Annotated in this window: 106 protein-coding genes and 1 tRNA gene (1 of these 107 running past the window's edge); 55 read left to right on the top strand and 52 right to left on the bottom strand. The window is 67.1% G+C overall.

Annotated features, from left to right (window positions below):
• The 3 genes from radC to IEV56_RS08795 form a co-directional block, all read left to right on the top strand.
• Positions 1-331: the 3' portion of a RadC family protein gene (gene radC, locus IEV56_RS08805; RefSeq protein WP_188449978.1), read on the top strand. It extends 329 nt beyond the left edge of the window; 331 of the gene's 660 nt are visible here — the last part of the coding sequence; the start codon falls outside the window, past its left edge; its stop codon occupies positions 329-331.
• Positions 332-398: 67 nt separating this feature from the next.
• Complete coding sequence (gene argS, locus IEV56_RS08800) at positions 399-2,171, top strand: arginine--tRNA ligase (protein WP_188449976.1); 1,773 nt, start codon at positions 399-401, stop codon at positions 2,169-2,171.
• Complete coding sequence (locus IEV56_RS08795; protein WP_188449974.1) at positions 2,172-2,777, top strand: SPOR domain-containing protein; 606 nt, start codon at positions 2,172-2,174, stop codon at positions 2,775-2,777.
• Here IEV56_RS08795 and IEV56_RS08790 read toward each other — a convergent pair whose 3' ends face one another.
• Together IEV56_RS08790 and speA are read right to left on the bottom strand one after the other, a co-directional pair.
• The gene (locus tag IEV56_RS08790) at positions 2,778-3,638 is read right to left on the bottom strand and encodes an NAD(P)-dependent oxidoreductase (protein WP_188449972.1); all 861 of its coding nucleotides are present in this window, start codon (positions 3,636-3,638) and stop codon (positions 2,778-2,780) included.
• Position 3,639: 1 nt separating this feature from the next.
• Positions 3,640-5,535 carry an arginine decarboxylase gene (gene speA, locus IEV56_RS08785; protein WP_188449970.1) on the bottom strand — a complete coding sequence of 632 codons (1,896 nt, stop codon included), beginning with the start codon at positions 5,533-5,535 and terminating at the stop codon, positions 3,640-3,642.
• A gap of 101 nt (positions 5,536-5,636) precedes the next feature.
• On the opposite strand from speA, the gene speE reads away from it, so the two are divergent.
• Positions 5,637-6,497, top strand: a complete 861-nt coding sequence (gene speE, locus IEV56_RS08780) for a polyamine aminopropyltransferase (protein ID WP_188449968.1) — start codon at positions 5,637-5,639, stop codon at positions 6,495-6,497.
• Positions 6,498-6,719: 222 nt separating this feature from the next.
• Here the strand turns inward: speE and polA are convergent, their stop codons facing one another.
• The gene (polA, locus tag IEV56_RS08775) at positions 6,720-9,437 is read right to left on the bottom strand and encodes a DNA polymerase I (protein ID WP_188449967.1); all 2,718 of its coding nucleotides are present in this window, start codon (positions 9,435-9,437) and stop codon (positions 6,720-6,722) included.
• Positions 9,438-9,588: 151 nt separating this feature from the next.
• On the opposite strand from polA, the gene rnk reads away from it, so the two are divergent.
• Positions 9,589-9,969 carry a nucleoside diphosphate kinase regulator gene (rnk, locus tag IEV56_RS08770; protein WP_188449964.1) on the top strand — a complete coding sequence of 127 codons (381 nt, stop codon included), beginning with the start codon at positions 9,589-9,591 and terminating at the stop codon, positions 9,967-9,969.
• Between the two features lie 3 nt (positions 9,970-9,972).
• Here the strand turns inward: rnk and uvrD are convergent, their stop codons facing one another.
• The 3 genes from uvrD to IEV56_RS08755 are packed head-to-tail and all read right to left on the bottom strand — an operon-like array spanning position 9,973 to position 14,002.
• Entirely contained in the window at positions 9,973-12,147 is a 2,175-nt protein-coding gene (gene uvrD, locus IEV56_RS08765) for a DNA helicase II (RefSeq protein ID WP_188449962.1), read from the bottom strand.
• A complete protein-coding gene (locus IEV56_RS08760) occupies positions 12,147-13,199 on the bottom strand; it encodes a saccharopine dehydrogenase family protein (protein ID WP_188449960.1) in 1,053 nt (350 codons plus the stop codon). Before IEV56_RS08760 ends, uvrD begins: the two co-directional genes overlap by 1 nt.
• Entirely contained in the window at positions 13,199-14,002 is an 804-nt protein-coding gene (locus IEV56_RS08755) for an SDR family NAD(P)-dependent oxidoreductase (RefSeq protein WP_188449958.1), read from the bottom strand. The genes IEV56_RS08760 and IEV56_RS08755 overlap by 1 nt, the downstream gene beginning before the upstream one ends.
• A 66-nt stretch (positions 14,003-14,068) precedes the next feature.
• On the opposite strand from IEV56_RS08755, the gene IEV56_RS08750 reads away from it, so the two are divergent.
• Genes IEV56_RS08750 through IEV56_RS08740 form a run of 3 tightly spaced genes read left to right on the top strand, consistent with a single transcriptional unit; the run spans position 14,069 to position 17,551 of the window.
• Complete coding sequence (locus tag IEV56_RS08750; protein WP_188449956.1) at positions 14,069-14,830, top strand: glucose 1-dehydrogenase; 762 nt, start codon at positions 14,069-14,071, stop codon at positions 14,828-14,830.
• A 15-nt stretch (positions 14,831-14,845) separates the two neighbouring features.
• Positions 14,846-17,047: a S9 family peptidase gene (locus IEV56_RS08745; RefSeq protein WP_188449953.1), complete on the top strand. Its 2,202-nt coding sequence runs from the start codon at positions 14,846-14,848 to the stop codon at positions 17,045-17,047.
• Positions 17,048-17,068: 21 nt separating this feature from the next.
• Positions 17,069-17,551, top strand: coding sequence for a hypothetical protein (locus tag IEV56_RS08740; protein ID WP_188449951.1), 483 nt, complete (start codon positions 17,069-17,071; stop codon positions 17,549-17,551).
• 622 nt (positions 17,552-18,173) lie between these two features.
• Here IEV56_RS08740 and IEV56_RS08735 read toward each other — a convergent pair.
• The 3 genes from IEV56_RS08735 to xth form a co-directional block, all read right to left on the bottom strand.
• The gene (locus IEV56_RS08735) at positions 18,174-18,536 is read right to left on the bottom strand and encodes a hypothetical protein (protein ID WP_188449949.1); all 363 of its coding nucleotides are present in this window, start codon (positions 18,534-18,536) and stop codon (positions 18,174-18,176) included.
• Positions 18,537-18,555: 19 nt separating this feature from the next.
• The gene (locus IEV56_RS08730; protein ID WP_268235760.1) at positions 18,556-19,131 is read right to left on the bottom strand and encodes a DUF3916 domain-containing protein; all 576 of its coding nucleotides are present in this window, start codon (positions 19,129-19,131) and stop codon (positions 18,556-18,558) included.
• A 237-nt stretch (positions 19,132-19,368) separates the two neighbouring features.
• Positions 19,369-20,136 (bottom strand): exodeoxyribonuclease III, encoded by a 768-nt coding sequence (gene xth / locus IEV56_RS08725; RefSeq protein WP_188449944.1) that lies wholly within the window; start codon positions 20,134-20,136, stop codon positions 19,369-19,371.
• Between the two features lie 92 nt (positions 20,137-20,228).
• Between xth and IEV56_RS08720 the strand changes: the two genes are divergently transcribed.
• Positions 20,229-20,762 (top strand): cytochrome b, encoded by a 534-nt coding sequence (locus tag IEV56_RS08720; RefSeq protein WP_188449942.1) that lies wholly within the window; start codon positions 20,229-20,231, stop codon positions 20,760-20,762.
• Positions 20,763-20,780: 18 nt separating this feature from the next.
• Here IEV56_RS08720 and IEV56_RS08715 read toward each other — a convergent pair whose 3' ends face one another.
• Entirely contained in the window at positions 20,781-22,175 is a 1,395-nt protein-coding gene (locus tag IEV56_RS08715) for a coniferyl aldehyde dehydrogenase (protein ID WP_188449940.1), read from the bottom strand.
• Positions 22,176-22,240: 65 nt separating this feature from the next.
• On the opposite strand from IEV56_RS08715, the gene IEV56_RS08710 reads away from it, so the two are divergent.
• A complete protein-coding gene (locus tag IEV56_RS08710) occupies positions 22,241-22,780 on the top strand; it encodes a gamma carbonic anhydrase family protein (protein WP_188449938.1) in 540 nt (179 codons plus the stop codon).
• A gap of 1 nt (position 22,781) precedes the next feature.
• On the opposite strand, the gene IEV56_RS08705 is transcribed toward IEV56_RS08710, so the two are convergent.
• From IEV56_RS08705 to hemB, 3 genes are read right to left on the bottom strand one after another with little or no spacing between them, the layout of a single operon-like run.
• Positions 22,782-23,111, bottom strand: a complete 330-nt coding sequence (locus IEV56_RS08705) for a DUF952 domain-containing protein (protein ID WP_188449936.1) — start codon at positions 23,109-23,111, stop codon at positions 22,782-22,784.
• On the bottom strand, positions 23,108-23,965 hold the full coding sequence (aroE, locus tag IEV56_RS08700; protein WP_188449934.1) for a shikimate dehydrogenase: 858 nt from the start codon (positions 23,963-23,965) through the stop codon (positions 23,108-23,110). The genes IEV56_RS08705 and aroE overlap by 4 nt, the downstream gene beginning before the upstream one ends.
• 3 nt (positions 23,966-23,968) lie before the next feature.
• Entirely contained in the window at positions 23,969-24,955 is a 987-nt protein-coding gene (gene hemB, locus IEV56_RS08695) for a porphobilinogen synthase (protein ID WP_188449931.1), read from the bottom strand.
• Between the two features lie 116 nt (positions 24,956-25,071).
• Between hemB and IEV56_RS08690 the strand changes: the two genes are divergently transcribed.
• Positions 25,072-27,996 (top strand): putative bifunctional diguanylate cyclase/phosphodiesterase, encoded by a 2,925-nt coding sequence (locus tag IEV56_RS08690; protein WP_188449929.1) that lies wholly within the window; start codon positions 25,072-25,074, stop codon positions 27,994-27,996.
• Here IEV56_RS08690 and IEV56_RS08685 read toward each other — a convergent pair.
• Positions 27,977-28,960 carry an NAD-dependent epimerase/dehydratase family protein gene (locus IEV56_RS08685; protein WP_188449927.1) on the bottom strand — a complete coding sequence of 328 codons (984 nt, stop codon included), beginning with the start codon at positions 28,958-28,960 and terminating at the stop codon, positions 27,977-27,979. The two genes, IEV56_RS08690 and IEV56_RS08685, sit on opposite strands and share 20 nt — an antisense overlap.
• 65 nt (positions 28,961-29,025) lie before the next feature.
• On the opposite strand from IEV56_RS08685, the gene rsmG reads away from it, so the two are divergent.
• The 16 genes from rsmG to IEV56_RS08605 all read left to right on the top strand — a co-directional run bounded on the left by rsmG (position 29,026) and on the right by IEV56_RS08605 (position 37,939).
• On the top strand, positions 29,026-29,667 hold the full coding sequence (rsmG, locus tag IEV56_RS08680) for a 16S rRNA (guanine(527)-N(7))-methyltransferase RsmG (RefSeq protein ID WP_188449925.1): 642 nt from the start codon (positions 29,026-29,028) through the stop codon (positions 29,665-29,667).
• A gap of 81 nt (positions 29,668-29,748) precedes the next feature.
• Positions 29,749-30,531: a ParA family protein gene (locus IEV56_RS08675; protein ID WP_188449924.1), complete on the top strand. Its 783-nt coding sequence runs from the start codon at positions 29,749-29,751 to the stop codon at positions 30,529-30,531.
• Positions 30,531-31,412, top strand: coding sequence for a ParB/RepB/Spo0J family partition protein (locus IEV56_RS08670; RefSeq protein ID WP_188449922.1), 882 nt, complete (start codon positions 30,531-30,533; stop codon positions 31,410-31,412). The genes IEV56_RS08675 and IEV56_RS08670 overlap by 1 nt, the downstream gene beginning before the upstream one ends.
• Before the next feature lie 43 nt (positions 31,413-31,455).
• The gene (locus tag IEV56_RS08665; RefSeq protein ID WP_188449920.1) at positions 31,456-32,193 is read left to right on the top strand and encodes a glycosyltransferase family 2 protein; all 738 of its coding nucleotides are present in this window, start codon (positions 31,456-31,458) and stop codon (positions 32,191-32,193) included.
• Positions 32,193-32,519 carry a lipid-A-disaccharide synthase N-terminal domain-containing protein gene (locus tag IEV56_RS08660; protein WP_425488570.1) on the top strand — a complete coding sequence of 109 codons (327 nt, stop codon included), beginning with the start codon at positions 32,193-32,195 and terminating at the stop codon, positions 32,517-32,519. The genes IEV56_RS08665 and IEV56_RS08660 overlap by 1 nt, the downstream gene beginning before the upstream one ends.
• Before the next feature lie 296 nt (positions 32,520-32,815).
• Entirely contained in the window at positions 32,816-33,052 is a 237-nt protein-coding gene (gene rpmB, locus IEV56_RS08655; protein ID WP_188449916.1) for a 50S ribosomal protein L28, read from the top strand.
• A gap of 12 nt (positions 33,053-33,064) precedes the next feature.
• Positions 33,065-33,229: a 50S ribosomal protein L33 gene (gene rpmG, locus IEV56_RS08650; protein WP_188449914.1), complete on the top strand. Its 165-nt coding sequence runs from the start codon at positions 33,065-33,067 to the stop codon at positions 33,227-33,229.
• Positions 33,230-33,343: 114 nt separating this feature from the next.
• Positions 33,344-34,069, top strand: coding sequence for an SDR family NAD(P)-dependent oxidoreductase (locus tag IEV56_RS08645; RefSeq protein ID WP_188449912.1), 726 nt, complete (start codon positions 33,344-33,346; stop codon positions 34,067-34,069).
• Positions 34,069-34,968 (top strand): TIGR01777 family oxidoreductase, encoded by a 900-nt coding sequence (locus tag IEV56_RS08640; RefSeq protein ID WP_188449910.1) that lies wholly within the window; start codon positions 34,069-34,071, stop codon positions 34,966-34,968. Before IEV56_RS08645 ends, IEV56_RS08640 begins: the two co-directional genes overlap by 1 nt.
• A 66-nt stretch (positions 34,969-35,034) precedes the next feature.
• Positions 35,035-35,376 carry a DUF2752 domain-containing protein gene (locus tag IEV56_RS08635; protein WP_188449908.1) on the top strand — a complete coding sequence of 114 codons (342 nt, stop codon included), beginning with the start codon at positions 35,035-35,037 and terminating at the stop codon, positions 35,374-35,376.
• Positions 35,377-35,401: 25 nt separating this feature from the next.
• Positions 35,402-35,650: a hypothetical protein gene (locus IEV56_RS08630; RefSeq protein WP_425488569.1), complete on the top strand. Its 249-nt coding sequence runs from the start codon at positions 35,402-35,404 to the stop codon at positions 35,648-35,650.
• A gap of 11 nt (positions 35,651-35,661) precedes the next feature.
• Entirely contained in the window at positions 35,662-35,916 is a 255-nt protein-coding gene (locus IEV56_RS08625) for a DUF167 domain-containing protein (RefSeq protein ID WP_188449906.1), read from the top strand.
• A 46-nt stretch (positions 35,917-35,962) separates the two neighbouring features.
• Positions 35,963-36,781 carry a class I SAM-dependent methyltransferase gene (locus IEV56_RS08620; protein WP_188449904.1) on the top strand — a complete coding sequence of 273 codons (819 nt, stop codon included), beginning with the start codon at positions 35,963-35,965 and terminating at the stop codon, positions 36,779-36,781.
• The gene (locus IEV56_RS08615; RefSeq protein WP_188449902.1) at positions 36,778-37,068 is read left to right on the top strand and encodes a helix-hairpin-helix domain-containing protein; all 291 of its coding nucleotides are present in this window, start codon (positions 36,778-36,780) and stop codon (positions 37,066-37,068) included. The genes IEV56_RS08620 and IEV56_RS08615 overlap by 4 nt, the downstream gene beginning before the upstream one ends.
• Complete coding sequence (locus tag IEV56_RS08610) at positions 37,053-37,583, top strand: GNAT family N-acetyltransferase (RefSeq protein ID WP_188449901.1); 531 nt, start codon at positions 37,053-37,055, stop codon at positions 37,581-37,583. The genes IEV56_RS08615 and IEV56_RS08610 overlap by 16 nt, the downstream gene beginning before the upstream one ends.
• Entirely contained in the window at positions 37,577-37,939 is a 363-nt protein-coding gene (locus tag IEV56_RS08605; protein ID WP_229730228.1) for a DMT family protein, read from the top strand. The genes IEV56_RS08610 and IEV56_RS08605 overlap by 7 nt, the downstream gene beginning before the upstream one ends.
• Here the strand turns inward: IEV56_RS08605 and IEV56_RS08600 are convergent.
• Positions 37,923-39,200 (bottom strand): MFS transporter, encoded by a 1,278-nt coding sequence (locus tag IEV56_RS08600; protein ID WP_188449899.1) that lies wholly within the window; start codon positions 39,198-39,200, stop codon positions 37,923-37,925. The two genes, IEV56_RS08605 and IEV56_RS08600, sit on opposite strands and share 17 nt — an antisense overlap.
• A gap of 73 nt (positions 39,201-39,273) precedes the next feature.
• On the opposite strand from IEV56_RS08600, the gene IEV56_RS08595 reads away from it, so the two are divergent.
• Positions 39,274-39,846, top strand: coding sequence for a DUF4126 domain-containing protein (locus IEV56_RS08595; RefSeq protein WP_188449897.1), 573 nt, complete (start codon positions 39,274-39,276; stop codon positions 39,844-39,846).
• Between the two features lie 11 nt (positions 39,847-39,857).
• On the opposite strand, the gene IEV56_RS08590 is transcribed toward IEV56_RS08595, so the two are convergent.
• The 3 genes from IEV56_RS08590 to gpmI are packed head-to-tail and all read right to left on the bottom strand — an operon-like array spanning position 39,858 to position 43,794.
• Complete coding sequence (locus IEV56_RS08590; protein ID WP_188449895.1) at positions 39,858-41,105, bottom strand: S41 family peptidase; 1,248 nt, start codon at positions 41,103-41,105, stop codon at positions 39,858-39,860.
• Positions 41,090-42,268, bottom strand: a complete 1,179-nt coding sequence (locus tag IEV56_RS08585) for a murein hydrolase activator EnvC family protein (RefSeq protein WP_188449893.1) — start codon at positions 42,266-42,268, stop codon at positions 41,090-41,092. The genes IEV56_RS08590 and IEV56_RS08585 overlap by 16 nt, the downstream gene beginning before the upstream one ends.
• The gene (gpmI, locus tag IEV56_RS08580; protein ID WP_188449891.1) at positions 42,265-43,794 is read right to left on the bottom strand and encodes a 2,3-bisphosphoglycerate-independent phosphoglycerate mutase; all 1,530 of its coding nucleotides are present in this window, start codon (positions 43,792-43,794) and stop codon (positions 42,265-42,267) included. Before gpmI ends, IEV56_RS08585 begins: the two co-directional genes overlap by 4 nt.
• 109 nt (positions 43,795-43,903) lie before the next feature.
• Between gpmI and IEV56_RS08575 the strand changes: the two genes are divergently transcribed.
• Together IEV56_RS08575 and IEV56_RS08570 are read left to right on the top strand one after the other, a co-directional pair.
• Complete coding sequence (locus IEV56_RS08575; RefSeq protein ID WP_229730227.1) at positions 43,904-44,650, top strand: DUF4097 family beta strand repeat-containing protein; 747 nt, start codon at positions 43,904-43,906, stop codon at positions 44,648-44,650.
• A gap of 54 nt (positions 44,651-44,704) precedes the next feature.
• Complete coding sequence (locus IEV56_RS08570; RefSeq protein ID WP_188449889.1) at positions 44,705-45,244, top strand: zinc-binding metallopeptidase family protein; 540 nt, start codon at positions 44,705-44,707, stop codon at positions 45,242-45,244.
• 3 nt (positions 45,245-45,247) lie between these two features.
• Here the strand turns inward: IEV56_RS08570 and IEV56_RS08565 are convergent, their stop codons facing one another.
• Genes IEV56_RS08565 through ubiE form a run of 3 tightly spaced genes read right to left on the bottom strand, consistent with a single transcriptional unit; the run spans position 45,248 to position 48,830 of the window.
• Positions 45,248-46,168 carry an alpha/beta fold hydrolase gene (locus tag IEV56_RS08565; RefSeq protein WP_188449887.1) on the bottom strand — a complete coding sequence of 307 codons (921 nt, stop codon included), beginning with the start codon at positions 46,166-46,168 and terminating at the stop codon, positions 45,248-45,250.
• On the bottom strand, positions 46,165-48,084 hold the full coding sequence (locus IEV56_RS08560) for a M1 family metallopeptidase (protein ID WP_188449885.1): 1,920 nt from the start codon (positions 48,082-48,084) through the stop codon (positions 46,165-46,167). Before IEV56_RS08560 ends, IEV56_RS08565 begins: the two co-directional genes overlap by 4 nt.
• The gene (ubiE, locus tag IEV56_RS08555; RefSeq protein WP_188449883.1) at positions 48,084-48,830 is read right to left on the bottom strand and encodes a bifunctional demethylmenaquinone methyltransferase/2-methoxy-6-polyprenyl-1,4-benzoquinol methylase UbiE; all 747 of its coding nucleotides are present in this window, start codon (positions 48,828-48,830) and stop codon (positions 48,084-48,086) included. The genes IEV56_RS08560 and ubiE overlap by 1 nt, the downstream gene beginning before the upstream one ends.
• A gap of 97 nt (positions 48,831-48,927) precedes the next feature.
• On the opposite strand from ubiE, the gene IEV56_RS08550 reads away from it, so the two are divergent.
• Positions 48,928-49,413 carry a F0F1 ATP synthase subunit epsilon gene (locus IEV56_RS08550; protein WP_188449881.1) on the top strand — a complete coding sequence of 162 codons (486 nt, stop codon included), beginning with the start codon at positions 48,928-48,930 and terminating at the stop codon, positions 49,411-49,413.
• Between the two features lie 60 nt (positions 49,414-49,473).
• On the opposite strand, the gene IEV56_RS08545 is transcribed toward IEV56_RS08550, so the two are convergent.
• From IEV56_RS08545 to IEV56_RS08510, 8 genes are all read right to left on the bottom strand, one after another.
• The gene (locus IEV56_RS08545) at positions 49,474-49,830 is read right to left on the bottom strand and encodes a gamma-butyrobetaine hydroxylase family protein (protein ID WP_188449879.1); all 357 of its coding nucleotides are present in this window, start codon (positions 49,828-49,830) and stop codon (positions 49,474-49,476) included.
• Complete coding sequence (xerC, locus tag IEV56_RS08540; protein ID WP_188449877.1) at positions 49,827-50,726, bottom strand: tyrosine recombinase XerC; 900 nt, start codon at positions 50,724-50,726, stop codon at positions 49,827-49,829. The genes IEV56_RS08545 and xerC overlap by 4 nt, the downstream gene beginning before the upstream one ends.
• Positions 50,723-51,397, bottom strand: a complete 675-nt coding sequence (locus IEV56_RS08535; protein WP_188449875.1) for a DUF484 family protein — start codon at positions 51,395-51,397, stop codon at positions 50,723-50,725. The genes xerC and IEV56_RS08535 overlap by 4 nt, the downstream gene beginning before the upstream one ends.
• Positions 51,390-52,220, bottom strand: a complete 831-nt coding sequence (gene dapF / locus IEV56_RS08530; protein ID WP_188449873.1) for a diaminopimelate epimerase — start codon at positions 52,218-52,220, stop codon at positions 51,390-51,392. Before dapF ends, IEV56_RS08535 begins: the two co-directional genes overlap by 8 nt.
• Positions 52,220-52,348, bottom strand: a complete 129-nt coding sequence (lptM, locus tag IEV56_RS08525; RefSeq protein WP_188449871.1) for an LPS translocon maturation chaperone LptM — start codon at positions 52,346-52,348, stop codon at positions 52,220-52,222. Before lptM ends, dapF begins: the two co-directional genes overlap by 1 nt.
• Before the next feature lie 106 nt (positions 52,349-52,454).
• Positions 52,455-54,572 (bottom strand): S9 family peptidase, encoded by a 2,118-nt coding sequence (locus tag IEV56_RS08520; protein WP_188449869.1) that lies wholly within the window; start codon positions 54,570-54,572, stop codon positions 52,455-52,457.
• A gap of 3 nt (positions 54,573-54,575) precedes the next feature.
• Positions 54,576-56,657 carry a prolyl oligopeptidase family serine peptidase gene (locus tag IEV56_RS08515; protein ID WP_188449867.1) on the bottom strand — a complete coding sequence of 694 codons (2,082 nt, stop codon included), beginning with the start codon at positions 56,655-56,657 and terminating at the stop codon, positions 54,576-54,578.
• Between the two features lie 74 nt (positions 56,658-56,731).
• Entirely contained in the window at positions 56,732-57,007 is a 276-nt protein-coding gene (locus IEV56_RS08510) for a hypothetical protein (RefSeq protein WP_188449865.1), read from the bottom strand.
• 129 nt (positions 57,008-57,136) lie between these two features.
• On the opposite strand from IEV56_RS08510, the gene IEV56_RS08505 reads away from it, so the two are divergent.
• The gene (locus tag IEV56_RS08505; protein ID WP_229730226.1) at positions 57,137-57,694 is read left to right on the top strand and encodes a lipocalin family protein; all 558 of its coding nucleotides are present in this window, start codon (positions 57,137-57,139) and stop codon (positions 57,692-57,694) included.
• Here IEV56_RS08505 and IEV56_RS08500 read toward each other — a convergent pair.
• Positions 57,673-58,581, bottom strand: coding sequence for a patatin-like phospholipase family protein (locus IEV56_RS08500; RefSeq protein WP_188449863.1), 909 nt, complete (start codon positions 58,579-58,581; stop codon positions 57,673-57,675). The two genes, IEV56_RS08505 and IEV56_RS08500, sit on opposite strands and share 22 nt — an antisense overlap.
• A 2-nt stretch (positions 58,582-58,583) precedes the next feature.
• On the bottom strand, positions 58,584-59,549 hold the full coding sequence (locus tag IEV56_RS08495) for a helix-turn-helix transcriptional regulator (protein ID WP_188449861.1): 966 nt from the start codon (positions 59,547-59,549) through the stop codon (positions 58,584-58,586).
• A 77-nt stretch (positions 59,550-59,626) separates the two neighbouring features.
• Between IEV56_RS08495 and IEV56_RS08490 the strand changes: the two genes are divergently transcribed.
• The 4 genes from IEV56_RS08490 to IEV56_RS08475 are packed head-to-tail and all read left to right on the top strand — an operon-like array spanning position 59,627 to position 64,821.
• Entirely contained in the window at positions 59,627-60,382 is a 756-nt protein-coding gene (locus tag IEV56_RS08490; protein WP_188449859.1) for a sulfite exporter TauE/SafE family protein, read from the top strand.
• A gap of 40 nt (positions 60,383-60,422) precedes the next feature.
• Complete coding sequence (locus IEV56_RS08485; RefSeq protein ID WP_188449857.1) at positions 60,423-63,200, top strand: molybdopterin-dependent oxidoreductase; 2,778 nt, start codon at positions 60,423-60,425, stop codon at positions 63,198-63,200.
• Positions 63,197-63,931, top strand: a complete 735-nt coding sequence (locus IEV56_RS08480) for a 4Fe-4S dicluster domain-containing protein (protein WP_188449855.1) — start codon at positions 63,197-63,199, stop codon at positions 63,929-63,931. Before IEV56_RS08485 ends, IEV56_RS08480 begins: the two co-directional genes overlap by 4 nt.
• Complete coding sequence (locus IEV56_RS08475; RefSeq protein ID WP_188449853.1) at positions 63,931-64,821, top strand: dimethyl sulfoxide reductase anchor subunit family protein; 891 nt, start codon at positions 63,931-63,933, stop codon at positions 64,819-64,821. Before IEV56_RS08480 ends, IEV56_RS08475 begins: the two co-directional genes overlap by 1 nt.
• Here IEV56_RS08475 and hemC read toward each other — a convergent pair.
• The 7 genes from hemC to dtd form a co-directional block, all read right to left on the bottom strand.
• A complete protein-coding gene (hemC, locus tag IEV56_RS08470; protein WP_188449851.1) occupies positions 64,815-65,732 on the bottom strand; it encodes a hydroxymethylbilane synthase in 918 nt (305 codons plus the stop codon). The genes IEV56_RS08475 and hemC overlap by 7 nt on opposite strands.
• Positions 65,733-65,767: 35 nt before the next feature.
• Entirely contained in the window at positions 65,768-66,490 is a 723-nt protein-coding gene (locus IEV56_RS08465) for a LytR/AlgR family response regulator transcription factor (protein ID WP_229730225.1), read from the bottom strand.
• The gene (locus IEV56_RS08460) at positions 66,483-67,511 is read right to left on the bottom strand and encodes a sensor histidine kinase (RefSeq protein WP_188449847.1); all 1,029 of its coding nucleotides are present in this window, start codon (positions 67,509-67,511) and stop codon (positions 66,483-66,485) included. The genes IEV56_RS08465 and IEV56_RS08460 overlap by 8 nt, the downstream gene beginning before the upstream one ends.
• Entirely contained in the window at positions 67,508-68,173 is a 666-nt protein-coding gene (locus IEV56_RS08455; protein WP_188449845.1) for an alpha/beta hydrolase, read from the bottom strand. Before IEV56_RS08455 ends, IEV56_RS08460 begins: the two co-directional genes overlap by 4 nt.
• Positions 68,174-68,248: 75 nt before the next feature.
• A tRNA-Ile gene (locus IEV56_RS08450) sits at positions 68,249-68,324 on the bottom strand.
• Between the two features lie 7 nt (positions 68,325-68,331).
• Positions 68,332-70,164, bottom strand: a complete 1,833-nt coding sequence (rpoD, locus tag IEV56_RS08445; RefSeq protein WP_188449843.1) for an RNA polymerase sigma factor RpoD — start codon at positions 70,162-70,164, stop codon at positions 68,332-68,334.
• 87 nt (positions 70,165-70,251) lie between these two features.
• Positions 70,252-70,689 carry a D-aminoacyl-tRNA deacylase gene (gene dtd / locus IEV56_RS08440; RefSeq protein ID WP_188449842.1) on the bottom strand — a complete coding sequence of 146 codons (438 nt, stop codon included), beginning with the start codon at positions 70,687-70,689 and terminating at the stop codon, positions 70,252-70,254.
• Between the two features lie 104 nt (positions 70,690-70,793).
• Between dtd and IEV56_RS08435 the strand changes: the two genes are divergently transcribed.
• From IEV56_RS08435 to IEV56_RS08415, 5 genes are all read left to right on the top strand, one after another.
• A complete protein-coding gene (locus IEV56_RS08435; RefSeq protein ID WP_188449840.1) occupies positions 70,794-71,687 on the top strand; it encodes an LpxL/LpxP family acyltransferase in 894 nt (297 codons plus the stop codon).
• Positions 71,684-72,181: a PH domain-containing protein gene (locus IEV56_RS08430; RefSeq protein ID WP_188449837.1), complete on the top strand. Its 498-nt coding sequence runs from the start codon at positions 71,684-71,686 to the stop codon at positions 72,179-72,181. The genes IEV56_RS08435 and IEV56_RS08430 overlap by 4 nt, the downstream gene beginning before the upstream one ends.
• Entirely contained in the window at positions 72,162-73,670 is a 1,509-nt protein-coding gene (locus IEV56_RS08425) for a PH domain-containing protein (protein WP_188449830.1), read from the top strand. The genes IEV56_RS08430 and IEV56_RS08425 overlap by 20 nt, the downstream gene beginning before the upstream one ends.
• A gap of 36 nt (positions 73,671-73,706) precedes the next feature.
• Positions 73,707-74,321 (top strand): trimeric intracellular cation channel family protein, encoded by a 615-nt coding sequence (locus tag IEV56_RS08420; RefSeq protein WP_188449823.1) that lies wholly within the window; start codon positions 73,707-73,709, stop codon positions 74,319-74,321.
• 123 nt (positions 74,322-74,444) lie between these two features.
• Positions 74,445-75,731, top strand: a complete 1,287-nt coding sequence (locus IEV56_RS08415) for a GGDEF domain-containing protein (protein WP_188449820.1) — start codon at positions 74,445-74,447, stop codon at positions 75,729-75,731.
• A gap of 6 nt (positions 75,732-75,737) precedes the next feature.
• On the opposite strand, the gene IEV56_RS08410 is transcribed toward IEV56_RS08415, so the two are convergent.
• Together IEV56_RS08410 and trkA are read right to left on the bottom strand one after the other, a co-directional pair.
• Entirely contained in the window at positions 75,738-77,192 is a 1,455-nt protein-coding gene (locus IEV56_RS08410; RefSeq protein WP_229730224.1) for a TrkH family potassium uptake protein, read from the bottom strand.
• Complete coding sequence (trkA, locus tag IEV56_RS08405) at positions 77,189-78,568, bottom strand: Trk system potassium transporter TrkA (protein WP_188449813.1); 1,380 nt, start codon at positions 78,566-78,568, stop codon at positions 77,189-77,191. The genes IEV56_RS08410 and trkA overlap by 4 nt, the downstream gene beginning before the upstream one ends.
• A gap of 101 nt (positions 78,569-78,669) precedes the next feature.
• Between trkA and IEV56_RS08400 the strand changes: the two genes are divergently transcribed.
• Positions 78,670-79,698, top strand: a complete 1,029-nt coding sequence (locus IEV56_RS08400) for a hypothetical protein (protein WP_188449811.1) — start codon at positions 78,670-78,672, stop codon at positions 79,696-79,698.
• A gap of 4 nt (positions 79,699-79,702) precedes the next feature.
• Here IEV56_RS08400 and IEV56_RS08395 read toward each other — a convergent pair whose 3' ends face one another.
• From IEV56_RS08395 to def, 4 genes are read right to left on the bottom strand one after another with little or no spacing between them, the layout of a single operon-like run.
• The gene (locus IEV56_RS08395) at positions 79,703-81,409 is read right to left on the bottom strand and encodes an ArnT family glycosyltransferase (protein WP_188449809.1); all 1,707 of its coding nucleotides are present in this window, start codon (positions 81,407-81,409) and stop codon (positions 79,703-79,705) included.
• Positions 81,387-82,688, bottom strand: a complete 1,302-nt coding sequence (gene rsmB, locus IEV56_RS08390) for a 16S rRNA (cytosine(967)-C(5))-methyltransferase RsmB (RefSeq protein ID WP_188449806.1) — start codon at positions 82,686-82,688, stop codon at positions 81,387-81,389. Before rsmB ends, IEV56_RS08395 begins: the two co-directional genes overlap by 23 nt.
• On the bottom strand, positions 82,685-83,605 hold the full coding sequence (gene fmt, locus IEV56_RS08385; RefSeq protein WP_188449805.1) for a methionyl-tRNA formyltransferase: 921 nt from the start codon (positions 83,603-83,605) through the stop codon (positions 82,685-82,687). Before fmt ends, rsmB begins: the two co-directional genes overlap by 4 nt.
• Complete coding sequence (gene def, locus IEV56_RS08380) at positions 83,606-84,115, bottom strand: peptide deformylase (RefSeq protein ID WP_188449803.1); 510 nt, start codon at positions 84,113-84,115, stop codon at positions 83,606-83,608.
• Between the two features lie 132 nt (positions 84,116-84,247).
• Between def and IEV56_RS08375 the strand changes: the two genes are divergently transcribed.
• From IEV56_RS08375 to fghA, 7 genes are all read left to right on the top strand, one after another.
• Complete coding sequence (locus IEV56_RS08375) at positions 84,248-85,363, top strand: LysM peptidoglycan-binding domain-containing protein (protein WP_188449800.1); 1,116 nt, start codon at positions 84,248-84,250, stop codon at positions 85,361-85,363.
• A 68-nt stretch (positions 85,364-85,431) separates the two neighbouring features.
• Positions 85,432-86,544: a DNA-processing protein DprA gene (dprA, locus tag IEV56_RS08370; protein WP_188449798.1), complete on the top strand. Its 1,113-nt coding sequence runs from the start codon at positions 85,432-85,434 to the stop codon at positions 86,542-86,544.
• Positions 86,544-87,017, top strand: a complete 474-nt coding sequence (locus tag IEV56_RS08365) for a DUF494 family protein (RefSeq protein ID WP_188449796.1) — start codon at positions 86,544-86,546, stop codon at positions 87,015-87,017. Before dprA ends, IEV56_RS08365 begins: the two co-directional genes overlap by 1 nt.
• 114 nt (positions 87,018-87,131) lie before the next feature.
• Entirely contained in the window at positions 87,132-89,618 is a 2,487-nt protein-coding gene (locus IEV56_RS08360; RefSeq protein ID WP_188449794.1) for a DNA topoisomerase I, read from the top strand.
• A gap of 254 nt (positions 89,619-89,872) precedes the next feature.
• Positions 89,873-90,298 (top strand): helix-turn-helix domain-containing protein, encoded by a 426-nt coding sequence (locus IEV56_RS08355; protein WP_188449792.1) that lies wholly within the window; start codon positions 89,873-89,875, stop codon positions 90,296-90,298.
• A gap of 112 nt (positions 90,299-90,410) precedes the next feature.
• The gene (locus IEV56_RS08350) at positions 90,411-91,520 is read left to right on the top strand and encodes an S-(hydroxymethyl)glutathione dehydrogenase/class III alcohol dehydrogenase (RefSeq protein ID WP_188449790.1); all 1,110 of its coding nucleotides are present in this window, start codon (positions 90,411-90,413) and stop codon (positions 91,518-91,520) included.
• Entirely contained in the window at positions 91,520-92,368 is an 849-nt protein-coding gene (fghA, locus tag IEV56_RS08345; protein WP_343207481.1) for an S-formylglutathione hydrolase, read from the top strand. The genes IEV56_RS08350 and fghA overlap by 1 nt, the downstream gene beginning before the upstream one ends.
• Before the next feature lie 76 nt (positions 92,369-92,444).
• Here the strand turns inward: fghA and IEV56_RS08340 are convergent, their stop codons facing one another.
• The 5 genes from IEV56_RS08340 to IEV56_RS08320 form a co-directional block, all read right to left on the bottom strand.
• Positions 92,445-92,876 carry a hypothetical protein gene (locus IEV56_RS08340; protein ID WP_188449788.1) on the bottom strand — a complete coding sequence of 144 codons (432 nt, stop codon included), beginning with the start codon at positions 92,874-92,876 and terminating at the stop codon, positions 92,445-92,447.
• Positions 92,873-93,307 (bottom strand): CC0125/CC1285 family lipoprotein, encoded by a 435-nt coding sequence (locus tag IEV56_RS08335; protein WP_188449786.1) that lies wholly within the window; start codon positions 93,305-93,307, stop codon positions 92,873-92,875. Before IEV56_RS08335 ends, IEV56_RS08340 begins: the two co-directional genes overlap by 4 nt.
• A 97-nt stretch (positions 93,308-93,404) precedes the next feature.
• On the bottom strand, positions 93,405-94,178 hold the full coding sequence (locus tag IEV56_RS08330; protein ID WP_188449784.1) for an SDR family oxidoreductase: 774 nt from the start codon (positions 94,176-94,178) through the stop codon (positions 93,405-93,407).
• Between the two features lie 4 nt (positions 94,179-94,182).
• Positions 94,183-96,066: a signal peptide peptidase SppA gene (sppA, locus tag IEV56_RS08325; protein WP_188449782.1), complete on the bottom strand. Its 1,884-nt coding sequence runs from the start codon at positions 96,064-96,066 to the stop codon at positions 94,183-94,185.
• A 75-nt stretch (positions 96,067-96,141) separates the two neighbouring features.
• Complete coding sequence (locus tag IEV56_RS08320) at positions 96,142-97,503, bottom strand: MATE family efflux transporter (RefSeq protein WP_188449780.1); 1,362 nt, start codon at positions 97,501-97,503, stop codon at positions 96,142-96,144.
• Positions 97,504-97,566: 63 nt separating this feature from the next.
• On the opposite strand from IEV56_RS08320, the gene IEV56_RS08315 reads away from it, so the two are divergent.
• Together IEV56_RS08315 and IEV56_RS08310 are read left to right on the top strand one after the other, a co-directional pair.
• Positions 97,567-98,487, top strand: coding sequence for a DUF3667 domain-containing protein (locus tag IEV56_RS08315; RefSeq protein WP_188449778.1), 921 nt, complete (start codon positions 97,567-97,569; stop codon positions 98,485-98,487).
• Between the two features lie 733 nt (positions 98,488-99,220).
• On the top strand, positions 99,221-101,428 hold the full coding sequence (locus IEV56_RS08310; RefSeq protein ID WP_188449776.1) for a primosomal protein N': 2,208 nt from the start codon (positions 99,221-99,223) through the stop codon (positions 101,426-101,428).
• Here IEV56_RS08310 and IEV56_RS08305 read toward each other — a convergent pair.
• Entirely contained in the window at positions 101,370-103,109 is a 1,740-nt protein-coding gene (locus IEV56_RS08305; RefSeq protein WP_188449774.1) for a histidine kinase, read from the bottom strand. The genes IEV56_RS08310 and IEV56_RS08305 overlap by 59 nt on opposite strands.
• A gap of 82 nt (positions 103,110-103,191) precedes the next feature.
• Here IEV56_RS08305 and IEV56_RS08300 point away from each other — a divergent pair, with 82 nt between their 5' ends.
• On the top strand, positions 103,192-103,803 hold the full coding sequence (locus IEV56_RS08300) for a response regulator transcription factor (RefSeq protein WP_188449772.1): 612 nt from the start codon (positions 103,192-103,194) through the stop codon (positions 103,801-103,803).
• Here IEV56_RS08300 and IEV56_RS08295 read toward each other — a convergent pair whose 3' ends face one another.
• The gene (locus IEV56_RS08295) at positions 103,804-106,881 is read right to left on the bottom strand and encodes a S8 family serine peptidase (RefSeq protein WP_188449771.1); all 3,078 of its coding nucleotides are present in this window, start codon (positions 106,879-106,881) and stop codon (positions 103,804-103,806) included.
• A gap of 172 nt (positions 106,882-107,053) precedes the next feature.
• Between IEV56_RS08295 and IEV56_RS08290 the strand changes: the two genes are divergently transcribed.
• The 3 genes from IEV56_RS08290 to IEV56_RS08280 are packed head-to-tail and all read left to right on the top strand — an operon-like array spanning position 107,054 to position 111,043.
• Positions 107,054-109,144, top strand: a complete 2,091-nt coding sequence (locus tag IEV56_RS08290; protein ID WP_188449769.1) for a TonB-dependent receptor — start codon at positions 107,054-107,056, stop codon at positions 109,142-109,144.
• A 28-nt stretch (positions 109,145-109,172) separates the two neighbouring features.
• A complete protein-coding gene (locus IEV56_RS08285) occupies positions 109,173-110,402 on the top strand; it encodes a sialidase family protein (RefSeq protein WP_188449766.1) in 1,230 nt (409 codons plus the stop codon).
• 59 nt (positions 110,403-110,461) lie between these two features.
• Positions 110,462-111,043 carry a hypothetical protein gene (locus IEV56_RS08280; RefSeq protein ID WP_188449764.1) on the top strand — a complete coding sequence of 194 codons (582 nt, stop codon included), beginning with the start codon at positions 110,462-110,464 and terminating at the stop codon, positions 111,041-111,043.
• Positions 111,044-111,110: 67 nt separating this feature from the next.
• Here the strand turns inward: IEV56_RS08280 and IEV56_RS08275 are convergent.
• The coding region (locus IEV56_RS08275; RefSeq protein WP_188449762.1) for an EF-hand domain-containing protein at positions 111,111-111,528 on the bottom strand (418 nt) is incomplete at its 5' end.

The following is a 111,528-nucleotide window of genomic DNA, read 5'->3' as shown; positions in this document are numbered from 1 at the left end:
CGAGCTGCGCGACCGGCCGCGCGAGGTGTTCGCCTGCGCCTTTCTGGATTCCCGGCACCGGCTGCTGCGCTACGAGGAACTGTTCGAGGGCGGCCTGGACGGCGCCGAGGTCCATCCTCGGGTGATCCTGCAGCACGCCCTGCGGCACCAGGCCGCCGCCGTGCTCCTGGTGCACAACCACCCCAGCGGCCATCCGGAACCCAGCGCCGCCGACCATGCCCTGACCCTGCGCCTGAAACAGGCCCTGGCGCTGGTCGACATCCGCGTGCTCGACCACTTCATCGTGGCCGGCAACGGCGTCACCTCGTTCGCCGAGCGCGGCTGGCTGTAGCGCCGGCCGGATGCGGCCGGGGCGGGGGCGCGCTACAATATCAGCCCCTTATCCGCGAACCCCGCCCGTGAAAGCCCATCTCCGTGAACTGGTGGCCCAGGCCCTGCTGGACCTGCGCCGCGAAGGCAACATCCCCGCCGACCTGGAACTGCCCGAATTCGCCATCGAGCGCACCAAGTCGCGCGAGCACGGCGACTACGCGACCAACGTGGCGATGCTGCTGGCCAAGCGCATCGGCATGAATCCGATGGCGCTGGCGGAAACGCTGGTCGCCGCCATGGGCGGCGGCGACGAATCCAAGCATGTCGAGAAGGTGGTGGTGGCCAAGCCGGGTTTCATCAACTTCACCGTCTCGCGCCGCTGCCTGCTGTCCACCGTGCGCCGGGTGTTCGAAGCCGGCGCCGAATACGGCCGGCAGCCGGCCGATTCGCGCGAATCGGTCACCGTCGAGTTCGTCTCGGCCAATCCGAACGGCCCGCTGCACGTCGGCCACGGCCGCGGCGCCGCTTACGGCGCCACGCTGGCCAACCTGCTGGAGGCCGCCGGCCACAAAGTCCAGCGCGAGTACTACGTAAACGACGCCGGCCGGCAGATGGACATCCTCGCGGTCAGCGTCTGGCTGCGCTACCACGAGCTGTGCGGCGTGGCGGTGCGCTTCCCGGACAACGGCTACAAGGGCGATTACGTGGTCGACATCGCGCGCGCGCTGCGCGCCGCCGAAGGCGACCGCCTGCGCTTCTCCGCGCTCGAACTGTTCGACGCGGTGCCGGCCGACGAGGGCCAGGGCGGCGACAAGGAAAAACACGTCGACGCGCTGATCGCCAACGCCCGGCGCCTGCTCGGCGAAACCGATTACCGCCAGGTGTTCAACGCCGGCCTGGAGTTCTGCCTGGCCGACATCCGCAACGACCTGCACGGTTTCGGGGTCGATCACGACAACTTCTTCTCCGAGCGCTCGCTGGCCACCGACGGCTACGTGCAACGCGCCATCGACACCCTGCGCGCCAACGGCCATCTGTACGAGCAGGACGGCGCACTGTGGTTCCGCGCCACCGACTTCGGCGATGACAAGGACCGCGTGGTGGTGCGCGACAACGGCGTCTCCACCTACTTCGCCTCCGACCTCGGCTACCTGCTGTCGAAATTCGAGCGCGGCTTCGAACGCGCGCTGTACGTGTTCGGCGCCGACCACCACGGCTACATCGTGCGCCTGAAGGCGGCGGCCAAGGGCCTGGGCCTGGACGAATCGAAGATCGAGATCCAGCTGGTGCAGTTCGCCATCCTGTACCGCGGCGGCGAACGCGTGCAGATGTCGACCCGCGCCGGCAGCTTCGTGACCCTGCGCGAGCTGCGCGAGGAGGTCGGCAACGACGCCGCCCGCTTCTTCTACGTGATGCGCAGCAACGACCAGCACCTGGATTTCGACCTGGACCTGGCCAAGAGCCACTCCAAGGAAAACCCGGTGTACTACATCCAGTACGCCATCACCCGTTCGGCCGGCCTGTTCCGCAAGCTCAAGGAAAAGGGCTGGAGCTACAACGACAGCGCCGCGGTCGCCAACCGCGAGCGCATGGACAGCGACGCCGAGATCGTGCTGCTGGGCGAACTGATGCGCCTGCCGGAGATGGTCGAATCGGCCGCCGCCAACCGCGGCCCGCAGATCCTCGCCAACTACCTGCGCGAGACCGCCAACGCCTTCCATTCCTTCTACGAAAACTGCGACATCCTCAGCGAGGACGAAGACGTGCGCAACGCCCGCCTGGGCCTGTGCAAGGCCACCTCGCAGGTGCTGTCGAACGGTCTGGCGCTGCTGGGCGTGTCCGCCCCGGAGCGCATGTAAATGGCGCGCAAACCGCAGGCGCGCCGGCAGGGCGGCAAACGCGGCACGCCGGCCTGGGCCTGGCTGCTGGTCGGCCTGTTCGTCGGCGCCTTGGGCTACTTCGGCTATCAGCAATACCGTGAACTGACCGCGCCGGCGCCGACCGAGGTGCCGGTGCCGGAAACCGCCGACAGCGCGCCGAAAGCCGAGGATAAAGGCGTCGAGCCGCCGGCCAGCGGCGTCGACGGCGTACTCGACACCGACTACAGCTTCTACGACGTGCTGCCGAGCGAAGAGACCGCGGCCGCGCCGGACGAAGCGGCTGCGGGCGACAGCGCCGCTACCGCGGATGCCAGCGAAGCCAAGCCGGCGGCGGAAACCGCGCCGGCCGACACCACCCGCTACCTGCTGCAGGCCGGTGCTTTCGAACGCGCGGCCGACGCCGAGAACCTGAAGGCGCGCATCGCGCTGGCCGGCGAAGCCGCCCGTGTGGAGACCGCCGACGTGGACGGCAAGACCCTGCACCGCGTGCGGCTGGGGCCGTACACCGGCGAGAAGGCGGTAGCCGCGGCCAAGCGCGCCTTGGCCGAGCAAGGCATCGCCGCGGTCAGCATCAAACTGCCGTAATCAGCGTTTCAGCAGGATCAGCGCCGAGGTATCGTCCTCGCCGCGGCCCTGCGCCACCAGCTCGGCGTAATCGGCGAGCGATTGCTCGACCACGCTGTAGCGCTTGCCGAGTGCCTCGGCCATGGCCTGCACGATGCCGAGATCCTTCAGCAACAAGGCCGACTTGAAGCCGGGCGTGAAACTGTCGGCCATCATGGTGGCGCCGCGTTTGTCGAGGAACCAGTTGCCGGCGGCGCCGGCGGCCAGCGTGGGCACCAGCGATTCCGGCTTCAGGCCCAAGGCCTCGCCGAACGCCAGGCCTTCGCAGACCGCCTGCGCGATGCCGGCCACCAGCACCTGATTGACCGCCTTGGTGGCCTGGCCGGCGCCGGTCGGGCCCATGTGGGTGACCCGCAGCGCGTACGCCGACAGCAGATCCTGCGCACGCGCCAGCACCTCGGCGTCGCCGCCGACCATCACCGACAGCTTGCCGTTGCGCGCGCCTTCGACGCCGCCGGACACCGGCGCGTCGAGGAAATCGATGCCCTTGGCGGCCAGCCGGCGGGCGGCTTCGACCGCGGTATCGCGCGACACGGTGGAGTGGTCGATCACCAGCGCGCCCGACGCGAGCACGCCGGCGAGGTCGTCCACGCACTGCAGCACGTCGGGATCGCGGGACACGCACAGCACCACGGCGTCGCATCCGGCGAAATCGGCCGGTGCGCGCGCGGCACGCACGCCCAGTTCCGTCGCCAGCGCCCCGGCCTTGGCCAGCGTGCGGTTGCCGACCGCGGCGAGCAGGCCCTTGGCCTGCAGATGGCCGGCCATCGGCGCGCCCATGGCGCCCAGACCGATGAAGCCGACGCGGGAAATGGCGTGCATATCAGACTCCGTGCGGGGTTTCTTCGAGATAGGTGTAGCCGGTCAGACCGGACTCCAACGCCGCCAGCGCGGCGTCGGCCGCGGCCGCATCCAATCCGGCGTGTTCGACCAGATGCCGGTAGCGCGCGCGCAGCTCATCGAGCCGGTAGCCAACGTAGTCGAGCATCACGTCGGTGCTGTCGCCCTTGCGCTGGCGTTCGATGCGGTAGCCGCCGAGCGCGTCCAGGCTGACGTTGGCGGTGTCGGTGTCGCCGAACAGGTTGTGGATGTCGCCCAGGGTCTCCTGATAGGCGCCGACCATGAACACGCCGAGCCGGTAGCTCTCGCCCTTCCTCGGCGCGTGCAACGGCAGCGAATGGCCCAGGGTCTGCGACTGCACGTAGGTGTCGACCCGGCCGTCGGAATCGCAGGTCAGGTCGGCGATCACGCCGTGACGCTCGGGGCGTTCGTCCAGGCGCGCGATCGGCATGATCGGGAACACCTGGTCGATGGCCCAGACGTCGGGAATCGACTCGAACACCGAGAAGTTCACGAAGTACTTGTCGACCAGGCGCTCGTCGAGTTCGTCCAGCACCTCGCGGTGGGATTTGTCGTCCGGATTGAGCTGGCGGCGCACGGCGTGCGCGATGGCATAGAACAGGTCGTCCAGCAGGGCGCGGTCGTCGAGCCCGAGCTGGCCGTGCGCGAACAGCGCCTGGCCTTCGGCCAGGTAATGCTGGGCCTCGAGATAGACTTCCAGCGCGGTCCGGCGGTCGATGCTGCGCACCAGGTCGCGCAGGTGCTTGATCACCAGCGGTTCGCCGGCGCGCGCGTCCGGCACGGCGCCGTCCGGCGCCTGTTCGACCTCGGAGACGTTGACCACCATCATGGCGTGGTGCGCGGTCATCGCGCGGCCGGCCTCGGTGATCATGCGCGGCTCGGGCAGGCCGTGTTCGGCGCAGGCCTCCTGCAACGGCTGCACCAGGGTCTGCGCGAACTGCTCGAGCCGGTAGTTGACCGAGCAGGCGCCGCGCGAGCGGGTGCCTTCGTAGTCGACGCCCAGGCCGCCGCCGGAATCCATGAAGCGGATCAGGCAGCCGGCCTTGCTCAGCTCGACGAAATAACGCACCGCCTCGCGCATGCCGGCGGCGATGTCGCGCAGGTTGGAGATCTGCGAGCCCATGTGGAAATGCAGCAGCTGCAGGCAGTCGAGCTGGCCGGCGGCGCGCAGGCGCTCGACCAGATCCAGCACCTGGCGCGGCGACAGCCCGAACTTGGCCTTGTCGCCGCCGGAGTTCTGCCACTTGCCGGCGCCCAGGGTGGACAGCCGCAGGCGCACGCCGACGCCAGGCTGAACGCCGAGCTTGGCCGCTTCCTGCAGGATCATGTCGAGCTCGGACGGCTTCTCGACCACGATGGTGGTGTCGAAGCCCAGGCGCTTGCCGAGCAGGGCCAGATGGATGAACTCGCGGTCCTTGTAGCCGTTGCAGACGATCACGCTGCCGGGCTTGGCCAGCGCCAGCACCGCCATCAGCTCGGGCTTGGAGCCGGCCTCGAGGCCGAACTGCTCGTTGCCGGCCGAGGCCAGCACGCCAGCCACGCCGTAATGCTGGTTGACCTTGATCGGGTAGACCGCGGTGTAGCCGCCCTTGTAGCCCAGGTGGCCCATGGCGGCGTTGAACGCGCGCTGCATGGCCTGCAGGCGGTGCGGCAGGATGTCGCTGAAACGCAGCAGCAGCGGCAATTTCAGGCCGTCTCGGGTGGCCTGCTCGATCAGCTCGGGAATCGGCAGACGCGGACCCTCCGGCCCCAGCGGCTGGGCGCAGACCCGGCCAGATGCGTCCACGTCGAAATAGCCTTCCGACCAGAACGGCAGGGAATACAGCTGTTTGGCGTCGTCGACCGACCAGGCGCTCATGGGCAGGGATCCTTCTCCGGGGAGGCGTATTGTACCCCCCCTACCCGTTATCGGATACAATTGCGCCTCATTTTTCAAGCCCCTGCGCCCGAGGAGACGCCATGTCCGACACCCCCTGGTTCTACGAGAATTTCGAGCACACCGGCTCGGCCATCGGATTCCGCATCGTGCGCAAGCTGGATGAGGTGCAGTCGCCGTTCCAGAAGATCGAGATCTTCGAGACCACCGACTTCGGCAACCTGATGGTGATCGACGGCGCGATGATGGTGACCACGCGCGAGAACTTCTTCTACCACGAGATGATGTCGCACGCCGCGATCTACACCCACGCCGCGCCGAAGGACATCGCCATCATCGGCGGCGGCGACTGCGGCACCCTGCGCGAATGCCTGAAGCACGCCGACGTGCGCAGCGTGGTGCAGTGCGACATCGACGAGCAGGTCACGCGCATGGCCGAGAAGTACTTCCCGGAGCTGTGCGAGAGCAACAACGACCCGCGCGCGACGGTGATGTTCGACGACGGCATCGCCTACATGCGCAACGCCGCGCCGGAAAGCCTGGACATCATCATCGTCGACTCGACCGATCCGGTCGGCCCGGCCGAAGGCCTGTTCAACCGCGCCTTCTACGAGGACTGCTTCAAGGCCCTGCGCCCCGACGGCCTGCTGGTGCAGCAGAGCGAATCGCCGCTGGCGCTGATGCACCTGATCCAGGACATGGTCGGCGCCATGGGCGACGCCGGCTTCCAGAGCTTCCGCACCCTGCCGTTCCCGCAGCCCTGCTACCCGACCGGCTGGTGGAGCTGCACCATCGCCGGCAAGCAGGCGCGCGACCTGGCCAAATTCCGCCTGCCGGACGCCGCCGCCAAGCCGTTCCGCACCGAGTACTACAACGCCGGCATGCACGTGGCCGCGCTGGCGCAGCCCGAATTCATGAAACGCGCGCTGCAGCAGACCCGATAAGCATAAAAAAAGCCCCGGTGGCGGGGGTACGCCAGCGGGGCTCAAGGGTAAGGAAGGGGGCCGGGGAAAGCCGCACTTCCTTGGATCCTCTCAGGGGATGGAGATGATCCTGTGCAGGCATTGCGCCTACAGGTTCAGTTAATCATGCACGTGGTTAACGGACGGTGAACGGCGCGGCGCTTTACGGATTCTTCACAAAATCCTCATGGCATGAAGCCGCGATCAGTGCGCTTCGTCCCAATTTCCGCCGACGCCGCATTCCACCAGCAGCGGCACCTTCAGCGCCGCCGCGGCTTCCATGCGCGCCGTGACCTCGGTCTGCAGTTCCGGCACGAAACCGGCATCGGCCTCGAACACCAGTTCGTCGTGCACCTGCATCAGCATCCGCGCCCGCTCGCGGTGGCCTGCGATCCAGCCGGCCACGTCGATCATCGCGCGCTTGATGATGTCGGCCGCGGTGCCCTGCATCGGCGCGTTGATGGCCGCGCGTTCGGCGCCGGCGCGCTGCGCGGCGTTGCGGCCGTTGATCTCGTTCAGATACAGACGCCGGCCGAACACGGTCTCGACATAACCGGTTTCCTTGGCGCGGCTGCGGGTATCGTCCATGTAGGCGCGCACGCCCGGATAGCGGCTGAAATACAGGCTGATGTATTCCGCCGCCTCGTTGCGGCCGATGCCCAGCTGGCGCGCCAGGCCGAACGCGCTCATGCCGTACATCAAGCCGAAGTTGATGGCCTTGGCGGCGCGGCGCTGTTCGCCGGTGACGGTGTCCGGGGTGGCGCCGAACACTTCGGCCGCGGTCGCGCGGTGCACGTCCTGGCCGGAGCCGAACGCCGCCAGCAGGCCGGCGTCGCCGGACAGATGCGCCATGATGCGCAGCTCGATCTGCGAATAGTCGAACGACACGATCCGGCGGCCCGGCGGCGCGATGAACGCCTGGCGGATCTTGCGGCCGTCCTCGGTGCGCACCGGGATGTTCTGCAGGTTCGGATCCGACGAGCTCAGCCGGCCGGTGGCGGCGCCGGCCTGGTGGTAGCTGGTGTGCACGCGGCCGGTGCGCGGATTGACCATCTGCGGCAGTTTGTCGGTGTAGGTGCTGCGCAGCTTGGCCATGCCGCGGTGTTCCAGGATCAGCCGCGGCAGTTCGTGGTCGTCGGCGATCGCCTCCAGCGCCTCCTCGTTGGTCGAGGGCGCGCCGGTCGGCGTCTTCAATTTGGCGGTCAGGCCGAGTTCGTCGAACAGCAATGCGCCCAGCTGTTTGGGTGAATCCAGGTTGAAGTGGCGGCCGGCGACTTCATACGCCCGGTTCTGCACCTGCAGCATGCGCGCCGACAGATCCGCGCTCTGCCGCTGCAGCAGGGCGGTGTCGATGAGCACGCCGTTCTCCTCGATGTCGCACAGCACCTGCACCAACGGCATCTCCAGGCCGCGGTACAGGGTCTCGAGCGCCGGTTCGGCCGCCAGCTGCGGCGCGAAATGGCGTTGCAGGCGCAGGGTGATGTCGGCGTCTTCGGCGGCATAGCGCGTGGCGTCGTCGATGGCGACCTGCGAGAACGGGATCTGCTTGGCACCCTTGCCGGCCACGTCTTCGTAGGCCACGGTGCGGTAGCCCAGATGGTTCAGCGCCATCGAATCCATGTCGTGCCGGGCGCGGCCGGCGTTGAGCACGAACGAGGCCAACAGGGTGTCTTCGGCCAAGCCGCGCACGGCGATGCCGACACGCTGCAGCACATGCAGGTCGTATTTGCCGTTCTGCGCGCATTTGCGTTTGTCCGGATCGGCCAACAGCGGCGCCAGCTTGGCCAGCACCGCCTCGGCCGGCAGCTGCAGTGGTGCGCCCGGGTAATCGTGCGCCAACGGGATGTACCAAGCCTGCTCCGGCCGCACGGCGAAACTCAAGCCGACCAGATTGGCCTGCAACGCGTCGAGCGAATCGGTTTCGGTGTCGAAGCAGACCAACTCGGCGGCCTGCAGTTCGGCCCGCATCGCCTCGAACGCCGGCCAATCGAGCACGGTCTCGTATACGCCGGGCCGCGCTTCCGGCATCGGTTCAGCCGGCTTCTGCGCCGCGGGCGCGGAAACGGCCGGCGCCGACGCGCCGCCCTGCAGTTCCTTCAGCGCCTGCTTGAAGCCGAAGCGGGCGTACAGCGCGGCCAGGTCGTCGGCGTGCGGCGGCAGCTGCAGCAGCTGCGTGTAGTCCTTGTCGAGCGCGACGTCGGTCTTGATGGTGACCAACGTGCGGTTCAGCGGCAGGATCGGCAGGGCCGCGCGCAGGTTCTCGCCGATCTTGCCGGAGATCTTGTCGGCGTTGGCGATCACGTTGTCGAGCGTGCCGTGTTCGGCCAGCCATTTGGCGGCGGTCTTCGGGCCGCACTTCTCCACGCCCTTGACGTTGTCGACCGCGTCGCCCATGAGCGCCAGGTAATCGACGATCTGGTCGGGGCGCACGCCGAACTTCTCCGGTACGCGCGCCTCGTCGGTGACGCTGCCGGTCATGGTGTTGGTCAGCCGGATATGCGGACCCACCAGCTGCGCGAAGTCCTTGTCGCCGGTGGAGATCACCACGTCGACGCCGTCTTTCGCGGCCTGCACGGCATAGGTGCCGATGACGTCGTCGGCCTCCACGCCCGGCACGCGGATCACCGGCAAGCCGAGCGCCTGCACGATCGCCATCATCGGCTCGACCTGCGCGCGCAGATCGTCCGGCATGGCGGCGCGGTTGGCCTTGTACTCGGGGTACAGTTCGTCGCGGAAGGTGGGCCCGGGCGCGTCCAGCACGAACGCGATGTAGTCGGCGCCTTCCTTCAGGCTGCTCTTCAGCATGTTGACGATGCCGAACAGCGCGCCGGTCGGCGTGCCGTCGGCGGCGGTCAGCGGCGGCAGCGCATGGAAGGCGCGGTACAGGTAGGAGGAACCGTCGATCAGGACGAGTTTGGGCATGGCGAGGCGGCCTCGGGGAAATGGCTCCATTGTATGCCATGCGCGCCCGCGCCCGCCCGGCGGGTTGACCCGCGCCGGCATTTGGCCTTTAATATGCCCATCGCGATCCGGCTTCACCGCCGGGTCTTTTTTTTTGCCAGAGGAGTGAGCCATGTCCGAACTGCCGCCGATCACCATCACCCAGACCGACTGGAACCGCCTGGACGCCCTGCTGTCCTCGGAACGCTACGAGAACCTGCCGGGCCTGGACGGCCTGCGCGTGGAGCTGGAGCGCGCCAACGTGGTGGCCGACGACGCCATCCCGGCCGATGTGGTGACCATGGATTCCACCGTCCGCTTCGCGGAAGAAGCGGCCGGCCGCCAGTTCGAGCTGAAGCTGGTATACCCGAACACCGCCGGCGGCGACGGCACGGTCTCGATCCTCGCGCCGATCGGCAGCGCGCTGCTCGGCCTGTCGGTCGGCCAGGAAATCGACTGGGCGCTGCCCGGCGGCCGCAGCACCAAGGTGCGGGTACTGTCCGTCCGCCGCTGAGTCTCAGGCCGCCTGCAGTTTGGCGTAGGCCAGCACCAGCCATTTGCTGCCGGCCTCGCTGAAGTGCACCTGCACGCGCGCGTGCGCGCCGGAGCCCTCGAACTGCAGGATCACGCCGTCGCCGAAGGTGGCGTGGCGCACGCTCTGGCCCAGGCGGAACGCGCCGGTGTCCTCGGCCAATGAGCCGCCGCCGTAGCGCGGCGCGCCGCTGCCGTAGTGCGCGGTCTTCGGCCGGATGGCGTTGATCAGCTTTTCCGGGATCTCGCGGATGAAGCGCGAAGGCGTGCCGTACATCTCCATGCCATGCAGGCGCCGGGATTCGGCATAGCTCAGCACCAGCTGTTCGCGCGCGCGGGTGATGCCGACATACGCCAGACGGCGCTCCTCCTCCAGCCGGTTGGCTTCGTCCAGCGAGCGCGTGGACGGGAACAGACCTTCTTCCAGGCCGACCAGGAACACGAACGGGAACTCCAGGCCCTTGGCGCTGTGCAGGGTCATCAGCTGCACGCCGTCGGCGCCCTCCTCCACTTGCCCCTCGCCGGCCTCGAGCGCGGCATAGGCCAGAAACGCGGCCAGCTCGCCGGTGCTTTCCTCGTCGTCGGGCACGATGCGGCGCGCGAAACGGCTGGCCACCGACACCCATTCGTCGAGGTTGTCGACCCGCGAATCGAGCTCGCCCTTGGATTCCTTCGAGTAATGCGGGCGCAGACCGGAACGTTCCAGGATCAAATCGAACAGTTCGTACAATTCCAGTCCGTCGCGGTTCTGGTCGATGCCGTCGATCAGCGCCAGGAATGCGGCCAAGGCGTTCTTGGCGCGGCCGTTCAACGCGCCGCCCTCTTGGATCAATACCGCGGCGCGCCACAGCGACAGCGCCGAGTCACGGGCCAAGCGGCGCAGTTCGTCCAGCGTGCGGTCGCCGATGCCGCGCGGCGGCGTGTTGACCGCGCGCTCGAAGGCTGCGTCGTCGTCGCGGTTCGACACCAGGCGCAGATAGGCCATGGCGTCCTTAATCTCCATGCGCTCGAAGAAGCGCTGGCCGCCGTACACGCGGTACGGCAGCGCGGCCGACAGCAGCTGCTCTTCGATGGCGCGCGACTGCGCGTTGTTGCGGTACAGCACGGCGCATTCGGAGGCGCTGTGGCCGTGCTGGATCAGCGCCTGGATGCGGCCGACCACGTAACGCGCCTCGTCGACCTCATTGAACGCGGTGTACAGGTCGATCGGCGCGCCGTCGCGGTCTTCGGTCCACAGCTTCTTGCCGAGCCGCTCGGGATTGTGCGCGATGACCGCGTTGGCGGCGGCCAGGATGTTGCCGGTGGAACGGTAGTTCTGCTCCAGACGGATGGTGCGCGCGGCCGGGTATTCGCCCAAGAACTTCTGCATGTGGGTGACCTGCGCGCCGCGCCAGCCGTAGATCGACTGGTCGTCGTCGCCGACCACGAACACGCAGCCGCGCTCGCCGGCCAACAGCTGGATGAAGGCGAACTGCACGGCGTTGGTGTCCTGGAATTCGTCCACCAGGATCTGGCTGAAGCGCTGCCGGTAATGCTCCAGCAGCGCCGGCGTATTGAGCAGGGTCTCGTGCGCGCGCAGCAGGATCTCGGCGAAATCGACCAGACCCGAGCGCCGGCAGCGCGCCTCGTATTCCTCGTACACCTGCAGCTGGATGCGGGTGTATTGGTCGCCCATGGCCGGCTGGATGGCGCCCGGCCGGCGGCCGGCGTCCTTCTGCGCGTTGATCCACCAGGTCAGCTGTTTCGGCGGAAAGCGGGTGTCGTCCAGCTGCAGGTCCTGCACCACGCGTTTGACCAGCCGCAGCTGGTCGTCGGCGTCCAGCACCTGGAAGCCTTCCGGCAGGCCGGCGTCCTGCCAATGCAGGCGCAGCAGGCGGTGCGCGATGCCATGGAAGGTGCCGACCCACATGCCGCGCGCGCCCTCGGGCAGCAGCGCGGTCAGCCGCGAACGCATCTCGGCGGCGGCCTTGTTGGTGAAGGTCACCGCCAGCACGCGGTACAGCGGCACCTCGAACACCTGGTTGAGCCAGGCGATGCGGTGGGTGAGCACGCGGGTCTTGCCGGAGCCGGCGCCGGCCAACACCAGATAATGCCCGGGCTCGGCGCACACGGCTTCGCGCTGCGCCGGGTTCAGGGCGTCGACCAGATGCGACACGTCCATCAGCGGCTGCCGACGCGTTTCACGCCGGGCAGGCGCAGCACGTAATCGGCGCCCATCAGGCGCGAGGGCGTGTAGAAACCGCCGATCGGCCGTTGCGCCGCCATCAGCTTGGCCACGATGCCGAGCGCGGCCTGCACGGTCAGCGTGTAGCCGTTGGGCGTGACCAGGGTGCAGGCGGCTTTGCGGCCCGCGGCGTCTTCGACCTCGCCCCAGACCCAGGTCTCGGCGGCGGCGCGTTTGTCGGCATCCGGGCCGCGCACGCTACGCTCGACGCGCGATTTCAGCCAGGCCTGCACTGGACGCCAGCCCAGCAGCGGCCCGAGCCGGCGCAGGCGGCGCAGATTGGCCACGGTGGCCGGCGGCACGCACATGTAGACCTCGATGTCGGGGATGCCGGTGGACACATGCGCGGTGAACACGTCGCCCCAGGGAATGGTCATCGCCAGCCGCGGCGTGCCGGCCTTGTCGAAGGTGCGCGTCTTCCAGGCCAAGGGCACGGTGCGCAGTTCGCCGTCGATGCGCGCGCGGCCGCCCTTGCCCAGGCCTTCGATGGCGGTCTTGGCGGTGCCCGGACTCGGGCCGCCGGGGGCGTCGAACGCCAACACCAGATGGCGCGCCGACGGCAATTCCAGTTTCAGGATCGCCGCCAGGCAATCGGTCGGCACCACGTCGAAGCCGGCGCCGGGCATCACCACGATGCCGCGCTGCTTGGCCTCGGCGTCGAGCGCGGCGCAGGCGGCGAACACGTCGATCTCGCCGGTGATGTCGAGATAATGCGCGCCGGCCTCAAGGCAGCCTTTGGCCATCGGCAACGCCGTTTGGGAAAACGGACCGGCGCAATGCAGCACCAGTTCCATGCCGCGCAGGCCCATGGCCACCGCCTCCGGCCGATCCAGGCCGAACACCCGCGCCGGCAGGCCGAATTCGACCGCCAACTGCTCGATGGCCGCGCGCGAACGCCCGGCCAGCACCGGCCGCAGGCCGCGGCGCACCGCGTCTTCCACCATCAGCCGGCCGGTGTAGCCGTTGGCGCCGTAAATCATCCACTCCATCATTTCGCTCCCAGGCTGAGTTCACCGGTGCGCTTGAGCAGCATCCGGAAATACCATTCCGGCAGGAAGCGCTTCAGGCGCCAGCGCAGCGGCTCGTGCGTGGTCGGCAGGATCAGGAAGCGGCCGGCGGCGATGCCGGCCAGCACGCGGTCGGCCACCGCGTCCAGGCTGTCGGGCGAACGCTCCATCAGCTTCTGGCCGAGATGGCGGATGCGTTCGGCGCCGATGGTGCTCTGCATCAGGTTGGTCTTGAAGAAGGCCGGGCAGATCACGCTGACCTTGACCCCGACGCCGTGGCATTCGGCGCGCAGCTGTTCGGAGAACGCCACCACCGCCGCCTTCGACACGCCGTAGGTCATCATGCCCGGCGCGCCGGCCAGACCGGCGAAGCTGGCGGTGTTGACGATGTGGCCGCTGCCGCGCGCGACCATGGCCGGCAGGAACAGGCGGGTGCCGCGCACCACGCTCAGGAAATTGGTTTCCAGCAGCTGCCGCCATTCGGCCATCGGCGCTTCCAGCACATCGCCGCCGGAGGCGATGCCGGCGTTGTTGATCAATATATCGGGCGCGCCCCACGCGGCCAGCACGCGCTCGGCCAGCGCCTGCATCGAGGCGTCGTCGGCGACGTCGGCGGCGAGCGCGACATGGCCGTTTCCGGCCAGCCGGGCACGCGTGGCTTCGGCGCGGTCGGCGTGGATGTCGATGCAGGCCACGGCATGGCCGGCGGCCGCGAAACGCAGGGCCAGCGCCTGGCCCAAACCGCTGCCGGCACCGGTGATGAGTACGCGCTGGACGGGAATCACGGGCGGTCCTGTGGGGTATGATGGATACCCGTATTGTATGCCTTCGGCCCCGGCCGGGAGTGAAAAATGAGCACCGACCTGTTCGACCTGCGCGGCCAGACCGCCCTGATCACCGGCGCCTCGCGCGGCATCGGCGAAGCCGTCGCCCGCCTGTTGGCCACACAGGGCGCGCACGTGATCTGCACCAGCCGCAAATTGGACGGCTGCCAGGCCGTGGCCGACGCCCTGCGCGCCGAGGGCCTGTCGGCCGAGGCGGCCGCCATGCACATCGGCGACACCGCCGCCATCGACGCCGTGTTCGACGCCCTGGCCGCGAACGGCCGGCGCATCGACATGCTGGTGAACAACGCCGCCGCCAACCCGTATTACGGCCCGCTGCTGGACATGGACCTGGGCAGCTTCGGCAAGATCCTGGACGTGAACCTGCGCGGCTATTTCTACACCAGCCAACGCGCGGCCAAGCAGATGCTCGGCCACGGCGGCAGCATCGTCAACATCGCCTCGGTCAACGCCGAGCGCCCGGCGCCCGGCCAAGCCGTGTATTCGCTGACCAAGGCCGGCATCGTCAACCTGACCCAAGGCTTCGCCAAGGAGCTGGCGCCGCACGGCATCCGCGTCAACGCCGTGTTGCCGGGCCTGACCGACACCCATTTCGCCTCGGCCATCACCCAGGACGCCAAGCTGATGAAGCTGATGACCCAGCTGATTCCGATGGGCCGCGCCGGCCAACCGGAGGAAATCGCGCCGGCCGTGCTGTACCTGGCCTCGAAGGCCTCGGCCTACGTCACCGGCACCACCTTGACCGTCGATGGCGGCTATCTGGCCTGAGGAAGCACGAAACCTATGCGCACCCTGATCCTTTCCGTACTCGGCATGTTCTCGGCGACCACCATGGCCCAACAGCTCACCATCGAAGCCCTGACCTCGGGCACCGGCCTGTCCGGCAACACCCTGACCCAGGCCAAATTCTCGCCCGACGGCAAACGCATCAGCTTCCTGAAAGGCAAGCCCGGCAAAGCCAACCAGCTCGACCTGTGGGCCTTCGACATGGCCAGCGGCGACGCCACACTGTTGGTCGATTCGGCTACGCTGGCCGGCGCCGGCAAGGAACTCTCCGATGAAGAGAAGGCGCGCCGCGAACGCCAGCGCATCGCCGCGCTGTCCGGCATCGTGGAATACCAGTGGTCGCCGGACGGCTACCGCCTGCTGTTCCCGATGGGCGGCGAACTGTTCTGGGTTGATCTGGCCGCGGCCACGCCCGAGCGCGCGCTGCGGCAATTGACCCGCGGCGGCGGCGACGTGACCGACGCCAAGATCTCGCCGAAAGGCGGCTTCGTCAGCTTCATCCGCGGCCGCAACCTGTGGATCATCGACATCGCCACCGGCAGCGAGCGCCAGCTGACGTTCGACGGCTCGGATACCATCGGCAACGGCGTGGCCGAATTCGTGGCCGACGAGGAAATGGACCGCCACACCGGCTACTGGTGGGCGCCGGACGATTCCGCCATCGCCTTCGCCCGCATCGACGAATCCGGCGTGCCGATCAAGGAACGCTTCGAGATCTACGCCGACCGCACCGAGGTGGTGAAGCAGCGCTATCCGGCCGCGGGCGATGCCAACGTGCGCATCCAGCTCGGCGTGCTGTCCATCGCCAGCGGCAATACGCGCTGGATCGACCTGGGCCAGAACGCTGACATCTACCTGCCGCGCGTGCAATGGCAGGATGCCGAACGGCTGACCTGGCAGGTGCAGGACCGCCGCCAGCACCGGCTGGACCTGCACCGCATGACGCTTACCAGCGGCAAGACCGAGCGCCTGCGCACCGAAACCAGCGAGAGCTGGGTGCCGCTGCACAACAACCTGCGCTTTCTGAAGGACGGCCGCATCCTATGGTCATCCGAGCAATCCGGTTTCGAGCACCTGTACTGGCTGGGCGCCGGCGGCAAGCTCAGCGCCATCACCCGCGGCGAGTGGCTGGTGGAAGACGTACTGGCGGTGGATGAAGCCAAGGGCTGGATTTATTTCACCGGCACGAAAGACTCCCCAATCGAGCGCCATATCTACCGGGTGTCGTTCGACGGCACGGCGCTGACCCGCCTGAGCAGCGAGCCCGGCCTGCACAGCGCGCAGTTCAACGCCGCCGCCAGCCACTACATCGGCACCTACGCCAACCCGCAAACCCCGCCGCAGACGATACTGCGCACCGCCGACGGCACCGCCGTGCGCGCCTTGGTGGACAACCACCTGGGCCCGACGCATCCGTATGCGCCGTATCTGGCCGCGCACCGACCGATCGAATTCGGCACGCTGGCCGCCGAAGACGGCCAGACCCTGCACTACAGCCTGATCAAGCCGGCCGGTTTCGATGCCGCCAAGAAATATCCGGTGGTGGTGACCGTGTATGGCGGCCCGGCATCGCAGACCGTGACCCGCAACTGGGCACCGGACTTCAACCAGGTGCTGGCGCAACGCGGCTATCTGGTGTTCTCCATCGATAACCGCGGCACCCCGCGCCGCGGCCAGCGCTTCGGCGCCAGCCTGTACCGCAAGCAGGGCACGGTGGAAGTGGCCGACCAGGTGCGCGGCGTGGAATTCCTGAAGACGCTGCCGTACGTCGATCCGGCGCGGGTAGGCGTGTACGGCTGGTCGAACGGCGGCTACATGACCCTGATGCTGCTGGCCAAGCGCTCCGACGTGTACGCCTGCGGCGTGGCCGGCGCGCCGGTGACCGACTGGGCGCTGTACGACACGCACTACACCGAACGCTACATGGGCCTGCCGGCGGAAAACGTGGATGGCTACCGCGAAGGCTCGGTGCTCACGCACGCCAAGGGCATCACCTCAAAGCTGCTGCTGATCCACGGCATGGCCGACGACAACGTGCTGTTCAGCCATTCCACGGCGCTGATGTCGGCGCTGCAGAAACAAGGCACGCAATTCGAATTGATGACCTACCCCGGCGCCAAGCACGGCCTGCGCGGCGCGGATTTGAAGCACCGCCTGCAACTCACGCAGGATTTCTTTGAGCGCTGTTTGAAGCCTTAAACTTAAATATTCAAAAAAACCATGAAGCAGTTTCTATTCTCATTTATTGTATTTGTAATTGCATTTTTTGGTTTTATCGTCTTGCCATTATTTATATTTGGCACCAGCGGGAGTGGCGTTGAGCAATTTAAATGGACTGAAGAAGGCAGATTGGCTGAAGCCAAGATTGAGCAATTGCATGACTCAGGAAGACCGCTTTCCTTCCAAGAACTTGACCGATTACATGCGGTGATTAATTCACAAGAAAAAATTCAGTATAGTTTTTCGGATATTTTCAAGATTGGCCAAGACAACTTAATTTGGTTGTCATGGGCGCCAATATTTAGTGGCTTCGTATTATTCTCAAAAAATAAATCCGAGCTCATATATTTTTGGTTAATTGTTCTGACCGTCTTTATTGCAGGCACTCTTTCATTAAAGACAATGATTTGTTTTCTGGTTGCCTCATTAGCCGGAAATCTGTTAAGGAAAATGAGACGTCAGGAAGAGACTGTCGATAATTAATACTGCAACAACTCAACTATTCAATCTTCACCCTAACCGGCGCATTATCACTCAGGCATTCTCAGGAGTGCAGTTTGCGTTTAATATCGATTTAAATTTATATATGACCGGGCACTAACGCCTGAATTAAGCCGACCCGCGAAGCGGGTTCGGCTTGAATGAATTGTTATGCGGCCTACTCGATGGTGAAGCCATCGGAGTCGCCGTCCCAAAGCTCATCACCGTATGTATATATCTCTAGGCATTTAGGGCAGCCTGCCTCACAAGCGAGTACGGCGCCAAGGCTGTTAGATACGCCCGAAACAATAACCAACGCATCCGTGGACAGATATCCATCCGGCAGATCCGGCGTTGGTTGGATAGCAGCAAAAGTTGTGTAGCAGCCAGCGCCAGTGAACTCACGGCTGAGCACATGAAGTTGGCCCAGTAGCGAAGCGAGCGTGGGGTGCTCCTTGGCGATGCGCTCAAGGATTGCTGTTTCTAGCTCGGTTGGGGTGATCTGTCCTGGCCGCATAACGATTGAATTAAGCGGCTGCCGCCGCGAACCAAGTCAGTTTAAACATATTTCGGGGCGGCTGTCCGCTTGGATGAGTGGTTAGAGCGCATAACACATATTTAATTCTTATGGCTTTGATTCTGAAAGGTCAGCTTTATCAAGCTTGCTCTCTGTAATCTCATCTTCTTCGCGATTATTGTCCAACCAGCTTATCTTAACGCCATGGCTCCATGTGCTCATTACTTCGTAACTCAAAATTTGACCCTGACCTTCAAATTTATAGTAATAAGAACAGCTGCCGCCATTACTATCAGACACAGAAAGATACTTTGGGTCTAATCCGCGAAGTGCAAGCTGTTCAAGAACCATTTCTCTTGCCTGTTCTTCCTCAAGTCCGCATTCATCAAAAAACAGCTCTGCCACGATAGCGTAAGCAAAAAGGAGAAACATAGCTACAGCAACATATGTCGCCAATGCACGTATATTCATATGCGCTCTAACACCTGAGTTAAGCCGCGCCGCGAAGCGGTGTCGGCTTGGACGAATTGTTAGGCGTGGGCCCCACCTCTCCCAGCCACCAAAGCTCTTCCACCACTGTTTCGCCTTCGTCCCACTGCTGGGTCTCGACGAAGCCGATCTCCCCGAAGCCCCGCGGCAATTTGAGGGATAGGTCGTCTGTGATGCTGCGGTTGGCCGGAGAGCGGCCCGGACCGGCCAGCGACGTGTGCTCTCGGAAGTACGCCTCATCCAGATAGATGCACAGCTCGCTGCTGAAGAGCGACGGCACCATTAGCGCGGCCGTAACTCGGTAGCTCTGCGCCCACGCTGGTTTGGCCCCCGCGAGGTGTCCCGCGGCAGTTAGAAGGGAGGCGACACAGTCTCGCCGGATCTCTTCGGTAGCCCAGCGGCCCTCAACCAAGTTGCGGTCCACGGGGATTTTGATGTGCCAGTACCTGTCGGCTGGGTCTAGATCCGCTTGCTGGGGAAACCAGCCGCGGAAGCTCTCGGCCCAGCGCCTGAGGGCACGCAGACGCCTCGGGGCACCACGGAGCTTTCTATGAGCGCTGATTAATCTTCGAGCCACGCCTAACTACTAGTAGACGGCGTCATTGCCGTATAAATCCATTAGAAATCAGTTCTGGAATTTATTCAATTAGAAAAAGTCTTGGAAAATCAGGCTTGGTTACCGCCGCGCCACGAACCCAGAACGAAACCATTAGGGGTATTTACTGGCCAAACTACCCGGATAAAGCGTATCGGAGCGGAATGGCCCCGTTAAAAGCGCACCGAATGCAGAATCGCCTTTTGTAGCCCCACGGATCTATTCGATCTCGATCCACACCGGCGCGTGGTCGCTCGGCCGCTCCCAGGTACGCGGTTCGCGCTCGATGCCCGAGGCCTTGGTGCGCGCCTTCAGCGCCTCGCTCACCAGCACCAGGTCGATGCGCAGGCCGAGGTTGCGGCGGAAGCCGCCCATGCGGTAATCCCACCAGCTGAAATGCCCGGCTTCCTCGGAATGCAGGCGGAAGCTATCAAACAGGCCCAGTGCCAGCAGACGCTTCAGCGCGGCGCGCTCGGCGGTCGAGGTCAGGATGCTGTCGTCGTTCCAAAGCGCGGCGTCGTGCACGTCGCGCTCGTCGGGCGCGATGTTGAAATCGCCCAGCACCACCAGCTGCGGGTGCCGGGTCAGCTCGTCGCGCACCCAGTCGGTCACCGCCTCCAGCCAGCGCAGCTTGTAGTCGTACTTCTCGCTGCCCACGGCCTGGCCGTTGACCACGTACAGATCGATGATGCGCACGCCGCCGACGGTGGCCGCCAGCGCGCGCTTCTGCTCGTCGGCGAAGCCGGGGATGCCCTTTTGCACATCGGCGATGTCTTGCCGGCTCAGGATGGCCACGCCGTTGTAGGTCTTCTGGCCGTCGAACGCCACCCGGTAGCCGGCGGCCTCGATCTCGGCCTGCGGGAACTTGTGGTCCTCCAGCTTGGTTTCCTGCAGCACCAGCACGTCCGGATTGCCGATTTTGAGCCATTCCAGCAGGTGCGGCAGGCGGACATTAAGCGAATTGACGTTCCAGCTGGCGATTTTCATTGATCGGAATCAAGGTCGGGGAGCGCCTATTATTCACAATTCGGCCGATTGATGGGTACAATCGGGGAATCCCGTACCGTTGGAGGCCGTCCATGTTCGAGAAAGCCCGCTACACCGCCAGCCTGCGCCGATTGCATTGGCTCATGGCCGTGATGATCGCCCTGGCCTATCTGGCCATCGAGCAGCGCAACCTGTTCGAACGCGGCACGCCCGAGCGCTTCGCCATGGTGCAGAGCCACTTCTGGTTGGGCATCGGCATCTTCGTGCTGGTCTGGGTGCGCCTGCAGCAACGCCTGAAACACGGCGCACCGCGCATCACCCCGGCGCTGCCGGGCTGGCAGAACGGCATTTCGCATCTGATGCATGTCGCGCTGTACGCGTTCTTCATCGTCATGCCCATCCTCGGCATGCTGACCGCCTGGACCGACGGCAAGGCCATCCTGATCCCGTTCACCGACATCGCGCTGCCGGCGCTGCTGGCCGAGAACAAGGACCTGGCGCATCAGCTGGAAGAGCTGCACCACGACATCGGCGAAGCGTTCTACTGGGTGATCGGCTTCCACATCGTGGCGGCGCTGTACCACCATTTCATCCGCAAGGACGACACCCTCGTCCGCATGCGCTGAGGCGCGACCGACCCGGCCTCAGGGCCGGGTCAGGAAATCCACCAGCCGGTGGATGATTTTGCCGTACGGCGCATCGAACAGCGCCATGCCGTTCAGGCGCGACTGGTACATCACCGGCATCGCCTTGCTGAAGGTCAGAAAGCCGTCATGGCCGTGGTAATGGCCCATGCCGGAGGCGCCCACGCCGCCGATCGGCAGGTCGTCCTGGCCGAACTGCACCAGCACGTCGTTCACGCACACCGAACCGGCGCACACGCGGCCGAGCACGGCGTCCACGCGCGCCGGCTGGTCGTCGAACGGATAGAAGGCCAACGGCTTGTCGCGCTCTAAAATATACGCCACGGCCTGATCGTAATTGTCGTAGGTCACCAGCGGCAGCAACGGCCCGAAGATCTCCTGCCGCATCACGGCAAGCTCAGCCGGCGGATTCACCAGCAGGGTCGGCGGCAGGCAGCGCACGCCGTCGGCCTCCATCGCTTCCGGCCCACAGGCCACGGTACGCACGCCGGCGGATTTGGCTTCGTCGAGCCAAGCGCGCAGGCGCCCGGCCTGGCGCTCATTGACCACCGCGGTGTAATCGGGGTCGTTGGCCATGTCCGGGTAGCGGCGTTTCACGCTGGCCGCGAACGCGGCGATGAACGGCTCCAGTTCGGTTTCCGGCAGCAGCACGTAATCGGGCGCCACGCAGGTCTGGCCGGCGTTGAAGCATTTGCCGAAGGCGATGCGCTCGGCGGCCTTGGCCACCGGGTAGCCGGGCGCCACCAGGGCCGGCGACTTGCCGCCCAATTCGAGGGTGACCGGCGTCAGGTTGGCGGCGGCGGCGGCCATCACCTGCCGGCCGACGGCGGTGGAGCCGGTGAAGATCAGGTGGTCGAACGGCAGCTGGGTGAACGCGGCGCCGACGGCGGCATCGCCCTGCACCACCGCCACCTCGTCCTGGGAGAACACCTCGGCCACCAGCTTTTCGACCAAGGCGCTGACCGTGGGGGTGAATTCCGAGGGTTTGATCATCACCCGGTTGCCGGCGGCGATGGCGTTGACCAGCGGAATCAGCGCGAGCTGGAACGGGTAGTTCCAAGGCGCCACCACGCCGACCACGCCCAGCGGCACGAAGCGGATCTCGCCGCGCGCGGGCCGGAAGGTGAGGTTGACCGAACGCCGCTGCGGGCGCATCCAGCGGCGCAGGTGCTTGCGCGCGTATTTGATCTCGTCCAGCGTCACCATCACGTCGGCGCCGAGGGTTTCGATGCGCGCGCGCCGGCCGAAATCGGCGTTGCAGGCCGCCACCAAGTCCTCGCGGCAGCGGCGCACGGCGGCGTCCAGCCGGGTCAGCAGCTCGATGCGCTGTTCGTAGGTGAAGGCGCCGTTGAGGTGGGCCTGTTTCAGTCGGTCGAACGGGGCGCGGAGATCCATGGCGGTCGGGTAGAATGGGGGCTTGCCCGATTGTAACCCCGAACACGTAGAAAAGAGGCCAAGCCATGCCCGCCATCCGCGCCTTCAACGGCATCATCCCCGCCCTCGGCAACCGCGTCTACATCGACCGGGCCTGCACCGTGATCGGCGACGTGCACATCGGCGACGACAGCTCGGTCTGGCCGGGCACCGTCATCCGCGGCGACGTCAACCACATCCGCATCGGCGCGCGCACCAACATCCAAGACGGCACCATCATCCACGTCAGCCACGACGGCCCCGACGGCCGGCCGGTCGGCTACCCGACCCTGATCGGCGACGACGTCACCATCGGCCACGGCGCCATCGTGCACGCCTGCAGCATCGGCAACGCCTGCCTGATCGGCATGGGCGCCACCGTGCTGGACGGCGCGGTGGTCGAAGACCACGGCTTCGTCGGCGCCGGCGCGGTGATTCCGCCGGGCAAGACCGTGCGCCGCGGCGAGCTCTGGCTCGGCAACCCGGCCAAGTGCGTGCGCACGCTCAGCGAAAAGGACATCGCCCAGCTGTATTACTCGGCGCAGCATTACGTGCGCCTGAAGGACCGGTACCTGGCCGAAGCCTGAGTCAATATTCCAAAGGCCATTCGTACACGCGCTCCACGCTTTCCAGCGGAATCGGCGCGGTGATGTGCGGGTACAGCTCGCCGGTCACCGGATGCGCGTCCCATTGCAGGTAGTCCACCAGCGCGGCCTCGTCGAGCTTGAGCACGAACACTTTCACGTGGTCGGCGAAGTGGCGGGCGTACACGCCCGGCACCTGTTCGTGGCTGGCGGCGTGGATGAAGCCTTCGCTTTCCAAGGCCGGCGTATGCCAATAACCGAGTTCGTGGGCGCGCGCCCAGTCGGCCTCGCGCGCCAGGATGTACACGCCGAACGGCAGCGCCTGCACGCTCATTCCGCCGCCGCCTCGCCGTCGGCCAAGCGGCGCAGGTCGGCATACACGGCATCGGTTTCCGGGCGCACGCCCTGCCAGAGGAAAAAGCTTTCGGCGGCCTGCTCCACCAGCATGCCGAGGCCGTCGAAGGCCTGGCCGCAGCCGGCGGCCCGGGCCCAGGCCAGGAAATCGATGGCGGCGCGGCCGTAGCTCAGATCCACCGCCACGGTCTGCGCGCCGGCCAGATGGAACGGCAGGGTCAGCGGCTCAATGCCGCGGCCGGCCGAGGTGGCGTTCACGACCAGATCGAAATGCGCCAGATCGGGCAGGTCGCGCCAGTACCGGCTGTGCGCGCGTTCCGGCGCGGCCAAGGCGTCCACCAGCGCGTCGGCGCGCTCGGGGCTGCGGTTGCAGACCACCAGTTCGCCGATGCCGGCATCGAGCAGGGCCGGCGCCACGCCGCAGGCGGCGCCGCCGGCGCCGAGCAGCAGGGTGCGGCGCGCGCGCAGGTCGATGCCGCGGCGCTGGCTCAGGTCGTTCACCAGACCCACGCCGTCGGTGTTGTCGCCGTGCCAGCCGCCATCGACATAGCTGAGCGTGTTGACCGCCCCGGCGCGGCGCGCGCGTTCGCTCAGGCCGGCGCACAGCGCCATCACCGCCTGTTTATGCGGCAGGGTCACGTTCAGGCCGACGCCGCCGGATTCCGCGAAGCGGGCGATTCCGGACGCCAGCGCCGACGGCGCCAGCTCGATGCGGCCGTAGTCCAGATCGACCGACCACTGCCGCGCGAACGCGCGGTGGATATGCGGCGACAGCGAGTGGTCGATCGGCTGGCCGACGACCGCGAAGCGCGCCTGCGGCTGCCGGAGCGCCACGGCTCAGTCCTTCAGCGCCGCCGCGGCGTCAAGCGCGAAATAGGTCAGGATGCCGTCGGCACCGGCGCGCTTGAACGCCAACAGCGACTCCAGCATGCAGGCGCGCTCGTCCAGCCAGCCGTTTTGGCCGGCGGCCTTGATCATCGCGTACTCGCCGGACACCTGATACACGAAGGTCGGCACCTCGAAGCGGTCCTTGACCCGGCGCACCACATCCAGATACGGCATGCCGGGTTTGACCATCACCATGTCGGCGCCCTCTTCGATGTCGAGCGCGACCTCGCGCAGGGCTTCGTCGGAATTGGCCGGATCCATCTGGTAGGAATATTTGTTGCCCTTGCCGAGCGCCGAGGCCGAGCCGACCGCGTCGCGGAACGGGCCGTAGAAGGCGGAGGCGTATTTGGCCGAATAGGCCATGATCTGGGTGTTGACGAAGCCTTCCTCCTCCAGCGCTTCGCGGATGGCGCCGATGCGGCCGTCCATCATGTCGCTGGGCGCCACCACGTCGGCGCCGGCGTGCGCGTGCGACAGCGCCTGCGCCACCAGCACCTCCACGGTTTCGTCGTTGACCACGTAGCCGGAATCGTCGAGCAATCCGTCCTGGCCGTGGCTGGTGTACGGGTCGAGCGCGACGTCGGTGATCACGCCCAGTTCCGGGAAGCGCGACTTGATGGCGCGGATGGCGCGCTGCGCCAGACCGTGTTCGTCGTAGGCCGCTTTCGCATCCAGCGATTTGGCTTCCGGCGCGGTGACCGGAAACAGCACCATGGCCGGAATGCCGGCGGTGACCGCGCGCTCGGCGGTGCGCAGCAGGGCCTCGATCGACAGGCGCTCGACGCCCGGCATCGACGCCACCGGCACGACCGTATCCAGCTCGTGCACGAACACCGGCAGGATCAGGTCGCCGGTGCCGAGGCGGTGCTCGCGCACCAGCCGGCGGGAGAATTCGGCGGCGCGCAGACGGCGCGGTCGGGTCATCGGAAAGGACATGGCGGATCTCCAAAGAGTGAATCCGCATTTTAACGCCACTGGCCGGCCGCAGTCGCCTAGCGCCGGTGGCGGGCAACTGCTAGAATCGATCGCAGGGGGAATGTCTGTGAATCGCAATGGCCGACGCGCGGAGTAATCCGCAGGACTATCAAGGACTTGACCGGGCCACCGATTTGCAGACGGCGGCCGAGTGGCTGTGCCTGCAATTGGCCGCCATCGGCGGATCCGCGCAGCCGCGTTGCCTCTGGCATCTGCCGCCGCCGCATCAGGACATGCTCGGACACCAGTCGCATCCGGTGATGGACGTGAGCGTCATGGCGGCGGTGGAACGCGACGCCGGCGACGACCTCGACGGCTGGCGCGAACGTCCGGTGCGTATTGCGCGCCACGGCGACGGCTACTTCATCCTCGACGTGCAGGCCGAAAATCCCGACCCGATGCAGGCCGACGCGATCGGCCGCCTGTTGCGGCAAGCGGCCGCGCGGCTGCATGTCCTGCTGCTCGGCTGCATCGAAGCGCAGCTGCGCCAGCAGCTGGAGAAGTCCGAGAAGCTGCAGAAGGCGCTGTTCGACATCAGCAACCTGGCCTACCACGAGCATGACGCGGGCGTGCTGTACCGCGAACTGCACGCCATCGTCGCCGGCCTGGTGTACGCCGAGAACTTCTTCATCGCCGACTTCAACGAAAGCAAGGGCACGATGCGTTTCCTGTACTACGCCGACAGCCTGGACAAGGAACCGATCGACCCGGAAATCGAGTGGGACGAAAAGCTGCTGCCGAACAGCATCACCCTGGCCATGCTCAAGTCCGGGCAGTACGCCTGGGACAGCTCGACCGCGCTGGCCGAGCGCTTCGGCCTGGTCCGCGACCTGGCCACCGGCCCGGAGAGCATCGACTGGCTGGGCATCCCGATGCTGGACAACGGATCGGTGGTCGGCGGCGTGGTGGTGCAGAGCTACCGCCCGGACCGCCGCTATTCGCAATCCGACCTGTCCCTGCTGTCGTTCGTGGCCGAGCACATCCGCCAGTCGCTGACCCGCCGCGCGCAGACCGCCGAGCTGGAGCGCGAAGTCGGCGAACGCACCGCCAAGCTGCGCCAGGAGATCCAGGAGCGCCAGCGTTCCGAGATGATCCAGTCGGCGCTGTTCAACATCACCCGGCTGGCCAGCCAGAGCGAGACGCTGGAGGAGTTCTATCCGGCCATGCACGGCATCGTGGCGCAGCTGCTGGAGGCCAAGAACATCTACGTCGCGTTCATCGAGGACGACGGCAAAACGCTGCGCTTCCCCTACTACATCGACGAACGCAGCGACGACGACGCCCCGGTGGAGTCGCGGCCGGTGTCCAACGGCCTGACCGAATGGGTGCTGGCCAAGAAGGCGCCGGTACTGCTCGACGAGGACGAGGTGCTGCGCCTGAAGCGCGAGGGCCGCGCCGTGGTCAAGGGCGCGGCGCCGAAATGCTGGCTGGGCGTGCCGCTGACCATCCGCGGCGAGGCGGTCGGCGTGATCGCGTTGCAGAGCTACGACAGCGTGCGCGCCTATTCGCACAAGGAACAGGAGCTGCTGATGTTCGTCAGCAGCCACATCGCGCAGGCGCTGGAGAAGATCGAATCGTCGAACCGGCTGAAACAGGCCTACGCCGAGATGGAATCGAACGTGCGCAAGCGCACGATGGAGCTCGAACTCAGCAACCAGGCGCTGCGCGAACAGATCCAGCGCCGCGAGGAGGCCGAACAGAAGCTGAAGTACGACGCCCTGCACGACCAGCTGACCGGCCTGGCCAACCGCAACCAGCTGTACGACCGGCTGAAGCAGTCGCTGACGCTGTACCGGTCCAATCCGGCGCGCATGTTCGGGGTGTTCTTCATCGACCTGGACCGCTTCAAGATCATCAACGACTCGATGGGGCACTGGGTCGGCGACGAGCTGCTGAAGGTGGTGGCCGAGCGCGTGCAGGCCTGCGTGCGCCAGCCGGACCTGGTGGCGCGCCTCGGCGGCGACGAATTCGCGGTGATCCTGAACAGCATCCGCAGCATGCAGGAAGCCCGGCTGGTGGCCGAACGCATGCTGCAGGAGTTCCACACGCCGATCCTCATCCAGGGCAAGGAGCTGTTCATCTCGCCCAGCATCGGCATCGCCATCTCGCACGAGCGCCACCACGACCCGGACGAGATCCTGCGCGACTCCGACATCGCGCTGTACCGTTCGAAAGAGCTCGGGCGCAACCGCTACACCTTCTTCGACGACGCCCTGCACCAATCGGCGCTGAACACGCTGATGATCGAAGGCGACCTGCGCCGCGGCCTGGCGCGCGGCGAGCTGTTCCCGCACTACCAGCCGATCAGCGACCTGGACACCGGCCGGACGCGCGGCTACGAGGCGCTGATGCGCTGGCGGCACCCGGAGCGCGGCGTGCTCAGTCCGGCAGAGTTCTCGGCCATCGCGCGCGAGACCGGGCTGATCGAGCAGATCGACTGGTCGATCTTCGAACAGGTCTGCCGCGACCTGCCGGTGCTGCTCGGCAGCGCGGAGTACGTCAGCATCAACGTCTCGCCGCGGCATCTCGGCCACGAGGGCTTCGCCATCCGCCTGCTGGCGCTGATCGGCGAATACGGCGTGTCGCCGTCGAACCTGTGCATCGAGGTGACCGAAGACGCGCTGATCGAGCATCCCGAACTCGGCCTGAAGGTGCTGACCCAGCTGAAGAACGCCGGCATCCGCATCAGCCTGGACGATTTCGGCACCGGCTACTCCTCGTTCTCGTACCTGCACCGCTATCCGCTGGACTGCCTGAAGATCGACCGCAGCTTCATCGGCACGCTGACCGACAACCCCAACAACAAGACCTTCCATCTGGTGCAGGCCATCCACGCGCTCGGCGTGTCGCTGGGGCTGGAGGTGATTGCCGAGGGCATCGAGACCCCAGCCCAGCGCGATTGCCTGCGCCGGATCGGCATCGGCAGCGGCCAGGGCCACCTGTTCTCCTGCGCCCGACCGATCGAAGACATCCGCAGCGCGCTCAGCGCGGCCGCGATCTGATCATTCCCTCATCGGCCATCCAGGCCATGGTGTCGGCCATCAACGCGCGCAGCGGCGTCTCGCGGTAGCCCAGCAGCCGGATGGCCTTGCCGGAATCCACCCGCAGGTGATGGCAGGTCAACGCCACTGCCGCCGGCGTGATCTGCGGCATGCGCCCGGTCACGCGCGACAGCGCCTCGCTGGCGTGGCCGACGCACCACAGCAGCGCCGCGGGCATGGCCCGTGTCGGCGCCGGCCGGCCCGAGAGCTCGGCCGCCAGCTGCGCGAACTGCAGGAAGCTGGCGTGCGCGCCGCCGAGCAGGAAGGACTCGCCGCGGATGCCGCTCTGCCAGGCGCGGACCTGGGCCTTGGCGATCTCGCGCACGTCGGCGAAGGCCCCCGAGCCCGGCGGCACGCCCGGCAAGGTGCCGTCATGCACCATCTTGATCAGCCGCGCCCAGTTGTTGCGGTCGCCCGGGCCCAGCACGTGCGAGGGATTGAAGATCAGGTGCGGCAGGCCGGATTCGCGCACCGCGCGCTCGCCCAGGAATTTGCTGCGCTCGTAATTGACCCGGCTGTCGCCGCCGCGCTGCGGCACGTCCTCGCGCAGGGTGTCGTGCACCAGATGCGAATAGGCCGAGACGCTGGAGGTATGCACGAAACAGCCGACGCCGGCGGCCTCGGCCGCGCGCAGCAGGCGCCCGGTGCCGGCGATGTTGGTGTCGTCCTGCTCGGCCTTGTCGCGGATCCAGGCGCTGGTGTTGGCGGCGCAGTGGAACACCGCCTGCGCGCCGCGCGCCGCCGCCAGCAGCGACTCGGCGTCGGCCAGGCTGCCGCGCACCGGCACCGCGCCGGCCGCCGCCAAGGCGGCATCGGATGCGGCCGAACGCGACAGCGCGCGCACCGCGTGGCCGTGCGCCAGCAACTCGCGCAACACATGGCCGCCGACGAAACCGCTGGCGCCCGTGATCAGTACCTCTGCCATTCCCGCCTCCTTGGCCCAAGCCTTAAGTGTATGCGCACCCGCGCCGGATGCGCGACAATAGCGCCATGACCGCGACCGACCATCCGCTGCACGCCGAGCTGTGCCGGGGCCTGAACGCCCTCGGCATCGACCCGGCCCACGCGCCCGCCCTGCTGGCCTACCTCGACCTGCTGGCGCGCTGGAACAAGACCTACAACCTGACCGCGATCCGCGATCCGTGCGAGATGCTGGGCAAGCACCTGCTCGACAGCCTGGCCATGCACAGCTATTTCACCCAGGCCAATCTGGCCGACCTCGGCACCGGGCCGGGCCTGCCCGGCATTCCGCTGGCCATCATCCGGCCCGAAGCGGCGGTCAGCCTGGTGGAAAGCAACGGCAAGAAGACCCGTTTCCTGCGCGAAGTGGTACGTCAGCTGGGCCTGCGGAACGTCACGGTGATCGAATCCCGGGCCGAGGCCGTGGCCGAACCCGGACGCTATCAGGCCATCACCGCCCGGGCCATGGACCGGTTGGCCGGCATCCTGGCGGTCGGCGGCCACCTGTTGGCGCCCGATGGCGTCCTGTTGGCGATGAAAGGGCCGCAAATCGCCGACGAAATCGCCGAGTTGCCGGCCGTTTGGCGGGTTTCGGCCGTGCACCCCCTGCAGGTGCCGGGCCTGGACGCCGAACGCCAATTGGTGGTGGTGCAGCGGGCCGAGGCCGGCTGAAAAACCCCGGCCGCGGGCAAAGCGCGGCCGGTTTGGGCATAATGACGGGTCAGGGGAACCCTTTCCGTCCATGGAAACCGCATGAGCCGCATCATCGCTATCGCCAATCAAAAAGGCGGGGTGGGCAAGACCACCTCGGCCGTCAATCTGGCCGCGGGCCTGGCCGCCGCACCGAAAAAGGTGCTGCTGGTCGACCTCGACCCGCAGGGCAACGCGACCATGGCTTCGGGCGTCGACAAGCGCGAACTGGCGCATTCGATCACCGAAGTGATGCTGGGCGAGTGCACCTTGGCGCAGGCGCGGGTGCGCAGCGAGGAAGGCTACGACCTCATCCCCGGCAACATCGACCTGACCGCCGCCGAAATCCAGCTGATGGACATGCCGGCGCGCGAAAGCCGGCTGAAACAGGCGCTGGACCCGGTGCGCGGCGACTACGACTTCATCCTGATCGACTGCCCGCCGTCGCTGTCGCTGTTGACCCTGAACGCGCTGGCCGCCGCCGACGGCATCATCGTGCCGATGCAGTGCGAGTACTTCGCGTTGGAGGGCCTGAGCTCGCTGATCAACACCATCAACGCGCTCAAGCAGCAGCTCAATCCGGCGCTGGAGATCGACGGCATCATCCGCACCATGTACGACGTGCGCAACAACCTCGGCAACGCGGTCAGCAACGAGCTGACCCAACACTTCGGCGACACCGTGTTCCGTACCCTGGTGCCGCGCAACGTGCGCCTGGCCGAAGCGCCCAGCCACGGCATGAGCATCCTGCGCTACGACCGCAGCTCGCGCGGCGCGCTGGCCTACATGGGCCTGGCCGGCGAGATCATCCGGCGCAACAGCCAAAAACGCATGGAGAAACACTGATGGCGGCGAAGAAATCCGGCCTCGGCCGCGGACTGGACGCCCTGCTGGGCAGCAACCTGAAAGCCGCCGCCGCGCCCGCCGATCCGGCCAAGGAAGGACTGACCCGCCTGGCGATCAGCAGCCTGCAGCCCGGCAAGTACCAGCCGCGCCGCGACATGAAGGAGGAGCAGCTCACCGAACTGGCCGACTCCATCCGCGCGCAAGGCGTGATCCAGCCGATCGTGGTGCGCGAGATCGCCGCCGGCCGCTACGAGATCATCGCCGGCGAACGGCGCTGGCGCGCGGCGCAGCTGGCCGAACTGCGCGAGGTGCCGGTGGTCATCCGCGCCGTCGACGACCGCGCGGTGATCGCCATGGCGCTGATCGAGAACATCCAGCGCGAGGACCTCAACCCGCTGGAAGAGGCCAATTCGCTGCAGCGCCTGATCGACGAATTCGACCTGACCCACCAGCAGGCGGCGGAAGCCGTCGGCCGTTCGCGCGCGGCGGTGTCCAACCTGCTGCGTCTGCTGGAGCTGCCGGAAGCGATCCGCACGCTGGTCGAAGCCGGCCGGCTGGAGATGGGCCATGCCCGCGCCCTGCTGACCCTGCCGGCCGAACTGGCGATTCCGCTGGCGCAGACCGCCGCCGCCGAACAGCTGTCGGTGCGCGAAGTGGAACGCCGCGCGCAATCGGCCGGCAAGGGCGGCAAGGCGCCGGCCAAAGCGGCGGCCGCGCCGGCGCGCAGCGACGCCGACATCGCCACGCTCGAGCGCGAGATCGCCGACCTGCTGGGCGCCAAGGTGGCGCTCAACCACGGCCGCAAAGGCAGCGGCAAGCTGGTCATCCACTACCACGGCCTCGACACCCTCGACGGCATCCTGGAAAAACTGCGGCGCTGACGCGCTACAATAGCGCCATCAACACGCCCGTGAGGCCCATGCCATGACGCTCGACAACGTCGCCCTGCCGCAGGTTTCCGTGGTCGTTCCGGTATTCAACGAGCGCGACAACATCGCGCCGCTGGTGCACGAGATCACCGCCGCCCTGCGCGGCCTGCTGCCGTTCGAGATCGTCTACGTCGACGACTGCTCGAAGGACGACTCGCGCGCGGTGCTGAAGGCCCTGCAGGCCGAAGTGCCGGAGCTGCGGGTGTTCGGCCACAGCCGGCAGAGCGGGCAGAGCACCGCCATCCGCAACGGCGTCAAGCAGGCGCGCGCCGAATGGATCGCGACCCTGGACGGCGACGGCCAGAACGACCCGGCCGACATCCCCAAGCTGCTGGCCGCGCGCGACGCCGCCGACCCGGCGATCAAGCTGTTCGCCGGCTGGCGCGTGCAGCGCAAGGACTCCGGCTCCAAGCGCTGGGCCTCGAAGGCCGCCAACGCCATCCGCTCGCGCCTGCTGCGCGACGAGACCCCGGACACCGGCTGCGGCATCAAGCTGTTCGAGCGCGCGCTGTTCCTCGACCTGCCGTATTTCGACCACATGCACCGCTACCTGCCGGCGCTGGTCAAGCGCGCCGGCTGGCAATCGGTCAGCGTGCCGGTCAACCACCGCGAACGCGGCGCCGGGGTGTCGAAATACAACAACCTGGGCCGGGCATGGGTCGGCATCGCCGACCTGCGCGGCGTGAGCTGGCTGATCAAGCGCAGCAAGATCACGGACACCGTCGAGCTATGATGAACCAGCCGATCGAATGGCTGTTCTGGTCCGGCCTGCACATCACGCCCTGGAAACTGATCGGCTACACCGGCGCGCTGATGTTCGGCGGCCGCTGGCTGGTGCAGTTCGTGGCCTCCCGCCGTGCCGGTAAGCCGGTCATCCCGCGCCTGTTCTGGTACATGAGCGTGGTCGGCAGCCTGATGACGCTGAGCTACTTCCTGTTCTCGGCCAAGCAGGACTCGGTCGGCGTGCTGCAGAACCTGTTCCCGGCGTTCACCGCCCTGTACAGCCTGTCGCTGGACATCAAGCACCGCGGTTGGCACCGCGACAAGGCCTCGCATTGACGTAGGGGCGGACCCATGCGTCCGCCCAAAGCCCGAATCAGCGGGGGCGAACACATAGGTTCGCCCCTACCTCCATATGAATCAACACGTTACCGCACCGAATGCCCGCGATTCAGCTAAGTGTTTGCGGCACAAGGGCTTTTCCGGCATAATAGCGGGCTCGCCTGAAGCACTGCTGGCCGTGCGGCCCACAATACGCACGCCGTCATCGGGCGCCACCCCATTGTGTGCGGAATCTCCGCGGGGCCGAATTCACCCGGGCTATGGGTGATCCTTAAAACGCCAAGAGGTACGCCATGAGTCGTATTTGCCAAGTGACCGGCAAGAGCATGCAAAGCGGCAACAACGTTTCGCACGCCAACAACAAAACCCGCCGCACGTTCCACGCCAACATCCACGAGCGCCGTTTCTGGGTGCCGAGCGAAGACCGCTGGGTCAAGCTGAAGGTCTCCGCGCACGGCCTGCGCACCATCGACAAACGCGGCATCGATTCGGTCCTGGCCGAACTGCGCGCCCGTGGCGAAAAAATTTAAGGAGCACCTGACATGGCATCGAAACGCGACAAAATCCGCCTGATCTCCACCGCCGGCACCGGCCACTTCTACACCACCGACAAGAACAAGAAGACCACGCCGAACAAGATGGAAATCTCCAAGTACGATCCGGTCGTGCGCAAGCACGTGCCGTACAAGGAAGGCAAGATCAAGTAAGCCGCCGCGCTTGCTGACGTTGAAAAACCCGCCGTGTGCGGGTTTTTTCATGCCCGCCGGCACGACGCCGCTGTCACGGCGGAACGGCTATAGTGCCGGCATAGGAGAGCGCGTATGCACGGAAAAACCCTGATTTTCGGCGCCAACGGCGGCATCGGTTCGGCCACTGCCCGCCTGCTCGCCGGCCGCGGACGCCCGCTGCATCTGGTCGGCCGCGACGGCGACGCCGTCCGGGCCTTGGCCGATGAAACCGGCGCCGGTTTCAGCATCGGCGACGTGCTCGAGGACGGATTCATCGCACAGGCCGCCGTTGATGCCGGCGAAGCGCTGGACGGTCTGGTGTACGCGGTCGGCAGCATCACGCTGAAAGCCCTGCCGCGGCTGACCCGCGCCGATTTCCTGCGCGACTTCGAGCTCAACGCGCTGTCGGCCGCGCTGGCGGTGCAGGCGGCGCTGCCGGCGCTGAAGAAATCCGGACGCGGTTCGGTGGTGCTGTTCAGCTCGATCGCGGCCTCGCAGGGCTTCGGCCTGCACGCCTCGATCGGCATGGCCAAGGCGGCGGTGAACGGCCTGACCCTGAGCCTGGCCGCGGAGCTGGCGCCGGCGGTGCGGGTCAACGCCATCGCACCCTCGCTGACCCGCACGCCGCTGTCGAAATCGCTGTGGCAGAACGAGGCCATGGCGCAGAGCATCGCCGGCCTGCATCCGTTGCCGCGGCTCGGCGAACCCGCGGAAATCGCCGCCTTGGCGGCGTTCCTGCTGTCCGATGACGCGGCCTGGATCACCGGCCAAGTCATCGGCGTCGACGGCGGCCGCTCCAGCCTGCGGGTGAAGGGCTGATGCGCGTCCTGGTCACCGGCGGCACCGGTTTCATCGGCCGGGCATTGGTGCGGCGTTTGCGTGCGCGCGGCGACGCGGTGACGGTGTTGAGCCGCAACCCGGCCTCGGTGGCGGCGGTGTTCGGCAACGGCGTCACGGCCTGGCGCGATCTGGCGGAATGGACGCCGGAGACCGCGTTCGATGCCGTCATCAACCTCGCCGGCGAACCGATCGTCGACCGGCCATGGACCGCGGCGCGCAAACGCGCCCTGCGCGACAGCCGCATCGGCGTCACCGAGCGGCTGCTGCAGGCGATGCGGCAAAGCCGTCAGAAACCGGCCGTACTGCTCAGCGGTTCGGCCATCGGCATCTACGGCAACGACGGCGCGGATCCGGCAACCGAAAGCATGGCCGCCGCCGATGACTTCGGCGCCGTGCTGTGCGCCGATTGGGAGCGCGCGGCGCGCGCGGCCGAATCCCTGGGCGTACGCGTCTGCCTGCTGCGCACCGGCTTGGTGCTGCATGGCGACGGCGGCTTGCTGAAGAAGATGCAACTGCCGTTCGCGCTCGGCTTGGGCAGCCGGCTGGGCGACGGCCGCCAGCCGATGAGCTGGATCCACCGCGGCGATTATCTGGACGCCCTGTTGTTCCTGCTCGACGAACACGGCTGCCGCGGCGCCTACAACCTGACCGCGCCCGCGCCGGTCAGCAACCGCGAATTCACCGAAACCCTGGCGCGCAGCCTGAAGCGGCCGGCGCTGTTGGCGACGCCGGCCTGGGTCTTGCGCGCCGCGCTCGGCCAGCGCGCGCCCATGCTGCTCGGCGGTCGGCGCGTATTGCCGGAGCGGCTGCTGGCGGCCGGCTTCCGGTTCCGCTTCCCGGAACTGACCGACGCCTTGGCGCACGCCGAAAGCGACTGATACCCTGCGCCGCGGATGCGGGCTGTGCTACCGTTTCACGGATTCTTTTCCGCCCGTAGAGCCCACATGATTCCCGCCGATGACCTCCGCCGCGCCGTGCTTGCCGTCTGGGCGATTTTATCCGTGGCGATACTGGCCGGCGGTCTGCTGCTTTGGCTGTTGCCGCCACAGGCCGTATTCGCGGTCAGCCAAGCCCTGCAGACGCCGCATCCGGATGCGCCCTGCGCGCTATGCGGCATGACCGGCGCGTTCGTGGCGATCGCCCGCGGCGATTTCGCGACCGCCGCGCGGCTGAATCCGGACGCGCTCCGGCTGTTTTCCACACTTGCCGGCAATAGCTTGATATTCTTGGGCTACGCGCTGTACGCAGGCTGCCGATGGTTCGGCCGCAGGAAACCGGCGCCGTGACTCCCCCACACCCGGAAGCCCGACCATGTCCCTGATCAGCCTGATTTTCGGCATCCTCGCCCTCATCGGCCTGTTCATCGCCGCCATTCCCTGCCTTGGCGCGTTGAACTGGCTGAACATCCCGTTCGCCGTCGTCGGCGCCATCGTCAGCGCCATCGCGCTGGGCAAGGCCGAGCCCGGCCGCAAGGGCATGGCCATGACCGGTCTGGTGCTGTGCGCGATCGCCATCGTGGCCGGCGGCTTCCGCCTGTCGCTGGGCGGCGGCATCCTGTAAGCCGCCGCGGCATGTCCGACGTCCGCCGCAACGGGGCGACGACGCGCATCCTGCAGGTCAAGGTCAAACCGAACGCCCGCCTCGAGCGCCTGGAACAGGCCGAAGACGGCACTTGGCTGGCGAGCATCAAGGCGCAGCCGGTCGACGGCAAAGCCAACGAAGCGCTGATCGCGCTGGTGGCGGAGCACTTCGGGCTGCGCAAGAACCAGGTCAGCATCAAATCCGGCGGCGCCGGCCGGCTCAAGCGGCTACTGATCGAAGCCTAGGCGGTGCCGGCGCTATAATCGGCCGGTCACGGAAAGGAGGTGGCGGATGCGCGACGAAAACGACTACATCCTCGGCACCCACGACGCCGAAATCGCGCGTCTGCGTCTGCAGCACGGCGTCTGGCGCGAACAGGTGCTCGACTGCTGGCGCCGTGCCGGCATCGGGCCGGGCCAGACCGTGGTCGATATCGGCTGCGGACCGGGTTTCGCCAGCGTCGATCTGGCCGAAACCGTCGGCCCGCAGGGCACGGTCATCGGCATCGAGCGCTCGCCGCGATTCATCGAACAGGCCGAAGCCCTGTGCGCGGCGCGCGGACTGGCCAACGCGTCGTTCCGGCAGCGAGACGTGATGACCGACGCGCTCGATGTGACCGGCGCCGATGCCGTCTGGTGCCGTTGGCTGGCGATCTTCCTGCCCGACCCCGGCCTGTTGGTGCGCAAGATGGCCGATGCGCTCAAACCCGGCGGCCGCCTGGTATTCCATGAATACGTGCACTACGAAACCTACCAATCGGCGCCGGCCAGCGCGCGCTTGGCCGAATTCGTGCAACAGGTGATGGCGAGCTGGCGCGAGAGCGGCGGCGAACCGAATGTGGCGCGCGAACTGCCCCGCCATCTGGGCGCGGCCGGTTGCCGCATCCTGTCGTCGCGGCCGATCAGCTTCAGCGCCTCGCCATCCGACCCGCTCTGGCGCTGGCCGGCCAGCTTCATCGAGGTCAACCTGCAACGCCTGCATGAACTCGGCCGCGTCGATGCGGACTGGGTGGCCGCGGTGCGAGCCGACCTGCATGCGCTGGAAAGCGACCCGAACGCGTTGCTGATCACGCCGATGGTGCTCGAGATCATCGCCGAGAAAGCGCGATGAATCCGGCCAAGGTCCGCCGCGACCGGCTCGAGGCGCTGACCGACCTGCCCAACATCGGACCGTCGATGGCCGGCGATTTGCGCCTGCTCGGCCTCCGGCATCCACGCGAGCTCGCCGGCCAAGATGCATTCAAGCTATATCGCCGCCTGTGCGAGCTCACCGGCTGCCGGCAGGATCCCTGCGTGCTCGACACCCTGCTGTCGGTGGTCGACTTCGCCGACGGCGGCGACGCCAAACCCTGGTGGCATTACACCGAACAACGGAAAGCGCGATGGCCTTCGCTCTGAATACCGAACGCCTGCGCCTGCGCGAATTCACCGCCGCCGACGCGCCCTATCTGCTGCGGCAGCTGAACGAACCGAGCTTCATCGAGAACATCGCCGACCGCGGCGTGCGTACCTTGGATCAGGCCGGGACCTATCTGGAAGCCGGCCCCATGGCCAGCTACCGGCAGCACGGCTTCGGCTTCTGGGCCGTGACCGGGCAGAGCAGCGGCGAAATATTGGGCATGTGCGGCTTGGTCAAGCGCGACACCTTGCCGGAGCCGGATCTGGGCTATGCCTTCCTGCCCGAGCATGTCGGCCAAGGTTATGCGTTGGAAGCCTGCCGGGCGTCGTTGCGCGCCGCCCGCGATATATTCCATCTGCCGGCGCTGATGGCCATCGTCAACGACGGCAATACCGCCTCGCGCCGACTGCTGGAAAAGCTCGGCTTCGGCTTCCAGGGCATGACCGCCCTGATGCCGGACACGCCGGAGCTCTGCCTGTACCGCATCGAACTCACGGAGCACACCGCATGTTGAACGCCTTGACCGGCATTCCGCCCTTCCTGCAGACCTTGGTGCTGCTGACCCTGTCCAACGTGTTCATGACCTTCGCCTGGTACGCGCACCTGAAGGACATGTCCGGCAGGCCATGGATCCTGGCGGCGTTGGCCAGCTGGGGCATCGCCTTCTTCGAATACATGCTGCAGGTGCCGGCCAACCGCATCGGCGCGCAGACCATGGACCTGGGGCAGCTGAAGATCCTGCAGGAGGCCATCACCCTGACGGTGTTCGTGCCGTTCGTGTTCTTCTACATGAAGCAGCCGCTGAAGCTGGACTACCTGTGGGCGGCGCTGTGCATCTGCGGCGCGGTGTACTTCATCTTCCGGAGCTGATCCGCCGCGCCAGATACGGCGCCAGCACGAAGGCGATGACGCTGACCAGCGCCAGGTAGTGCGCCGGCGCCAGGATGTCCTCGCGCAGCCAGAGCGCGATCAGCATCGGGGTGAAGCCGCCGAACACCGAATACGCGACGTTGTACGAGAACGAGAAGCCGGAATAGCGCACCGCCGGCGGGAACAGGCCGACCAGGATCATCGGCACCACCGCCACCGAACCCAGACAGAAGCCGGCCAGGCTGTACAGCGCGGTGGTGTCGGCCAAACCGGCCGGCACGCTGAGGAAGAACAGGTAGCTGGTGAGCGCCAACAAGGCGGATCCGGCCATCAGCGCGCGGTACGGCCCGATGCGGTCGGCGGCCCAGCCCCAGAATATGCAGCCGCCGGTCAGCACCACGATCATCACGCTGTTGGCGAACAGCGCGTCGCCGGCGCTGTAGCCGAACTGGGTCTGCAGCACGCTCTGGGTCAGCAGGGTCAAGGTCACGATGCCGGCGCTCAGGTACCAGGTCAGCAGCATGCTCGGCCAGATCTGCGCCTTGTGGCCGCGCAGCACCGTCTTCAGCGGCAACTCGGACGCCAGCGCCTTTTCCTGCTTCATCGCCAGGAACACCGGCGTCTCCTCCAGCCAGCGCCGCAGGTACAGCGCGAACACGCCGAACACGCCACCCAGCAGGAACGGCAGGCGCCAGGCGTAGTCGAGCACCGCCTCGGCCGGGAAATAGTGGTTGACCGCCATCGCCACCAGCGAGCCGAGCAGGATGCCGGTGGTGAAGCCGGAGAACAGCGTGCCGCTGGCCAGGCCGACATGGCGCCGCGGCACATGCTCGGACACGAACACGCAGGCGCCGGGAATCTCGCCGCCGACCGCCGCGCCCTGCAGGACGCGCATCAGCAGCAGCAGGATCGGCGCGGCGATGCCGATCTGGGCGTAGGTCGGCAGCAGGCCCATGATGAAGGTCGGCACCGCCATCAGGAACAGGCTGAAGGTGAACATGCGCTTGCGCCCGGCCAGGTCGCCGAAGTGCGCCATCAGCAGGCCGCCGAGCGGACGCGCCAGATAACCGGCGGCGAAGATGCCGAACACCTGCAGCTGCTTCAGCCAATCGGGCATTTCCGCCGGGAAGAACAGCTGGCCGATGCTGCCGGCCAGGAACACGAAGATGATGAAGTCGTAGTATTCCAGGGCGCCGCCCAAAGCGGACAGGCCGAGGGTCTTGACGTCCTTGCGGTCGAGCTGGCGGTCGGCGTTGTGCATGGCGTGATTGTCGGTTGGATGCGGCCAGATTAAGCTATGGCCAAGACAAACGCCAGACGGCAACGGAGCGCGCATGGAACACCTCATCGGCATCCTGGTCGGCATCGGCCTCAGCGCGGCGTCGGGCATGCGCGTGTTCGTGCCCCTGCTCGGCCTGAGCCTGGCCGGCCATTACCGGCTGGTGCCGCTCGGCGAGGAATTCCTCTGGCTGGCCAGTTGGCAGGCGATGCTGGTGTTCGGCGTCGCCAGCCTGGTCGAGGTCGGCGCCTATCTAATTCCCTGGCTCGACCATCTGCTCGATATCGCGCTTGGCCCGGCCGCCGCCATCGCCGGCACGCTGCTGACCGCCTCGACCCTCGGCGACACCTCGCCGCTGATGCAGTGGTCGTTGGCCCTGATCGCCGGCGGAGGCACCGCCTCGGCGGTACACATGGGCACGGCGGCCGTGCGTGCCACGGTCAGCCTGCCGACTGCCGGCTTGGCCAATCCGTTGGTATCGATCGGCGAAGGTTTCGCGGCTGTACTGATGACCGTGCTGTCGGTGTTCCTGCCGATCCTCGCCTTCCTGCTGGTGCTGATGCTCGGTGCGCTGCTGGCCGCGGTGTGGGTGCTGCGCGCCAGGCGCCGGAAAGACGCCTCAGCCTGAACCCGCGCCGCTCAGCGGCTGTTCCGGCGCAGATGCTGCAGCGCGCGCTCGATGTAGGATTCGCCGGTCAACACCACGCCTTCTTCGGCCTCGGCGCCGGACGCGGTACCGCCGCCGATCTGGCCGCGCAGGTCTTTCTCGACCGCATCGGCGCGCGCATTGCCGGCCAACAGCACGTCGGGCACGATGCCCTCGGCCTGAATCGAGCGGCCGCTCGGCGTGTAATAACGCGCGGTGGTGAGCTTGAACGCATCGCCGTTGTCGAGCGTGATGATGCTCTGCACCGAGCCCTTGCCGAAGCTGCGGCTGCCGATCAGCGTGGCGCGATGGTGGTCCTGCAGGGCGCCGGCCAGGATTTCGGACGCGCTGGCGCTGCCGGCGTCGATCAGCACCGCCACCGGCGCACCGGCGAACAGCTCGCCGGGCTTGCCGGTATAGCTGACGTTGCTGAGTGGGTTGCGGCCCTTGGTGCTGAGCAGCGGGACTTCGCCGAGGAAATCGTCGGCGACCTCGACCGCGGCCGTGACCAAGCCGCCGGGATTGCTGCGCAGATCGAGCACCAAGCCGTTCAACGCCTGATCGGGCGCGGCCTGCTGCAGCTGCTGCCATTGCCGGCGGAACTCCAGACCGGTATCGCCCTGGAAGGCGCTGATGCGGACATAGGCGTAGCCCGGGGCCAGCCAACGCGCGCGCACGCTCTGCAGACGGATCACCTCGCGCACGATGCGCAGCTCGAACGGCTTGTCGACGCCGGGGCGTTGCACGGTCAGCCGCACCGCGCTGCCGGCTGCGCCACGTAAACGCTCGGGACTGGCCTGCGGGTTTTCGTTATCCACCGGCCGGCCGTTGATGGCGGTGATGAAATCGCCGGCGCGCAGGCCGGCGCGTTGCGCCGGCGTGTCGTCGAACGGCGCCACCACGCGGATGCGGGTCGGGTCGCGCTCGTCGCTTTCGATGCCGATGCCGGCATAGCCGCCTTCGCTCAAGTCTTCGAAATCCTGCGCCTGCCGGCCGGACAGGTAGCTGCTGTGCGGATCGATGTCGGCCAACAGACCGCGCAAGGCGGCCTGCATGATCTGCTCGTCGCTGAGCCCATCGACGTAGCTTTCGCGCAGGGTCTGGAACACCTGCACGAAACGCTGGATCTCGGCGACCGGAACCGCGGGTGTTGGGGTGGGTGGCGCCGGCGGCTCGCTTGCCGATACGGCGGCCGACAGCAGGACGGCCGGCAGCCAACGCATCGTCATGGTTTCAGCCACGCGTTGGGATTCTGCGGCTGGCCGTTCAGGCGCATTTCGAAATACAGCGCGGCGCGGTTCTGCGCGCCCGAGGTGCCGACCGTGGCCACGCGTTCGCCGGGTGTCACGGCTTCGCCGACGTCCTTCAGCAACGCGTCGTTGTTGGCGTACAGGCTCATGTAGCCGCGGCCGTGGTCGATCACCATCAGCATGCCGTAGCCTTTCAGCCAATCGGCGTACACCACCCGGCCGGCGGCGACCGCATGCACCGGGGAACCGGCGGCGGCGGCGATCAACAGGCCGTCGCTGCGGCGGCCGTCGGGCATGGCGTTGCCGTAACCGGCCAACAGGGTACCGGTCAGCGGCCAGCCGGTCAGGTTCTTGGGCGTGGTCTTGGCCGGCGGCCGTGTGCTGCCCGGTCGGCCGATCACCGCCGGCGCCTTGCTGCTGTTGGAAGCCTGCCGCAGTTTGTCGAGCAGGCTGCGCAACGCGCGCTCATCCTTGCCTAGCGCCCGCAAACGCGCCTGCTGGTCCTTGTACTTGGCATCGAGCGTGCTGACCACCGCCTTGCGCTCCTGGCGCTGGCGCGCCAGCGCCTCGACCGCCAGCTCCTGTTCGTGCTTGTGTTCGGCCAGCGTGCGCTTCTCGCGCTCCACCGCGGTGCTGACTTCGGCCAATTGCGCCAATTGCGTGGTCAGTCCGTCGATCTCGCGCCGGCGCTCGCGTTCGAAGTACCGGTGATAGGCCAGCCAGCGCGCGGCCTCGCTGAGCTTGTCCTGCGCCAGCAGATGCTTCAGCTCGCTGTCTTCGCCCAGACGGTAGGCCGAACGCAGCAGCAGGGCCAGCTGTTGCTTTTGCCCGCGCAGTTCGCGCTCCAGGCGCTGCTGTTCGGTCTCCAGTTGCGCCAGTTTGCGCTCCTGGCCGTCCAGCGCCGTCTCGACCTTGCTGAGGGTCTGGCTGCTGGCAGCCACCTTCTGGTCGATCTGGCGCAGCTGTCTGGCTTCCCGGCTGCGCTTCTCCTCGAGCTCGCGCTGGGCTTTGGTCAGCGTGCGGATCTCCTTGCGCAGGGTCTCGATCTTGCGCTCGGCTTCGGCGGCGCTCTTCGGCGCCGCCGGCTTGCTCTGCGCGGCGGCGGGCGCGGCAAGCGCCAACAGCAGCGGCAACAGCCAGAGCGCCCGGCTCATGCGTCCTTGGCGATCAGGCTGGCGCCGGTCATCTCGGCCGGCGCGGGAATGCCCATCAGGTCGAGGATGGTCGGCGCGATGTCGCGCAGCGAGCCGCCGTCGCGCAGGCGGCCGCCATGGCCGGCCATCACGAAATACACCGGACCGGTGGTATGCGAGGTATGCGGTTCGCCGGTGTCCGGATCGCGCATCATCTCCACGTTGCCGTGGTCGGCGGTGACCAGCAGCACGCCGCCGGCGCCTTCCACCGCCGGACGGATCGCCGCCAGCGCGGCATCGACCGCTTCGGCGGCCTTGATCGCGGCCGGCAGGCTGCCGGAGTGGCCGACCATGTCGGGATTGGCGATGTTGCAGATGACCGTATCGAAACGCCCGCCGTCGATGGCCGTCACCAGTTGCGCGGTCAGCTCCGGGCAGCTCATTTCCGGCTGCAGGTCGTAGGTCGCCACTTTCGGCGACGGAATCAGGATGCGCTCCTCGCCCGGCACCGTCTGCTCGACGCCGCCGTTGAAGAAGAAGGTGACGTGCGCGTATTTTTCGGTCTCGGCGATGCGCAGCTGGGTCTTGCCGTGCGCGGCCAGCACGTCGGCCAAGGTGTTGCGCAGCGATTCCGGCGGATAGGCCACGCGCACCGGCAGGCGGGCGTCGTATTCGCTCAGGCAGACGAAGGCCGACAACGCCGGCACCCGGCGCGCGAAGCCGTCGAAGTCCGGATCGGCGAAGGCGGCGGTCAGCTGGCGGGCGCGGTCGGCACGGAAATTGAGGAAGGCCACGGCGTCGCCGTCGCGCATCGGTTCGGCCGCCGGCAGCACGGTGGCCTGCACGAACTCGTCGTTCTCGCCGCGCGCGTAGGCGGCCTGCAACGCCTGCAGCGCGCTGTCGGCGCGCCGATCGGCATCGGCTTCGACGATCGCCCGGTAGGCCGGCGCCATGCGTTCCCAGCGCTTGTCGCGGTCCATCGCGTAATAACGGCCGGTGACGGTGGCGATGGCGGTCTGGCCGAGTTCCTCGCACAAGGCCTGCAGGGCCTTCAGGCTGGGTTCGGCCGACTGCGGCGGCATGTCGCGGCCGTCGAGGAAGGCGTGCACGCGCACCCGGCGCGCGCCGCGGGCCTTGGCCAGGCGCAGGAAGGCGAAGATGTGCTGCTCATGGCTGTGCACGCCGCCCGGCGACAGCAGGCCGAATACATGCAACACGCCGTCGCGGGCCTCGGCGGCGGCGATGGCGGCGTTCAGCTCCGCGTTGTCGGCGAAACTGCCGTCCTCGATGGCGGCGTCGATGCGGGTCAAGTCCTGGTAGACGATGCGGCCGGCGCCGATGTTCATGTGGCCGACTTCGGAATTGCCCATCTGGCCGTCCGGCAGTCCGACGAAGCGGCCTTCGGTGTGGATCAGGGTATGCGGGCACTCGGACAGCAGAGCGCGCCACGCCGGCAATTCGGCCAGCGCGATGGCGTTGTCCGCGCGTTCGGCGCGGTAACCCCAACCGTCAAGAATCAGCAATACCACCGGTTTCGACTTCGCCACTTACCGCTCCAGGGCCCGCCACGGGCCGAAATGCCTACCAACTAATGACACATGACAATTCTAGCAGTCGGCGCAATACTTTCACCATCATCCCACGGAGGACCCGTTCATGAAGCAGCTCATCCTGGCCATCGCCCTGGCCGCCGCCTTGGGCAACGCCCACGCCGAACAAAACGCGCCCAGCCTGTCGAAAGTCAACGGCAGCCTGACCGCCGAAGCCGGCAAGGCCTATGGCGACCTCGACACCGTCAACGGCTCGATCACGGTCGAGGAGAAAGCCGTCGCCCGCGACGTCGAGACCGTCAACGGCAGCATCGTGGTCGACGTCCAGGCCAGGGCCGACGGCATCAGCACCGTCAACGGCAAGATCGTGCTGCGCAACGGCGTGCAGGCCGAGTCGGTGGAAACGGTGAACGGTTCGATCGTCGGCGTCAGCAACCTGCGCGTGGCCAAAGACGTGGAAGCGGTCAACGGCTCGATCGAAATCGGCGCCGGCAGCCAGGTCGGCGGCACCGTCGCTACCGTCAACGGCGGTATCAAGCTGCTGGCGATGAAGGTCGCCGGCGGCCTCGAGACCGTCAACGGCGACATCCTGGTCGGCGACGGCACCGAGGTGGCCGGCGGCATCTTGGTCAGCAAGCCCAAAGGCTGGGGCATCAACTGGGGCAAGCCGAAAGTGCCGCGCATCGTGCTCGGCGCCAACAGCGTGGTGCACGGCGAACTGGTGTTCGAGCGCGAGGTCGAGCTGTTCGTGCACAGCAGCGCCAAGTACGGCCGCATCCGCTACATGGAGTCCGACAAGGACAAGGCCGGCACGCTCAAGCCGACGGTGTTCACCGGCAAACGACCGGACTGACCCCGGAACGGCGGCCGCCGCTGGTTTACAATGAAGCCTCCCCGCGGAGGCTTCATGCGTTCAATCCCCCTGTTTCTGCCGCTGATCGCGGCGCTGGCCGTCGCCGCGCCGTCGGCATCGGCCCAATCCAGCTACGGCCCGGAAATCTCGGCCGAAGACTTCGGCCAGCATCTGCGCGCGCTATCGGCCGATGCGCCGTCCGGCGAGTCCGTGCAGGCGCTGCGCGCCGCCCATGTCGAACGCCAGTTCGCACGCCTCGGCCTGCGGGCCCTCGATGCCGGCTGCGGACCCGATACACGCCAGGCCGCACTGCCGGACACCGGCACTGACGGCGCGGCAGCGGTTTATCTCGCGCATTGGCAGGACGCGGCCGAAGTCGCGGCCGTGCTTGAGATCGCCGAACGTTTCACCACGCAACGGCCGCGGCCGGCGCATGCCGTGGCGTTCCTGTTCCGTGACGAGAGCCGCCACATGGCGGATGCCTGTGCGCCGGCGGGCGTGACGGGAACCGTCATCGAACCGCGCAATCTGCTCACGCTCGACGCCAGCAGCCTGGTGCGCGAGTTGAGTCTGCTGTATCGCCAGGGACGCTGACGCTCAGCGCAGACGGCCGAGCAGGTAGTCGGCCACCGGCCGGGGCCGCTCCATCATCGGCATGTGGCCGCAGCCGGACAGAATATGCGTCTGCGAAACCGGTAAGCCGGCGGCGAACACCGCGGCCGCGCTCGGATCGATGATGGCGTCGCCGTCGCACCAGAGCAGGCCGACGGGCTGGCGGATCGCCGGCAAGCGCTCCTGCAACAGGAAGGCCTGCGGGCCGAGGCGCATCTGCTCGAACACCCGGCGCTCGAACGCGCGCTTGGCGGCGCGGCGCTCGACCATCACCCGCGCCATCGGCGTCGGCAGATAGGGCGCATCGGCGAACACGTATCGGTCGAGAAAGGCCAGGAAGGCGCCGGTTTCATACACCGCGAAGGGATTGTCGCCGGCGAGCACGCGCCGCGCGAACGCGTTCTCCTTGAAGCGCACGCCGGCCGCCGACATGAACACCACGCGCTCGACGCGCGCCGTATGCGCGTCCGACAGCAGCAGTCCGGAAATCATGCCGCCCATCGAATGCCCGACCAGCAGGGCCACCGGTTCGTCCTGCGCCTGCAGGAACGCGTCCAGACGCGCCGCCTGCGCCAACGGGCTGTAATCGGCGCCGGGCTTGGGCGCGCTCTCGCCCCAGCCGGGCAAGTCGACCGCGATCACGCGGTGCGCGCGCGACAGGCGTTTCATCACCGGCAGCCAATTCTCCTTGCTGCCGGTATAGCCGTGCACCAACACGATCAACGGGCCGCGGCCGGCCTCCAGATAATGCCAGGTCTCGCCGTCCACGGCGCGGATTTTGACCTCGGCACCGGCCAGCAGGCGTTGGCGGGCGAACTCCGCGCGCAGCGCCTGTTCCGGGAACAGCCAGACGAAACCGACCGCCAGCGCTGCCGAAACGGCCAAGGCGATCAGCAGCCGTTTCACGGTGTGGCCGCCTCCGGGGCCGGATCGGCCAAAGCCTGCGTCACCGAGCTCACCGTGATCGGGTGATAGCCGGGCTTGGCTTCGGCGAACACCGCGCGCGCGAAAGCGCGGCCGTCATCGGTCGCCGCCAAGGCTTCGTAGGTGGGCATGATCAGCTTGCGGCGGCCGATTTGGGTGAGGAAGGCTTCGATCGCCGGACGCGCGTCGGTATAGCCGCTGCGCACGGTCAGCGGATACCAGCGCTGCGCGATTTCGGCGTTGGGCGTGCCGGTGAAGGCGAAGGCGGCGTCCAATTCGGCCAGTTGCGCGGCGCTCAAGGTGTCCGGCATGCGTTCCAGGAAGCGCACCCGCTCCTGCGTGCTCCAGCCGGCGGCGTCGAGCCCGGCCGCGGGAACCTTGCCGGCCAGCCAATCGGCCTGCGCGCGGTCGACGGCGTCGAAGCGCGTCGAGGTCGCCGGACGCGCCGACGACGGAATGCCCGGATCGTGCAGCCATTCGCGCACTTCGCCCACGCTGACCTTGCCCGGATGCTTCTCGAGCAGCTCGACGGTCAGGAAGCGCTCGAACTCGGCGCTGTGCGTGCTGGTGAAGGCATGCGTGGTGAACCAGTGGCGCAGGAAGGCGTCGAAGGTCTCGCGGCCGAAACGCTGCTCCAGGAACATCAGGAACCACTGGCCCTTGACGTAGGCGACATCGCTCAGCGCCTCGTCGGGATCGCGCCCGGTCAGCGGCGCCAAGGCCAGCTTCTGGTCGACTGCCGGCATCGCCTTCATTTCCCCGGCCAAGCCGAACTGGCCGATCACGTTCTCCATCTCGGCCTTCTCGCGGCCGTACACCGACTCGACGATGCGGCTCTCGACGTAGCTGGTGAAGCCTTCGTTGAGCCAGATGTCCTTCCAGCTGGCGCTGGTCACCAGATTGCCCGACCAGGAGTGCGCCAGCTCGTGCGCGATCAGGCTGGTCAGCGATTTGTCGCCGACGATCACCGTCGGCGTGATGAAGCTCAGACGCGGATTCTCCATGCCGCCGAACGGGAAGCTGGCCGGCAGCACCAGCATGTCGTAGCGGCCCCATTGGTACGGGCCGTACAACGCCTCGGCGACCTGGATCATCTTCTCGGTGTCGGCGAACTCCGCGGCCGCGGCTTCCACCACCGAGGGCTCGGCCCAAACGCCGGAGCGCGCCGAAATCGGCCGGAACGCCACGTCGCCGACGGCGATGGCCAACAGATAGGACGGAATGCGTTGCGGCATCTCGAAGCGGTAGTCGCCGTCGCGCACGGCGGCCGGGTCGTTGTCGGCGCTCATCAGCGCCATCAGCGATTTGTCGGTGCGGATGCGGGCGTCGTAGGTGAAGCGCACGCCGGGCGTGTCCTGCAACGGCACCCAGGAGCGGGCGTGGATGGCCTGCGACTGGCTGAACAGGAACGGTTTGCCGCTGGCGGTCATCTCCGGCGTCAGCCATTGCAGGCCGGAGGCCTCCGGCCGGGTGGCATAGCGGATGCGCACGCGCGGCAGGGGTTTATCGACGGCGATGCGCAGGGCCGAACCGTGGATCGGGTCGGCCGCGTCCAGGCGGTAGGCGAGCTTGCGCCAAGCCTTGCCGTCCAGGCCTTCGACGCCGCGGATGTCGAGCGCGCGGGTGTCCAGCGCCAGTTCGCGGGCCTTGTCGTCCAGCCAGTCCAGATGCAGGTCGGTGCTGCCGGACAGCGTGCGCGCGGTCATGTCCACGGCCAGGTCGAGCGAAATATGGCGGATGCGGACCTGATCGGTGCGCGCATAGGAATTCGGATCCAGGCCTTCGGCCGCGGACAGGGTGTTGGTGGTGCCGGCGGCGGGTTCGGCGGCGCGCTGGCAGGCGGCCAAGGACAGGGCCAGCAGGCCGCCGAGCAGGAAACGGGAGACGGGAATGTTCATCAGATCTTGAATCCGCTGTGGATGGCGACGATGCCGCCGGACAGGTTGCGTACCGAAACCTGAGCGAAGCCGGCCTCTTCCATCAGGGCCTTCAGGCCGGCCTGGTTCGGGTGCTTGCGGATCGACTCGGCCAGGTAGCGGTAGCTGTGCGCGTCGCCCGCGATCAGTTCGCCGAGCTTGGGCAGCACCTTGAACGAATGGAAATCGTAGATCGGCCGGAACCACTCGGCCTGCACCTCGGAGAACTCCAGCACCATCACTTTGCCGCCGGTCTTCAGGATGCGGTGCATCGACCTCAGCGCCTCCAGCTTGTCGGTGACGTTGCGCAGGCCGAAGGCCATGGTGATGGCGTCGAAGCTGGCGTCCGGGAACGGCAGCGCCTCGGCGTTGAGCTGCACGTAGCGCAGGCCCTTGACCAGGCCGAGGTCGGTCAGCCGGTCACGGCCGACGCCGAGCATCTCGCGGTTGATGTCGCCGATGACGATCTCGCCGGTCTCGCCGACGCGCTCCAGCAGCAGCTTGGCGATGTCGCCGGTGCCGCCGGCCAGGTCGAGCACGCGGTCGCCGCGCTTGATGCCGGAGGTGCCGGTGAAATAGCGCTTCCACAGCCGATGCACGCCGAGCGACATCAGGTCGTTCATCACGTCGTATTTGCCGGCGACCGAGGTGAACACCTCGCCGACCAGCTTTTTCTTCTCGCCGACCGGGACGTCGCGGAAGCCGAAATGGGTGGTTTTCTCGTTCATGGCCCATTATCACACGCCGGCGCGGCGATTTCAGCGGCCGACTGGACAAGCGCCGGCGGCGGCGACAGAATGGGTCATCGCCCACCCGGAGTCCTCCATGAAACCTGTTCTGCCCGTCCTGTCCGTGCTGTTCCTGTCGGCCGCCTTGGCCGTCGCCGCCACCGATGCCCGCGCCAGCGATGCCTCGGTCAAGAGCCGGCTGGATGCCCGCGGCATGAAATACGAAATCGACGGCGACGGCGACTACAAGGTGACCTACAACTACGCCAAGGAAGGACGGACCCAGTTGGTGTTCGTCTCCGGCGGCACCGAGGAAGTCGGCGGCTTCAGGATCCGCGAAGTGTTCTCCCCGGCCGGCCGGGTCGAAAAAGACGACATCGACGGCGCCAAGGCGCTGGAGCTGCTGGCCGAAAGCCGCAAGAACAAGCTCGGCAGCTGGGAAATCGCCGGCGATGTGCTGTACTTCGTGGCCAAGCTGCCGGACGACCTGGACGCCAAGGAGCTCGAGTCGGTGATGGACATCGTGGCCGAGACTGCAGACAACATGGAGCTGGAGATCTCCGGCGACCGCGACGACCTGTAACCGCGCACCGCACGCGACGAAAAAGCCGGCACATGTGCCGGCTTTTTCATGGCCGTGGAATCAGGGCTCGCGGGCCAATCCGTTGTCCGCCAACGCCTGCAGGTAGCGCGCCCAGCGCGCGTCATGCTGCTCGCCCAGTTCCTTCAGAAAACTCCAGGTGTAGATGCCGGTGTCGTGGCCGTCGCTGAAGCGCAGCACCACCGCATAATTGCCCATCGGTTCGATGGCGGCGATGTTGACGTCGCGCTTGCCGGCGACCCAGACGCGCTGGTCCGGACTGTGGCCCTGCACTTCGGCCGAGGGCGACTCGACGCGCAGGTATTCGCAGGGCAGGCGGTAGCGGCTGCCGTCGTCGAACGCCACCTCGAGGGTGTGCGAGGCGCGGTGCAGGATGATGTCGGTCGGTTTCGGGCTCATGTCGTCTCCTTCCGGCGCTTGGCGCGCGGATGGGCGTTATCGTACACCGCCGCCAGGCGCTGGAAGTCCAGATGGGTGTAGATCTGGGTGGTGGCGATGTCGGCGTGGCCGAGCAGTTCCTGCACGCCGCGCAGGTCGCCCGAGGATTCCAGCAAATGGCTGGCGAAGCTGTGCCGCAGCAGATGCGGATAGACGCGCTTCCAGATGCCTTGGCGCTGCGCCAGCTGGCGCAGGCGCAGCTGCACCGCGCGCGTGCTGAGCGGCGCGCCGCCGCGGCCGGGGAACACCGGCGCGTCGGCATCGGCCGGCGCTGCCGCGCGCCAGGCGCGCAGGGCCGCCACCGCGTGGCTGCCGACCGGCACCACCCGGCTCTTGCCGCCCTTGCCGAGCACGGTCACCAGGCTGTCGTCCAGATCGAGGTCGCGCCAACGCAGGGCGCACAGTTCCGAGACGCGCAGGCCGCTGGAGTACAGCAGCTCGAGCAGGGCGCGGTCGCGCAGACCCAGTTCGCCGTCGGTCGGCAACTCGACCAAAGCCACCGCCTCGTCCACGTCCAGCACCTGCGGCAGCTTGCGCGGCGCTTTCGGCGCGCGCAGACCGGCGCTCGGATCGCTGCCCAGCACGCCCTGCTTCATCAGGTATTTGAACTGGCTGCGCAACGCCGACAGCCGGCGTTGCAGGCTTTTCGGCGCCAGCCCGCGGCGGTGCTCCTGGGCCAGGAAGCGCTGGATGTGCGCGAACTGCAATTGCGTCGGATCATGCACGCCCTCCGCCGCGCAGTGGTCGCACCAGGCCTGCAGGTCGCGGCGGTAGTTGCTCAGGGTATGCGGGGAGGCCCGGCGCTCGACGGCGAGATGGCGCAGATAGTCTTCGACGCCGGCCGCGATGGCGCTCATCGGCGCGTGTGGGTCATCGCCGTGTGGAACAGTTCGCCGATCCAGCGCAGGAACAGCGTGCCCATGCCCGGATAGAACCGGTGCGGGTCGGCGCTGCCGATGGCGATCAGGCCGATGCGGCCGACCGGAATCAGGGCGACCGACTGGGCGAAGCCGCGGTCTTCGCCGAACAGCAACGGCAATTTTTCGGGATTGAGCCGGCCGCAGATCGGTTCGTCGCTGGCCAGGCAGTCGGCGAACGGCGCCAAGCGCGGATCGTCGGCGGCGATATGGCTGAACCAGGGTTCGTCGAACCCGGGAATCGGCGCGAATCCGATGATGCGCACCGACTCGCCGGCGAAATCCTCGGTCAGGCAGGCGGCGAAGGTGTGCACCACCTCCGCCGGCGTGCGCGCGCGCAGCAGGGCCAGGCTGAGCTCGTGCACGTGCTGGCTCAGGCGTTCGTTGTCCTGCGCGTTCAGGCCGAGCTCGTGCAGGCGGCGCGCCAGCTCCTTGTTCTTGTCGCGCAGGATCTCGAGCTGGTAGGACGACAGCGTCGCGGTCTTGCCGTCTTCCTTCGGCACCGTCAGGCTCATCGCCAGATCGGGGAACTGGCCGAGGAAATCCGGATGCCGGCGTAACCACACCGCCACTTCATGCGCGCTCAGTTTCTCCGGACGTTCGTCAAGCATGCCGCCATTCTCCTTCGTAGACCCGTTCGGCGGGTCCGGTCATCGTCACCGGCGCGGAATCGTCCGGCCAATCAATCATAAGCGTTCCCCCCGGCAAATGCACCGCGACATGGCGCGCGACGAGGCCCAGGCGCATCAGGCTGACCGCGGCGGCGCAGGCGCCGGAACCGCAGGCCAGGGTCTCGCCGACGCCGCGTTCGAACACCCGTAGGCGGATGTTGCCGGCGTCGACCCGCTCGGCGAAACCGACGTTGACGCCGTCGGGAAACACCTGCGCGGCCTGCAGCGCCTGACCCCAGTGCGCCACCGGTGCGTCCTGCGCCGAATCGACCAGGAACACCGCGTGCGGATTGCCCATCGACACCGCGCTGAAGGCGTGTTCGACGCCGTCGATCGGGAAGCGGTACAGCGGCGCTTCGGCCTCGGCCAGCAGCGGAATGTCGTCGGGTGCGAAATACGGGAAGCCCATGTCCAGCGCGTAACGCTCGCCCAAGCGGCGCACGCCGACCGGACCGGCCGGGCTGTCGAGCGTGAACGCGGCGGCGTCGGTCGCGCCTTCGGTCACCAACCAGTGCGCCACGCAGCGCGCGCCGTTGCCGCACTGGCCGGCGAAGCTGCCGTCCTGGTTGAGGATGCGGTAAGACGCCACGGAGCCGTCCGCGCTCGGCGGTTCGATCACCAGCAACTGGTCGAAGCCGACGCCGAAATGGCGATCGCCCATCTGGCGCAGGAGTCCGGCGTCGGGCAAGGGCGCGCCGTCGCGGCGGTCGAGCACGACGAAGTCGTTGCCGGCGCCGTGCATCTTGGTGAAGCGCAGGGGCATCAGCCGGCGGCCTTGGCCTCGGCGCCGGCCGGCTCGGGCTTCACCAGCGGGCCTTTGTTGCCGCAGGCCGACAGCGCCAGGCACAGGCAAAGCAGCGCGAACGGGAGTTTCAGTGCGGATCGTTTCATGCAGGAAGTATAGCCGTTCCCGGCAACTTGGGCATGCGCCGGCCGCAACGCGAAAGGCCCGGAAATTTCCGGACCCTTGCATGCGTCCGAAAACGACCGGCGCGGCTTACGGCACGCCCAGCACCTGCAGCATGAAGGCGAACTGTTCGGCGCTTTCCTGGTAGCGGCGGAAGCGGCCGGACTTGCCGCCGTGGCCGGCCTCCATGTTGACGCGGAACACCACCGGATTGCGGTCGGTCTTCAGCTCGCGCAGCTTGGCCACGTATTTGGCCGGCTCGAAGTACTGCACCTGCGAATCCCACAGGCCGGTGCCGATGAACATGGTCGGATAGGCCTTGCGCTCCAGGTTGTCGTACGGCGAGTACGACAGCATGTAGTCGTAATATTTGCGGTCGGCCGGATTGCCCCACTCGTCGTACTCGTTGGTGGTCAGCGGGATGCTCTCGTCGAGCATGGTGGTGACCACGTCCACGAACGGCACCTGCGAGATGATCAGCCGGTAATCCTGCGGCGCCATGTTGGAGATGGCGCCCATCAGCAGGCCGCCGGCCGAACCGCCGTAGGCCGCCACGCGGTCCTTGGCGGCGTAGCCTTCGGCCACCAGGAAGCGGGTGACGTCGATGAAGTCGGTGAAGGTGTTGATCTTGTTCAGCAGCTTGCCTTGGTCGTACCAGGCGCGGCCCATCTCCTGGCCGCCGCGGATGTGCGCGATGGCGTACACCATGCCGCGGTCGAGCAGGCTGACGTTGATGATCGAGAAGCGCGGGTCGGTGCTGGAGCCGTAGCTGCCATAGGCGTACTGCAGCAGCGCGGATTTGCCGTCCTTCTTGAAGCCCTTCCTGTACACCACCGAGACCGGGATGCGGGTGCCGTCGCGGGCGGTGGCCCACAGGCGCTCGGTCACGTAGTCGTCCGGATTGTAGCCGCCCAGCACCGGATCGCGTTTCAGCAGACGGCGCTCGCCGGTCTTGACGTTCACTTCGTACAAGGTGTTCGGCGTGGTCAGCGAGGTGTAGCCGTAGCGCAGCCAGTCGGTGCCGGGTTCGGCGTTGACGTTCAGGCCCATGGTGTACGCCGGCTCGTCGCTGGCCACGAATTCGCTCTTGCCGTCGGCACCGAGGGTGCGCAGGCGCAGCAGCGCGTTCGAGCGTTCCTCGACGGCGATGAAGCCGTCGAACAGCTCGAAGCCCTCGATGAACACGTCGCCGGCGTGCGGCACCAGCTCCTGCCAGGCCGCGCGGTCGCCGACGGCCTTACCGGCATCGAGCGTCATCAGCCGGAAATTCGGCGCGTTCCAGTTGGTGCGTATCACCCAGCGGCCGCCGAGGTGATCGGCGCTGTATTCGACGTCGCGCTGGCGCGGCGCGAACACGGTGAACGCGCCCGGCTTGGCGGCCGGCGTGCAGCGCATCTCCGAGCTGACCGTGCTCTGCACCTGGATGCAGATGAATTGGTCGGAGCGGGTGCGGCCGATGCCCATGTAGAAGCTGTCGTCGGCCTCCTCGTACACCAGCGCGTCGCGCGCCGGGTCGCTGCCGAGCACGTGGGTCTTGACCCGTTTGCTGAGCAGGGTGACCGGATCCTTCTCGATGTAGAACAGGGTGCGGTTGTCGTCGGCCCAGACGATGTTGGGCTCGACATTGTCGACCACGTCGGCCTGCACCTGGCCGGTGGCCAGGTCTTTCACGAACAGCCGGTACTGGCGGCGGCCGACCGAGTCCTCGGCCCAGGCCACCTTGCCGTTGTCCGGGCTGATCTCCCAGTCGCCGATGCTGAAATAGCCCTTGCCGGCGGCCATCGCGTTCTGGTCGAACAGAATCTCCTCCGGCGCGTCCATGGTGCCCTTGCGGCGGGCGATGATGGCGTAATCCTTGCCGGCTTCGAAGCGCGAGTAGTACCAGTAGCCTTTCTTCAGGTACGGCACCGAGGCGTCGTCCTGCTTGATGCGGCCGGTGATCTCGGCGTACAGCGCGTCGGCGGTCGGCTTCGACTTGGCCAGCATGGCGTCGGCGTAGGCGTTCTCGGCGTTCAGCACCGCCAGCATCTCGGGGTTCTTGCGCGAGTCGTCGCGCAGCCAGTAGTAGTCGTCGCGGCGTTCGGCGCCGTGCGGGGCGGTCACCGTGTGCGGCTTCTTGGCGATGGTGGGCGGTTTCGGGGTTTCGGCGGACACGAGGGCACTCCAGGCGAGCGAGGCGAGCAGCAGCGGTTTCAGGGATGCGTGCATGGGTCAGTCCTCGGGGAAAAGTTTCTGTTTCAGGAAGGTGTAGGCCAGCGCCTGCATGAACGCGGCCTGTTCGTTGTTGGCCGCGCCGCCGTGGCCGCCCTCGATGTTCTCGTAGTAGCGCACGTCGTGACCCTGCTCGGCCATGCGCGCCATCATCTTGCGGGCGTGACCCGGATGCACGCGGTCGTCGCGGGTCGAGGTGGTGAACAGCACCGGCGGGTAGTTGCCGTCGGCGCGCACGTTCTGGTATGGCGAATAGGCTTTCAGGAAGTTCCAGTCGTCGGTGTCCGGATTGCCGTATTCGGCCATCCAGGACGCGCCGGCCAGCAGCTTGTGGTAGCGCTTCATGTCCAGCAGCGGCACCTGGCAGACCACCGCGCCGAACAGCTGCGGATACATCACGGTCATGTTGCCCATCAGCAGGCCGCCGTTGCTGCCGCCCTGCATGCCGAGGCGCTTGGGCTGGGTCACCTTGCGCGCGATCAGGTCCTCGGCCACCGCCGCGAAGTCCTCGTAGGCCTTGTTGCGGTTGGCCTTCAGCGCCGCCTGGTGCCAGCGCGGACCGTATTCGCCGCCGCCGCGGATGTTGGCCACCACGTACACGCCGCCCTGGCTCAGCCAGGCGCGTCCGACCGAAGCCGAATACGACGGCGTCAGCGAGATCTCGAAGCCGCCGTAGCCGTACAGCAGGGTCGGGTTGTCGCCGTTCAGCGCCATGCCTTTGCGCGAGACCATGAAGTACGGCACGCGGGTGCCGTCCTTGCTGACCGCGAAGTTCTGGCTGATTTGGTGTTGACTGGCGTCGAAGAAGGCCGGCAACTGTTTCAGCGTCTCGGGCTTGGCGTCGACCGCACCCAGCATCAGCGCGGTCGGCGTCAGGTAGTCGGTGACGGTCAGGAAATAGTCGTTGGACTCCTCGTCGTCCACCGCCGACACCGACAGCGTGCCGAACCCCGGCGCGCCGGCCAGCGGCCGCGCGGCCCAGTCCTTGGCCGGATCGAGCACCGAGATGCGGTTCTTGACGTCGTCCAGCACGTTCAGCAGCAGGAAGTCCTTGGTCCAGCTGTAGCCGGCCAGCGAGGTGCTGGCGCTCGGCTCGAACAGCACGCGGAACGCGCGCTGGCCCTGCATGAAGGCGTCGAAGTCGGCGGCGATCAGGGCGCCGGCCGGATAGGTCTTGCCGGCCACGGTCCAGGCTTCGCGCAGCTCCAGCAGCAGGTGCCGCTTGTGCACGCTCTTCTGCGCCGAGTTCGGCGCGTCGACCTTGGCCAGGCCGCCGTCGGCGCCGATCAGGTACAGCTCGTCGTTGTAGAACGCCAACGTGCGCGAGACGAAGTCGCGTTCGAAGCCGGTGGTATCGTCGCGCATCGCGGCGATGTACATGTCGTCGGCGCGGCCCTCGTACACGGTCTTGGCCGAGGCCAGCGGCGTGCCGCGGCGCCAGAGCTTGGCGATACGCGGGTAGCCGGATTCGGTCATGCTGCCGGCGCCGAAGTCGGTATACACGTAGACTTCGTCGCGGCTCTTCCAGCCCAAGGCGCCCTTGGCTTCGGGGCGGAAGAAGCCGTCCTTCAGCCAACGCTTGCCGGCCAGGTCGAATTCGCGGGTCTCGTCGGCGTCGGCGCCGCCGCGCGACAGCGCGATCAGGCAGCGGTCATAGGCCGGCTTCAGGCAGTCGGCGCCGTGCCAGACCCAGTTGGCGTTCTCGGCCTTGTTGAGCGCGTCCAAATCGATCAGCACGTCCCAGGCCGGCTCGGCTTTGCGGTATTCAGCCAAGGTAGTGCGCCGCCACAGCCCGGCGGGATTGGCCTTGTCGCGCCAAAAGTTGTAGTAGTAATCGCCCATCTTGGTCACGCCCGGGATGCGGGCGTTGGAATCCATGATCGCGCGCAGGTCGTCGCGCAGGGCGGCGAATTCGGCCGTGCCGGTCAGCTCGGCCTGGGTCTTGGCGTTCTCGCCGCGGACCCAATCCAGCGCCTTAGCGTCTTCCACGCCCTCCAGCCACAGGTACGGATCTTCAGCCACGGATTGCGCTCCCGCCGGGGCGGCGAGCAGGACGGACAGCATCAAGGCGTTGGGACGCATGCATCGGGTTCCTTGTGACGGACATGAAGTCCGCAAAATACCATAAACCCGCGGCCGGGCGCCCCTGCCTCAGGTCATGCTGCTCGCCGTGCCGCGTGCCGGGACGGCGCTTTTGGCCGGGCGACAATGGGGAAAACAAGCACTTGCGTGCGGGCCGGGCACGGCGCTTGCACGACTGCGCGCGCGGCCCTGCGGGACAGCCCATAGGCCGCCAGCGGCATCGCCGCCAGCCACAGCGGCCACAGGCCGAACCAGGCGCTGTGCCAAGACCAGGCGGGCATCAACAGCGACGGCAACAGCAACAGCAGTGGGATTTGCCAGCCCAGGCGGCGGATGGTGGCGGCGGTCATTCGGGCATCTCCTGTCGGTTCGGGTCGGACCAGTGTCGGCCGGCACGCTCTCATGACGCGAGACGCGCCAAAATTGACGCCTCCTTCAGACCGTGAGGCGCAATATGGCAAGGTATCAAGGAGCATCCCATGGCCAAATTCCTCGCCGTCATCGCCGTCATCGGCATCTCGCTGGCCCTGTTCGGCGTGGCCAACGCCGGCAAACCGGTGCCGCTGACCAGCTCGGCCGTGGTCGACCTGGAACGCTACATGGGCCGCTGGTGGGTCATCGCGCACATCCCGTACTTCGCCGAAAAAGGCAAAGTGGCGACCGCCGACGTGTACGCGCTGAAGCCCGACGGCAAGATCGACAACGTGTTCGTGTACCGCAAGCGCTTCGGCGAACCGGAGCGCCGCATGCAGGCCACCGCCCGCGTCTATCCGGGCAGCAACAACAACCACTGGCAGGTGCGCTTCTGGGGCGGCCTGATCCGCGCGCAACTGCTGATCCTGGAGGTCTCGCCGGATTACCGCTGGGCCCTGATCGGCAATCCCGACCGCAGCATGGCGTGGGTGTTCGCGCGCGAGCCGGTGATGTCGGACGCGCAACTGGCCGAATTGACCGCGCGCTTCGCCGCCTACGGCTACGATCCGGCCGATCTGGTACGCGTGCCGCAGACCCCGAGTCAGCTGCCGGCTTCGAACTGATCCAGGGCCTCGCCGGCGATGCGTCGGCCGAGCGCGATCATCTCCTCGGCGCGCCAGAATTCGTAGATGGCGCAGGCGTTCTCCGGAATGCCGATCAACAGGTCGGGCGGGTAACGTTCGAGCTGCATTTGGGTCATGAAGCCGTGCATGGCGCCCAAGGACTGCGACATCAGGTCCATCAGGCCGCGGTTGCTGCCGTTGGCGACGGCCGGGCGGACACCCTGCAGCAGACGCGCCCAGCCCTGCTGGATGGCGCGCAGTGTATCGTTCGACGGCAGCGGCGCGGCAACGGGCTGCATCGCCGGCAAGGCCGGCGGCGCAATCGCGGTACGCTCGGCGTTCAGATCGACCGCGAACAGACGCGGCAGGCCGAAGGCCTTGCCGGCGGCCAAGGGCAAGGGCGCCAACAAACCGCCGTCGACCAAATCACGGTCGAGGTAGCGGTGCGGGGTCAACAGCATCGGAATGGCGATAGAAGCTCGGATGGCGTCGAACAGCGGCCCGTGGCCGATGCGGATCTCGCGGCGGGCGTCCAAATCGGTGGCGACGGCGGTGAACGGCACCGGCAAGGCCTCGATCAGATGTTCGCCGGTCAAACCGCGCAGCACCGCCATCACCCGGTCGCCCTTGATGAAGCCCGGATGCCCGAAGGCGAAGTCGACCAAGCCGAACACTTCGCGACGGGTCAGCGAACAGGCCCACTGCCGGTACTCCGGCAGGCGTCCGGCGCAGAAGATGCCGCCGACCAAGGCGCCCATCGAGCAGCCGGCGACCGCTTCGATGGCGTAACCGCGCGCCTGCAGCTCCTCGATCACGCCGATGTGCGCCAAACCGCGGGCGCCGCCGGAGCCCAACACCAGGGCGATGCGTTTGTCGGCCGCGGCCATGTTCAGCCGCCGTAGCGGGCCAGCGCCAGCTGCAGACTCATCCGCGCCGATTCGCGCAGCGGCACCGGCGCGGTGATCTCGGCGTCGGCGCCGTAGCGCAACACGTCCATCAGCAGCTCCCGCGGATTGCTGTACGGCACCTTCAATTCATAGCGGCCGTCCGGCAGGAAGCGACCTTCCTGCTTCGAATGCCAGTGCTCCTCGGCCACCCAGCGCGCGGCCTCGGCCGAGAACACGATGGTGGCGGTGTGCCGGGCCTTGCCGGAAAAGATGCCGTAGCCTTCGGTCAACTGCTCGTTCAGCTCCTGCTCGGACACGTCGTGCGCGTCCTCGTCCAGCGACCGCACATGCCGCATGCGGTCGACCGAGAAGCTGCGCAGGGCATCGCGCTCGTGGTCGTAGGCGTCCAGGTACCAGTTGTCGCGGTAGTGGGTCAGCCGCTGCGGCGACACCGTGCGCGTGGTCAGCTGGTCGGTGGAGCGCGCGGTGTAGTCGAAGCGCAGGCGTTTGCGCGCCAGCACCGCACCGGCTACCTGCCGGAACGCCGCCTCGTCGCGCGTGCGGGTGTACGAGCCGATCACGCGGATGCGTTCGACCGGCCAGCGCCGGCCCTTGGCCTGGTCGGCCAGCAGGCTGTCGATGCGCTTGCGCAGCGGTTCCAGCGCGCTGCCGAGCACGTCGGCGCCGGAACGGTTGAGCAGTTCGTGCGTGGCCAGCAGCGCATGCAGTTCGTCGGAGCTGAACCACAGCCCCGGCAGCTCGAACTGGTCGATCTGCAGCCGGTCGTAGAACACGCCGGTCTCGGCGCTCAGCAACGGCGCCTGCAGCACGTCGCGCAGGAACTCGAGGTCGCGGTACAGGGTGGCGCGCGAACAGCCCAGCTCCTCCATCAGCGTCGATACGCTGACCGGGTAGCGCGACAGCTTCAGGCGCTTGTGCAGGGCGAATATGCGGTCGTAACGGTCCATGGTTTCACGATAGAATGGAGTTCCCGTCTAGCATCGCCCGCAGCGCAGGCTTTGGCAAGACGCCATCGGACCGCCGCATGCCGGATTTCATCGACCACGCCTTCCTGCTGTTCATGCTGATCGGTTTCGCCGCGCAGATGGTCGATGGCGCGCTGGGTATGGCCTACGGGCTGACCGCCTCGTCCTTCCTGCTGGCCGCCGGCGTGCCGCCGGTCACCGCCAGCGCCACCGTGCATTTCGCCGAAACCGTCACCACCGGCGCCTCGGCGATCTCGCACCACAGCTTCGGCAACGTGCACAGTCCGCTGTTCAAGCGTCTGGTGCTGCCCGGCATGCTCGGCGCCGGCATCGGCGCCTACGTGCTGACCGAACTGCCGGGCGACGCGCTGAAGCCCTACGTGGCCGGCTACCTGGCGCTGATGGGCGTCTATGTGCTGCTCAAGGCGCTGCGCGAGATCAATCCGATCCACGTCGAGAAGCGCGTCGGACCGCTCGGTTTCCTCGGCGGCCTGATCGATGCCATCGGCGGTGGCGGGTGGGGCCCGATCGTGACCTCGACCCTGTTGGCGCGCGGCAACCACACGCGCTACACCATCGGTACGGTCAACGCGGTCGAATTCTTCGTGACACTGACCTCCTCGGCGGTGTTCATCGCCACCATCGGCGTGCAGCACTGGAACATCGTGCTCGGCTTGGCGCTGGGCGGCCTGTGCGCGGCGCCGATCGCCGGCTATCTGGCCAAACGCGTACCGCACCGGCCGATGATGGCCGCGGTCGGCCTGCTGATCATCGGCAGCAGCGGCTATACGCTGTGGAAGGCGTTCCTGGCCTGAGCGCGGCCGCGGGACGCGGGCTTATGCCACAATAACCGCCATGACCGACCCCGTGCTGGATTCCGACGACGCGCCCGGCGACCGCATCGCGCGCACCACCTGCTACATGTGCGCCTGCCGCTGCGGCATCAACGTGCACCTGACGAACGGCAAGGTGCGCTACATCGAAGGCAATCCAGAGCACCCGGTGAACCGCGGCGTGCTGTGCGCCAAGGGCTCGGCCGGCATCATGCAGCACTACTCGCCGGCGCGGCTGCGTAAGCCGATGAGGCGCATCGGCGCACGCGGCGAGAACCGCTTCGAAGAGATCGAATGGGACGAGGCGCTGGCGCTGGCCACGGAGAAACTGGCCGCGGCGCGCGCCGTCGACCCGAACCGGCTGGCGTTCTTCACCGGCCGCGACCAGTCGCAGGCGCTGACCGGCTGGTGGGCGCAGCAGTACGGCACCTACAACTACGCCGCGCACGGCGGCTTCTGCTCGGTCAACATGGCGGCCGGCGGCCTGTACACGCTCGGCGGCAGCTTCTGGGAGTTCGGCGAACCGGACTGGGAGCACACCCGCTACCTGATGCTGTGGGGCGTGGCCGAAGACCACGACTCGAACCCGATCAAGCTCGGCCTGGGCCGGTTGAAGTCGCGCGGCGCGAAGGTGGTCGCCATCAATCCGGTGCGCACCGGCTACGGCGCCATCGCCGACGAGTGGGTCGGCATCCGGCCCGGCACCGACGGCCTGCTGGCGATGGCACTGATCCACGAACTGCTGCGCACCGGCCGGGTCGATCTCGATTACCTGGTGCGTTTCAGCAATGCCCACCACTTGCTGGTCGATGCGCCCGGCACGGCGGAACACGGCCTGTTCGCGCGTGATGCCGAGGGCCGCATCCTGTGCTGGGAGCGGCGCCTGCAGACGGCGGTGCCGGCAGACGCCAGCGGCATCTCGCCGGTGGTGACCGGCAGCCATCTGCTGCCGGACGGCCGCGTCGCGCGGCCGGTGTTCGAACACATCCTGCAGCGCTACGGCGGCGAGGATTATTCGCCGGAGATGGTCAGCGAGACCTGCGGCGTACCGGCCGCCACCATCCGCCGCCTGGCCGCGGAACTGGCCGAGGCCGCATTCGAGAACGGCTTCAGCCTGCCGATCGCCTGGACCGACAGCGCCGGCAACCGGCACGCCGACATGCCGGCGCGGCCGGTGGCGATGCACGCCATGCGCGGCATCAGCGCGCACGCCAACGGCTTCCAGACCTGCCGCGCCCTGCATCTGCTGCAGCTGCTGCTCGGCGCGGTCGATGCGCCGGGCTCGTTCCGCTACCAGCCGCCGTTCCCGCGCCCGATTCCGCCCGGCAACCGTCCGGGCCGCACGCGCGACGACGAGGGCCGGCTGAACGCGATGCCGCTGGGCTTCGTGCACGGTCCGGAAGACCTGCTGGTGGATCCTGCCGGCAAGCCGCTGCGGGTGGACGAAGCCTATTCCTGGCGCTATCCGCTGGCAGTGCACGGCATGATGCATACCGTGCTGCGCAACGCGCACTCGGGCGAACACGGCAAGATCGACGTGTTGATGCTGTTCATGGCCAACATGAGCTGGAACTCGGCGATGAACACGCACGGCACCCTGCACTGGCTGACCGACACCGACGCCGACGGCAATTACCGCATCCCCTACATCATCTACGCCGACGCCTACGCCAGCGAGATGTGCGCCTATGCCGACCTGATTCTGCCGGACACCACGTATCTGGAGCGCTTCGACGCCATCAGCCTGCTCGACCGGCCGATCTCCGACGCCGACGGCGCGTCCGACGCCATCCGGCATCCGGTGCTGGCGCCCGACCGCGACGTGCGCGGTTTCCAGTCGGTGCTGATCGACCTCGGCGCGCGTTTGGGCCTGCCCGCCCTGGTGCACGCCGACGGATCGCCGAAATACCGCGACTACGCCGATTACATCCTGCGCCACGAGCGCGCGCCGGGCGTCGGCCTGCTGGCCGGTTGGCGCGGCGAGCACGGCGAAGCGGAAGGCAAAGGCGCGCCCAATCCGGAGCAGTTGCAACGCTACATCGAACACGGCGGTTTCTGGCATGCCGCCGTGCCGGAATCCGGCCGCTACTACAAGATGGCCAACCGCGATTACCTGGAATGGGCCAAGACGATGGGCTTCATCGCCTCCAGCGAACCGATCGTGCTGCAGCTGTATTCCGAAACCCTGCAGAAATTCCGCTTGGCCGCCGAGGGCTTCGGCGCCGTGCAGCCGCCTGAGGCCGAGCGCGAACGCGTGCGCCGCTACTTCGATCCGCTGCCGTTCTGGTACGCGCCGTTCGAACACGCGCAGACCGATTCCACCGAATACCCGCTGCACGCGCTGACCCAGCGGCCGCCGTTCATGTACCACGCCTGGGGTTCGCAGAACGCCTGGCTGCGGCAGATCATGGCGCGCAACTATCTCTATTTACATCCCGACACCGCGGCGCGCTACAGCCTGAGCGACGGCGACTGGGTGGAGCTGCGTTCGCACCTGAGCGCCATCACCGTGCCGGTGAAACTGACCGGCAACGTGCAACGCGACACGGTCTGGACCTGGAATGCGCTCGGCAAGCGCAAAGGCAGCTGGGGCCTGTCGGCCAAGGCACCGGAAGGCAATCAGGGCTTCCTGCTCAATCCGCTGATCTCCGACCTGACGCCGCAGGGCGATTACGCCAACGCCGACCCGATCACCGGCCAGGCCGCTTGGTTCGACCTGCGCGTGGCGATCCGCAAGGTGGCGCCGCAAACCCATAGCCTGCCGCAATTCGCGCCGCTGGCGCGCACGGAGCCGGTATGACCCGCCTGCCGACCACGACCGCCAAGAAGCTCGGTCTGCTGATTGATCTCGACATCTGCGTCGGCTGCCACGCCTGCGCGGTGGCCTGCAAGGAATGGAACGACCAGGGCGCGTCCGGCCCGTTGCCGGACCTGGACGCCTACGGCGCGGCACCGGACGGCGTCTGGTTCAACCGCGTGCACAGCTACGAGCTGGACGCGCTCGGCGACCAGCCGGCCAGTACCCTGCACTTCCCGCGCTCCTGCCTGCATTGCGAGACGCCGGCCTGCGTCAGCGTCTGCCCGACCGGCGCCAGCCACAAGCGCGCCGAGGACGGCATCGTGCTGGTCGATCCCGACACCTGCATCGGCTGCAAGCTGTGCTCCTGGGCCTGTCCGTACGGCGCGCGCGAATACTCGCCGAGCGAAGGCGTGATGAAGAAATGCACGCTGTGCGTGGACCGCATCTACGACCAGCGCATTCCCGAGGCGCAACGCCAACCGGCCTGCGTGCAGGCCTGCCCGACGCGCGCGCGCGGCTTCGGCGATTTCGCCGATCCGGATTCCGAGGTGTCGGTGAAATCGCGCGAACGCGGCGGCCGCGAACTGATGCCGGAACTGGGCTACCGGTCGGTGAACCGCTACCTGCCGCCGCGCCGGAAACAGCCGGTCCCGGCGCCGGCCGAGGAAACCCTGGACACCACGCAATTGCCGGCGGCGCTGCGCTGGCTCGACAGGATACTGAGCCGCTGATGCATCCCGCCCTTTCCGTCATCTTCTTCAGCACGCTGTCCGGCGCCGGTTACGGCCTGTGGTTCTGGTTCGGCGCGTCCCTGCTCGGCCACGACCGCGATTTCGGCGTACGCGACTACCTGACGCTCGGCACCGGCGCGCTGTTCGTGGTCATCGGCCTGCTCAGCTCCACCCTGCATCTGGGCCGCAAGGAGCGCGTCTGGCGCGCGTTCTCGCAATGGCGCAGCGCCTGGCTGTCGCGCGAGGGCGTAGCGGCGGTGCTGTGCTTCCTGCCGGCCGGCGCGCTGGTCTTTTTCCCGCAGCACGGGCCGATGCAGAAATTCCTGGCCGCGGCGCTGATGGCGCTGAGCCTGTTGACCGTGTTCTGCACCGCCAAGATCTATCACTGCCTGAAGACGGTGCCGGCCTGGACGCACGCCACCGTAGTACCGATCTATCTGGTCACCGCCCTGTACACCGGCGGACTATGGCTGGCCTCGATCTACGCGGTATGGACCTTCGCCCCGGCGTTGGCGATTCTGGCCATGATCACGCTCTGGCTGATGACGCGCTACTGGCGCAACAACGACCGGCCGCTGGCGATCACCCGCAGCAGCGCGCTCGGCCTGCCGGAGGAACGCAGCGTGTCGGTGTTCGAGCATCCGCACACCGAAGCCAACTTCATCACCAAGGAAATGGTGCACGTGCTGGCGCGCAGGCACAGCGGACGCTTCCGCGAGTTCTGCAGCTTCTTCGGTTACGCCTTGCCGCTGATCGCCTGTCTCGGCGCTTGGACCTTGGACCAACCCTGGCTATACAGCCTGGCCGCGGTGTCCGGCATGCTCGGCGTGTTCATCGGGCGCTGGCTGTTCTTCGCCGAGGCCAGGCATGTGGTGAGCCTGTACTACTGAGGCAGTTTCAGCATCGCCGCCGCGCCGCGGGCGAACAGCTTCTCGGCCACGAATTCGCCCAAAGCCTCCGGATGTTCGGCATCGCCCGTGCCCTGCGCGCTGATGGAGGTGTTTTCGCTGGCTTCGCCGACCCAGCCGGTCAAGCGCAGGCGGTCTTCGACGAACTCGGCATACGCCGCCACCGGCACCTGGCAGGAGCCGTGCAACTGGCGGTTCAAGGCGCGCTCGGCGCGCACGCGGATTTCCGTCTCTTTGCAGTTGAGGGGCACGAACAGCGCGGACACCTCCGGGCGGGCGTCGAGGGTTTCGACCGCGATGGCGCCCTGCGCCACCGCCGGCCACCAGGTATCGGGCGCGAGCACGGAACGGATGTGCGCCTGCAGGCCGAGGCGCTCGAGGCCGGCGCAGGCCAGGATGATGGCGTCGAATTCGCCGGCCGCGGACTTGGCCAGGCGCGTGTTGATGTTGCCGCGCAGGTCCTTGATCACCAGATCCGGGCGCAACTGCCGCAATTGCACCTGCCGGCGCTGCGAGGACGTGCCGACCACCGCGCCGGGCGGCAGCTCGTCAAGACTGGCGTAGGCGCCGGAGATGAAGGCGTCGAACGGGTTGTCGCGCCGCAGCACAGCGGCCAGCGCGAAGCCGTCCTCCAGCTCCATCGGCACGTCCTTCAGCGAATGCACGGCGGCGTCGGCGCGGCCTTCCAGCATCGCCACTTCCAGTTCCTTCAGGAACAATCCCTTGCCGCCGATCTTGGCCAGCGACACGTCCAGCACCTGGTCGCCGCGCGTGGTCATCGGCACCAGCTCCACGTTCAAGCCGGGATGGGCCGCGCGCAACAGCGCCGCGACATGATTGGTCTGCCAAAGCGCCAACGCGCTTTCCCGGGTGGCTAATCGGATGGTCTGCATGCGTCCATTATCGCACGCGGCCGGCGCCGGAGGCATCAGCCGCCCTTGAACCAGTCCTTCAGCTCGCCGGCGCAGCGGCGGCTGACCTCCAACGGCCGCTGGATATCCTTCAGCAGCGCCCAGACATGGCCGTCGGCGTCGCGGCGCAGGGCCTGCAGCTGCGCCCGGTTGACCAGGCAGTTGCGGTGGATGCGCACCAGCTGCGCAGGGAACTGCTGCTCGAGCTCCTTCAGCGTCTGGTCCAGCACATGTTCGCCGCCCTGATGGTGGGCGACGGTGTACTTGTCGTCGGCGTGCAGATAACGGATGTCGGCCAGCGCGATGCGGCGGATGACGCCGCCGACCGTGGCGGCGACGAAGGCCTCGGACACGGGCGGCACGGAGATCGAGATCAGCCGGCGGGCGCGCGCCAGGCTGTCGGCCAGACGTTCGCGGCGGACCGGCTTCAACAGATAATCAATGGCCTGCGCGTCGAAGGCCTGCAGCGCATGCTGGCCGAACGCGGTGCAGAACACCACGGCCGGCGGCTTCGGCAATGTGGCCAGACGGCCGGCCAATTCCAGCCCGGATTCGCCGGGCATGGCGATGTCGAGCAGCACCACGTCCGGCAGCAGACGCTGGGCCAGCTGCCAGGCCTCCCTGGTGTTGCCGGCGACGCCGGCGAGCGCGCAATCCGGCATCTCGGCCAGCAAGGCGCACAGACGTTCGACCGCCAAGGGCTCGTCATCGACCACCAACACCGACAGCGGCCTAGTCACAGGGCAGCTCCAGACGGGTGACGAAGCGGCCATCCTCGCGCGCGCTCTGCAGACGGGCGCGGCCGCCGTAATACAGCTCCAGCCGTCGCGTCACCGAAGCCAGCGCGTGGCCGTGGCCGGCTCCGGCCGGCTCATCGGCCAATGGCAACGGGTTGCACAGACGCAGGCGCAGACGGCCGTCGGCGGTGTCGGCGGTAACGCGGATCTCGCCGCCTTCCGGCCGCGGCGCGATGCCGTGCAGCACCGCGTTCTCGAACAGCGGCTGCAGCAACAGGCGCGGCAATCGGCACTGCAGCGGCAGATCTTCGGTCAGATGCCAGTCGACGCGCAGGCGCGCGCCCAGACGCAGCTGCTCGATGGCCAGGTACTGGCGCACCACCTGTAGTTCCTCGGCCAAGCTGGCGTCGGCGCGTTCATCGCCGAGCGCGGCGCGGAACAGGTCGGACAGGTCCTCGATGGCGCGTTCGGCGGTGGCGGCGTCTTTGCGCACTAGGGCGGCGATGGTGTTCATCGAATTGAACAGGAAGTGCGGATTGATGCGCGCCTGTAGGGCCTGCAGCGCGGCGGCGGCATTGGCCTTCACCTGCGCCTGCCATTGTTCGCGCACGTAGAAGTAGCGCAGCATCACCGCGCACAGCAGCGCCATCATCAGCGCCGTGCCGAGGCTGAACTGCACCGCACCCAGATGCTGCAGCGCGCGGTATTGCGACTCGCGGTCGAGCACGTACAGCAGCCAGGCCGCCAGCGCCGACACCGTGCCGACCGATGTCGCCGCCACGGCCGAGGCCAACGGCAGCGGCAAGCCGGCCAATGCCGGCCCGAGCCGGCACAGCAGCACGGCGGCGCTCAATGCCAGCCATTGCGCGAACGCCGAAGCCGCCAGGAAAGTGGTCAGTCCGCCGGGATGCACGCCGAGCGGCGACAGGAACAGCAATACCACCGCCAGCTGCGTGATGCCGCACACCGCGGCGATGCGCGGCGGCCGGCAGAAATCCGGCAGCGGCTGGCCGCTCCGGCTCATCGCGCGGCGAAACGCTCCCCGAGCCAATCCGCCATGTCGCGGATCTCCTCGGCGCAGACGCTGTGCTGCATGGGATAGGATTTGAAGCGCACGTCCAAGCCGAAGGTCTGCAGCTGGCGCCGGCTATGTTCGCCCAGGCCGAGCGGAATCACCGGATCGAACGCGCCGTGCGCCATGAACACCGGAATCGAGGCCGACTCGGGCGTGCGCTCCTCGGCGTTCTTGCCGCCCAGCGGCAGATAGGTGGACAGCGCCATCACACCGGCCACCGGCACGCGCTGGCGCAGCGCGTGCGCCAGCACCACCGCGCCGCCCTGCGAGAAGCCGGCCAGCACGATGCGCGACAGCGGCACGCCGCGGTCGCGTTCGCGCGCGATCAGCCGGTCGACTTCGCCCATCGACTCGCGCAGCCCGGCCTCGTCGGCGCGCTTGTCCAGCTCCATGCTGACGATGTCGTACCAGGCGCGCATGCGCGCGCCGCCGTTGATGCTGACCGGACGCACCGGCGCGTGCGGGAACACGAAGCGGATGCCGGGCCAGCCCGGCCGCACCAGCTCGGGCACGATCGGCGCGAAGTCGTTGCCGTCGGCGCCCAGGCCGTGCAGCCAGATGACGCTCCAGGCGGGGGTTTTGGCGGTGGCGTGTTCGACGGTCTGCAGCATGGCGGGTTTCCTTTTCCGGCCTTCATGATAGCGCAGCCGGCACGAAAAACCCCGCCGTGCGGCGGGGTTTCGCGTTGGTGGGCCCACTAGGATTTGAACCTAGGACCAAGGGATTATGAGTCCCCTGCTCTAACCGCTGAGCTATAGGCCCGGCAGGCTTAGCCGTTGTCGGAGTCGAGGAACGAACGCAGCACGTCGGCGCGCGACGGGTGGCGCAGCTTGCGCAGGGCCTTGGCTTCGATCTGGCGGATGCGCTCGCGGGTCACGTCGAACTGCTTGCCGACCTCTTCCAGCGTGTGGTCGGTGTTCATGTCGATGCCGAAGCGCATGCGCAGCACCTTGGCCTCGCGCGGGGTCAGGCCGGCCAGCACGCCGCTGACCGCTTCGCGCATGCCGATGCTGGTGGCGCTTTCCATCGGTGACTCGATGTTGCTGTCCTCGATGAAGTCGCCCAGGTGCGAATCCTCGTCGTCGCCGATCGGGGTGGCCAGCGAAATCGGCTCCTTGGCGATCTTCATCACCTTGCGGATCTTGTCCTCGGGCATCTCCATGGCCTTGGCCAGCTCTTCCGGCGTGGCTTCGCGGCCCATCTCCTGCAGCATCTGGCGCGAGATGCGGTTGAGCTTGTTGATGGTCTCGATCATATGCACCGGAATGCGGATGGTGCGCGCCTGGTCGGCGATCGAGCGGGTGATGGCCTGGCGGATCCACCAGGTGGCGTAGGTGGAGAATTTGTAGCCGCGCTTGTACTCGAACTTGTCGACCGCCTTCATCAGGCCGATGTTGCCTTCCTGGATCAGGTCGAGGAACTGCAGGCCGCGGTTGGTGTACTTCTTGGCGATCGAGATGACCAGGCGCAGGTTGGCCTCGACCATCTCCTTCTTGGCCTTGCGGGCCATCTCCTCGCCGTAGCGCATCTCGTCGTTGGCGCGCTTGATCTCGGCCAGCGGCGCGTACAGCTCCTTCTCGATCGCGCGCAGGGCTTCCTGCTGGGCGACGATGGCGTCCTTGTGCTCGCGCATGCCGGACGACCACTTCTGCTTGCGGGCGATGACGCTGTCGGCCCAGTCGAGGTCGGTCTCATGGCCCTTCCAGGCCTTGAGGAAATCCTTGCGCGGCATCTTGGCGGCGTCGACCGACAGCTTGAGCACGGCCGATTCGTGGCGGCGGATTTCGGCGATCACCTCGCGCAGGCGGCCGAGCAGGGAGTCGGTCTGCACCAGCGGGAAGCGCAGGCGCAGCACTTCGTCGGCGATGGCGACGCGGATCTTCTGCGCCTTCGGATCCTCCAAGCCGTATTTGTCGACGGCCTTCTGGAACTTGGCGGTCAGCTCGGCCAGCAGTTCCATGCGGCGCGCCACTTCGGCCGGGTCCGGTCCGGTCTCGGCCGGGGTAGCCTCGGCGTCGGCTTCCTCGTCGTCGTCGGCGACCACATCATCGGCCGGCGGCAGGCCGGCATCGGCGTCCTCCAGGTCGTTGAAGCCGATGACCACTTCCGACAGGCGCTTGCGGCCGGCCTTGTGCTCTTCGTAGTCGGCGAGGATCTGCTGGGTGATCCAGGGGAAATTGGCCAGGCCGGTGTGCAGTTTGCCCAAGCCCTCTTCGATGCGCTTGGCGATGACGATTTCGCCCTCGCGGGTCAGCAGGTCGACCGAACCCATCTCGCGCATGTACATGCGCACCGGATCGGTGGTGCGGCCGGCTTCGTTCTCCAGCGAGGACAGCACGGCGACCGCCTCTTCGGCGGCGACCACGTCGACGCTGCTGCCGGTGCTGCGGCCCGACAGCAGCAGGGTCTCGATGTCCGGCGCGGATTCGTGCACCACGATGCCCATGTCGTTGATCATGCCGATGATGTTCTCCATCTCATCGGGATCGATCAGGTCTTCCGGCAGGTGGTCGTTGACGTCGGCCAGGGTCAGGTAGCCTTGGTCGACGCCCTTGGCGATGAGTTCCTCGATTTCCGATTTGATGTTGCGTGGCGTGGTCATAGTCGCTCGTGTGGCCAAGGGTTGAGGGGAACCGCATATTATAACAGAGCTCCGGAGTCCGTCCGTATCTCTTTGAATTAAAACAACTTATGTTTCAAGCCAGAAGGTCACCGGACCGTCGTTGAGCAGACCGACCTGCATGTCGGCCCCGAAGCGGCCGGTGGCCACCTCGCTGTGCCGGCGGCGCACGGCTTCGACCAGCGCATTGAAACCGGCCAAGCCCTCTTCCGGCGGTGCGGCCGAGGTGAAGCTGGGCCGCATGCCGGAATCGGTGTCGGCCGCCAAGGTGAACTGGCTGACCAACAACACGCCGCCATTGACCGCCTGCACCGACAGGTTCATCTTGCCGGCGGCATCGGAGAACACGCGGTAGCCGAGCAGGCGTGCGGCCATGCGCTCGATGCGTTGCGGGGTGTCGCCGGGCTGTACCGCGGCCAGCACCAACAGGCCCTGGCCGATTTGACCCACCCGCTCGCCGGCGACGTCAACGTGTGCGTGCTTGACACGCTGGATCAGGGCAATCATGCGCGGCGGACGGCCTTTTGCGGGGTTTCGGCACAGTTAGACCGATACATCCCGGAAAAAGTTCCGCAAATTCCGGAAAAGGCCAAATCCCGTACACTGACACGATGACGCGCTCCGCTTTTTACGGCCAAATCCTGTACCGATCGGCTTGGCTCATCGGCCTGTTGCCGCTGTCCTGGCTACGGATTCTGGGCGGGGCAATAGGGCGCCTGGGCTATGCCATGAACAGCCGGGAGACCCGCGTCACCCGGCGCAACCTGGCACTGATCGGCTTGGCCGAGACGCCGGCCGTACGGGAGCAACACACCCGCGAACTGATGCGCTCGACCGGCCAGACCCTGATGGAGACCTTGGCGGTCTGGACCCGGCCGCGGCAGCGGGTGCTGGCTCTGGTGAACGAGGTGCACGGCGAGGCGCTGTACGCCGAGGCCCGCGCCCGCGGCAAGGGTGTGTTGCTGGCGGTACCGCATTACGGCAACTGGGAACTGGTGATCGAATGCCTGGCCGCGCGCGGGCCGTTCAGCCTGGTGTACCGGGTGCCGGAAAGCGCCGGCGCCGACCGCTTCCTGCAGCTGGCACGCGGCGGCGACAACGTGCGCCTGGTGCCGGCCGAGGCCACCGCCATGCGGCCGCTGCTGCGCGCCCTGCAGAACGGCGAGACGGTCGGTATCACCCCGGACCACCAACCCAAGGAAGGCGGCGGCGAATTCGCGCCGTTCTACGGCCGCCCGGCGCTGACTCTCAGCCTGATCGCCAAGCTGGCACAGCGCACCGGCGCGCCGGTGCTGTTCGCCTATGCCGAACGCCGCGGCGACGGCTTCAGCCTGCACTTCGAAGCCGAGGAACCGGGGCTGCACGACCCCGACCTGTCAGTGGCGCTGGCGGCCATGAACCGGCGCGTGCAGGCCATCGCCGATCGTGACTTCCGGCAGTACCAGTGGACCTACAAACGCTTCAGCATACGACCCGACCGCACCGACAAGAGCACTTACCGATGACCTATGACGCGCAAACGCCGGACTCCCGGGAGTGGAACCGCCTCGACCCGGCCGCCCGACCGCTGATGCGGGTCTCCACGCTGTTGCCGTTCCTGATTCCGATCGTGCCGGCAACCATCCTGCCGCTGACCCTGATGCCGGGCTGGTGGGGGCTGAGCGTGACAGTGCCGGTGGCCTTGGCCTGCATCGGCTTGGGCCTGCTGGTCGGACACAGCCGCTGGTGGTGCACGTTCTGGCGCCTGGAGGACGGCGGCTTCCGCCTGCGCAAGGGCCGCTGGTGGCGCAGCGAGGTGTTCGTGCCGCGCTCGCGGGTGCAGCATCTGGACATCCACAACGGCCCGCTGGAACGGGCACGCGGCCTGGCCACGCTGGTGATCCATACCGCCGGCACGCAAAGCCATGCCCTGAAGCAGGGCGGCTTCAGCCTGAAAACCGCCACCCTGCTGCGCGATGCGCTGATTCCGGACCACCGCCGTGACGACAGCGCGCTCTGAGGCCATCGCCGCCGGCATGCCGGAGCAGCGGCTGCATCCGCTGTCCTGGCTGTTCGAGCTGTTCAACGTGCTCAAGCAGTTCATCGTGCCGCTGTTGATCCTGCTGTTCACCGGCCGCGGCGACCGCTACGAATTCTGGGGTCTGATCGGCGCCGGGGTGATGGTGCCGCTGGCGGTGGCGCGTTACTACAGCTTCCGCTACCGCATCGGCGCCGACCGCATCGTGATCCGTTCCGGACTGCTGCAGCGCACCGTGCGCGACATCGCCTTCACCCGCATCCAGAACGTGAGCCTGCACCGGAACCCGCTGCACCGGCTGATGGGCGTGGCCGAAGTGCGCCTGGAAACCGGCGGCGGCGACAAGGAAGAAGGCCGCATGCGCGTGCTCGGGCTGCCCGAGGCCGAGCGTCTCCGGCAGTTGGTCCGCAGCGGCGAAGCCGAAACGCCGCCCGCCGGGGCCGGAGTGGCCGACGATGACGCCGGCAACGCGGCGGACGCGCCCTTGCTGCAGCTGGACTGGCGCGAACTGCTGAAGCTGGGACTGGTGTCTAACAAGGGCATGGTGCTGGTCGCCGCCGGGCTCGGCGCCGCCTTCCAATTCGATCAAGGCCTGGCGCGCGCGACGCTGAACCGCGCCGCCGGCTGGCTGTGGAACCAGGGCGCGGAACTGACCGCGATCGGCCCGGCGCGCTATGCGCTGGCCGGCCTGCTGGTGCTGCTGGTGGCGTTCGTGGCGTTGCGCCTGATTTCGGTGGCGCAGGCGTTCCTGCACTATCACGGCTTCACCCTGCGCGCCGACCGCCAACGCTTGAGTCTGGCGCGCGGCCTGCTGAACCGCTTCGAGGGCGCGTTGCCGCGCACCCGCATCCAAGCCTGGACCCTGCGCCAAAGCTGGCTGCAGCGTCAGGTGGCACGCTTCGACCTGCGCGTGGACGCGGCCGGCGGCAAGGGCGCGAAGTCGGAAACCATGGAGGCGCACTGGCAGCTGGCGCCCATCGCCGACGCCGAACAGGTCGCCGGCATCATCAACACGGTGCTGCCGGCACGTGCGTGGCCGGTGGACGGCTGGCGGCCCCTGCACCCCGACGCCTGGAAGCGCGAATTCAAGGCGCCGGCGCTGTTCCTGCTGGTTCCCGCCGCGATCCTGGTGTACTGGCTGCACGCCTGGGGCCTGCTCCTGCTGCTGTCGCATCCGTGGCTGTGGTTCCAATCGAAACAATGGGCCAAGCACGCCGGCTATTCGTACGGCAACGGCCTGATCGCCGTACGCGAAGGCTGGATCGGCAAGACCTGGCGCTTCGCCGAAGTACGCAAGGTGCAGGCCGTGTACCTGAAGCAGTCGCCGTTCGACCGCCGGCACGGCATGGCCACGGTGTTCTGCGACACCGTCAACGCCGGCAGCTTCGAGCCGCCGCTGGCCGTGCGCTATCTGCCGCTGGCCGAGGCCGTGGCCCTGCACGACGCCATCGCGGCCGCGATCGCCGAATGATAGGCTTAAGCGCCCTCCGCAAAACAGGTTGTCCGCATGGATGAAATCCGCTCGCTTCTGCCCTGGCTCGACATCGCCGGCCTGGCGGTGTTCGCGGTATCGGGCACGCTGGTGGCGGTACGCCAACGCGTCGACCTGGTCGGCGTCTGCTTCTTCGCGCTGGTGACCGCGGTCGGCGGCGGAACCCTGCGCGACCTGCTGATCGACGCGCCGGTGTTCTGGATGCACGATTCCATGCCGATCATCCTGTCGGTGGTCATCGCCGTCGCGGCCTGGCTGGTGCCGCTGCGCTGGTGGCCGGAACGGGCGTTCGAGTGGTTCGACGCGGCCGGACTCGCGGCCTACTCGGTGTACGGCGCGAACAAGGCCATGCTGTTCGGCGTCTCGCCGGTGTCCGCCGTCGCCGCGGGCGTCATCACCGCCTGCCTGGGCGGCGTCATCCGCGACGTCACCATCGGCGTGCCGTCGATCCTGATGCGGCACGAACTGTACGTGACCACCTCGCTGGTCGGCGCCGGCCTATTCGTCGGCCTGGACCAGCTGGGCCTGCCCGCGCCGTGGCCGGCGGCGTTGGGCGTGCTGGCCGGGTTTTCCCTGCGCGGCGCGGCGATCCGCTGGAAGCTGCACCTGCCGGCGCACCGGGGCAGCTAGAAACGGTTCCGGAGCCATCATCGGCCTTTGCCCGGTGACACGGCGCAGGCGCCTTGCGCGCAATTGACGCCACCTTGGCGCTGCTATCTAATGGACGGAAGATCCGCGTGCGATGGGAAGCATATGCAAGGCAAGGCCTTCAGCCTGTTGGAAACCTACGTCGACTTCCTGCTCGATGCCGTCTGCGTGGTGGATGACGAAGGCCTTTTCGTGCACATCAGCGCCGGCGGCGAACGCGTGTTCGGCTACCGCCCGGAGGAGATGGTCGGCAAGCCGATGATCGGCTTCGTGCATCCCGACGACCGCGAACGCACGCTGCAGGCGGCCGACGAGGTGGTGCACGGCGCCGAGAAGATCGGCTTCGAAAACCGCTACGTGCGCAAGGACGGCGGCATCGCCTACCTGTCCTGGTCGGCGCGCTGGTCGGAATCGGAGCGGCTGCGGGTGGCGGTGGCGCGCGACGTGGGCGAACGCCGGTTGGGCTCGCTGCGCCAGGCCGCGGTATACGCCATTTCCGAAGCCGCGCACGGCGAAGGCGATCCGGACGCCCTGTTCGCCAAGGTCGTCGGCATCCTCAACGACCTGATGCCGACGGTGCGCATCTGCATCGCGCTATACGAGGAAGACAGCGGCGAAATCCGTTTTCCGGTCGCGCCGGACGCCGGCGGCGACGCGCATGACGCCGAGGTGCTGGCCCATTGCCGCGCGGTCGCGGCCGCCGGCAAGCCCGTGCTGGCGGGACTCGGCGACGGCGGTCTGGAATGCCTGGGCATTCCCTTGAAATCCGGGAACCGGACCATCGGCATGCTGATGGCGGGCAGCGCGGGCTTCCGCCCGCACGAAACGGAACTGCTGGAGTTCGTCTCGGTGCAGGTGGCCGCCACCATCGAGCGTCGGCAACTGCTGCAGCGGCTGCGGCACCTGGCCCTGCACGACGCGCTGACCCGTCTGGCGAACCGCGAGCTGTTCCACGACCGCATCCGCCGCGCGCTGCACCGCAACCGCCGCGGAAAGGGCGCGTTGGCGCTGCTGTTCATCGATCTCGACAAATTCAAGGAAATCAACGACCGCTTCGGCCATGCCGGCGGCGATACGCTGCTGCAGCACGTGAGCCGGCGCATCCTGCGCGGCGTGCGCGAATCCGATACGGTCGCGCGCTTCGGCGGCGACGAATTCGTGGTGCTGCTGGAAGACATCGAATCCGGCCAGTGGGTGCGCGGCGTCGCCGACAACATCCTGCAGGCGCTTGACCAGCCGTTCGAGCTGGCCGGCGAAACCGTCCGCATCTCGGCCAGCATCGGGCTGGCGCTCAGTCCGGAGCACGGCGAGGACGAGAAGCAGCTGCTGCGCCGCGCCGACGAGGCGATGTACGCCGCCAAGAGCGCCGGCGGCAACCGCCTCCATCTTTGAGCCGAATCACTCCTGCCAGAACGACGGCATGAAGAACACCAGCACGGTGAAGATCTCCAGGCGGCCGAGCAGCATCGCGAAGCTCATCAGCCAGGTCGAGAAATCGCTCAATACCTGGTAATGCAGCGTCACCTGGCCCAGGCCCGGGCCGAGGTTGTTGAGGCAGGACGCCGCCGCCGAGAAGGCGGTCGGCAGGTCGAGGCCGTCGGCCGAGAGCAGCAGCACCAGCACAACGTACACGGTGATGTACAGCGCGCAGAAGCCGGCGACCGAGATCACCACGCTTTCCGACACCCGCTTGCCGCCCATGGTGACCAGGTACTGCGCCTTCGGATGCACCAGCTGCTTCAGTTCGCGCAGGCCCTGCTGGATGACCAGCTGCACGCGCGCGACCTTGATGCCGCCGGCGGTGGAGCTGGAACAGCCGCCGATGAAGGCGAGCATGACCATCAGCACCGGCAGCATGCCCGGCCAATGCGAGAAGCCGGTGCTGGCGTAGCCGGTGGTGGTCAGGTGCGACACGGTCTGGAACGCGGCATGCCGCAACGATTGGTCGAAACCGGTGACTTCGCCGGACAGCCACAGATAGCCGGTCACCAGCAGCACGAACGTGACGGCGATGGCGATATAGGCGCGGAACTCGCTGCTGGCCTGGTAGTGGCTGACCGTGGCGGCGCGCCAGGCGTACCAGTGCATGCTGAAGCTGATGCCGCCGAGCAGCATGAAGGCGATGGCGATGCCCTCGATCAGCGCGCTGTCCCAGTAGCCGAAGCTGGCGTCATGGGTGGAGAAGCCGGCGGTGGCGACCGTGGTCATGGCGTGGTTGACGGCGTCGAACCAGTCCATGCCGGCGGCCCAATAGGCCAGCGCGCACAGCAGGTTCAGGCCGATGTACACCACCCACAGCGTGCGCGCGGTCTCGGCGATGCGCGGGGTCAGCTTGTTGTCCTTCACCGGCCCGGTGATCTCGGTCTTGAACAGGTGCATGCCGCCGATCTTCAGCATCGGCAGCACCGCCACCGCCAGGATCACGATGCCCATGCCGCCGAAGAAGTTCAACGAGGAACGGAAGAACAGCAGGCTGCGCGGCAGCGCGTCCAGTCCGGTCAGCACCGTGGCGCCGGTGGTGGTCAGCCCGGAGGTGGCCTCGAACACGGCGTCGGTGTAGCTCAGCTGCGGCAGCGCCAGGTAGAACGGCACCGCGGTCACCAGGCTGGCGATGATCCAGATGCCGGCGGTGACCACGAAGCCGTCGCGCACCCGCAGCTCGTAGCGGCTGTGCCGGAACATGAACCAGAGCAGGGCGCCGGCCAGCATCGGCGGCAGGCCGGCCTCGGCGAACGGCAGCGCGGTCGGCTCGCCCCACAGCAGGGCCAGCGCCAGCGACGGCAGCGTGATCATCGAGGACAGCGCGGTGACCGCGCCGAACACCCGGGCGATGGCCTTGGCGCGCGTGCTCAAAGCCAGTCGACCTCTTTGAACAGGTCGATCACCGCCGGCAGGTCGCGCTTGTCGTTGACGAACAGGATGACGTGGTCGCCGGGCTCGATCACCACGTCGTGGTGCGCGATCATCAGCGCGTCGCCGCGCACGATGCCGCCGATGGTGGCCGAATGCGGCAGGTCGAGCTCGTCTAGTTCGCGGCCGATCACGCGCGAAGTCCGGCGGTCGCCGCGCACCACCACCTCGATGGCCTCGGCGGCGCCGCGGCGCAGCGAGTACACGCGCTCCGGCGCGCCTTCGCGGATGTGCGACAGCAGCGCGCTGAGGGTGACCGACTGCGGGCTGATGGCGATGTCGATGGTGCTGCCCTCGACCAGCTCGGCGTAGGAGGCGCGGTTGATCAGCGCCACCACGCGCGGACAGCCCAGGCGCTTGGCCAGCATGGCCGACAGGATGTTGGCCTCGTCGTCGTTGGTCAGCGCGCAGTACACGTCGGTCTGGTCGATGTTCTCCTCGCGCAGCAGGTCCTCGTCGGCGCAGTCGCCGACCAGCACGATGGTGCCGATCAGGTCCTCGGCGATGGTGCGCGCGCGGTCGCGCGAGCGCTCCAGGATCTTGACCGAATAGCGGCGCTCGAGCGATTTGGCCAGGCGCCGGCCGATGCCGCCGCCGCCGGAGATGAAGATGCGCTTGGTGGAGCGGTTGTCGGCCGAACGCAGCTCGCCCATCATCGCCTTGATCGCGCCGTGCGGCGCCAGGAAGAACACCTCGTCGCCGGCCTCGATGACGGTGATGCCCTCCGGCTTGATGGCTTTGCCGCCGCGGAAAATGGCGGCCACGCGCACGTCCATGCCCTGCGGCAGATGGTGCCGCAGTTCGCGGATCTCGTGCCCGACCAGGGCGCCGCCGCGCAGGGCGCGCACCGCCACCAGCTGCGCGCGGCCGCCGGCGAAGTCCAGCACCTGCAACGCGCCGGGTGTGGCGATCAGGCGTTCCACGTGCCGGCAGACCAGCTCCTCGGGGCTGATCGCGGCGGTCACCGCCGGTTCGCCGCCCAGGCCCTGGCGGGCCAGCGCCAGGTATTCCTGTTCGCGCAGGCGCGCCACCCGCGTCGGCGGATCCTGGCGCTGTGCGGCGATCTGGCAGGCGATGATGTTGACCTCGTCCGAGGAGGTCACCGCCACCAGCAGCTCGGCCTCGTCCAGGCCGGCCTGCTCCAGCACGCTGGGCAGCGAGGCATGGCCGGTGACGGTGCGGATGTCGAGCTTTTCGGTCAGCTCGCGCAGGCGCGTCAGGTCGCGGTCGACCACGGTGATGTCGTTCTGGTCCTCGACCGACAGCGCGGCCGCGACCGAACTACCGACCTGACCCGCGCCCAAGATGAGAATTTTCATTCGATGCCCCGTCCCTTCTGCCGCCCATGATAGCGGAGCGCGGCGGCGCGCGCACCGTTTTTGTTACAATCAAAAGATAGTAGGCTTCTAGGTGTGTTCTCGTGAAAACACTGGTCATCCACATTGGCAGCGCCAAGGCGGGAAGCAGCTCAATCCAGCAAGCCTTAGCCGCGAGCACGGATTCAGACTTCGACTACATACAAAGCCACGACTCCGCACTTCCGACACATGCCCTATTGGGTGCTTTGTATCTGCCGTATGAGCGCCTTCCTGGCTGGATTCGGTTGAATTTCCCTACAGCCGAATCCCTTCAAACGGCTCGAACGGAATTCTGGAAGGCATTCGATACTCACCACGGCGACAGCATGCGGCTGGTGATATCTTCGGAGGCACTGGCCGAATTGCCGCAGGAGGCAATCGCACAACTTCGGGCTGATTTTGAGCGCCGAGGCGTCTGGACGTTCCATGTCTTTTTCTATGTGCGTGATCCGGTAGATTTCCACCGATCACTTCTACAGGAACATATGAAGCATGACACCCGGACGGAGTGGTTCCATCCCGCGCGCTTCCGCTATCCCATCAAGGCCGCCGCACTGAATTGGCGCTCGGTCTTTCCCGGCGCGCTGTCGGTCGCGGCGTTCGACCGCGCCGCCCTGCATGGAGGCTGCGTGGTTGCGGACTTCCGGCAACGGCTTTCGCGTGCGTTCGGCATCGAAGCCGCGCTCCCTGAGGTGGCGCGCCAGAACGAATCGATCGGCCTGATCAGCCTGTTCTGCCTGCACAGCGTGCTTCGCTACCGGCCGGAACGCAGTCCCGAATCCGTCCGGCGCGGTTTCGCACTGATGCGCGAACTCGAACGTCTGGCGCCGGCACAGCCGCCGATCCGTCTGCATCCGCACATCGCGCGGGCGGTGGCCCGGCGCCACGCCGAAGACCTGGAATGGCTGGCCGCCGAATACGGCATCCGGTTCACGGCGTGGCAAGGCGACGGCGACGCGACGCCGCGCATGCTGTCGGATCCGCCGCGACTGGCGGAACTGGTGGTGCCGCCGCATCCACGCGCCGTGATCCAACTGCTGGGCCGGGCCATGGCCTCGAAGATATTCGGGAGTTCGAGCGACGCCGGCTGAGCGCTTAGGGTGTCTGACAGCGCGTTACGGCCTGCACATTGACCAGCCACCAGCTGCGGCGGTTGGCTTTCTCCAACGGCAAGGTACCGGTACCGCCGAAATCGACGCAATCCAGCGCCGTGATCTCGTTCACCATCAGCACGCGCGTCTGCGGGCTCTGCGCCATCCAGGCGATGCCGCGTTCGAGCTGCTCGCGCTCGGCGCGGCGGAAACCGAATTCGGTGACGCGCCCGCGCGCCTGCAGCAGGTTCTGTTCCTTCCAGGCCACCAAGCCGATCTCCGTGCCCGGCCCGGCCTGCACATAGGCGCGCTGCATCAGCGCCGCGGCCGAACTGCTGGCGTCCAGCACCGGATGCGCGACCAAGCCGTAACCCAGCCAGACCCCGGACAGCGCGATGGCGGCGGCGGCCAGCGCGCCGCGCGTGCGCAGCCAGAGGCCGGCCAGCAGGGCGATGGCGCCGACAGCGCACAGCATCCACCATAGCCAACGCACTTCCTCGCCCAAGCCGCGCTCGGCGATCAGTTTGTCCGCGAAGCCGGCCTGACCATGCAGCGCCGCCGCGCCCAAGCCGGCCAGCAGCACGCCCAGCAGCAGCACGAAGGCGAGCAATAGGCGGCGGAAGCCGGCGCGTTCGGAAACGGCCTGCAGATAGGGCGCCGCCGCCAACGCGAAGGCCGGCAACGCCGGCAGGATGTACATGTCGCGCTTGCCGGAACTCAGGCTGAAGAACAGCACCACCAGCAGGCCCCAGACCAGCGGCAACACAACCCTCAGGTCGCGCTGCGCGAACGCGGCGCGCCAAGGCCGCCACAACCAGAAGCCGGCCAAGGAGAACGGCAACCAGAACAGCGCGATGATTTCGGCGAAATACCAGAACGGTTCGTGGTGGTGCCAGGGATTGGCATAGCGTTCGGCGGTCTGCTTGAACAGAATGTTGTTCAGGTATTCGGCATGTTCGGGATTGCCGGAGGTCAGGCCGAGGGTAACGATGGCGCCGAGCCAGAGCGCGATCGGCAGCAGCAGGAAACCGAACGCCGCGGTCCAACGCCAGACATCGCCCGGCTGCGCCGGCGTCAGTGGCGCGAAGCCGTAACGGCGGTACAGCGCCAGCGGCGCCAACGCCAACAACGGCAGGAAGCCGACGCCCTTGGTGATCACGCCCAGACCGGCCAGCAGGAAACCGGCGTACAGCAGGCGCCAGTCGCGGCGCTCCAGCAGATGGCGCGCGATCAGGTAGAACGAGGCGGTGGTCATCGCCACCAAGGTCGGGTCGATCTGCGCGCGCTTGAACTGGTACAGGAACTGCAGCGACGCCAGCACCGCGACCGCCGCCCACAGGCCGCTGCGCGGATTCCACAGGCGCCGGCCCAGATCGAAGGTGAGCCACAGCACGGCCATGCCGGACAGCAGCGATGGCAGCAGGAAGCTCCAACGCCAGCTGCCGGTGAGCGCATGCGCGGCCGACAGCAGCCAGAAATACACCGGCGGCTTGTCCGGATACAGCTCCTGGCCGCGGTGCGGGAACAGCCACTGGCCGCTTTCCACCATCTGCTTGGCCACCAGCACGAAGCGCGGCTCGTCGGCCGGCCAGGGATCGCGCAGGCCGTAACCGGCGAACAGCAGCACGAAGGCGATGGCGAAGAACCACAGCACGGCCGAGGGCTTCAGCGCGCCACCGGCGCCGGATTCAGATGCGTTCGAATAAGACATAGAAGAAACCGTCACCGCCATCTTCGCCGGGCAGACGTTGCCGGCCAACGCCGCTTACCCTACCAAAACGCGCGTCCAGCGGCAAAGCGCGCGCGTCCGGATTCTGCGCCAGGAACTGCGCGGCCAGCAGTTCGTTCTCCGCCTTCAGCACCGAACAGGTACTGTACAGCAGGCGGCCGCCGGGGCGCAGATGGCGCCAGGCGTTCTTCAGCAGACGCCACTGCAGGGTGTTCAGGGCCGCGATGTCCTTCGGCTGCCGGTGCCACTTCACGTCCGGCTGGCGGCGGATGATGCCGGTGGCCGAACACGGCGCGTCCAGCAGGATGGCGTCGTAGGCTGCCGGCAAAGAATCCGGCAGCGGCAGCGCGGCATCGGCGGCGGCGAAGCGCACGGTTTCCGCCTGCAACTGCAGACGGCCGAACAGATCCTGCACGCGCTGCAGGCGCTCGGCGTCGATGTCGATCAAGACCAGCTGCGCCGGATCGCGTTCGGCCAATTGCGCGGCCTTGCCGCCGGGCGCCGCGCACAGATCCAACACCTGCGCGCCCGCGCCAGGCGCCAGGGCTTCGGCCGCCAGCTGCGCGGACAGATCCTGCACCGTGATCAGACCCTCGTCCCAACCCGGCAGGCGGGTCGGCGCGATGGCGTCGTCGATGCGGATGGCCTGCGGCGGAAACTCCGGCAGATGATGCGCGACGCCGGCGTCCTGCAGCATCGCCGCAACCGCCGCGCGCGTGGTGCGCCGGCCGTTGACGCGCAGCCACAGCGGCGCCTGCGCGTTGTTGGCATCCATGATGGCCGACCAGTCCTGCGGCCAATCCTGCTGCAGTTGCCGCAACAGCCAATCCGGATGGTTGCCGCGCACGCCGGGGTCGTCGCTTTGCGCCAAGCCCTCGCGCTGGCTGCGGCGCAACACCGCGTTGATCAAGCCGGCGCGGGCGCCGCGGTCGAGCAGACGCGCGGCCTCGATGGTGGCCGACACCGCGGCATGCGCCGGCAATGCCAGCACATGCAACTGCGCCAGGCCGATCAACAGCAAGGCATGCGCCAGCGGGTCACGGCGCTCCAGCGGCTGAGCCAAAAAATGCGCAAGCGCGAACTCAAGCGTACGCCGATGGCGGATGGCGCCGTGGCAGACGGCCTCCAACAGGGCGCGGTCGCGGGCGTCGGCGAAGGCGGAGCGCTCCTGCGCCATGGCCGCCTTCAGCGAACGGCCCTGCAGCACCTGCAGCACCGCACGGGCGGCGGCGACGCGGACCTGGGCGCCGGCCGGATTCAAACCGGCAACGGCCGCGCGTTGAGGTAATCGGCGGCCGACAGCGGACGGCCGCCGTCGCGTTGCAGGCTGAGCAGACGCAGCGTGCCCTGGCCGCAGGCGATGTCGATGCCGTCCTTGCCGGCGGCAAGCAGGCTGCCCGGCGCCTGGCCGGAACCGCCCGGCAGAGCCTGGGCCTTGTGGATGCGCACGCGCTCGCCGAGCAGGGACAGTTCCGCCACCGGCCAGGGGTTGAACGCGCGCACCTTGTCGGCCAGCACGGCGGCGTCCTGCGCCAAGTCCAACACTGCTTCGGCCTTCTCGATCTTGCGCGCGTAGGTCACGCCGTCCTCGGGCTGCGGCTCGGCATGCAGGCTGAAGCCGGCGCGCGCCAGTTTCAGGCCGTCACCCAGCACTTCCGCGCCGAGCAGCGACAGCCGGTCATGCAGGCTGCCGGCGTTGTCGTGCGGACGGATGTCGGTGGCCAGGCGCAACAGCACCGGGCCGGTGTCCAGGCCTTTTTCCATCTGCATCAGGCAGACGCCGGTGCGGGCGTCGCCAGCTTCGATGGCGCGCTGGATCGGGGCCGCGCCGCGCCAGCGCGGCAGCAGCGAGGCATGCACGTTCCAGCAGCCCAAGCGCGGGGTGTCGAGCACCGCCTGCGGCAGGATCAAGCCGTAGGCCACCACCACCATCAAGTCGGCCTGGTGGCTGCGCAGCACGGCCACCGCCTCGTCCGATTTGAAGTTCAGCGGCTGCTGCACCGGCAGGCCGAGCTCCAGCGCCGCCTGCTTGACCGGCGAGGCCTGCAGCTGGCGGCCGCGGCCGGACGGACGGTCGGGTTGGGTGTACACGGCGACCACTTCGCCGCGCTCGGCGCAGGCGCGCAGGCTCGGCACGGCGAATTCCGGCGTGCCGGCGAAGACGATGCGTAGCGCCACTCAGGCCTCTTCGGCGAGCTTGCGCTGCTTGGCCAGTTTCTTCTCGGCCAGCGCGCGCTTCAGCGGCGACAGGTGGTCGACGAACACCTTGCCGGCCAGATGGTCCATCTCGTGCTGGATGCAGACCGCCAGCAGGCCGTCGGCCTCGAGGGTGAACTCGCGGCCGTCGCGGTCCAGGGCCTTGACCGTGATGGTGTTCCAGCGCTTGACGTCGGCGAACACGTTCGGCAGCGACAGGCAGCCTTCCTGATAGACCTGGCTGCCGTCCTTCGCCACGATCTGCGGGTTGATGAACACCCGCGGCTCGCTCTTGTCCTCGGAGATGTCCATCACGATCAACTGCTTGTGCACGTTGACCTGGGTCGCGGCCAGGCCGATGCCGGGCGCGTCGTACATGGTTTCGAACATGTCGTCGATCAGCGCGCGCAAGGCGTCATCGACCGATTCGACCGGCGTGGCGACGGTGCGCAGGCGCTTGTCGGGGTATTCGAGGATGGTCAGCAGGCTCATGGGGGTCCGGAATGCGGGCGATGCGTGGAGGGCTATTTTACCCCCTGTTGCGAAAAACGGCGTTTTTTGGGCTATATTGTTGGTAATAATTAAGGTGTTAGGGGAGTCACCATGCGAAATGCGCTATTAGCCTTGACCGCCGCCGTCGGCCTGTTCGCCGCGCAGCATGCCGCCGCCGCCGACCTGCGCACCGACCACCCGGAGCAGTACGTGGTGGTGAAGGGCGACACCCTGTGGGACATCGCCGGCAAGTTCCTGGAAAAGCCCTGGCAGTGGCCGCAGGTCTGGCAGAAGAATCCGCAGATCAAGAACCCCAACCTGATCTACCCCGGTGACGTGATCCGTCTGGTGTACATCGACGGCAAACCGACGCTGACGGTCAACGACGCCGGCGCCGGCACCAGCGTCGCCGCGCGTCCGGCCGACACCGTGCCGGTCGGCGCCATCGACATGGCGCGCTACCGTCCGTTCCTGCGCGACGTGCGCGTGGTCGACGGCTTCAAGCACCTGCCGCACGTGATCGGCAACGAAGAGGGCCATCTGCTCGGCAGCGTCAACAACACGATCTACGTGCGCGGCCTGCAGGGCGTGGCGGTCGGCGAAGCGGTGGAGATCTTCCGCCCGAGCATGCACTTCGCGCGCAGCGGCATGGACGTGGCCGGCGCCGACCTGAACCGCCGCGGCGACCGCAACTACATCGACGGCGAACGCCTGTGGCGCGGCGCCTCGACCTCGCCGGGTTCCAAGGATTACCTCGGCACCGAATTGACGCGCGTGGCCAGCGGCCGCGTGGCGGCGATGTCCGGCGACACCGCGACCATCGCGGTCACCGAGTCCGTGCGCGAAATCCGCCAGGGCGACCGCGTGGCACCGGCCGCCGGCGCCGGCTACGATCCGTATTACGTGTCGACGCCGGGCCCGCTGGACGGCGCCGCTGTGCCGGTGGTGGCCTCGCGCGACGGTCTGGTCAGCGGCGGCCGCGACATCATCGCAATACCGCTCGGCAGCAAGCAGGGCGTGGTCAACGGCAGCACCTACGCCATCCTGCGCCCAGGCGACACCGTCGGCGACCGCATCGCGCACCGCGCTGAACTGGCGGCCCGCGCCGATACCGTACGCATGCCGAACGAACGCGTCGGCACCGCCATGGTGTTCCGCACCTTCGACAACATGAGCTACGCGATCGTGATGGAAAACGCCAAGCCGGTCCGCGCCGGCTACCTGCTGGCCAACCCGGATTCGCCGTAAGGCTTTTCCGGCACGCATTCGGACAATTCCGATACACGGCGCCTGCGGGCGCCGTTATCGTTTGGGGCATGACCGACCATGCCCTTGCCTGCCTGCAACTGCGTCTGTGCGACGCCCGCAGTGCTGCCGTGCGCGAAGCACTCGACCATTACGGCAACGCGCCCGAGGCCTGGCACGCGTTGCAGCAGCGCGACCGCAGCCTGGAACGCGGCCTGCGCGCCAAGCACGCCCTGCTCGAGCGCGGCCTGGCCTGGCTGCAGGAACCCGGCAGCCATCTGCTGGCCTGGCACGAAACCGACTACCCGCCGGCGCTGCGCCACGTCGCCTCACCGCCGCCATTCCTGTTCGTGCGCGGCCGGTGCGAGCTGCTCTGGCATCCGCAGGTCGCCATCGTCGGCACCCGCAAGCCCAGCGCCGCCGGCCTGGAATGCGCGCACCAGTTCGCCCGGCATCTGGCCGGCATCGGCTACACCGTCACCAGCGGCCTGGCCAGCGGCATCGACGCCGCCGCGCATGAGGGCGCGCTCTCGGCCGGCACCACCCTCGCGGCGTTGGCGACCGGACCGGACCTGGCCTTTCCGCGCGGCCACGAAGAGCTGTTCGAGGCCATCTGCCGGCACGGCGCCGCCATCACCGAACACCCGCCGGGCGTGCCGGCGCTGCGCAGCCATTTTCCGGCGCGCAACCGGCTGATCGCCGGGCTGTCGGCCGGCACGCTGGTGATCGAAGCCGCCATCCGCTCCGGCGCGCTGATCACCGCCCGGCTGGCGGCCGAACTCGGCAAGGAGGTGATGGCGGTGCCCGGCTCGATCCACAACCCGGTGGCCTACGGCTGCCACCAGCTGATCCGCGACGGCGCGTTCCTGGTCGAACAGCCCGAGGAGGTGGCGCACATCCTGGCCGCGGCCGGCGGCGGCCTGGCCGCGCCGATCCCGGCGCAATCGCGCCCGCGCCTGCCGCCCGCCCCGCCCGAGGAGCCGGCGCTGAACGGCGCACAACGGCAGCTGTGGCAGGCACTTGGCCACGACGGCGTGGCGGTCGACACGCTGTGCCTGCGCACGGGATTGACAGCCGCGGACATCTCGTCCATTTTGATGGACATGGAAATCTCCGGTTGGGTTGAAAACCAGTGCGGGCGCTACCATAGAACCATCCGGAACGCGCCGCCAGCGAGAGGATAATGAAAGAATCCATACTGAACGTCTTGCTTTACCTCTTCGAGCACTACATCTACGACCAACCCGATCTGGTCCAAGACCCCGACACCCTGCAGAACAACCTCATCCAGGCCGGCTTCTCGCCGGCCGAGGTCAGCAAGGCCTTCGACTGGCTGGAAACCCTGGCCCAGGACCGACCGCGTCCGGCCTGCGTCGCCGACGTCGGCCCGATCCGCCTGTTCGCCGCCGCCGAGCTGGAACGCTTCGATCCGGAGGCGCGCGGTTTTTTGATGTTCCTGGAGCAGAACCGGGTGATTTCGGCCGAACAGCGCGAGCTGGTGATCGACCGTGCCATGGCCCTGGACCAGGACGAGATCGACCTCGACGACCTGAAGTGGGTGGTGCTGATGGTGCTGTTCAACCAGCCCGGTTCCGAGGCCGCCTTCGCCTGGATGGAAAGCCAGATTTTCGCCAACGACCCCGAGCCGGTCCACTGAGCCGCCGGCCCCGGCACTTGACAGCACCCCCCGGCTTGGTGCCTTAATAAAAAAGAACCAGCCCGCCCCGCGCGGGCTTTGACTTCTGCATTGAACGATTTCCCGGAGCGCAACATGGCAAAGAACCTGTTGATCGTCGAGTCGCCGGCCAAGGCCAAGACGATCAATAAATACCTGGGCAAGGACTTCCTGGTCCTGGCGTCCTACGGCCATGTCCGCGACCTGCCCGGCAAGGACGGCGCGGTGAACGTCGACAACGGCTTCGCGATGCGCTACGAGGTGCAGGACAAGAACCAGAAGTACGTGGACGCCATCACCAAGGCCGCCAAGGACGCCGACGCCATCTATCTGGCGTCCGACCCGGACCGCGAGGGCGAGGCCATCGCCTGGCACATCCGCGAGATCCTGGACGAGAAGAAGCTGCTGAAGGACAAGGCCCTGCACCGGGTGGTGTTCACCGAAATCACGCCCAAAGCGGTGCAGTACGCCGTGGAGCATCCGCGCCAGATCGCCGGCGACCTGGTGGACGCCTACCAGGCGCGGCGCGCGCTCGACCACCTGGTCGGCTTCAACCTGTCGCCGATCCTGTGGCGCAAGATCAAGAACGGGCTGTCGGCCGGGCGCGTGCAATCGCCAGCGCTGCGCCTGATCTGCGAACGCGAGGACGAGATCGAGGCCTTCGTCAGCCGCGAGCACTGGTCGTTCACCGCCCAGCTGCAGGAGAAGGGCCAGCGCTTCAGCGCCCGCTGCGTGAAGCTGGACGGCGCCAAGTTCGAACAGTTCACCGTCACCGACGGAAAGACCGCGCACGACGCGCTGGCGCGCCTGAAGGCCGCCGCCGGCAGCGCGCTGAAGGTGGCCGAGGTGGCGCGCAAGGAACGCAAGCGCCGTCCGGCGCCGCCGTTCATCACCTCCACCCTGCAGCAGGAGGCCGCGCGCAAGCTCGGCTTCACCACCAAGAAGACCATGCAGGTGGCGCAGAAGCTGTATGAAGGCGTGGCCGTGGGCGAGGAAGGCACCGTCGGCCTGATCAGCTACATGCGTACCGACTCCACCAGCCTGTCCGCCGAGGCCCTGAGCCAACTTCGCGAGGTGATCACGCAGGAATACGGCAAGCACAACCTGCCGGCCGAACCGAACGTCTACAAGTCAAAATCCAAGAATGCGCAGGAAGCGCACGAAGCCATCCGCCCCACCTTCGCCGGCCGCACGCCGGCCAAGATCGGCAAGTTCCTGAGCGACGACGAGCGCCGCCTGTACGAACTGATCTGGAAGCGCGCGGTGGCCTGCCAGATGATCCCGGCCACGCTCAACACCGTCAGCGTGGAGCTGGCCGCCGGCGCGCAGCACGCGTTCCGCGCCACCGGCACCACCGTGGTCGATCCCGGCTTCCTGCTGGTGTACGAGGAAGGCAAGGACCAGAAGGAGAACGACGAGGACGAGGCCAACGCGCAGCTGCCGCCGCTGGCCGAAGGCCAGAGCGTGCCGCTGGAAGACATCCTGGGCGAACAGCACTTCACCAAGCCGCCGCCGCGCTACACCGAAGCCAGCCTGGTGAAGACGCTCGAGGAATACGGCATCGGCCGCCCGTCGACCTATTCCAGCATCATCCAGACCCTGCTGTACAAGGCCTACGCCGTGCTGGAAAGCCGCGCGTTCAAGCCGACCGACGTCGGCCGCCTGGTCAACCGCTTCCTGACCTCGCACTTCGAGCACTACGTGGACTACGACTTCACCGCCAAGCTGGAGGACGAGCTGGACTCGGTCTCGCGCGGCGAGGAGCCGTGGACCGTGCTGATGGACAAGTTCTGGAAGGAGTTCAAGGCCACGCTCGACGAGAAGACCGACGAGGTCAACCGCTCGGAAGGTACCGGCCAGCGCGATCTGGGCGTCGATCCGGCGTCCGGCAAGCCGGTGTCGGTGCGCATGGGCAAATACGGCGCGTTCGCGCAGATCGGCAGCAAGGACGACGAGGACAAGCCCAAGTTCGCCTCGCTGCGCCCGGAGCAGAGCATCTTCACCATCCAGTTGCCGGAAGCGCTGAAGCTGTTCGAGCTGCCGAAGAACCTGGGCGAGCTGGAAGGCAAGCCGGTCATGGTCGCCATCGGGCAGTTCGGGCCGTACGTGAAGCACGGCGACACCTTCGCCTCCATCCCGAAAGAGATCGACCCGTACCAGATCGAGCTGGACAAGGCCGTGGAGCTGATCCACGGCCGCCGCGAATACCTGGCCAACCGCTTCATCAAGACCTTCGAGGGCACCGACATCCAGGTGCTGAACGGCCGCTTCGGCCCGTACATCACCGACGGCGCGTTCAACGCCAAGATCCCGAAGGACCGCGAGCCGGCCTCGCTGACGCAGGAGGAATGCGAAGCCCTGCTGGCCGAAGGCAAGCCGGTGCGCAAGTTCGGTCGCGCGGCCAAGAAAGTGGCCAAGAAAGCCGTAGCGAAGAAAGCGCCCGCCGTGAAGAAGGCCGCCGTGAAAAAAGCGCCGGCCAAGAAAGCGGCGAAAAAGGCCGCGAAGAAAGCCCCGGCCAAGAAAGCCGCGAAGAAAGCCGTGAAAAAGGCCGCCAAGAAAGCGGTGAAGAAAGCCGCGAAGTAAGGCTTATACAGATACGGAAAAGGCGGCTTCGGCCGCTTTTTTCGTTTGTATCAGGCAAGAATTATTCTTATTGATGAACGGCTTAATCTGATATTTAATGAGTTATGCGGCTATTTGGTCGTCTAATGCTAGTTAGGCTTTGCAATCAATCACTTACGCATACTGGCGGTAAACTGTCGTATCTTGGCGGCTTACTGACGTAGCAACCAATCCAGAGATGGGTATGATCGGGACCTCTTCAAGAGGAGCCCGTTATGGAACAAACTTTGAAAGTTGACGGCAACAAAATTCGAGCACTTCGTGAAGCACGTGCTTGGTCTCAAGATCAATTAGCGACCGCAGCGGGTGTCAGCTTACGCACAGTTCAACGCGCTGAGAATGAGTCAACAGCATCAAACGAAACTAAGGTTTGTCTAGCGGCCGCACTCAATGTCGACCATGGGGCGCTGGCAGCTAATTCTGTCCATCAGCACACGCCAGACGATTCTGGCTATCTGATGGCACGAACCATAGCTCAAGCCTTCGGCGTCACAGCGCTTCTCATGCTTTTATTCCACTTCTCGCTTGGTGAGCGGTCGTTGGGCGGCACAGTCTTTTGGATTGCATGGACTATTGGTGTGATTGCTATAGCGTTCACCGGGGTTGCGGTAGCAATGAGAAAGAAACTGCGCAAAGCCTAACAATTCGTTCAAGCCGACGCCGCTTCGCGGCGCGGCTTGATTCAAACAAAACCATCACTCGCAGTCTCTCTATTTGCGGTAAATTAATGGCCTATTCCCTGGGGAGTCCGCCATGAAAGTCAAAGCCGCCGTCGCCTATGAAGCCGGCAAACCGCTGGTCATCGAAACCGTCGACCTGGAAGGCCCGAAAGCGGGCGAAGTGCTGGTGGAGCTGAAGGCCACCGGCATCTGCCACACCGACTACTACACGCTCTCCGGCGCCGATCCGGAAGGCATCTTCCCGGCCATCCTCGGCCACGAGGGCGCCGGCATCGTGGTGGACGTGGGCCCGGGCGTGACCTCGCTGAAGAAAGGCGACCACGTGATTCCGCTGTACACGCCGGAATGCCGCCAGTGCGAATACTGCCTGAGCCAGAAGACCAACCTGTGCCAGGCCATCCGCAGCACGCAGGGCCAGGGCCTGATGCCGGACGGCAGCTCGCGCTTCTCCATCGGCGGCAAGAAGATCCACCACTACATGGGCACCTCCACCTTCGCGCAGTACACCGTGGTGCCGGAGATCGCGCTGGCCAAGATCCGCGAAGACGCGCCGTTCGACAAGGTCTGCTACATCGGCTGCGGCGTCACCACCGGCATCGGCGCGGTGATCTACACCGCGAAGGTGGAGCCGGGCGCGCGCGTGGTGGTGTTCGGCCTGGGCGGCATCGGCCTGAACGTGATCCAGGGCGCGCGCATGGCCGGCGCGGCGCAGATCGTGGGCGTCGACATCAACCCGGCGCGCAAGGAGATGGCCACCAAGTTCGGCATGACCGACTTCGTGAACCCGAGCGAAGTGGACGGCGACCTGGTGGCCTATCTGGTGTCGCTCACCAAGGGCGGAGCCGACTATTCGTTCGAATGCATCGGCAACACCCAGGTGATGCGCCAGGCGCTGGAATGCTGCCACAAGGGCTGGGGCACCAGCGTCATCATCGGCGTGGCCGCGGCCGGGCAGGAAATCAGCACGCGCCCGTTCCAATTGGTGACCGGCCGCAACTGGCGCGGCTCGGCCTTCGGCGGCGCACGCGGCCGCACCGACGTGCCGAAGATCGTGGACTGGTACATGGACGGCAAGATCGACATCGACTCGCTGATCACCCACACCATGCCGCTGGAGCGCATCAACGAAGGCTTCGACCTGATGAAGCGCGGCGAATCCATCCGCGGCGTGGTGATCTACTGATGGCGGTGCCGGCGCTGGAGGTGCTGTCCGAAAAGCGCTGCTTCGGCGGCGTGCAGGGCTTCTACCGCTATGAATCGAGCGCCTGCGGCGGGCCGATGCGCTTCGGCGTGTTCCGGCCCGAACGCAGCGGCCGTGTGCCGGCGCTGCTGTTCCTGGCCGGCCTCACCTGCACCGAGGAAACCTTCGCCATCAAGGCCGGCGCCCAGCGCGTGGCGGCCGAACTCGGCTTGGCTTTGGTCACGCCGGACACCAGCCCGCGCGAAACCGGCATCGAGGGCGCCACCGGCGATTGGGAGTTCGGCGAAGGCGCCGGCTTCTGGCTGGACGCCACGCAGGCGCCGTATGCCGGCCGCTTCGGTATGGAAAGCGTGGTGGTGCGCGAACTACCGATGCTGCTGGACGCGCACTTCGGCATCGATGTGGCGCGTTTGGGCATCAGCGGGCACTCGATGGGCGGCCACGGCGCACTGACGCTGGCGCTGCGCCACCCGCAGCGCTTCCGTTCGCTGTCGGCATTCGCGCCGATCGTGGCGCCGATGCAGGTGCCGTGGGGCCAAAAGGCCTTCCCGCGCTATCTGGGCAACGATGAAACCGCCTGGCGCGGGCACGATGCCACCGCGCTGATGGCAGACGGCCACGGCTTCGACGGCCCGATTCTGATCGACCAAGGCGCGGACGATGCATTCTTGGCCGAGCAGCTGCGGCCGGAGCTGTTCCAAGCAGCCTGCGATGCCGCCAATCAGCCGCTGTTGCTGCGCCAGCACGCCGGCTATGACCACAGCTACTGGTTCATCCAAAGCTTCATCGAAGACCATCTGCGGCATCATGCGCGGGTATTGTCGCCGTAGGGGCGAACCTCGTGTTCGCCCTTAACGGGGGCACCGTGAAGCCGGGCGAATACAAGATTCGTCCCTACCGTGGAATTTACTTGCAGTATTGCGGCGGCAGCACGCCGGGCACCAAGGCCAGACCGGTGCGGTTCTGCGCACCTTTCTGGTAGATCTCGAGCCGGCACTTCTGGTCTTCGATTTCGACATTGAGCAGATACTGCTTGCCGGCTTCCGGCTTGAAGCTCAGGCCCGGATAACAGCTGTAGGTCACCTGGTAATCGGCCATCATCACGTAGCTGCTGATGCCGACACGGCCGCCGGTCGGAACCGCCAGCTCCTTTTCCCGGCTGTTGTTGAACGCGTACAGCACGCCGTTGGTGCAGATCGAACCGCTGGGGATGCGGCTGAGGTCGAGGATGGCCGCGCCCGGATCGGTTATTGGCGGCGCCTGGTAAGGCGGCAGGCTGGCGCAACCGATGGAAAACAACGCTGCACCCATGGCCGCGATTTTCAGCACGTCGTTCATTGCTTGGCTCCCGCCGCATCGATGGCTTGATTGCCTTTGACCTGCGCATCGTACTTGGCCAGGATATCGTCGGCGACCAGGGAGCCGGCCACCGGCGCGTCGTGCATCAGCATGAACACCTTGGCGTACGGCTTGCCGCCGATGGCGCTGGCTTGGGTCTCCTCGCTCAACGGCCGATCAACGATGGCGTTGGCCAGGTTCTGGTAGATGCTGAAATGCGCTTTGCCGCGTTGCTTGGCGATTTCGGCGCTGCGGAACAGCACGTAGATCTCGACCTTGCGGATGTCGGTGTAGCCGTTGCCGTTGAAGCCGACCTCGACCAGTTCGCCGGGGCCGTCCTTGCTCCAATAGCCGCCGAAGATATTCGATTTCCCATAGCCCGACGCGCAGCCGGTCAACGCCAACGCCAGCAACAGCAGTAAATTACGCACGACATCCCCTGATTTGTCCGCGGTTTCCACCGCGGTTCCGGCCAGTATAGTCAAATGCGCGGCCGCGATGGGAACCTGCCGCGGAATTTGTTGCCGGTCAGAAGCCGTAACGCAGGAAGCCGCCGTCCACCGCGATGCATTCGCCGGTGATGTAGCTGGCGGCCGGCAGGCACAGGAAGGCGATGGCGGCCGCCACTTCCTCGGGTTCGCCGATGCGCTTCATCGGCGTGCGCGCCAGCACTTCCTCGAAATAGTCCGGATTGCCGAGCGCGTTCGAGGTGCGCCGGGTGCGGATGTACCAGGGCGCCACCGAATTGACGCGGATGCCGTCGCTGGCCCACTCGCAGGCCAGGTTCTTGCTCATCTGGTGCAGCGCGGCCTTGCTCAGGCCGTACAGCGGACCGGTGCGCACGTGGGTCAGGCCGGACACGCTGCCGACGTTGACGATGCTGGCGCTGCCGTGCTGCTTCAGGAACGGATGCGCCAATTGCGACAGCGCGAACGCGGCCTGCACGTTGGTGTCCAGCACCTGCGCGAAGTCGTCGGCGTCGATGTCGAGCGTGGCCTTCTTCACGTTCATGCCGGCGTTGTTGACCAGGATCGACAGCGGCGCGTCCAGGTCGCTGATCCAGTCGAAGATCTCCTGGCGCTGCTCGGGGTCGGACACGTCGGCGGCGAAATGGCGCACCAGCGCGCCGTCGATCTCATCGCTGAGGTCGGCGGCGCTGGCCGCCAACAGCGCTTCGTCGCGCGCCACCATCAGCACATCGGCGCCGAGCGCGGCCAGTTCGCGCGCCGCGGCCAAGCCGATGCCGGCGCTGGCGCCGGTGATCAGCGCGGTCTGTCCATCCAGGCGCCAGCGTTTGTGCATGGTCTCAGAACGCGCAGAAGCAGTGCGCGACGGCGTTGACCGGGCGGCCGCTGCGGTTTTCCAGCCACTTCAGGTCGGCGTGGATCTGCCGGCCCATGGCGTTCTGCCGCAGCAGGCCGAGCGCCGGCGAGGCCCAACGCACCAAGCCTTCGGTCTCGCTGTTGCCGGCCAAGTTGCTCACGAACTGCTCGAACGGCGACATCGGTTCCTCGATGTAATCGATTGTGTAGCCGTCCTTGCCGAGCTTGGCGCGCTTGGCGGCGTCGGCCACGGCCTCATGCAGGCCGCCGAAGGCGTCGACCAGACCGTGCTCTTTGGCTTGCGCGCCGCTCCAGACGCGGCCGCGGGCCACCTGGTCGATGGCTTCCGGGCTCTGCCCGCGGGCCTTGCCGACCTTGGTGATGAACTGCGAGTAGCCGCGCTCGATCACGCTTTGGATGACCAGTTTGGCCGGCTCCGGCATCGGCCGGGTGATGTCGAACGCGCCGGCCCAGGGCGTGGTGCCGACGCCGTCGGAACGCACGCCGATCTTCTCCAGCGCACGCGGCGCGCTGATCATCATGCCGAAGATGCCGATCGAGCCGGTGATGGTGGATTCGTCGGCGTAGATGCGGTCGGCGTTCATCGAAATCCAGTAGCCGCCGGAGGCGGCGACGTTGGCCATCGACACCACCACCGGAATGCCGGCGGCCTTGGTCAGCTCGATCTCGCGGCGGATCTGCTCGGAGGCGAACACGCCGCCGCCGGGCGAATCCACGCGCAGCACCAGGGCCTTGACCGCCTCGTCCTCGCGCGCGGCGCGAATCAGCGCCGCGGTCGAGACGCCGCCGATGACGCCGGGCGGCTGTTCGCCGTCGATGATCTCGCCCTGCGCCACCACCACCGCGACCGTATCGCGCTGCGCCGGTTTTTCCAGATGCAGCTTGTTGGCGTGGCCCAGGTAGTCCTTCAGGCCGATCTGGCGGAAACTGCCGAGGTCGTCATCGAAGGCCACGCCCTGCTCGACCATGAATTTTTCCATCTCGTCCTGGGTCTTCAGGCCGTCGACCCACTTCTCGTCGACCGCCCATTGCGCCAGATCGCCTTTCACCGCGGCCAAGCGCGCCGGCATCTGCTCGATGGCGGCGGTGATGGCCGCCGGCGCGATGCCGCGGGCCTTGCCGACGTCGGCCAAGTAGCGCTGCCAGATGTCGTTCATCCAGAACAGGTCGGCTTCCTTGGCTTCCTTGGAAGCGCCGTCCAAGATGTACGGTTCGGCGGCGGATTTGAATTCGCCGACGCGGAACAGGTGCACGTCGACGCCGAGCTTGTCCTGCAGGGCCTCGCGGTAATACAGGCGGTAACGGCCGAGGCCTTCGGGCAGGAAGCCGCCTTCGGGATCCATGAACACCTTGTCGGCCTGCGCGGCCAGCAGGTACTGCTTCTGCTCGTAGCCGTCGGCGAAGGCGTACACCGGCTTCTTGCTGGTCTTGAAGTCCTGCAGGGCGCGCGCCAGTTCGCGGGTCGAGGCCATACCGGCGGCCTGGAAGCCGTCGGTGTCGATCAGCAGATGGGTGATCTTCGGATCGCGCTTGGCGGATTCGATCACGCGCAGCACGTCGCGGAGGCGGATTTCGCGCATACCGTCGCCCTGGGCCTCGGCGATCGCCGAGCTGATGGTGTCGGCGGTGCGCTGTTCCACCAGCACGCCTTCCAGATCGAGCACCAAGGCGGTCTTGTCCTGCAGCGGCGTGAACGACTTGGCCGACATGCCGGCCGAAACGATTGCGATGATGCCGATCAGCACCACCAGCATGATCAGGTTGAACACCAGATGGTTGGTGAAGTTGACCGCGTTCCAGATGAAACGGAAGAACATACGGATCGGGCCGGGCTGGGCACTGCTCATGGGTTGCGGACTCCGGATTGCAGGGTTTCAGGATACCCGAAACGCCCGCGCGGGGCGTGTACGGGAAGTCATGGCTTACAGGGTAGCTTCCAGTTTGCGCACGGCGCGCCGGAAACGCAGGTACAGCAGCAACGAGGCCACGCCCAAGCCGGCGGTCAGGCCGAGCCAGAAGCCCGGCGCGCGCAGGCCCAGGTGCAGGCCCAGATACACGCCGGCACTGAGGCCCACCGCCCAGTAGGCGAACACGGTGATGATGGCCGGCACGGTGGTGTCCTTCAGGCCGCGCAGTGCGCCGCCGGACAGGGCCTGGATGCCGTCGGGATACTGGAAGATGGCGGCGTACACCATCAGGGTCGCGGCCAAACCGGCGATGGCGGCGTCGTCGGTGTACCAACGGCCGATCAGGCCGCCGCCGAACACCAGCAACAGCGCCGACACCGTCTGGGTCACCAACACCAGCGCCAGACCGGCGCGCATCGCCCAACGCACCGCCGAGACGTCGCCGGCGCCGACCGCATGGCCGACGCGCACGGTGGTGGCCAGGGCCACGCCGAGCGGGATCATGAACAGCGCGCTGGCCACGTTCAGCGCGATCTGGTGCGCGGCCACGTCGACCGCGCCGAGCCGGCCGATGAACAGCGCGGTGGCCACGAACAGGCTGCCTTCCATGAAGATGGCGATGCCCATCGGAATGCCGAGCTTCAGCAGTTGCCCGATGGCGGCGAAATCCGGCCATTCGAAACGCGACAGCAGGCCGAGGTCGCGGAAGTGCGCCGAACGGTGCAGATACAGCACAAAGGCGATGAACTCCAGCCACATCACCAGCGCGGTGGCGTAGCCCAGGCCGGCGGCGCCGAAGGCCGGAATCGGGCCGAAGCCGAACAGCAGCGCGTAGCCGACCGGAATCAGCAGCAGCAACGCGGCGATGCCGAACACCAACGTCGGTTGGGTCCAGGACAGGCCTTCGCTGAGATAGCGGGTGGCGAAGAACAGCGCCAGACCCGGCGCGCCCCAACTGACCGCGCGCAGGAATTCGCCGGCCGGCGCCTGCACCTCGGCGGCGATCCGCATCCAGACCAGCAATTGCGGACTCCAGCGCAGGAAGCCCAGCAGCAACAGGCCGACCGCGGCCGCCAACCACAGCGCCTGGCGCCAGATCGGGCCGATTTCGCTGCGGCGGCCGGCGCCGTTGAGCTGCGATACGGTCGGCGGAATCGCCATCATCAGCCCGATGCAGATCAACATGGCCAGCGACCAGACCGCGCTGCCGACCGCGACCGCGGCCAGGGTGATCGGTCCGTGCCGGCCGGCCAACAGGGAATCGACCACGCTCATCGCCATCGACGCCAGCTGTCCGACCGCGATCGGCAGAGCCAGGGTGAAGCTGACACGCGACTCCTGCCGGAGCCGTTGCCAGGGTGAGGGCGAATGCGTCATAGTGAGGCCTTGGGAAGGCCATAGTTTAAACCAGAAACGGGGACGGGCCGACGCACCATGCCGATGCAGCACGCCAGACAACGCCTCTGCGGCAACTGCCTGTCCGCCGTGACCGGGCTGTATTGCGCGCACTGCGGCCAGAAGCAGAAGTCGGCCGTACGGCATGTCGGCCAGCTCACCGGCGAATTCCTCAACGACGTGCTGAACCTGGACGCCAAGCTGTTGCGCACGCTCAAGCCGTTGCTGTTCAAGCCCGGCTTCCTGAGCCTGGAATATTTCGCGGAGCGCCGGGCCCGCTATGTGTCGCCGCTGAAGCTGTATTTCCTGCTCAGCCTGGTGGCCTTTTTCCTGATCCAGCGCAGCGTGGATGTGGCCACCGGCGACCAAGCGCCGATTCGGGTCGAAGGCCGGGCCGACGAAAGCAACATCACCATCGGCAATTTCAACGGCCGGCCTTGGCATGCCAAGACCAATCCGGTGCGCCTGAGCTGGCTGCCGGACGCCGGCAACGACCTGATCAACGAGCGCCTGTCGCGGCTGGAGGATACGGTCAAACGCCGGGACTGGACGCAGTTGCTGCATGCCGGCTTGGCCGCCACGCCGCAGGCGCTGTTGGTGCTGCTGCCGTTCTTCGCCCTGCTGCTGAAGCTGGCGTATTGGTTCAAGCATCGGCTGTTCATGGAGCACCTGATCGTCGCCCTGCACAACCACGCGTTCCTGATGCTGGCCATCACGGCGCTGACCGTGCTTTCGGCGATGTCGTCCTGGACGACCGGTCTGGCCGGCTGGCGCGCCGCCACCGGCCTGCTCGGCGCCGTCCTCATGGTATGGATTCCGCTGTACTTCCTGCTGGTGCTGAAGCGGGTGTACCGGCAGGGTTGGCCGGCCACCTGCTGGAAATTCGGCGTCATCGGATTCAGCTATCTGCTGTTGGCCGCGTTCGGCGTGGCGCTGAATCTGGTCATCGGCCTGCTGATGCTGTAATCCGATTCCGTGGAACATTTTCTGTATTCGACAGCCCTAATTTAACGCTGAACGCCATCTGAATGGGCCTTGCGCTGTGAAACCTTTTCAACAGCACTTCACAGAAGCCACCGAACACGGGGAAAACCCTAAATATGGGGGCTGAATCGCCTGCTCGGCCGACGAACATATATACATCCAATTGATTTATATGAATATTTCAGTTTGGTTAAAAAGTAATCAACCTGCTGAAATCCCTGTCATCTCGGGCACCAACCGGCTTTGATTGCCCGCTTTCCACACAGTTACCCACAGCTTGTGTGGATAATGCCGATAGCCCATACGTATCAGTGAGATATGCGATTTTGTTGGCAGACGTCCTGAATTATGCGTGCTAACTGCGACCTAGCCCACGCTTTGCTCTTGGCCATCGGCGGGGATTCGTGAAACATTTTCACATCCCGTTCGCACGATTGCCTGGAATGCCCGAATTTCTTGGCATCCCCTGTGGAACCTTGTGCACAGCCCGCGCTAAGTCCTTGATTGTTTATTTCTTGACCAAATGGCCTGACGGACTTTCCGGTAACAACAGGTAACCGCTTGTTTTATCAGCCATTATCTTCCTGGTCAAAAAATGAGCATTCCGCCGCGTAACGCCGGCCGCGTGCCGTAATCGTCCGAAACCGCACGGACATCCACATGCTTATCCACCGTTTGTGTGGATAATCGCCACCATCGGGTAAGCTGTAGCCGCATGAATTCCGCACCGCCGCCCGCCTGCCTGAAAGTCGCCCTGCCGGTGCCGGTGCCCGGGCTGTTCGATTACCTGCCCGGAAACGGTCGGCATGCCGACAGCGGTTGGATCGGCTGCCGGGTCCGGGTGCCGTTCGGCAGCCGCAGCTTGGTCGGCTGGGTGGCGGACACCGGCGTGGCCGAATCGGACAGCGGCAGCCTGAAAGCCATCGAGGGCCGGGTCGATCCGGTGCCAATCCTGACCGGGGAAGCCTTGGCCAGCCTGCAGTGGACTGCGCGCTATTACCAAGCCCCTTTGGGCGAGGTCATCGCCGCCGCGGTACCGGCCCTGTTACGCGAAGGCAAACCGATGCCGGATCTCTCGGTGCCGGCCTGGCGGCTGACCGACGCCGGCACCGCCGGCTGGCCGGAGCTACGCCGCAACAGCCGCGTCCGGCAACTGGCCGAGACACTGGCGCAGGGCCAATGCCCGGAAGCCGAACTGGACGTGCGCGTTGCGCAGTGGCGGCCGGCGATGCGTACGCTGCAGGCCCGCGGCTGGGCCGAGTGCCTGGCGCTGCCGCCGCAGACACCGACCGACCGGCCGGCCGGCGACGGCCCCGAATTGCATCCGGCGCAGCGCGACTGCCTCGAGGCCCTGCGCGCCGATGCCGGCTTCGCGGTGCATCTGATCGAAGGCGTGACCGGCAGCGGCAAGACCGAAATCTACATCCAGGCCGTGCTCGACTGCCTGGCGCGCGGCAAGCAGGCCTTGGTGCTGGTGCCGGAAATCGGCCTGACGCCGCAGACCTTGGCGCGCTTCCGGGCGCGTCTGCCGGTGCCGGTGCACGTGCTGCATTCCAACCTCGCCGACGGCGACCGCGCGCGCGCCTGGGCCGCGATAGCCGCCGGCGTCGGCCGGGTGTTGCTGGGCACCCGCTCGGCGGTGTTCACCCCGATGCCGGACGCCGGCCTGATCATCATCGACGAAGAGCACGACGGCAGCTACAAGCAACAGGACGGCTTCCACTACCACGCGCGCGACGTCGCCATCGTGCGCGCCAAGGCGATGGCCGCGCCGGTGATCCTCGGCAGCGCCACGCCGTCGTTGGAGAGCCTGCGCAACGCCGACGCCGGACGCTATGTGCTGCACCGGCTGCCGGAACGCGCCGGCACCGCCAAGCCGCCGCAGGTGCGCGTCGCCGACATCCGCAAGCTGCGCCTGCAGCACGGCATCGGCCAGGCCATGCTGGACGGCATCGCCGGCTGCCTGAAGGCCGGCGGCCAGGCCTTGGTGTTCAAGAACCGCCGCGGCTATGCGCCGGCGCTGCTCTGCCACGACTGCGGCTTCACCGCGATGTGCCCGCGCTGCGACGCCACGCTGACCCTGCATGCCGGGCAGAAGCGCCTGCATTGCCACCATTGCGGACACCAGAAGCCCAAGCCGCCGGCCTGCCCGGATTGCGGTTCGCTGGCGCTGCAGCCGCAGGGCTACGGCACCGAGCGCCTGGAGGAAGCCTTGGCGGCGGCGTTTCCGGACGTACCCTGCATCCGCGTCGACAGCGAAACCACGCGCCGGCGCGACGGGCTGGCCAAGCGCCTGGCCGAGGCCGGCGACGGACCGGCGATTCTGGTCGGCACGCAGATATTGGCCAAAGGCCACGACCTGCCGAACCTGCGTTTCGTCGGCGTGGTCGGCGTCGACGAGAGCCTGTATTCGGCCGATTTCCGCGCGCACGAGAAGCTGGCGCAGCTGCTGGTGCAGGTCGCCGGGCGCGCCGGACGCGCCGAGCACGCCGGCCATGTGCTGATCCAGACCCACCATCCCGGACATCCGCTGTTGACCGGCCTGCTGCACGGCGGCTATCCGGCCTTCGCGCGCGAGGCCTTGCCGGAGCGGCAACAGGCGGACTTGCCGCCGTATACCCATATGGCGCTGCTGCGCTGCGAATCGGTGCATCAGGAGGCGGCGGCCGTATTCCTGGAAGAGGCCTCGGCGGTGTTCGCCGAGGAGCGCCGCCGGGGCGGTTGGCCGGTGCACAGTTCCGGCGCGCTGCCGGCCGGGATGCCGCGGCGGGCCGGCCGCTATCGCTGGCAGCTGACGCTCAACGCGCGCGAACGCGGCGACCTGCAACGCCTGCTGGCGGCGGCGCTGCCGCGGGTACGGGCGCTCAAATCGGCGCGGAAGACGCGCTGGTCGGTCGACGTCGATCCCTGCGATTTCCTGTGACCGCGGCCGGCTGGCGCAGCAGCACGTGGATGCGCAGGCCGTAGCGCGAGCGCACGTGCAGGCGGCCGCTGAACGCCAGGGCGCGGTCGCGGATCGAGACGAAGCAGCGTTCGGCCTTCACGCCGCGCGCCAGGCCGACGCCGTCGTCCTGGACGGTGACGAACAGCAGCCATTCGCCATGCCATTGGCGCAACGCCAGCGTGACCCGGCAGGACGCGGCGTGCGCGTGCTTGACCACATTGGTCAGCGATTCCTGCACGATGCGGTAGGCCGCCAGCGCGGTGCTGGCGTCGAGACGGTCGAGGTCGTCGATGCGGCCGCGGAACGCCACGTCGTACTGCAATCCGGCCTGGCGCGCGATGCGGGCGCTGGAGCCGTGCGCCAGGGCCATGTACAGACCGAGCTCGGCCAGCTCGATCGGCGCCAGGTCCATCACCACGCCGCGCACGCCCTCGCCGATCTTCTCGGCGATATCGGTCAAGCGGCCGGCCAACACGCCCTTGCCCTGCTGATGCAGCTCCACCTGCAGCAGGTTCAGGTGGATCTGCAGGGCGGTGATCGACTGGCCGATCTCGTCGTGCAGCTCGAGCGCGATGCGTTGGCGTTCGGCGTCCTGCGCCTGCATGCTGCGGCGGCTGGCGTCGATCAGCTGGTCGAGCAGTTCCTGCTTCTGCATCGACGCCCGGTACAGGTCGGCCTGACGCTGCTCGAGATCGGCCTCGCGCGCCTTCAGTTCGTCCATCGCGGCGCCGAACAGCAGCGCCAGGGCGCCGACGATCGAGACGTACAGCTGCATCTGCTTCGGGTCGCCGGACAGCGGATCGAGATGGTTGTCGACGCTGATCATCAGGCTGACCAGCACCACCGAGACGGCCGCGCCGCGCCAGCCGTGGAAGAACGAGAACACCACCACCGCCGCCAGCATCAGCACCTGCAGCAGGCCGAAGAAGCGCGATTCGTGGCTGTTGAACAAGGCAAGCGAAATCAACGCGGCGACCGGCAGGAGGGTCAGCGCCGCGCGTTTCAGCAGATGCCCGGAGCCGACGCGGAACGCCGGCACGGCGATCCACATCACCAGCGGCGCCACGATCATGATGCCGATGAAGGCGCCCATGAAGTGGCTGATGACGAAGCTGCCGAGCAGTTCGACCGCGTTCGACAGCGACAGCGCCTCGGTGCCGATGATGCGGCCGGCCTTGACCTCGGAGACCTTGCCGTCGGTGAGCACGTAGGCGACGTCCTTGGCGGTCAGCAGCACCGCAGCCAACAGGCCGGAACCGAGCAGGTAGGACATGCCGCGGAAGCTGTTGCCGTCCTGCGGCCGGATGCCGCGGGCCTTCAGCGACTGCACCGCCGCGTACACCAGCGGCGGCATCGCCATGGTGCCGAGCAGGAACAGCTCGAGGCTCGGCCACAGGCCGAGGAACGGCATGTCGGACTGGCCGCGCAGCCACAGGTTCTTCCAGGCGTTCAACGTGAAGCAGGCGGTGTTCACCGCATACCAGACCGGGAACTCGCGGCTGGGCCGCACCCACAGCACGGCGAACATCAGCCCGGCCTGGATCAGCCAGTGGTAGAAGCCGAAGTGGGTGAACAGCAACTGGCCGAACGCGAAGGCGAGCGCCCACTTCAGCGGCGGCAACCGCCGGTCCTCACGCGATGATTTCAGCCATTCGATCAAACGATTTCCCCTGCCGCCATGCTATAGCCATTCCCGGCGGCAGGCAACCGCGGGAAATCCCGGATTTTTGACATAATGGGCCATGACCCGCATCGTTCTCCTCGACGACCACGCCATACTGCGCGACGGCATCAAGCACCTGCTGGAGAACGAGGGCGACCTGTCGGTGGTGGCCGAATGCGAACGGCCCAGCCAGCTGCAGCCGCTGATCGAGCGGCACGCGCCGGACCTGCTGATCATCGACCTCAACATGCCCGAAGGCGGCGGCTTCCCGCTGCTGCAACGCATCCGGCCGGCGCATCCGGCGCTGCGCATCATCGTGCTGAGCATGCACGAGAACGCCGGCTTCGTGGCCAAGGCGCTGTCCTACGGCGTCGACGGCTACATCACCAAGACCGTGGCCGCCGAGGAGCTGGTGCGGGCGATCCGCGCCGTGACCGCCGGCGGCCGCTTCCTGTCCTCGGACATCGCGCAGCGGCCGGACGCCGATCGGCCGCAGGAGCCGCTGCTGAGCGGCCGCGAGCTGGACGTGCTGCGCGGCCTGCTGCAGGGCAAGAATCCGAAGACCATCGCCGCCGAACTCGGCATCACCGACAAGACCCTGTACGCGCACCGCACCAGCATCATGCACAAGACCGGCGCGCGCTCGATCCCCGAGCTGCAGGAACGCGTGCTGATGCTCGGCCTGATCTGATCAGAACCCGATGCGGACGCCGGCCGACAGCGACAGACGGCGGCCGTTGTCGTGCTGTTGGCCGTCACCGCGCAGATACCAATACGCCGGACCGCGGCGATAGCCCAAGCCCAGCGCCCAATCCAGGAAACCGTCGGCGTACGGCATGCCGTCGACCGTGAAGCCGGCGCCCGGCAGTCCGGTGTAGTACGCGCGCATGCCGGTATCGACGTCGCCCAGGACATGGCGGTAGCCGACGCGCGCGTTCCATAGCCAACCGGCGCCGAAGCCGCGCTCGAAGCGCAGGTCCGGCCCGATCAGGGCGCGGGTGAACGCGGCCGATTCGAAACCGAGTTCCAGGCCGGTGCCGCCGGATTCGGCGAAAGCATCGAGCGCGACCCGATCGATGCCGGCGCTCAAGGCGGCAGTGAAGCCGCCGGACAGCGGCCGACCGGCTTCCAGGCTCAGGCCGCGCTGGCTGCCGCGGCTGCGGCTGTCGGCGAAACTGGAACCGGCGCCGGTGGACAGCGTGCGCGTCACGTCGGCGTCGAAGTCCGAGAACGTGGCGAAACCCTGCCAATACCAGACCTCGCCCTGATGACGGGCGTACAGCGCCAGACCTTTGCGGTCGCCGCGCACGCGGTCGCCGACGCCGTCGTAACCGACGCGGTCATCGGCGCTGAACAGCGCCGCGCCCAGGCTGGTGCCGTCGAAACCGCGGTCGACGCCGGCGGCCCAGATCCGGCTGTCGATATCGGCGGCGAGATAGCCGTCGGCGTGCTTGCGGCCGTCGGGATTGGCGGTCATCAGCCAGAAGCCGCCCTCGCCGTCGGTGCGCGGGATGTCGTGCAGGCGTTCGCCGAGCAACGGCAACAGCGCATCGGTGGTCTCCAGCGCGATGTCCTTCATGGTGGTCTGCGATTGTCCCGACAGCGCCATCAGCGCCAACCCGGCCCCGTCGGCGTCGGTGGCCTGCAGGCGGCCGGCGCTGGCGCGCAGGGCCTCGCTGCCGAAGCCGGCATCGAGCTGGCGGAACGCGGTTTCGAGGTTGGCCGCGCTGTCGGCCTGGGTCGCGGAGTAGGCGGCGAGCACGTCGGTCACCGCCTTGCGTTGCAGATCGACGCGCACGGCGTTTTCGCCGAACGCGGCGGCGGCATCGAACCAGATCGAATCGGCGGCGGCATCGGCCGTACCGATTACGGCCGCGGCGTTCAGCACCTCGCCCCGCCACTGCGTGGTGTAGCCGGCCGGTGCCAGCACGCGCAGGTCGGCGCCCTGCAGATGCACGCTGCCGTCTACCGTCAAGACGTCGCCGGTGACCAGACCCAGGGTGCCGCCGTTGGCGTACAGATCGCCGCCGACATGACCGCCGAAGGCGTTGAAGCGGCCGCCGTCGAGCCGTACGTCGCCGGTCACGCCACCGTACAGGTTCAGATCGCCGTCACGCACCTGCGTGCCGCCGGCGTAGGTGTTGTCGCCGGTCAGGTTCAGGCCGCCGCCGCCGATCTTGATCAGACCGCCGTCGCCGCCGATGTCGTTGCCGAAGGTCCAACTCGCCGAATCCGGCACATCGGCCTCGAAGCTGGTCAACAGCAGGCCGGGGCCTTGCACGGCCTTGGCAGCGTTGACGTAACCCCAGCCGTACACCGGGTCGACGCCGAGCGCGCCGAGATCGGTGGCGGTGGTGAGCAGGGTGTCGCGCACTTGATTTCCGTTGATGCCGGGGAAGGCCTGATACACCAGGGCCGCGATGCCGCTGACCACCGGCGCCGCCGCCGAGGTGCCGGCGAACCATTCGTAGGAATCGACCGTCAAGTCATCGCCGGCATTCACCGTCGGCAGCAGCAGATTGACGGTACCCGGCGCGGCCAAGCAGAAATTCATCGCCGTCGCGCCGCACGGGTTCGAATACGGCGCCTTGGTGCCGTTGAGCGGACTCATCGCCACCACCGCCACCACGTTGTTGAGGTCGTTGTAGAAATACGGCGCCGCCGCCAGGATCTGGGCGCTGTCGTATCCGGTTTCCTCACCGTCATTGCCGGCGGAAATCGCCAGGAACGCACCGGCATCGCGGATGGCGCGCATCTCGGCGACCCAGGGCGCGACGTAGGCGGCCACATCGCCGCTGTCGGCGTCATTGGAGTCCGGCGCGCTGTTGGCCGGATCCTCGGCGTCGTAACCGTATCCGAAGGAGAAGTTGAAGACCTTGGCGCCCCAATCAATGATGTCGTAGATGTTCGAGTCCCAGTCGGCCAGCGCCAAGGTGGCATCCGGCGCGACGCCGCCCGGATAGTCGCCGACGGCCTTGCCGGCCGCGATTGCGGCGACGCTGGTACCGTGGCTGGTGTTGTCCGGACTGTCATCGGTCAGGTCGCCGAACGTACGTTCATAGCGCCCGCTCAACGCGGCGTTGTTGACGTTGAAGCCGTTGTCGTAAATGGCTATTTTGACGCCGGTTCCGGTATAGCCGGCGGCATTGGCCTGGGTCACGCCGGTTTTGTCGCGGAAATAGGTGCTGTAGTTGATCGGCGCCGACAGGTTGCAGACTTTCGGTTGGGTCAGCACCGGCGAACTGTTGCTGATGCTGGCGACCGGATCGGCGGTGCTGGCCGGATCGGCGCAGCTGTAGCTGGTGGTGCGGGTGTACTGTGACAGCCCGTTCTGCACCACCGTCTGCCCGGTCGGGCAACTGCTGTCGGTGGTGGTGACGGTTTCCGTCTGGGTCTGGAACGCGGCGGTCGCCAGCTTTTCCGAGCATGTCATGATGACCGTGCAGATCTTGCTCTGGGTCACGATCGGCGCGGAAGTGGACGACGAGGCCACCGGATTGGCCGCCGCATTCGGGTCCGGACAGCTGTAGGTGGTGGTGGTGGTGGTGTAGGAAATGCCGGACTGGGTCAGGGTCGAGCCGGACGGACAGGTCGAGTCGGTGACGCTGGGATTGGTCACCGTCGTGGTGACGAAGCTACCCGTGCCCAGGCGCTGCGAGCAGGTGCTGACGGGTTGCGGATCGGGCTTCGTGCTTCCTCCGCCGCCACCGCCGCAGGCGGAAAGCAAGGAAAGCGAGGCGGCAAGCAGACAGGCACGGATATTAGACATTCGCAGACCGTATCAATAAAGAGGTTCGTCCTCTGATTCTAACGCCAGCCGGAGCCTGTGGCGTGAAATGCGGCGGACATGCCGGCTTTCCGGCTCAATGAGTTAACCGACCCGCTTGCAATTTTCCGCAAATACAAATAAGATTGATTCTCATTTACATGGAATCAGCACTGTGACTACTCCCCGTCCGCTCACCACCGCCCTGCTGCTCGCCCTTGCCGCCAACGCTTCTGCCGCGCCGGATGCGCTGGCGACGCTCGACAAAATCGAAGTCCGCGGCTTCCCGTTCCGCTACCAGGCCAGCGACCCGAACAGCGCGATGAAGACCGAAACCGCGCTGAAGGACACACCGCAGGCGATCAGCGTGGTGACCGAGCAGCAGATCGCCGACCAGGCTCTGCACGGCATGGCCGATGTGGTGCGCTACGTACCGGGCGTGGGCATGGCCCAGGGCGAAGGCCACCGCGACGCGCCGGTGATGCGCGGCAACGCCAGCACCGGCGACTTCTTCACCGACGGCGTGCGCGACGACGTGCAGTACTACCGTGACCTGTACAACGTCAGCCAGGTGGAGGTGCTGAAAGGCCCGAACGCGATGATCTTCGGCCGCGGCGGCTCCGGCGGCGTCATCAACCGCGTGTCCAAGCAGGCCGACGGCAACCGCGTGCGCGACCTCTCCGTGCAGGCCGGCAGTCACGATTTCTACCGCATCCAGGCCGACCTCGGCGATGCCGCCAGCGACAATCTGGCCTGGCGCGTGAACGCCATGGCGGAAGACGCCGGCAGCTTCCGCGACGACGTGTCACGCCGCCTGCGCGGCATCGCGCCGGGGCTGGCGTTCGGCATCGGCGAAGACACCCGCATCGTGCTCGGCGCGGAGATCTTCCGCGATGAGCGCACGGTCGACCGCGGCGTGCCGTCCTTCCAAGGCAAGCCGTTGGCCGTCGAGCGAAGCACGTTCTTCGGTAGTAGCGCCGACAGCGGCGCCGAAACCGACGTGAACAGCCTGGATGTGCTGATCGAACACGACATGGGCGGCGCCGTGCTGCGCAGCCGCACGCGTTACGCCGATTACGGCAAGTTCTACCAGAACGTGTTCCCGGGCGCGGTCAACGCCGCCGGCACCATGGTCTCGCTGGCGGCCTACAACCAACGCACCGATCGCCGCAACCTGTTCAACCAGACCGACTACATCTTCGACATCGAACGCGGCGAGGTCACCCACCGCATCCTGGTCGGCGCCGAACTGGGCCGGCAGGACACGCGGAACTTCCGCGAAACCGGCTATTTCGGCGCGCCCGGCAGCACGCAGACCAACGAAACCGTCAGCATCGGCAACCCGGTGCCGACCTTGCCGATCAGCTTCCGCCAGAGCGCGAGCGACGCCGACAACGACGGCACCGCCGACGTCGCCGCGGCCTACGTGCAGGACCAGATCCACATCGGCGAACGCTGGCAGCTGGTCGCCGGCCTGCGCTTCGAGCGCTTCCGCATGGATTTCCTCAACCGCCGCACCGGCGCCCGCATCGAAGCCAGCGACAGCCTGCTGTCGCCGCGCGCCGGCCTGATCTACCAGGCCACGCCGGACCTCAACCTGTACGCCGGCTACGCCGAAAGCTTCGTGCCGCGCGCCGGCGACCAACTGGCGTCCTTGACCGCCTCCAACGCCAGCCTCGAACCGGAATCGTTCGCCAACCGCGAAATCGGCATGAAGTGGCAGCTCAGCGAAGGCCTGTTCACCAGCATCGCCCTCTATCGCCTCGAGCGCGGCAACGTCGCCGTCGCCGATCCGCTCAACCCGGGGCAATCGCTGCTGGTAGACGCCCAGCGCAGCCGAGGCCTGGAGTGGGAAATCGGCGGCAACCTGAGCCGGACGCTGCAGGTGCTGGCCGGCTACGCCTACCAGGACGCCGAAATCACCCGCGACATCTCGGCCAGCCAACCGGCCGGCACCGTGTTGCCGCTGGTGCCGAAGCACTCGGCTTACGTTTGGGGCCGCTGGGACGCCACGGCGCGCTGGGGCTTCGGGCTCGGCCTGAACGGCCGCAGCGCGGTCTACACCAGCACCAGCAACGCCGTGCGCCTGCCGGGCTTCACCCGCGTCGACGCGGCCGTGTACTACACCGCTTCCGAGCATATGAAGTGGCAGCTGAACGTCGAGAACCTGACCGACAAGGCCTACTTCAGCTCCGCGCACAACGACAACAACATCAGCGTCGGCACGCCGCGTGAAGTGAAGTTGGCCCTGCACCTGGATTACTGAGCCGCGCGGCGTCTGCTAGCATGGGGGCATGAACGCACACGCCCTGATCATGCTGGTCCTGTCGATGCCGGCGGCCGCGGCCGCCGCAACCGCCGTCGAGCGTTGGCCGCTTCCGGCCAGCGCCGCGGCTTCGCAACCGAGTCTGGGCAAAGGACCTGACGGCACGCTCAACCTGAGCTGGATCGAGCGCCGGGGCGACGGCCACCGCCTGCGCATGGCGCGCTACCGCGACGGGCGCTGGCTGCCGGCGACCACCATCGCGGAAGGCGGCAACTGGTTCGTGAACTGGGCCGACTTCCCGAGCAGCACGCAACTGCCCGACGGCACGTTGTGGGCGCATAACCTGGTGAAAAGCGCCGACGGCACGTATGCCTACGACGTGGTGCTGTACCGTTCCAAGGATGGCGGAAAGACCTGGTCGAAGCCGGTCACCGTCAACGACGACGGTACCGCCACCGAGCACGGATTCGCCACGCTGTGGCCCTGGTCGCGCGGCGAACTGGCCATCGCCTGGCTTGACGGCCGTCAGACCGCCGGCTCGACTGCACATGCCGGCCACGACGGCGCGCAGGGCGTCGATCTGGGCAAGGCGATGACGCTGCGCGCCGCGGTATTCGACGGCGCCGGCCGCAAGACGCGCGAATGGCCGCTGGACAGCAGCACCTGCGATTGCTGCCAGACCGACTCGGCGCTGACCGACGACGGTCCGATCGTGGTCTACCGCGACCGCGACGCACGCGAAATCCGCGACATCCACAGCACGCGCTTCGCCGGCGGGCGATGGCAGACGCCGAAACCGGTGGCCACCGATGGTTGGGTCATGCCCGCCTGTCCGGTCAACGGCCCGGCGGTGGCCGCTGCCGGACGGCAGGTGTGGGCCGCCTGGTATACCGCGGCCGGCGGCGTCCCGTCCGTACGACTGGCCTATTCCAACGACGCGGGTGCCGGCTTTTCCAAGACCCTTACCTTCAAGCGCGGCGACGCGCTGCAGGGCCGGGTCGATTTGAGCGCCGACACAAAAGGCGCTTGGTTGTTATGGACCGAGGAACGCGACCGGCAGACGCTGTGGCTACAGCGCCTCGACGGCGCGCTGCAAGCGGACCGCCCGCCCGTGCGCGTGGCCACGCTGGCCGGCCGCGGCCGCGCCACCGGCTTCGCGCGCATGCAGCAGGTGGATGGCGCGCTGTATGTGGTGTGGACCGATGTGGTTGCCGGCAAGCCGGCGCTGCGCGGCGCCCGGATACCGGCCGCGCATTGAATTAGGAATCCCGCCGCGCTATCGTAAGCGGCAGAATCAGACATTCACAGGAGTGGCACATGGCATACGAATACCAGAACGTGTGGAAACACATCACGCCGGAACTGGCCGAGGAGATCACCGCGTTCTGGGTCGCCGAAAAGGCGCTGCCCAAAGGTACCAAGCCGGACGCGCGGGCGCAGCAGGTGGTCGTGGTCATGCGCGACGAAAAAGGCGCGATCGCCGCGGTCAGCTCGGCGGTAGCGCGTGTGGTGCCGCGCCTGCGCCAGGTGCTGTACTACTACCGCACGTTCTGCGGCGCCGCCGACCGCGGCAACAGGACCAGCGTACCGATGATGCAGGCTACGCAAAAAGCGCTGATGGAGTACAACCTCGGTCTACCGAAGCCTGAGGCCATCGGCGTCATCATCGAGATCGAGAACACCATGATCGCCGGCCACTATACCGACGCCTGGTGGCCGCAGACCGGCTTCAGCTTCATCGGCTACTCGCCGCGCGGACTGCCGCTGCGCGTGCATTATTTCCCCGGATTCAAGTTGCAGCCGCCGGTGCGCATGGCCGCGCCGCGCCGCGCCGCAGCGGCAGAGCAACGGGGAGCTGCCGCACCCGCGGCACGCGCCCGCAAGCCGCGGCCGAATTGATTGCCGATCCGCCCGGCAAAACCCCCGCTCATGCGGGGGTTTTGTTTTGCTGCCGTCGGGAACCGGCTTACTTCTTGGCCGGCGCGCTCATCCGGCCGACGAACTGCACGTACTCGCGGAAGTCCAGCTTCTGGTCCTTGTTCAGGTCGAAGTCGGCGAACTTCGGCTTCGGCTCCTTGGCCGCCTTCACGCCCGGCAGCGCGTTGAACTCCACCGCCTCCAGCGTGCCGTTGCCGCTCTTGTCGCCGGCCTTGAACAGCTGGCCCAGCTGCTGCAGCAGCATCGCCTGACGGCGCTCGGCCACCACCCCGCGCTTGAACTCGTCGAAGCTCAGCTGCTTGTTGTTGTCGGTGTCCAGCGCCGCGAACATCTTGTCGATGCCCTGCTCGAGGTTCGGGCCTGGCGGCTTGCCGGCCGGCGCAGGCGCCGGCTTGCTCTGGGCGGATGCCGTGCCGGCCAGCAGGCCGGCAAGCAGGATCAGGATT

Origin of the sequence: Arenimonas maotaiensis (assembly GCF_014638745.1) — a bacterium.
GTDB lineage: Bacteria > Pseudomonadota > Gammaproteobacteria > Xanthomonadales > Xanthomonadaceae > Arenimonas > Arenimonas maotaiensis.
This window is presented reverse-complemented; position numbering and strand designations above follow the sequence as displayed.

What these genes read in the sequence shown, in the direction of transcription:
- IEV56_RS08435 (WP_188449840.1), top strand. Translation starts at nt 70,794, where the DNA reads ATGACGCGCTCCGCTTTTTACGGCCAAATCCTGTACCGATCGGCTTGG.
- speA (WP_188449970.1), bottom strand. Translation starts at nt 5,535, where the DNA reads ATGAGCGCCTGGTCGGTCGACGACGCCAAACAGCTGTATTCCCTGCCG.
- IEV56_RS08670 (WP_188449922.1), top strand. Translation starts at nt 30,531, where the DNA reads ATGGCGGCGAAGAAATCCGGCCTCGGCCGCGGACTGGACGCCCTGCTG.
- IEV56_RS08645 (WP_188449912.1), top strand. Translation starts at nt 33,344, where the DNA reads ATGCACGGAAAAACCCTGATTTTCGGCGCCAACGGCGGCATCGGTTCG.
- IEV56_RS08420 (WP_188449823.1), top strand. Translation starts at nt 73,707, where the DNA reads ATGGATGAAATCCGCTCGCTTCTGCCCTGGCTCGACATCGCCGGCCTG.
- rsmG (WP_188449925.1), top strand. Translation starts at nt 29,026, where the DNA reads ATGACCGCGACCGACCATCCGCTGCACGCCGAGCTGTGCCGGGGCCTG.
- IEV56_RS08605 (WP_229730228.1), top strand. Translation starts at nt 37,577, where the DNA reads ATGTTGAACGCCTTGACCGGCATTCCGCCCTTCCTGCAGACCTTGGTG.
- IEV56_RS08610 (WP_188449901.1), top strand. Translation starts at nt 37,053, where the DNA reads ATGGCCTTCGCTCTGAATACCGAACGCCTGCGCCTGCGCGAATTCACC.
- IEV56_RS08510 (WP_188449865.1), bottom strand. Translation starts at nt 57,007, where the DNA reads ATGACCGCCGCCACCATCCGCCGCCTGGGCTGGCAAATCCCACTGCTG.
- IEV56_RS08620 (WP_188449904.1), top strand. Translation starts at nt 35,963, where the DNA reads ATGCGCGACGAAAACGACTACATCCTCGGCACCCACGACGCCGAAATC.
- IEV56_RS08600 (WP_188449899.1), bottom strand. Translation starts at nt 39,200, where the DNA reads ATGCACAACGCCGACCGCCAGCTCGACCGCAAGGACGTCAAGACCCTC.
- IEV56_RS08550 (WP_188449881.1), top strand. Translation starts at nt 48,928, where the DNA reads ATGAAACCTGTTCTGCCCGTCCTGTCCGTGCTGTTCCTGTCGGCCGCC.
- IEV56_RS08355 (WP_188449792.1), top strand. Translation starts at nt 89,873, where the DNA reads ATGGAACAAACTTTGAAAGTTGACGGCAACAAAATTCGAGCACTTCGT.
- IEV56_RS08515 (WP_188449867.1), bottom strand. Translation starts at nt 56,657, where the DNA reads ATGCGTCCCAACGCCTTGATGCTGTCCGTCCTGCTCGCCGCCCCGGCG.
- sppA (WP_188449782.1), bottom strand. Translation starts at nt 96,066, where the DNA reads ATGAGCAGTGCCCAGCCCGGCCCGATCCGTATGTTCTTCCGTTTCATC.
- IEV56_RS08320 (WP_188449780.1), bottom strand. Translation starts at nt 97,503, where the DNA reads ATGACGCATTCGCCCTCACCCTGGCAACGGCTCCGGCAGGAGTCGCGT.
- IEV56_RS08790 (WP_188449972.1), bottom strand. Translation starts at nt 3,638, where the DNA reads ATGCACGCCATTTCCCGCGTCGGCTTCATCGGTCTGGGCGCCATGGGC.
- dprA (WP_188449798.1), top strand. Translation starts at nt 85,432, where the DNA reads ATGACCGACCATGCCCTTGCCTGCCTGCAACTGCGTCTGTGCGACGCC.
- IEV56_RS08455 (WP_188449845.1), bottom strand. Translation starts at nt 68,173, where the DNA reads ATGCTGCAGACCGTCGAACACGCCACCGCCAAAACCCCCGCCTGGAGC.
- IEV56_RS08575 (WP_229730227.1), top strand. Translation starts at nt 43,904, where the DNA reads ATGAAGCAGCTCATCCTGGCCATCGCCCTGGCCGCCGCCTTGGGCAAC.
- IEV56_RS08545 (WP_188449879.1), bottom strand. Translation starts at nt 49,830, where the DNA reads ATGAGCCCGAAACCGACCGACATCATCCTGCACCGCGCCTCGCACACC.
- IEV56_RS08635 (WP_188449908.1), top strand. Translation starts at nt 35,035, where the DNA reads ATGATTCCCGCCGATGACCTCCGCCGCGCCGTGCTTGCCGTCTGGGCG.
- IEV56_RS08720 (WP_188449942.1), top strand. Translation starts at nt 20,229, where the DNA reads ATGTTCGAGAAAGCCCGCTACACCGCCAGCCTGCGCCGATTGCATTGG.
- IEV56_RS08310 (WP_188449776.1), top strand. Translation starts at nt 99,221, where the DNA reads ATGAATTCCGCACCGCCGCCCGCCTGCCTGAAAGTCGCCCTGCCGGTG.
- IEV56_RS08735 (WP_188449949.1), bottom strand. Translation starts at nt 18,536, where the DNA reads ATGAATATACGTGCATTGGCGACATATGTTGCTGTAGCTATGTTTCTC.
- IEV56_RS08660 (WP_425488570.1), top strand. Translation starts at nt 32,193, where the DNA reads ATGAACCAGCCGATCGAATGGCTGTTCTGGTCCGGCCTGCACATCACG.
- polA (WP_188449967.1), bottom strand. Translation starts at nt 9,437, where the DNA reads ATGCCCAAACTCGTCCTGATCGACGGTTCCTCCTACCTGTACCGCGCC.
- IEV56_RS08595 (WP_188449897.1), top strand. Translation starts at nt 39,274, where the DNA reads ATGGAACACCTCATCGGCATCCTGGTCGGCATCGGCCTCAGCGCGGCG.
- IEV56_RS08560 (WP_188449885.1), bottom strand. Translation starts at nt 48,084, where the DNA reads ATGAACATTCCCGTCTCCCGTTTCCTGCTCGGCGGCCTGCTGGCCCTG.
- hemB (WP_188449931.1), bottom strand. Translation starts at nt 24,955, where the DNA reads ATGTCCTTTCCGATGACCCGACCGCGCCGTCTGCGCGCCGCCGAATTC.
- IEV56_RS08430 (WP_188449837.1), top strand. Translation starts at nt 71,684, where the DNA reads ATGACCTATGACGCGCAAACGCCGGACTCCCGGGAGTGGAACCGCCTC.
- speE (WP_188449968.1), top strand. Translation starts at nt 5,637, where the DNA reads ATGTCCGACACCCCCTGGTTCTACGAGAATTTCGAGCACACCGGCTCG.
- IEV56_RS08690 (WP_188449929.1), top strand. Translation starts at nt 25,072, where the DNA reads ATGGCCGACGCGCGGAGTAATCCGCAGGACTATCAAGGACTTGACCGG.
- IEV56_RS08665 (WP_188449920.1), top strand. Translation starts at nt 31,456, where the DNA reads ATGACGCTCGACAACGTCGCCCTGCCGCAGGTTTCCGTGGTCGTTCCG.
- IEV56_RS08300 (WP_188449772.1), top strand. Translation starts at nt 103,192, where the DNA reads ATGACCCGCATCGTTCTCCTCGACGACCACGCCATACTGCGCGACGGC.
- ubiE (WP_188449883.1), bottom strand. Translation starts at nt 48,830, where the DNA reads ATGAACGAGAAAACCACCCATTTCGGCTTCCGCGACGTCCCGGTCGGC.
- IEV56_RS08395 (WP_188449809.1), bottom strand. Translation starts at nt 81,409, where the DNA reads ATGTCTTATTCGAACGCATCTGAATCCGGCGCCGGTGGCGCGCTGAAG.
- IEV56_RS08570 (WP_188449889.1), top strand. Translation starts at nt 44,705, where the DNA reads ATGCGTTCAATCCCCCTGTTTCTGCCGCTGATCGCGGCGCTGGCCGTC.
- rpmB (WP_188449916.1), top strand. Translation starts at nt 32,816, where the DNA reads ATGAGTCGTATTTGCCAAGTGACCGGCAAGAGCATGCAAAGCGGCAAC.
- rpmG (WP_188449914.1), top strand. Translation starts at nt 33,065, where the DNA reads ATGGCATCGAAACGCGACAAAATCCGCCTGATCTCCACCGCCGGCACC.
- IEV56_RS08750 (WP_188449956.1), top strand. Translation starts at nt 14,069, where the DNA reads ATGAGCACCGACCTGTTCGACCTGCGCGGCCAGACCGCCCTGATCACC.
- IEV56_RS08330 (WP_188449784.1), bottom strand. Translation starts at nt 94,178, where the DNA reads ATGCACAAACGCTGGCGCCTGGATGGACAGACCGCGCTGATCACCGGC.
- IEV56_RS08365 (WP_188449796.1), top strand. Translation starts at nt 86,544, where the DNA reads ATGAAAGAATCCATACTGAACGTCTTGCTTTACCTCTTCGAGCACTAC.
- IEV56_RS08490 (WP_188449859.1), top strand. Translation starts at nt 59,627, where the DNA reads ATGCCGGATTTCATCGACCACGCCTTCCTGCTGTTCATGCTGATCGGT.
- uvrD (WP_188449962.1), bottom strand. Translation starts at nt 12,147, where the DNA reads ATGGACGTGTCGCATCTGGTCGACGCCCTGAACCCGGCGCAGCGCGAA.
- IEV56_RS08500 (WP_188449863.1), bottom strand. Translation starts at nt 58,581, where the DNA reads ATGGCCGCGGCCGACAAACGCATCGCCCTGGTGTTGGGCTCCGGCGGC.
- IEV56_RS08760 (WP_188449960.1), bottom strand. Translation starts at nt 13,199, where the DNA reads ATGGAGTGGATGATTTACGGCGCCAACGGCTACACCGGCCGGCTGATG.
- def (WP_188449803.1), bottom strand. Translation starts at nt 84,115, where the DNA reads ATGAGCCTGCTGACCATCCTCGAATACCCCGACAAGCGCCTGCGCACC.
- IEV56_RS08350 (WP_188449790.1), top strand. Translation starts at nt 90,411, where the DNA reads ATGAAAGTCAAAGCCGCCGTCGCCTATGAAGCCGGCAAACCGCTGGTC.
- IEV56_RS08460 (WP_188449847.1), bottom strand. Translation starts at nt 67,511, where the DNA reads ATGAGCCGGAGCGGCCAGCCGCTGCCGGATTTCTGCCGGCCGCCGCGC.
- trkA (WP_188449813.1), bottom strand. Translation starts at nt 78,568, where the DNA reads ATGAAAATTCTCATCTTGGGCGCGGGTCAGGTCGGTAGTTCGGTCGCG.
- IEV56_RS08685 (WP_188449927.1), bottom strand. Translation starts at nt 28,960, where the DNA reads ATGGCAGAGGTACTGATCACGGGCGCCAGCGGTTTCGTCGGCGGCCAT.
- hemC (WP_188449851.1), bottom strand. Translation starts at nt 65,732, where the DNA reads ATGCAGACCATCCGATTAGCCACCCGGGAAAGCGCGTTGGCGCTTTGG.
- IEV56_RS08705 (WP_188449936.1), bottom strand. Translation starts at nt 23,111, where the DNA reads ATGAGCGTGCAGGCGCTGCCGTTCGGCGTGTACATCCTGGCGCGCGAG.
- IEV56_RS08585 (WP_188449893.1), bottom strand. Translation starts at nt 42,268, where the DNA reads ATGAGCCGGGCGCTCTGGCTGTTGCCGCTGCTGTTGGCGCTTGCCGCG.
- IEV56_RS08475 (WP_188449853.1), top strand. Translation starts at nt 63,931, where the DNA reads ATGCATCCCGCCCTTTCCGTCATCTTCTTCAGCACGCTGTCCGGCGCC.
- IEV56_RS08485 (WP_188449857.1), top strand. Translation starts at nt 60,423, where the DNA reads ATGACCGACCCCGTGCTGGATTCCGACGACGCGCCCGGCGACCGCATC.
- fghA (WP_343207481.1), top strand. Translation starts at nt 91,520, where the DNA reads ATGGCGGTGCCGGCGCTGGAGGTGCTGTCCGAAAAGCGCTGCTTCGGC.
- IEV56_RS08480 (WP_188449855.1), top strand. Translation starts at nt 63,197, where the DNA reads ATGACCCGCCTGCCGACCACGACCGCCAAGAAGCTCGGTCTGCTGATT.
- dapF (WP_188449873.1), bottom strand. Translation starts at nt 52,220, where the DNA reads ATGCCCCTGCGCTTCACCAAGATGCACGGCGCCGGCAACGACTTCGTC.
- IEV56_RS08640 (WP_188449910.1), top strand. Translation starts at nt 34,069, where the DNA reads ATGCGCGTCCTGGTCACCGGCGGCACCGGTTTCATCGGCCGGGCATTG.
- IEV56_RS08285 (WP_188449766.1), top strand. Translation starts at nt 109,173, where the DNA reads ATGAACGCACACGCCCTGATCATGCTGGTCCTGTCGATGCCGGCGGCC.
- IEV56_RS08340 (WP_188449788.1), bottom strand. Translation starts at nt 92,876, where the DNA reads ATGAACGACGTGCTGAAAATCGCGGCCATGGGTGCAGCGTTGTTTTCC.
- IEV56_RS08715 (WP_188449940.1), bottom strand. Translation starts at nt 22,175, where the DNA reads ATGGATCTCCGCGCCCCGTTCGACCGACTGAAACAGGCCCACCTCAAC.
- IEV56_RS08520 (WP_188449869.1), bottom strand. Translation starts at nt 54,572, where the DNA reads ATGCACGCATCCCTGAAACCGCTGCTGCTCGCCTCGCTCGCCTGGAGT.
- IEV56_RS08630 (WP_425488569.1), top strand. Translation starts at nt 35,402, where the DNA reads ATGTCCCTGATCAGCCTGATTTTCGGCATCCTCGCCCTCATCGGCCTG.
- IEV56_RS08280 (WP_188449764.1), top strand. Translation starts at nt 110,462, where the DNA reads ATGGCATACGAATACCAGAACGTGTGGAAACACATCACGCCGGAACTG.
- IEV56_RS08535 (WP_188449875.1), bottom strand. Translation starts at nt 51,397, where the DNA reads ATGCTTGACGAACGTCCGGAGAAACTGAGCGCGCATGAAGTGGCGGTG.
- IEV56_RS08315 (WP_188449778.1), top strand. Translation starts at nt 97,567, where the DNA reads ATGCAGCACGCCAGACAACGCCTCTGCGGCAACTGCCTGTCCGCCGTG.
- IEV56_RS08615 (WP_188449902.1), top strand. Translation starts at nt 36,778, where the DNA reads ATGAATCCGGCCAAGGTCCGCCGCGACCGGCTCGAGGCGCTGACCGAC.
- IEV56_RS08360 (WP_188449794.1), top strand. Translation starts at nt 87,132, where the DNA reads ATGGCAAAGAACCTGTTGATCGTCGAGTCGCCGGCCAAGGCCAAGACG.
- IEV56_RS08625 (WP_188449906.1), top strand. Translation starts at nt 35,662, where the DNA reads ATGTCCGACGTCCGCCGCAACGGGGCGACGACGCGCATCCTGCAGGTC.
- IEV56_RS08795 (WP_188449974.1), top strand. Translation starts at nt 2,172, where the DNA reads ATGGCGCGCAAACCGCAGGCGCGCCGGCAGGGCGGCAAACGCGGCACG.
- IEV56_RS08710 (WP_188449938.1), top strand. Translation starts at nt 22,241, where the DNA reads ATGCCCGCCATCCGCGCCTTCAACGGCATCATCCCCGCCCTCGGCAAC.
- lptM (WP_188449871.1), bottom strand. Translation starts at nt 52,348, where the DNA reads ATGAAACGATCCGCACTGAAACTCCCGTTCGCGCTGCTTTGCCTGTGC.
- IEV56_RS08675 (WP_188449924.1), top strand. Translation starts at nt 29,749, where the DNA reads ATGAGCCGCATCATCGCTATCGCCAATCAAAAAGGCGGGGTGGGCAAG.
- IEV56_RS08745 (WP_188449953.1), top strand. Translation starts at nt 14,846, where the DNA reads ATGCGCACCCTGATCCTTTCCGTACTCGGCATGTTCTCGGCGACCACC.
- dtd (WP_188449842.1), bottom strand. Translation starts at nt 70,689, where the DNA reads ATGATTGCCCTGATCCAGCGTGTCAAGCACGCACACGTTGACGTCGCC.
- rnk (WP_188449964.1), top strand. Translation starts at nt 9,589, where the DNA reads ATGTCCGAACTGCCGCCGATCACCATCACCCAGACCGACTGGAACCGC.
- IEV56_RS08740 (WP_188449951.1), top strand. Translation starts at nt 17,069, where the DNA reads ATGAAGCAGTTTCTATTCTCATTTATTGTATTTGTAATTGCATTTTTT.
- rpoD (WP_188449843.1), bottom strand. Translation starts at nt 70,164, where the DNA reads ATGACCACGCCACGCAACATCAAATCGGAAATCGAGGAACTCATCGCC.
- xth (WP_188449944.1), bottom strand. Translation starts at nt 20,136, where the DNA reads ATGAAAATCGCCAGCTGGAACGTCAATTCGCTTAATGTCCGCCTGCCG.
- IEV56_RS08505 (WP_229730226.1), top strand. Translation starts at nt 57,137, where the DNA reads ATGGCCAAATTCCTCGCCGTCATCGCCGTCATCGGCATCTCGCTGGCC.
- IEV56_RS08295 (WP_188449771.1), bottom strand. Translation starts at nt 106,881, where the DNA reads ATGTCTAATATCCGTGCCTGTCTGCTTGCCGCCTCGCTTTCCTTGCTT.
- IEV56_RS08495 (WP_188449861.1), bottom strand. Translation starts at nt 59,549, where the DNA reads ATGGACCGTTACGACCGCATATTCGCCCTGCACAAGCGCCTGAAGCTG.
- xerC (WP_188449877.1), bottom strand. Translation starts at nt 50,726, where the DNA reads ATGAGCGCCATCGCGGCCGGCGTCGAAGACTATCTGCGCCATCTCGCC.
- IEV56_RS08415 (WP_188449820.1), top strand. Translation starts at nt 74,445, where the DNA reads ATGCAAGGCAAGGCCTTCAGCCTGTTGGAAACCTACGTCGACTTCCTG.